The organism is Nocardiopsis sp. LOL_012, from assembly GCF_048060475.1.
Taxonomy (GTDB): Bacteria; Actinomycetota; Actinomycetes; order Streptosporangiales; family Streptosporangiaceae; genus Nocardiopsis.
This window is the reverse complement of record NZ_JBHMIV010000004.1, coordinates 111,417-195,571: the sequence shown is the minus strand read 5'-3', so window position 1 is coordinate 195,571 and position 84,155 is coordinate 111,417. Positions and strand designations below refer to the sequence as shown.

Annotated in this window: 69 protein-coding genes, 1 pseudogene and 1 riboswitch (1 of these 71 only partly in view); of the genes and pseudogenes, 47 read left to right on the top strand and 23 right to left on the bottom strand. The window is 72.3% G+C overall.

The window, feature by feature from the left end:
• The first annotated feature begins 122 nt into the window (after positions 1-122).
• The gene (locus tag ACFHWE_RS04475; protein WP_416599313.1) at positions 123-1,142 is read left to right on the top strand and encodes a right-handed parallel beta-helix repeat-containing protein; all 1,020 of its coding nucleotides are present in this window, start codon (positions 123-125) and stop codon (positions 1,140-1,142) included.
• Between the two features lie 63 nt (positions 1,143-1,205).
• Here ACFHWE_RS04475 and ACFHWE_RS04470 read toward each other — a convergent pair whose 3' ends face one another.
• The 4 genes from ACFHWE_RS04470 to ACFHWE_RS04455 all read right to left on the bottom strand — a co-directional run bounded on the left by ACFHWE_RS04470 (position 1,206) and on the right by ACFHWE_RS04455 (position 6,105).
• Positions 1,206-1,670: a hypothetical protein gene (locus ACFHWE_RS04470; protein ID WP_416599306.1), complete on the bottom strand. Its 465-nt coding sequence runs from the start codon at positions 1,668-1,670 to the stop codon at positions 1,206-1,208.
• Positions 1,671-1,737: 67 nt separating this feature from the next.
• Positions 1,738-2,529: an immunity 49 family protein gene (locus tag ACFHWE_RS04465; protein ID WP_416599305.1), complete on the bottom strand. Its 792-nt coding sequence runs from the start codon at positions 2,527-2,529 to the stop codon at positions 1,738-1,740.
• 108 nt (positions 2,530-2,637) lie between these two features.
• Positions 2,638-5,616, bottom strand: coding sequence for a hypothetical protein (locus ACFHWE_RS04460; protein WP_416599304.1), 2,979 nt, complete (start codon positions 5,614-5,616; stop codon positions 2,638-2,640).
• A 114-nt stretch (positions 5,617-5,730) separates the two neighbouring features.
• The gene (locus ACFHWE_RS04455; RefSeq protein WP_416599303.1) at positions 5,731-6,105 is read right to left on the bottom strand and encodes a DUF6507 family protein; all 375 of its coding nucleotides are present in this window, start codon (positions 6,103-6,105) and stop codon (positions 5,731-5,733) included.
• A gap of 157 nt (positions 6,106-6,262) precedes the next feature.
• Here ACFHWE_RS04455 and ACFHWE_RS04450 point away from each other — a divergent pair, with 157 nt between their 5' ends.
• Positions 6,263-7,642, top strand: a complete 1,380-nt coding sequence (locus ACFHWE_RS04450) for a flavin monoamine oxidase family protein (protein ID WP_416599302.1) — start codon at positions 6,263-6,265, stop codon at positions 7,640-7,642.
• 8 nt (positions 7,643-7,650) lie between these two features.
• Here ACFHWE_RS04450 and ACFHWE_RS04445 read toward each other — a convergent pair whose 3' ends face one another.
• Positions 7,651-8,439, bottom strand: coding sequence for a hypothetical protein (locus tag ACFHWE_RS04445; protein ID WP_416599301.1), 789 nt, complete (start codon positions 8,437-8,439; stop codon positions 7,651-7,653).
• A 122-nt stretch (positions 8,440-8,561) separates the two neighbouring features.
• Here ACFHWE_RS04445 and ACFHWE_RS04440 point away from each other — a divergent pair, with 122 nt between their 5' ends.
• The 10 genes and pseudogenes from ACFHWE_RS04440 (at position 8,562) to ACFHWE_RS04395 (ending at position 22,295) form a co-directional block, all read left to right on the top strand.
• A complete protein-coding gene (locus ACFHWE_RS04440; protein WP_416599300.1) occupies positions 8,562-10,373 on the top strand; it encodes a carbon starvation protein A in 1,812 nt (603 codons plus the stop codon).
• The gene (locus ACFHWE_RS04435) at positions 10,373-10,684 is read left to right on the top strand and encodes a cory-CC-star protein (RefSeq protein ID WP_416599299.1); all 312 of its coding nucleotides are present in this window, start codon (positions 10,373-10,375) and stop codon (positions 10,682-10,684) included. Before ACFHWE_RS04440 ends, ACFHWE_RS04435 begins: the two co-directional genes overlap by 1 nt.
• Complete coding sequence (locus ACFHWE_RS04430; protein ID WP_416599298.1) at positions 10,630-11,592, top strand: ArsA family ATPase; 963 nt, start codon at positions 10,630-10,632, stop codon at positions 11,590-11,592. The genes ACFHWE_RS04435 and ACFHWE_RS04430 overlap by 55 nt, the downstream gene beginning before the upstream one ends.
• 97 nt (positions 11,593-11,689) lie before the next feature.
• Positions 11,690-12,451 (top strand): annotated as a pseudogene (locus ACFHWE_RS04425) (CDP-alcohol phosphatidyltransferase family protein).
• A gap of 127 nt (positions 12,452-12,578) precedes the next feature.
• Entirely contained in the window at positions 12,579-15,137 is a 2,559-nt protein-coding gene (locus ACFHWE_RS04420) for a sugar phosphate nucleotidyltransferase (protein ID WP_416599297.1), read from the top strand.
• A 577-nt stretch (positions 15,138-15,714) separates the two neighbouring features.
• A complete protein-coding gene (locus tag ACFHWE_RS04415; RefSeq protein WP_416599296.1) occupies positions 15,715-16,257 on the top strand; it encodes an FHA domain-containing protein in 543 nt (180 codons plus the stop codon).
• A 164-nt stretch (positions 16,258-16,421) separates the two neighbouring features.
• Positions 16,422-16,895, top strand: coding sequence for a bifunctional nuclease family protein (locus ACFHWE_RS04410; protein WP_416599295.1), 474 nt, complete (start codon positions 16,422-16,424; stop codon positions 16,893-16,895).
• Positions 16,896-17,232: 337 nt separating this feature from the next.
• Positions 17,233-17,706, top strand: coding sequence for a MerR family transcriptional regulator (locus tag ACFHWE_RS04405; RefSeq protein WP_416599312.1), 474 nt, complete (start codon positions 17,233-17,235; stop codon positions 17,704-17,706).
• 136 nt (positions 17,707-17,842) lie between these two features.
• Positions 17,843-17,931: riboswitch (glycine riboswitch) on the top strand.
• A gap of 93 nt (positions 17,932-18,024) precedes the next feature.
• Positions 18,025-20,886: an aminomethyl-transferring glycine dehydrogenase gene (gene gcvP / locus ACFHWE_RS04400; protein WP_416599294.1), complete on the top strand. Its 2,862-nt coding sequence runs from the start codon at positions 18,025-18,027 to the stop codon at positions 20,884-20,886.
• Between the two features lie 236 nt (positions 20,887-21,122).
• On the top strand, positions 21,123-22,295 hold the full coding sequence (locus tag ACFHWE_RS04395; protein WP_416599293.1) for a tetratricopeptide repeat protein: 1,173 nt from the start codon (positions 21,123-21,125) through the stop codon (positions 22,293-22,295).
• A gap of 15 nt (positions 22,296-22,310) precedes the next feature.
• Here the strand turns inward: ACFHWE_RS04395 and ACFHWE_RS04390 are convergent, their stop codons facing one another.
• The 3 genes from ACFHWE_RS04390 to ACFHWE_RS04380 form a co-directional block, all read right to left on the bottom strand.
• Positions 22,311-22,505, bottom strand: coding sequence for a DUF5999 family protein (locus ACFHWE_RS04390; RefSeq protein ID WP_416599292.1), 195 nt, complete (start codon positions 22,503-22,505; stop codon positions 22,311-22,313).
• A gap of 179 nt (positions 22,506-22,684) precedes the next feature.
• A complete protein-coding gene (locus ACFHWE_RS04385) occupies positions 22,685-24,058 on the bottom strand; it encodes a threonine/serine ThrE exporter family protein (protein ID WP_416599311.1) in 1,374 nt (457 codons plus the stop codon).
• Between the two features lie 233 nt (positions 24,059-24,291).
• The gene (locus tag ACFHWE_RS04380) at positions 24,292-25,095 is read right to left on the bottom strand and encodes a PD-(D/E)XK nuclease family protein (protein WP_416599291.1); all 804 of its coding nucleotides are present in this window, start codon (positions 25,093-25,095) and stop codon (positions 24,292-24,294) included.
• A gap of 114 nt (positions 25,096-25,209) precedes the next feature.
• On the opposite strand from ACFHWE_RS04380, the gene ACFHWE_RS04375 reads away from it, so the two are divergent.
• Complete coding sequence (locus ACFHWE_RS04375; RefSeq protein WP_416599290.1) at positions 25,210-26,373, top strand: site-2 protease family protein; 1,164 nt, start codon at positions 25,210-25,212, stop codon at positions 26,371-26,373.
• Between the two features lie 6 nt (positions 26,374-26,379).
• On the opposite strand, the gene ACFHWE_RS04370 is transcribed toward ACFHWE_RS04375, so the two are convergent.
• The 3 genes from ACFHWE_RS04370 to ppgK form a co-directional block, all read right to left on the bottom strand.
• Entirely contained in the window at positions 26,380-26,853 is a 474-nt protein-coding gene (locus ACFHWE_RS04370; RefSeq protein ID WP_416599289.1) for a hypothetical protein, read from the bottom strand.
• 60 nt (positions 26,854-26,913) lie between these two features.
• Entirely contained in the window at positions 26,914-28,167 is a 1,254-nt protein-coding gene (locus tag ACFHWE_RS04365) for a helix-turn-helix domain-containing protein (RefSeq protein WP_416599310.1), read from the bottom strand.
• Between the two features lie 359 nt (positions 28,168-28,526).
• The gene (gene ppgK / locus ACFHWE_RS04360; protein ID WP_416599288.1) at positions 28,527-29,288 is read right to left on the bottom strand and encodes a polyphosphate--glucose phosphotransferase; all 762 of its coding nucleotides are present in this window, start codon (positions 29,286-29,288) and stop codon (positions 28,527-28,529) included.
• A 168-nt stretch (positions 29,289-29,456) separates the two neighbouring features.
• On the opposite strand from ppgK, the gene ACFHWE_RS04355 reads away from it, so the two are divergent.
• Positions 29,457-30,353: a tRNA (adenine-N1)-methyltransferase gene (locus tag ACFHWE_RS04355; protein WP_416599287.1), complete on the top strand. Its 897-nt coding sequence runs from the start codon at positions 29,457-29,459 to the stop codon at positions 30,351-30,353.
• Positions 30,354-30,573: 220 nt separating this feature from the next.
• Positions 30,574-32,343 carry a proteasome ATPase gene (arc, locus tag ACFHWE_RS04350; protein WP_416599286.1) on the top strand — a complete coding sequence of 590 codons (1,770 nt, stop codon included), beginning with the start codon at positions 30,574-30,576 and terminating at the stop codon, positions 32,341-32,343.
• Between the two features lie 301 nt (positions 32,344-32,644).
• Here the strand turns inward: arc and ACFHWE_RS04345 are convergent, their stop codons facing one another.
• Positions 32,645-33,370, bottom strand: coding sequence for a response regulator (locus ACFHWE_RS04345; RefSeq protein WP_416599285.1), 726 nt, complete (start codon positions 33,368-33,370; stop codon positions 32,645-32,647).
• An 858-nt stretch (positions 33,371-34,228) separates the two neighbouring features.
• Between ACFHWE_RS04345 and dop the strand changes: the two genes are divergently transcribed.
• From dop to ACFHWE_RS04310, 7 genes are all read left to right on the top strand, one after another.
• Positions 34,229-35,749 carry a depupylase/deamidase Dop gene (gene dop, locus ACFHWE_RS04340; protein WP_416599284.1) on the top strand — a complete coding sequence of 507 codons (1,521 nt, stop codon included), beginning with the start codon at positions 34,229-34,231 and terminating at the stop codon, positions 35,747-35,749.
• 187 nt (positions 35,750-35,936) lie between these two features.
• A complete protein-coding gene (locus tag ACFHWE_RS04335) occupies positions 35,937-36,140 on the top strand; it encodes a ubiquitin-like protein Pup (RefSeq protein ID WP_028647071.1) in 204 nt (67 codons plus the stop codon).
• Positions 36,141-36,303: 163 nt separating this feature from the next.
• Entirely contained in the window at positions 36,304-37,146 is an 843-nt protein-coding gene (gene prcB / locus ACFHWE_RS04330) for a proteasome subunit beta (RefSeq protein ID WP_416599283.1), read from the top strand.
• Between the two features lie 55 nt (positions 37,147-37,201).
• A complete protein-coding gene (gene prcA, locus ACFHWE_RS04325) occupies positions 37,202-37,954 on the top strand; it encodes a proteasome subunit alpha (RefSeq protein WP_416599282.1) in 753 nt (250 codons plus the stop codon).
• Between the two features lie 110 nt (positions 37,955-38,064).
• Positions 38,065-39,423: a Pup--protein ligase gene (pafA, locus tag ACFHWE_RS04320; protein ID WP_416599281.1), complete on the top strand. Its 1,359-nt coding sequence runs from the start codon at positions 38,065-38,067 to the stop codon at positions 39,421-39,423.
• Positions 39,424-39,508: 85 nt separating this feature from the next.
• Complete coding sequence (locus tag ACFHWE_RS04315) at positions 39,509-40,630, top strand: FKBP-type peptidyl-prolyl cis-trans isomerase (protein WP_416599280.1); 1,122 nt, start codon at positions 39,509-39,511, stop codon at positions 40,628-40,630.
• A 156-nt stretch (positions 40,631-40,786) separates the two neighbouring features.
• On the top strand, positions 40,787-41,800 hold the full coding sequence (locus ACFHWE_RS04310) for a methionyl-tRNA formyltransferase (protein ID WP_416599279.1): 1,014 nt from the start codon (positions 40,787-40,789) through the stop codon (positions 41,798-41,800).
• A 112-nt stretch (positions 41,801-41,912) separates the two neighbouring features.
• Here ACFHWE_RS04310 and ACFHWE_RS04305 read toward each other — a convergent pair whose 3' ends face one another.
• On the bottom strand, positions 41,913-43,010 hold the full coding sequence (locus ACFHWE_RS04305) for a DUF3866 family protein (protein ID WP_416599278.1): 1,098 nt from the start codon (positions 43,008-43,010) through the stop codon (positions 41,913-41,915).
• A gap of 95 nt (positions 43,011-43,105) precedes the next feature.
• On the opposite strand from ACFHWE_RS04305, the gene ACFHWE_RS04300 reads away from it, so the two are divergent.
• From ACFHWE_RS04300 to ACFHWE_RS04250, 11 genes are all read left to right on the top strand, one after another.
• On the top strand, positions 43,106-45,142 hold the full coding sequence (locus ACFHWE_RS04300) for a helix-turn-helix transcriptional regulator (RefSeq protein WP_416599277.1): 2,037 nt from the start codon (positions 43,106-43,108) through the stop codon (positions 45,140-45,142).
• A gap of 61 nt (positions 45,143-45,203) precedes the next feature.
• The gene (locus tag ACFHWE_RS04295; protein WP_416599276.1) at positions 45,204-45,389 is read left to right on the top strand and encodes a hypothetical protein; all 186 of its coding nucleotides are present in this window, start codon (positions 45,204-45,206) and stop codon (positions 45,387-45,389) included.
• Positions 45,390-45,455: 66 nt separating this feature from the next.
• Positions 45,456-45,767 carry a Sec-independent protein translocase subunit TatA gene (gene tatA, locus ACFHWE_RS04290; protein WP_416599275.1) on the top strand — a complete coding sequence of 104 codons (312 nt, stop codon included), beginning with the start codon at positions 45,456-45,458 and terminating at the stop codon, positions 45,765-45,767.
• 165 nt (positions 45,768-45,932) lie between these two features.
• A complete protein-coding gene (gene tatC, locus ACFHWE_RS04285) occupies positions 45,933-46,763 on the top strand; it encodes a twin-arginine translocase subunit TatC (protein ID WP_416599309.1) in 831 nt (276 codons plus the stop codon).
• A gap of 106 nt (positions 46,764-46,869) precedes the next feature.
• The gene (locus ACFHWE_RS04280; protein ID WP_416599274.1) at positions 46,870-47,283 is read left to right on the top strand and encodes a DUF397 domain-containing protein; all 414 of its coding nucleotides are present in this window, start codon (positions 46,870-46,872) and stop codon (positions 47,281-47,283) included.
• 48 nt (positions 47,284-47,331) lie between these two features.
• Positions 47,332-48,222 carry a diacylglycerol/lipid kinase family protein gene (locus tag ACFHWE_RS04275; protein ID WP_416599273.1) on the top strand — a complete coding sequence of 297 codons (891 nt, stop codon included), beginning with the start codon at positions 47,332-47,334 and terminating at the stop codon, positions 48,220-48,222.
• A 12-nt stretch (positions 48,223-48,234) separates the two neighbouring features.
• Complete coding sequence (locus ACFHWE_RS04270) at positions 48,235-51,087, top strand: DEAD/DEAH box helicase (RefSeq protein WP_416599272.1); 2,853 nt, start codon at positions 48,235-48,237, stop codon at positions 51,085-51,087.
• 160 nt (positions 51,088-51,247) lie between these two features.
• Entirely contained in the window at positions 51,248-51,655 is a 408-nt protein-coding gene (gene panD / locus ACFHWE_RS04265) for an aspartate 1-decarboxylase (RefSeq protein WP_416599271.1), read from the top strand.
• A 112-nt stretch (positions 51,656-51,767) separates the two neighbouring features.
• Positions 51,768-52,010, top strand: coding sequence for a hypothetical protein (locus ACFHWE_RS04260; RefSeq protein WP_416599270.1), 243 nt, complete (start codon positions 51,768-51,770; stop codon positions 52,008-52,010).
• A gap of 47 nt (positions 52,011-52,057) precedes the next feature.
• Entirely contained in the window at positions 52,058-53,335 is a 1,278-nt protein-coding gene (locus ACFHWE_RS04255) for an MFS transporter (RefSeq protein ID WP_416599269.1), read from the top strand.
• 112 nt (positions 53,336-53,447) lie between these two features.
• A complete protein-coding gene (locus tag ACFHWE_RS04250) occupies positions 53,448-54,254 on the top strand; it encodes a DUF4352 domain-containing protein (RefSeq protein ID WP_416599268.1) in 807 nt (268 codons plus the stop codon).
• A gap of 11 nt (positions 54,255-54,265) precedes the next feature.
• On the opposite strand, the gene ACFHWE_RS04245 is transcribed toward ACFHWE_RS04250, so the two are convergent.
• From ACFHWE_RS04245 to ACFHWE_RS04225, 5 genes are all read right to left on the bottom strand, one after another.
• Entirely contained in the window at positions 54,266-55,126 is an 861-nt protein-coding gene (locus ACFHWE_RS04245) for a (2Fe-2S)-binding protein (RefSeq protein ID WP_416599267.1), read from the bottom strand.
• Between the two features lie 176 nt (positions 55,127-55,302).
• The gene (locus tag ACFHWE_RS04240) at positions 55,303-55,554 is read right to left on the bottom strand and encodes a hypothetical protein (protein WP_416599266.1); all 252 of its coding nucleotides are present in this window, start codon (positions 55,552-55,554) and stop codon (positions 55,303-55,305) included.
• A gap of 117 nt (positions 55,555-55,671) precedes the next feature.
• The gene (locus ACFHWE_RS04235; protein ID WP_416599265.1) at positions 55,672-56,874 is read right to left on the bottom strand and encodes a JmjC domain-containing protein; all 1,203 of its coding nucleotides are present in this window, start codon (positions 56,872-56,874) and stop codon (positions 55,672-55,674) included.
• Between the two features lie 204 nt (positions 56,875-57,078).
• On the bottom strand, positions 57,079-59,166 hold the full coding sequence (locus tag ACFHWE_RS04230) for a prolyl oligopeptidase family serine peptidase (RefSeq protein ID WP_416599264.1): 2,088 nt from the start codon (positions 59,164-59,166) through the stop codon (positions 57,079-57,081).
• Positions 59,167-59,312: 146 nt separating this feature from the next.
• Positions 59,313-60,530, bottom strand: a complete 1,218-nt coding sequence (locus ACFHWE_RS04225; RefSeq protein WP_416599263.1) for an ABC transporter ATP-binding protein — start codon at positions 60,528-60,530, stop codon at positions 59,313-59,315.
• A 587-nt stretch (positions 60,531-61,117) separates the two neighbouring features.
• On the opposite strand from ACFHWE_RS04225, the gene lnt reads away from it, so the two are divergent.
• Entirely contained in the window at positions 61,118-62,767 is a 1,650-nt protein-coding gene (gene lnt, locus ACFHWE_RS04220) for an apolipoprotein N-acyltransferase (protein WP_416599262.1), read from the top strand.
• A 101-nt stretch (positions 62,768-62,868) separates the two neighbouring features.
• Entirely contained in the window at positions 62,869-63,411 is a 543-nt protein-coding gene (locus ACFHWE_RS04215; protein ID WP_416599261.1) for an FxsA family protein, read from the top strand.
• A gap of 68 nt (positions 63,412-63,479) precedes the next feature.
• On the opposite strand, the gene ACFHWE_RS04210 is transcribed toward ACFHWE_RS04215, so the two are convergent.
• Entirely contained in the window at positions 63,480-64,697 is a 1,218-nt protein-coding gene (locus tag ACFHWE_RS04210) for a multidrug effflux MFS transporter (protein ID WP_416599308.1), read from the bottom strand.
• 29 nt (positions 64,698-64,726) lie between these two features.
• Positions 64,727-67,261 carry an HAD-IC family P-type ATPase gene (locus ACFHWE_RS04205; protein WP_416599260.1) on the bottom strand — a complete coding sequence of 845 codons (2,535 nt, stop codon included), beginning with the start codon at positions 67,259-67,261 and terminating at the stop codon, positions 64,727-64,729.
• A 304-nt stretch (positions 67,262-67,565) separates the two neighbouring features.
• Here ACFHWE_RS04205 and ACFHWE_RS04200 point away from each other — a divergent pair, with 304 nt between their 5' ends.
• The 4 genes from ACFHWE_RS04200 to mshC all read left to right on the top strand — a co-directional run bounded on the left by ACFHWE_RS04200 (position 67,566) and on the right by mshC (position 70,670).
• Complete coding sequence (locus ACFHWE_RS04200; protein ID WP_416599307.1) at positions 67,566-68,351, top strand: NRDE family protein; 786 nt, start codon at positions 67,566-67,568, stop codon at positions 68,349-68,351.
• A gap of 201 nt (positions 68,352-68,552) precedes the next feature.
• Complete coding sequence (locus ACFHWE_RS04195; protein WP_416599259.1) at positions 68,553-68,939, top strand: hypothetical protein; 387 nt, start codon at positions 68,553-68,555, stop codon at positions 68,937-68,939.
• A gap of 163 nt (positions 68,940-69,102) precedes the next feature.
• A complete protein-coding gene (locus tag ACFHWE_RS04190; RefSeq protein WP_416599258.1) occupies positions 69,103-69,282 on the top strand; it encodes a hypothetical protein in 180 nt (59 codons plus the stop codon).
• Positions 69,283-69,446: 164 nt separating this feature from the next.
• The gene (gene mshC / locus ACFHWE_RS04185) at positions 69,447-70,670 is read left to right on the top strand and encodes a cysteine--1-D-myo-inosityl 2-amino-2-deoxy-alpha-D-glucopyranoside ligase (RefSeq protein ID WP_416599257.1); all 1,224 of its coding nucleotides are present in this window, start codon (positions 69,447-69,449) and stop codon (positions 70,668-70,670) included.
• Here the strand turns inward: mshC and ACFHWE_RS04180 are convergent.
• Positions 70,667-71,161 carry a nitroreductase family deazaflavin-dependent oxidoreductase gene (locus ACFHWE_RS04180; RefSeq protein ID WP_416599256.1) on the bottom strand — a complete coding sequence of 165 codons (495 nt, stop codon included), beginning with the start codon at positions 71,159-71,161 and terminating at the stop codon, positions 70,667-70,669. The two genes, mshC and ACFHWE_RS04180, sit on opposite strands and share 4 nt — an antisense overlap.
• Positions 71,162-71,295: 134 nt before the next feature.
• Here ACFHWE_RS04180 and ACFHWE_RS04175 point away from each other — a divergent pair, with 134 nt between their 5' ends.
• A complete protein-coding gene (locus ACFHWE_RS04175; RefSeq protein ID WP_416599255.1) occupies positions 71,296-71,697 on the top strand; it encodes an ABATE domain-containing protein in 402 nt (133 codons plus the stop codon).
• A gap of 7 nt (positions 71,698-71,704) precedes the next feature.
• Here ACFHWE_RS04175 and ACFHWE_RS04170 read toward each other — a convergent pair whose 3' ends face one another.
• Positions 71,705-72,091 carry a thiol-disulfide oxidoreductase DCC family protein gene (locus ACFHWE_RS04170; protein ID WP_416599254.1) on the bottom strand — a complete coding sequence of 129 codons (387 nt, stop codon included), beginning with the start codon at positions 72,089-72,091 and terminating at the stop codon, positions 71,705-71,707.
• Between the two features lie 58 nt (positions 72,092-72,149).
• Positions 72,150-72,989, bottom strand: coding sequence for a PAC2 family protein (locus tag ACFHWE_RS04165; protein WP_416599253.1), 840 nt, complete (start codon positions 72,987-72,989; stop codon positions 72,150-72,152).
• Between the two features lie 387 nt (positions 72,990-73,376).
• Between ACFHWE_RS04165 and metH the strand changes: the two genes are divergently transcribed.
• From metH to ACFHWE_RS04130, 7 genes are all read left to right on the top strand, one after another.
• A complete protein-coding gene (gene metH / locus ACFHWE_RS04160) occupies positions 73,377-76,850 on the top strand; it encodes a methionine synthase (protein ID WP_416599252.1) in 3,474 nt (1,157 codons plus the stop codon).
• A gap of 185 nt (positions 76,851-77,035) precedes the next feature.
• Positions 77,036-77,746, top strand: a complete 711-nt coding sequence (locus ACFHWE_RS04155; RefSeq protein ID WP_416599251.1) for an HAD family hydrolase — start codon at positions 77,036-77,038, stop codon at positions 77,744-77,746.
• A 74-nt stretch (positions 77,747-77,820) separates the two neighbouring features.
• A complete protein-coding gene (locus tag ACFHWE_RS04150) occupies positions 77,821-78,309 on the top strand; it encodes a cellulose synthase (protein ID WP_416599250.1) in 489 nt (162 codons plus the stop codon).
• Between the two features lie 568 nt (positions 78,310-78,877).
• Positions 78,878-79,939 carry an ABC transporter permease gene (locus ACFHWE_RS04145; RefSeq protein WP_416599249.1) on the top strand — a complete coding sequence of 354 codons (1,062 nt, stop codon included), beginning with the start codon at positions 78,878-78,880 and terminating at the stop codon, positions 79,937-79,939.
• Positions 79,940-80,038: 99 nt separating this feature from the next.
• Positions 80,039-81,790, top strand: a complete 1,752-nt coding sequence (locus tag ACFHWE_RS04140; protein ID WP_416599248.1) for an ABC transporter substrate-binding protein — start codon at positions 80,039-80,041, stop codon at positions 81,788-81,790.
• Positions 81,791-81,877: 87 nt separating this feature from the next.
• Complete coding sequence (locus tag ACFHWE_RS04135; protein ID WP_416599247.1) at positions 81,878-82,891, top strand: ABC transporter permease; 1,014 nt, start codon at positions 81,878-81,880, stop codon at positions 82,889-82,891.
• A gap of 44 nt (positions 82,892-82,935) precedes the next feature.
• Positions 82,936-84,155: the 5' portion of an ABC transporter ATP-binding protein gene (locus ACFHWE_RS04130; protein ID WP_416599246.1), read on the top strand. Its footprint extends 571 nt past the window's final position; the window shows 1,220 of its 1,791 coding nt (coding positions 1-1,220); its start codon is at positions 82,936-82,938; its stop codon lies off the right edge, out of view.

Below are 84,155 nucleotides of genomic sequence, written 5' to 3'. Positions count from 1 at the left end.
GCGACCGCCTCTCCCAGTGGGACCCCCACGACGGCGCCAGCCAGATCTGGGACCTCATCGAGGTCGACGGCGGCACCGGCGGCGACGGCGAGTGCGGCACCGGCGACCACGACGCCGAAGCCGTGCGGAGCGGGTCCACCTGGACCGCGCGGGCCCACGGCAGCACCGTCTACACCGGTGGGAACATGCTCTCCGCGATGCGCGCCGCCGTGAACGGCCTCACCCCGGGCCGCACCTCGCAGGAGAGGGTGGTGGTCCGCGGCTCGGGGTCCATGCCCGCCAACACCTCCCTGGACCTGCCCAGCCACACCTCGCTGGAGGTGTGCGGCACGATCGACGTGACGGGCACGCCCACCGCCAACAACGCCGCCATACGCATCAGGCACGCCCAGGACGTGTCGGTCCCGCACCTGTCGCTGACCGGCGCCCCCTACTTCGGGGTCTGGGTCCGCACCTCCCAGGACGTCCACCTCGGCCAGCTCGACCTCCGGCTCTCCGGCGGCCTGGGCGTGCGCGTCGACAGCCGCGACAACGACGCGGTCCGCGAGGCCCGCGACATCCGTATCGACGACGTGTACGTTTCCGGCACCGACAAGCACGGCGTGGAGACCTACGGGGTGGACGGACTCACCGTGGGCACCGTGACCGCGCGCGACACCGGCCAGTCCGGCCTGCTGCTCAACGACACCGTCAACGCCACCGTCGACCGGGTCGACGGCGTGGGCGCCGGGACCGGAACGGGCTACGCGGCCTTCCGGATGGCCAACCGCAACGGGCGCGTGGGCTCCTCCTACCCGGTCAACATCCGGGTCGGCGAGGTGTACGCGCGCGGCGGCGGACGCGGCATCTTCTGCGTCTCCGAGAGCGGGGGCGCGGTGATCGAGCGGGTGGACATCGCCCAGACCGGCAGCAACGCGATGCTGATCGAGAACTGCCACAACGTCACGGTCGCCGAACAGGGCGGAACCGTGGCGGGGCCGGGCGACATCCGGATCGCGGCGCGGTCGGAGTTCGCCAACACCTCGAACATCACGTTCGCCAACCTGAGGCTGGTCGACACGGCGCTCAACGAGAACCCGTGCGCCTACGGCACGGTGGTTCGCAACATCACCTGGGACAACAGCCAGAACAACACCTGCTGACCGGACCCTTCGAGGTCCCGGGACCGTCCGAGCCGCCGCTCGGACGGTCCCGTCCGTGTGCCGCTACCCCTCGCCCCGAGCCGCCTCGTCCAGGTGTGCGCGCAGCCAATCGGGGGTGTGCCCGGCGTCGCGCGGGAAGAGTTCCACGTCCCGGGCGAAGTCTGCGGCACTGGGGTAGAACGTGAAGTCGGGGCGGCCGTCGTAGTCGTAGTCGGTCTTGAACCGTCCCGGGCGGCTGATGGTGTAGGTCAGGGTGAACCAGGTCCCCTTGCCGTCCTGGTACATTCCGGCCCGCAGTTCCCGGACCGGGTCGATCACGCCCAGCGGGGCCCGCATGCGCTCGGCCGTGCCGTCGGGCGCGGTCCGCTCCAGCCGGTCCGCCATCCGTCCGGCGAGGACCCACGCGGTGTAGGTGACGGTCTCCCATTCGTCGCCGACGGCCGAGAGCAGCTCCGTGCCGATCCTGCGGAGCAGTTCCTGCTGTTCTCGGGGGCCCAAGTGGCCGCGGCGGAAGCCATGGGTCGGCATGCTCTCCTCTCGATCCTCCCGGATCCGTGATCGGCTGACCGGAGGCCGTTGGTTTTTCTGTTCGGGATCAGAGGGGGAACTCGCCGTACCAGGAGCGTTCGACGATGTGCTTGGGCAGGTAGCCGGACTCCACCTCCAGCCGGAAGCCGGGCTCGAAGTGGCTGCGGTCGTAGGCCATGCACGCCAGAGCCAGCAGACCGAGAGGGACGGCGCCGTCGATCTTTGCGGCTCGCTCCTCGCTGGCGGTGTGGTAGTCGCGGAACAGGCGGAGCCCGTCGGCGAGGGCGTCGTTGAAGGCGTCCGAGTCGCCCTGGGCGAACTTCAGGAACGTGTTCATCTGCGGGAAGACGAGTTTGTCCAGCGTCTCCGCCGCGCCGATCTCCGCGCGTCCGGGTGCGGACAGCTCCATGGCGGCGGTGAGTTCGTCGACCAGTTCGGGCCGGTGGAGGATGAACGCCTGGAGGGCGGCGATCCAGTGGTAGAGGTAGGTGTTGTAGCGGGTGCCCTTGCTCTCCCCGGCCTCGCGCAGCAGGTCGACGGGGACGCGGCACAGCTCCTTCCAGCGTTCCTCCTCCCGGCAGGTCAGGGCGAGGAAGAACGCCTGGGTCCAGTGGCCGGCGTTGGTGAAGTAGCGGGGGCCGGTGGCGGTCAGGCGTCGGGGCCTGCGGTCGATGACGCACTCCACCCCGGTGCCCTCGGGTGCGGTGGAGAGGGCGAAGAGGGCGTGGGCGACCTGCATGGACGTGGTCCACGCCTGCCAGGTCTCCAACTGGGCGGCACGGGGGTCCAGCGCCAGGCTGATCCGCGCGTCCAGGTACAGGGAACTGAGTACCGAGTCGATGGAATTCGCGGTTCTCACGAGTCGGGCGACCTCTTCTTCCCTGTCCTTCGGGAAGTGCTCCGCGTGGACTGCGTACGCCGGTCGGTTCACATCGTGCCGTGGGATGTCGACTGCCATGTCTGCTTCCTACTTGGAGACGTCGAACGCGCCGAAGGTGTATCCACCGAATCGATTTCCATCCGGAACGCCCTTGACCTCCACGTAGTGGAGCTTCCCCTCGTCCAGGGCGGTCTGGATCTCGCGGGCGAGTGATAGTTCGTTATCAGTGGCGTTCAGGTCGTCTCGTCCGCGTTCGCGCATTTTTTCGAGAATATCCATCATGTACTCCCGAGTGCCCTGCTGGACTCGCTTGGGTTCGCCGTCTGCCCCGGTCACGGTGCGCTCGCCGAGACCGGTGTCGGTACTGCTCTTGGCCTCGACGACGACGATACCGCCGTCGTCGGTGCGCCAGATCTGGTCGAACTGGTGGTTGCCGTTGGCGGGCCTGGTCGAGTGCACGACGGGCCCGTCCTCGCTCAGGGCCGGGAGGTCCACCTCTTCGCCGTCGCTCAGCCTCATGGTGTGGTGGCCGTCGAACTGCTCGCGTACCGCGTGCTCGGCGATCGCCTCGCCGAAGTCCTCACTGGCCGTGGTCATCCGGTGGTGTTTGGGGGAGTGCTCGTTCTCGGCCCGGATGGCCTCGGGGGAGCCCTGGCCGTACTGTTCCCGCTGGTCCCGCAGGGTCTTCTCCGCCGCCTGGTCGGCGTCGATCGCCTGTCGGCGCTCTTCGGCGAGGTCGTTCAGGTGGCCGACCCTGGGGTCGTCGGGGTCGGCGTGGACGGTGATCCGCTCACCGGCGGTGAGGTAGTTCGGCCTGTCGGGGGTGGCGAGGCTGTCGCGGGGCACCCACGGGGAGGCGTCGTCGGCGCGGGTGAGGACCGGGATGGTGTGGTCCCCGACCTTGATCTCGGTGCTGCGCCTGGAGCCGCCGCGGTCGTAGAACTCGTTGAACAGGTCGGGACGTTCGTTGACGAGTTCGGTGAAGCGGGTGGAGAACTCCCGCCACGAGACGTTCCCGTCCTCCAGGCCCAGCCGGTCGACGACCTCCTGGGTCCGGACCTGCCGGGTGTAGGCGTCCCGGCGCTGGGGGTCCAGGGGCTCGGGTGCCCCGGTGTCGGCGCCGCCCGTGTCTCCGGTCGGTCCGTCGCCCCCGGCCGCTCCGCCGGGGCGGCCGGAGCCGCCCGGCGCGCCGTCCCCGCTGTCCGTACCGCCGCCCTGGCCGGGGCCGTCGCCGGTGGACACGGTGCCCGCAGGGGAGTCGCGGCTGGGCGCGTCGGCCTCGGGACGGACGTCGTTGTCCACACTGTCGACCACCTCGGGGCCGCGGTCGGCCGCCTCCACGCCGTCCCGGTCCTCGGTGTCGGGCTGGTCGTAGCGGTCGCCGTCGCTGCCGGACAGGTCGAGCGGACCGTCGGCGGGCACCTCCGGCACGGCCTCGGCGTCGCCGGTGTCGGCGCGCGGGCCGAGCAGGGCGGGTTCGCGGTCGCCCTCGGGGCCGTCGGTCTCGTAGCGGCTCACCGGGGTGTCGTTGACGGTGGAGACGTCGTCGGGCACCTGGGAGGCCACCCACGCGTCCTCCTCGGCGTCCAGGCCCGCCTCCACGTCGCGGCGCGAGTCCGGGTCGAGGCCGTCCAGGACGTCCTGGGCCGCGTCCAGCTCCTCGGCGGTCGGGTCGCGCCGCTCGCCGCCGTTCCCGCCGTTACCGGCGGGCCGGCCGTCGGCCTCGGGGCCGGGATCGGTGTCGGGGGTGCGCGGCGCGGCCGCCCCCGGCCCGCCGCCCGGCGTGTGCGGGTCGGGGGTGTTCTGGGCGCCGTCGAGCCGGGACAGGGCCTCGGTCATCCGGCCGAAGCCGTCCGCGTCCAGGTCCAGGCCGTCGAGGTCGCCCAGGTCGACCTGGGCCAGGGGACCGTCGCCGAAGCGCGGCACCCGCGCGAGCAGGGTCGGGTCGATCCCGCCGGGGAAGTCCGGCGTGTCGATGTCGGGGGTGCGGTCGCCGCCGCCCGCCGCGTTGAGGATCCTGGAGCCGCGCCAGGCCAGCAGTGGGGCGCCCACGACCGCGCCCACACCGGTGGCGGACAGCGCGACACCGCCGACCACGGCTCCGACGTTGAGCGCCGCGGTCCCGATGACGTACCAGGGCCGCTCGCCCCACTCCTCCCACGGCACGACGGCGTGGGCGGTGTCCCGCCAGGCCTCGCCCGCCCGGCCCCAGTCGTGCCCCCAGTTCCCGTTCTCGTCCCGGCCGAAGCCCGCCAGGGCGGCCGTGCCCTCCAGGGCGCCGCCGTAGTAGTCCCACAGGTTGTCGCCCCAGGAGCCGCCGGACCACAGCCAGCCCTGCTCGCCGTGGAGGCCGACCATCCCGCCGAGGTCCTCCAGGGCGCCCATGGTGAAGTCGCCCACGGCGTCGCCGACGTCGTTGTACCAGGCGTGGTCGGTCGCCTGGGGTGCGCCCCATTCCATGGCCACGCCTTCGAGGGGCTCGTCGAACCCGTACACGAACTCGCCCCCGCCCGCCTCGCGGGTGCCCTCGGTGTTCTGGGCGACGAAGCGGGTGCCGCCGACCAGGGCGGTGATGGCGTTGGCGCAGGTCCGCTCGGCCTCCTCGAACTCGTGGACGAGTCCGGCGGCCCGGTCGAGCAGCGCGTTGTGCTCGGTGACCTTGTCGCTCTCCTCCTTCCACCACAGGAAGCCGCCGCCCTCGTCCCAGCCCTCCTGGTTCCCGTAGTCGATGCTTTGGAGGAACGCGTAGGAGTCGCTGCGCAGTGCGGTCCAGCGCCGCTTGATCTCGGCCACGGCCTCCGCGAAGTCGATGAGGGCGTCGGCGGCGCTGGACAGGTCCGAGGACACGTCGGAGGCGTCGCCGGTGAGGGGGGACAGGGCGCCGTAGAGGTCCTCCGCCTCCGGCGCGGAGTACACGCCCTCCAGGCCGGACCAGGCGCCGGTGATGTCGCCGACCGAGTCGGTGAGGTCGGTGCCGTCGGTCTTGAGCTTGCCGGCCATCCACTCCAGGGAGGTGGCGTAGGTCTCGGGGATGGGGAACTGGCTGGGGTCGATCAGGTCGGTCAAGGGGAACCACCGTCTACCTGTGTGCGGGGCGGGGGCGCAGCGGCGTTTCCCGGCGTGCCGTGCCGGGGCCGGTCGGGGCAGGGGCAGCGCACCGCTCGGGGAGGGGAAGGGGGGTCAGTAGGGCTGGTTGGGGCCGTGGGGATAGGCGGGTTCGGGCTCCGGCTCGGGGACCACCCCGGCGCTGCGCTGGGCCTCCAGCGCCATCTCCGTGTTGCCGTTCACGTAGTGGGTGGTGGCCTCGCTGGTCTGGGTGACGGCGGAGACCGTCAGCCCCACCATCTCGCCCATGACCCCGAAGTGGTGCTCGGCGAACTCGCCCAGCGCCATGGCGACGATGCCGCTCTTGGACCACTCGGCGCAGTTGCCGAGGTGCTCCTCGATGTTCTCCATGACGCCGACGAGGCCCTCGCCGCCCTCCTCGCCGAGGTGTCCGGCCACGGAGTTCAGGACACCGCCGACCTCGGAGGGCTGGATGTTCCACGCGGGCACGCGCTCTCTCCTTCGACAGTCTGCTGTGGCACGGGACTTTCCACTCAGATGCACGTTCCGTGCCGATGGTTCTACCATGCGGGGTGTCGTGGCTGAAAGTCCCATGAAATGTGCATAGGGTCGCGATCGTTGGCTGGTACCGGCGAGAGGACACGCGATGGCCGACCCGGGAGACGTGCAGGGACAGGGGTCCGGGGAACCCGAGTCCAGGGCCGCTGCGGCGGACGAACCCCGCGGCCGCACGGCCGCTCCCGGCCGGGGGCACACCCTCGTGGTGGGCGCGGGCATGGCGGGTCTGGCCGCCGCCGACCGGCTCGCGGAGGCGGGCGAGCGCGTCACCGTGGTGGAGGCCCGCGGCCGCACGGGCGGACGCATCCACTCGGTCCGGCTCTGGGAGGGCTGCACGGTCGACGCCGGGGCCTCCTGGATGCGCGGCGAGGCCAACAACCCCCTCGCCGAACTGGTCCGTGCGTCGCAGGCGCCCACGGAGGTGTTCAACCGCGCCACCGAGACCGCCTACGACCCCAAGGGCCGCCGGCTCCTCTTCGACCGCCACCGCCGCAACATGGAGGACGTCCACCTCCTGCACGAGCACATGTACTGGGCCAAGGTCGGCACCGACTCCGGCGAGTCCATGGAGGAGGGCATCCGGCAGGCCCTCTACGACGCGAACCTGGTGCGCGCCCGCGCCCGGGACGCCGGGGAGATCGTCCACCGGATGGCCGAGGGCGACCACGGCGCCGACCCCACCGAGATCGCCTTCGGCGCTGTGGCCTCCCTGCACGAGTTCAGCGGCGACGACGTCGTGTTCCCCGACGGGATGCAGCGGCTCACCGACCACCTCGCCCGGGGGCTGGACGTGCGCCTGGAGCACGTGGTGCTCGGTGTCTCCCACGACGGCACCGGTGCCGCGGTCCGCGTGGACACGCCGGAGGGCGAGCAGACCCTGGTCGCCGACCGGGTCCTGGTGACCCTCCCGCTGGGGGTGCTCAAGGCGGGCCAGGTCGGGTTCGAACCGGAACTGCCCGAGGACAAGCACCGGGCCGTCGAGCGCCTGGGCAACGGCAGCATGGAGAAGCTGTTCCTGCTCTTCGACGAGGTCTTCTGGGGCGACTCCGAGGTCATCGTGCATCTGGGCACCGAGAAGGGCACCTGGTTCCACTGGTACGCGGGACAGCGCGTCCTGGGCCGGCCGGTCCTGGTCTGCCGCAACGGGGGCAACGCCGCCCGCTTCCTGGCGGCGATGGAGGAGGGCGACGTGGTCGAGCACGCGATGGCGTCGCTGCGCACCCTCTTCGGCAAGGCCCCCGACCCCGTCGACCACCACCTCACCCACTGGAGCGGCGACCCGTTCGCGCGCGGTGCCTTCTCCTACACCGCCGTGGGGTCCCACGACGGCGACCGCGAGGCCCTGCGGGAGCCGGTCGGCGACCGGCTGTACTTCGCCGGGGAGGCCACGGAGATCGAGCACACCGCCACCGTCCACGGCGCGCTGCTGTCCGGGCTGCGCGCGGCCGACGCCGTCCTGGGCTCCTGAGGCGGCCGTCAGCGGGCGAGGCGGCGTTCGGCGGCGGTGATGCCCGCTCGGCAGGCGCGGCGCACCTCGCGGTGGTTGCGCAGCCGCTCCAGCAGGGTGAAGGGGCGCGGGTCGGGCTCGGGCCCGCCGTCGGCCGCCGCCACCGTCAGCGTCTGTCCGCGCAGCCGACCGGTGCGCCTCCAGCACTCCCAGCGCTCGTAGTCCGGGCTGGCCTGGTGGCCCAGGACGAGGGCCGTTCCGTCACCGTCCAGACCGGACCCGTCGCGCGGCCACAGCTCCACCTCCCCGCCCGGTCCCGCGGACCAGTCCCGGGCGGTCACCGTGTCCACGCGCGCGTCCGCGCCGACCTGGCGGACCAGCAGGGCGTCGTCGGCCCGTGTGCGCGCGGGCAGCGGGCGCACGGCGTCCACCTCGACCATGCTCACCACGGCGCGCGGCATCCACCACCAGTTCTCCCGGCGCGCCATGAGGCTCCCGGCCCGCAGCCGGGTGGGCGGGTGCTTGACGGCCTCCTGCTCGACCAGGTCCCCGCCGAAGACCGACCCGTCCAGGTCGACGCGGACCCGGATCCGGCCGGTGGCGACCAGGGTCGGCTCCTGCGGCCCGGCCGCGGCCGACAGGCAGAACGCCGCCCGGTCGAGCAGGGAGTCGGCCTCGGACAGGTAGGCCAGCGGCAGGGCGACGCACGGGTGGTCGGCCATCAGCGGCACGACCGGCAGGGCGCGGGGGCCGTCGTCGGAGAGCCAGCACATCTCGCCGGACGGGGAACGGCGCCAGGCCGCTGCCAGGTCGTACACGGGCGAACCTTTTCTGTGACGTATGCCTCATGTTAATTTCTCGGGACTGTACACCACCCCCCGGAACGGGGTGCCCGCCGGCCACGAACCGGGGGCGCTCCGCGCATAGCGAAGGAAAACGCATGCCCGCCGTAGTCGTCCTCCTCGGGGCCCTGGCGCTGTTCGCGCTCGGCTACCGCTTCTACTCCGCCTATCTCGCCAAGCGGGTCTACCGGCTCGACCCGGCCTTCGTGACCCCCGCGCACGCCTACAGGGACGGCGTGGACTACCTGCCCACCAACAAGCACATCGTCTTCGCGCACCACTTCATCTCGGTCGCCGGAGCCGCCCCCATCGTCGGGCCCGCGATCGCCGTGTTCTGGGGGTGGGGTCCCGCGCTGCTGTGGGTCGTCCTGGGAACGGTCTTCGCCTCCGGAGCCCACGACTTCGGATCGATCGTCGTCTCGGTCCGGCACAAGGGCAAGGGCATCGGGGTCCTGGCCAGGGACGTGATCGGGGCGCGCGCCCGGATCCTGTTCCTGCTGATCATCTTCTTCCTGGTGACCCTGGTCAACGCAGTGTTCGCGGTGGTCATCGCCGGCCTGTTCATCAGCAACCCCGAGGCCGTGCTGCCGGTCCTGGTGACCGTCCCGCTGGCGATCGGGGTCGGCCAGATCGTCTACCGCCGCCGTACGGCGGCGCTGATCCCGTCCATCATCGCGCTGGTCGTCGTCTACGCCTGCATCCCGCTGGGCCAGATGGTGCCCGTCACGGTCGACCCGATCGCCGCCGCCCTGGGCGTGGAGGCCTCGGTCGTGTGGATCGCCCTGCTGTTCGCCTACACCTTCTTCGCCTCGCGGCTGCCGGTGTGGACGCTGCTCCAGCCGCGCGACTACATCAACCAGCACCAGATGGTGCTGGCGCTCGTGGTCATCATGGTCGGGGTGGTCGTCGGTATGGACACGATCGCCGCCCCCGCCTTCCGGGGCGACGTGCCCGAGGGGTCGCCGTCGATCTTCCCGCTCCTGTTCATCACCATCGCCTGCGGCGCCGTGTCCGGGTTCCACAGCCTGGTGGCCTCGGGCACCACGTCCAAGCAGCTCGACAAGGAGACCGACGCCAGGTACGTCGGCTACCTCAGCTCCCTGGGCGAGGGCACGCTCGCGGTCTGCTCCATCCTGGCCTGTACCGCCGGCATCATGGTGTTCTCCGCCAACGAGGGCACGGCCTGGGCCGACATCTACGTCGACTGGGAGGCCGCGGGCACCGGTGCGGGCGGCAAGTTCGTCCAGGGGGTCGCCGGGTTCGCCGCCAACATCGGCGTCCCCGAGGCCACCGGCCTGGTCTTCGCCAGTGTCGTCGTGGTGAGCTTCGCCGCCACCACACTGGACACGGCGGTGCGCCTCCAGCGGTACACGATCCAGGAGATCGCCACCATCGTGGCCGACAAGGCCGGCGGCGGGGCCCTCCACCGGTCGGCCACCTTCCTGGCCCGCAACATCACCGTCGCCACGCTGATCGCGGTCGCCTTCCCCCTCGCCCTGTCGCTGGTGCCCGGCGACTTCGCCCTGGGCACCCTGTGGCAGTTGTTCGGCACCACGAACCAGCTCACGGCGGCCCTGGCGCTGTCGGTGATCGCGGTGTGGGTGACCAAGCGCGGCCGCAACCCCGTCGCGATCCTGGTCCCGCTCGTCTTCCTGGCCGTCATGACCTCCTGGGCGCTCGTCATCCAGGCGGTGCGGTTCGCCTCCTCCGAGGAGGGCATCCAGCGGTTCCTGCTGGCACCGCTCGACGCGGTCATCTTCGGGCTCGCCCTGTGGATGATGGCCGAGGCCGGCATCGCCCTGCGCCGGGCCTACCGGGACCGGGGCACCGGCACCGCCGACCGGCCCGAGGCGGAAGCCGGGCGGGACGGGGACGAGACCCCGGAGCCCGCGGCCGAGGGCGCCGACTAGTGGAGGGCCGCGACGGCGCCGCCCGGCCCGGGCCCCTGGTCCGGGCCGGGCGGCGCGCCCTCACCGCCTGGCGCCGCGTCGAGGACTTCCACCAGGCGGTCTTCGAGGCGCGCTGGGGGCACGCCAGGCGGCGGGAGGCGCGCACCCAGCAGGACACCCTGCGCGCCCTGCTCATGCTGGAGGCGCTGGGGGTGGACGACCCCGCCGCCTACGAGACCCTCGACCTCATCCCGTACATGGTCGCCGACCTGCACGCATGGCACCGGCGGATGGGGCGCGAGGAGTTCGGATCCCCGGGAGGCTGCTGTTGACCACCGCACCGATCGTCTTCGTCGGCGGCAAGGGCGGTGTCGGCAAGACCACCCTGGCCGCCGCCCGGGCCCTGGCCCTGGCCGACGCCGGCCGCCGGGTCCTGGTGCTCTCCACCGACCCGGCCCACTCCCTGGGCGACGCACTGGAGGCGCCGCTGTCCGACGGTCCCGCCGCGGTGGCGCCGAACCTGTGGGCCGCCGAACCCGACGCGGAGGCCGCCGTGCGCCGCCGCGTCGCCCGGGTGGCCGAGGACGCGCGCCGGGCCGTGCCCCGCGAGGTCCTGCCCGCGGTGCACCGCCACCTGGACCGGGCGGCGGCCGCGCCCGGCATGGCCGAGTCCGCCCTGGCGGACCTGCTCATCGACCGCATGGACGAGGTCGGCCGCCTCTGGGACCACCTGGTGGTCGACAGCGCGCCCACCGGACACCTGCTGCGCCTGCTCGACCTGCCCGCCCTCCTGACGCCGTGGGTGGTGGGCCTGGCCCGCCAGCGCGAACGTGCCCGCAGGGCCGAGGCCTTCGCCGACGCCGTCGGCACCGGCGCGCCCGAGGGAGACCCCCTCCTGGAGCGCCTGCACGAACGCCGCCGCAGACTGGAGCGGGCCACGGCCCGGCTGCGCGAGGACGCGAGCGTCACACTCGTGACCCTGCCCCGGCGCGTGGTGCTCGCCGAGACCGCCCGCGCCGTCGAGCGGCTCACCGGTGCCGGGTTCCGGCTCGGGCCCGTCGTCGTCAACCAGATCCCCCGGGCACCCGGCCCGGACGGCGCCGCGTCCCTGTCGGCCACGCTGGAGCGCTTCGCGCACCTGGGGCTGGTGCGGATCCCGCTTCAGGACGCCGAACCGACCGGGGTCGGCCCCCTGCGCCGACTGGCGCCGCTGCTCGACACCGCGTCGGCTCCCGGATGAGGCACGGCGGTTCGGTGCGCGCGCCGTGGGACACGTCGTCGCAGGTGGTGGCCGTTCAAGGAAGGAAACGTTCCCGTCGGCGGCTATCGTGGGCGCCATGGTGAGATCCGGGGCGGACGAAGACGGCGAGTCGGGGGGCGGTACGGCCCCGCCAGCGGTCAGTGACCGGATCTGGACCGTTCCCAACATCCTGAGCATGCTCAGACTGCTCGGCGTGCCCCTGTTCCTGTGGCTCGTCCTGGGGCCGGAGGCCGACTGGTGGGCCCTGCTCGTCCTCGCCCTCGCCGGGGCCAGCGACTGGCTCGACGGCAAGATCGCCCGCGCCTGGAACCAGGCCTCGCGCCTGGGAACGGTCCTGGACCCCCTCGCCGACCGGCTCTACATCTTCGCCGCGCTCCTGGGGCTGGTCGTCAGGGGCATCATCCCGTGGTGGCTCATGGCCATCCTGGTGCTGCGCGACGTCCTCATCATCGGCGCGCTGCCGCTGCTGCGCCATTTCGGCTACGGCCCCCTCCCGGTCAACTTCGCCGGAAAGGCCGCCACGCTGTGCCTGCTCTACGCCTTTCCCCTGCTGTTCATCGCCGGGCACCAGTCCCTCGTGGGCGATGTGGCGAGAATTATGGGTTGGGCCTTCGCGCTGTGGGGAACGGCTCTGTATTGGTGGGCCGGACTGCTTTACGCCGTGCAGGGGCTGGGCTTGATCGCCCGGGCCCGGCGCGCGCGGGCGCGCTGATCACCCCGGTGGCCCCGTGGCCGCCGGAGACAGCGACCCCGTGCCGCGCACGGCACGGATCGGACCGATCCGACCGACCGGGACAGTGTTGACGGAGTCGATCCGGGGCGGGCCGCCGCACCGTGAGTCCTGTCGGATCGAAAGGGAGTGTCGTCTCCGCAATGAGAACATGTCCCACGGCGCGCGTGAGCGCGTGCTCCGAACTCCATCCCCACGCGGCCTCCGGCGCCGTTCCCGTACGGAGGTACGCGCGATGACCGCCCCCAGCACCCCCGGCGACGCCCCGCGGACGCCGGCGGCCCCGCCGATGAAGGCCGTCGTGATGGCGGGCGGTGAGGGGACCCGTCTGCGGCCGATGACCGCCAACCAGCCCAAACCCCTGCTCCCGGTGGTCAACAAGCCCATCATGGAGCACGTCCTGCGCCTGCTGCGCAAGCACGGCTTCACCGAGACGGTGGTGACCGTCCAGTTCCTGGCCACCCTCATCCGCAACTACTTCGGCGACGGTGAGGAACTGGGCATGAAGCTCGACTACGTCGCCGAGGAGGTCCCCCTCGGAACCGCGGGCAGTGTCAAGAACGCCGAGGAGCACCTGCGCGGCGAACCGTTCATCGTCATCTCCGGTGACGCGCTCACCGACATCGACCTCACCGACATGGTGCGCTTCCACCGCGAGAGCGGAGCCAAGGTCACCATCGCCCTCAAGCGGGTCCCCAACCCCCTGGAGTTCGGCATCATCATCGTGGACGACCAGGGCCGCATCCAGCGGTTCCTGGAGAAGCCCACGTGGGGCCAGGTCTTCTCGGACACGGTCAACACCGGCATCTACATCATGGAGCCGGAGGTCCTCGACCGGGTCGCCGCGGGCGAGGTGGTCGACTGGTCCGGTGACGTCTTCCCCGAACTGCTCAAGGAGGGCGAGCCCCTCTACGGCTACATCGCCGACGGCTACTGGGAGGACGTGGGCACCCACGAGAGCTACCTCAGCGCGCAGGGCGACGTGCTCTCGGGCAAGGTCGACGTGGACATCGACGGCTTCGAGATGTCACCGGGTGTGTGGGTGGGCGAGGGCGCCCAGGTGGACCCCAAGGCCGTCCTGAGGGGCCCGCTCTACATCGGTGACTACGCCAAGGTCGAGGCCGGGGCGGAACTGCGCGAGTTCACCGTGGTGGGCAGCAACGCCGTGGTGCGCGCCGACGCCTTCTGCCACCGCACGGTCCTGCACGACAACGTGTTCGTCGGCCGCGGCGCGAACCTGCGCGGCGCGGTCGTGGGCAAGAACACCGACGTCATGTCGGCGGTGCGGGTGGAGGAGGGCGCGGTCGTCGGCGAGGACTGCGTCATCGAGTCCGAGGCCTACGTCCACAACGACGTCAAGGTGTACCCGTTCAAGACCATCGAGGCCGGGGCGGTCGTCAACACCAACGTCGTGTGGGAGTCGCGCGGTCAGCGCTCCCTGTTCGGGCCCCGCGGGGTCTCCGGACTGATCAACGTGGAGATCACCCCGGAGCTGGCGGTACGCCTGGCCAATGCGTACGCGACCACGCTGAAGAAGGGTGCGATCGTCACGACCTCCCGCGACGTGTCGCGGGCGGCGCGCACGCTCAAGCGCGCAGTGATCAGCGCGCTCACCGCCGCGGCGATCGACGTGCGCGACCTGGAGGTCGTGCCCCTGCCGGTGGCGCGGCTGCACACCGCGCAGAGCGGTGTGAGCGGCGGCATCTTCCTGCGCACCAGCCCGGGGGACCCGGAGTCGGTCGACATCCTCTTCCTCGACGGGGAGGGCGCCGACCTGTCGCCCGGGGCGCAGCGCAAGCTGGACCGGGTCTTCTCCCGTGCGGAGTACCGGCGGGCCTTCCCCGGCGAGATCGGCGAGCTCACCTTCCCCTCCCGAGGGGTGGAGAACTACTCCCACGACCTGCTGCGCTCGGTGGATACCACCGGTATCGCCGAGGCCGGGCTCAAGGTCGTGGTGGACTGCGCCGGCGGTACGGGTTCGCTGATCCTCCCGTCCCTGCTGGGCCGGATCGGTGTGGACGTGCTCACGGTGAACAACCGCCTCGACGAGTTCTCGCCCACCGACACGGCCTCCAAGCGGATGCGCGACATGGAGCGGCTCGCCACACTGGTGTCCGGGTCCAACGCCGACTTCGGGGTGCGGTTCGACCCGGTGGGCGAGCGGCTGTCCATCGTGGACGAGACCGGTTCCCTGATCGACGACGACCGTGCGCTGCTGGTCTTCCTCGACCTGGTCGCCGCCGAGCGCGGCGGGGGCACCGTGGCGCTTCCGGTCACGACCACGCGGGTGGCCGAGCGGGTGGCCCAGGCGCACGGCGCCCGGGTGCGGTGGACGGCCACAGCGACCGACGAGCTGACCAAGGCCGTACGCGCGGCCGGGGACGAGACGGTCTTCGCCGGCGACAACCGCGGCGGGTTCATCGTCCCCGAGTTCAGCCCCACCAGTGACGGCATCGCCGCGTTCGTGCGGCTGCTGGGGCTGGTGGCGCGGGCGCAGCGCCCGGTGGGGCGGATCGACCGCGCCATCCCCCGGGCACACCTGCTGCGGCGCTCGGTTCCCACACCGTGGGCGGTCAAGGGCAGCGTCATGCGGGCCGTGGTGGAGGCCGCCGGGGACAGGGAGCTGGACACCACCGACGGCGTACGCGTCCTGGAGGAGGACGGCGGCTGGGCCCTGGTCCTGCCCGACACCTCCGAGGCCGTGACCCACCTGTGGGCCGAGGGCCCCGACTCCGACGCCGCCCACGCCCTTCTGGACGAGTGGGCGTCCGTGGTGGAGCGGGCCGAGGGATAGGTTCCCGGGGCGCGCGGCGGGTCCGCCGCGCGCCCCGCGTCCACAGCCCCCGGCCGTGGACGGGGCGCTCCGGCTAAACTGGACACGACGGCGCTTCGGGGCGGCCGGGAAACTTCTTTCGAATCCGTGGCCCCAGGGGCGAACCAAACCGGTCGGAGCGGCATCAGCACCAGAGCAGGTATCCATGTCCGGTGAGGTCCTGCGGAGACGGCGCCCCGGGCGTCGGGGCCGCGGATCCCCCTGCCGGGGCGGGCCCGGGTGTCCATGGCAGGCCGGGGAGGGCGCACGCGCCTTCCGGGGCACGGATATGGTTTAAAGTCGAGTGTTCCCCGGTGTACCGCGTCACCGGCCGGGTCGGTGATCCCGGCCGTGCGGACGCCTGGCCGGGGGTGACGAGGAGGACGACATGGGGGAAGAGACCTGACAGACCGACCACGTGAGGCGTACCGCTGCCGCGCGGCGCGTCGCCTCGCCGCTCCGGGCGGTGGGCGGGTGGGGAGCCCGTTCGGCGCCCGGAACGTGTCACCGATCAGCCGAATCAAGCACCGCCCCGTGCGGTAGGAGGCCGAGCCGACCTATGTCGAGCGTTTACTGCACGCAGTGCGGTCACGCCGTTGCGGATGATGCCCGTTTCTGCTCCCACTGTGGGACCCCGATCAGCAGGCCCCAGCAGGCGACCCCGCAACCGGGGGCGGCCGGGGAGTCAGTCGGCGACGTCACATCCACCATTTCGATCTCCGGAATACAGGCCCTGGAGGACGAGTCCACCGGCGACGATGCGTCGACCGATGACCCGAACAGCGCCGACGCCCTTCCCGTGGGGACCGCGCTTCTCGTGGTCAAGCGGGGGCCCAACGCCGGTAGCCGTTTCCTTCTGGACAGTGACGTGACGACCGCGGGCCGCCATCCCAACAGCGACATCTTCCTCGATGACGTCACGGTCTCCCGTCGGCACGTGGAGTTCTTCCGGCGCGGCGGAGGTTTCGGCGTCCGGGATGTGGGCAGCCTGAACGGCACCTATGTGAACCGTGAGCCTGTCGACGAGGCCGAGTTGGGCGGAGGAGACGAGATCCAGATCGGCAAGTTCCGCATGGTGCTGCTGACGAAGCCGCGCCGCTGAACGGTGCGAGAAGCCGGGGCGGGTGGGCCGACAAGGTTTGCGGGCCCCCGCCTCCGGAGAGCTTTGTAACGAAGGGTGCCGATTCAGCCCTCGGGTCCTGAATCCTACGGGGGAGCGGGGACGAGTGCCCATCCGGCAATACGACGTCGTGGGACGGAGCCGCTGTGAAGCACATGGAGGTCGTCGGCGTCCGGGTCGAGATGCCCTCGAACCAGCCGATTGTCCTGCTCAAGGAATCCGACGGAGAACGCTACCTGCCGATCTGGATCGGCAGTGTGGAGGCGACGGCGATCGCGCTCGCCCAGCAGGGGGTCGCCCCCGCACGGCCGCTGACCCACGACCTGTTCCGGGACGTGCTGGAGGCCCTGGACACGGGTCTGCGGACGGTGAACATCACGGGCCTGAACGACGGGATCTTCTACGCCGAACTGGTGTTCACCAACGGTGTCGAGGTCAGCGCGCGCCCTTCCGACTCGATCGCCCTCGCCCTGCGGACCGGCACGCCGATCTACGCGCACGAGGACGTGATCGAGGAGGCGGGGATGCCCATCCCCGACGAACAGGAGGACCAGGTGGAGGCGTTCCGGGAGTTCCTGGACAACATCTCACCGGAGGACTTCGGCCGACGCGCGGAGTAGCCCCGCTCCGGGGCGGGTCTACTCCGGCCCGGGCCGGAGCCCGCCGCGCGCACGGCAGGCGCGAGGGGCCCGGGCGTGTGGGGGCGGGGCACTTGGCGACGCGCCGGGTGCCTTCGTTGACGCTTACGGTCGGTCGTCCTACCGTCGGTGCTGTGGAACCCGCGGCGCACCCCCGTCCCTGAGTGGGCATCCCCTGTCGATACCGCCGTGGGACGAGAGGCCGGAGGTCGGCGTGGCGGTAGCGGGCAGCGAGCGGGAGACCCATGACAGGCGGTCCGCGCTGCGGCTGGCAGGACAGCGGGGCCTGCTGTGCGAAGAGGACGTGGTGGCGCTGCCGATGGACGCCGGGTACAGGGGGCCGGCGGCGTGTACCGCCGCCGGGATCACCTACCGACAGCTCGACTACTGGGCCAGAACCGGCCTGGTGCGGCCGAGCGTGCCCGCCGGAGTCCAGGGCGCACCGCTGTACAGCCTCCCCGACATCCTCCTGCTGAAGGTGGCCAAACGGCTCCTGGACACGGGCATCTCCCTCCAGCAGATCCGTACCGCCGTCGACCACCTGCGCGGCAGGCCGGCGCAGGACCTGGCCCGGATCACCCTGATGAGCGACGGCGCCAGCGTCTACGAGTGCACCTCCTCCGAGGAGGTCATCGACCTCATGCAGCGCGGGCAGGGCATGTTCGGCCTGGCTCTGGCCAACGTCTGGCGCGAACTGGAGGAGGCGCTGGGCGTGGTGCCCGCCGAGGAGCTGCCGGACGCCCCGCCGGTGGACGAGCTGGCCCGGCGCCGCAGGGAGCGCCGCACCGGCTGAGCGGGTCCGGGCGGAGTTGCGCGGAACACGCGCCCTGGGGCTCGGCTCTCGGCGGGCGATCGACTACCGTTGGCACAACAAGGGTGAAAAACGACATTCGTCCTGTCGTCGTATCCACATAGCGTCAACTGGCCGCCGATACCGCGTGGGAGAGACCCCGGCAGGGGCGCCGACGGGGCAATACTCCCCAGTAACCTCTCAGGCACCATGGACCGCGTGGAGGAGGCCGCTCTGAAACCCGGCCCGAGTGCCCGGTGACAGAGGGGGAGACCGCGAGGAACACGCCGATCCGCTCGGCCCTGTCACCAGGAGGTCTCCGTGCCAGCCCCGTCCGCACCGCACCCGCCGCCCGCACCCGCCACCGGCTTCGCCGACCGCCACATCGGCCCTACCCCCTCCGAGACCGCGCGGATGCTCGCCGCCGTCGGCTACGGATCCACCGCCCAGCTCATGGCGGCCGCCGTCCCCGACGCCCTCCTCGACGACCCCGGACGCGGGGCCCGCCTCGACCTGCCCGCGCCGGTCGGCGAGGCCGCGGCGCTGGCCGAACTGCGCGAACTGGCCTCCCGCAACCGGGTGCGCACGTCGCTGATCGGCCAGGGCTACTACGGCACCCACACCCCTCCCGTCATCCTCCGCAACATCCTGGAGAACCCCGCCTGGTACACGGCCTACACGCCTTACCAGCCCGAGATCTCCCAGGGCCGCCTGGAGGCCCTGCTCAACTTCCAGACGATGGTCTCCGACCTCACCGGCCTGCCCGTCTCCGGCGCCTCGCTGCTGGACGAGGCGACCGCGGCGGCTGAGGCCATGACACTGGCGCGCCGCGCCTCCAAGAGCCGCTCCGACACCTTCGCGGTCGACGCCGACGTCTTCCCCCAGACCCTCGACGTGCTGCGCACGCGCGCCGAGCCGCTGGGCATCGAGGTCGTGGCCGCCGACCTGTCCCGGGGCCTTCCGTGCGACGCCTTCGGCGTCCTGGTCCAGTACCCCGCGGCGAGCGGGCTCGTCCGCGACCCGAGCGCGGCCATCGCCGAGGCCCACGAGCGGGGCGCTCTGGCCGTCGTGGCCGCCGACATCCTCGCCCTCACCGTGCTGCGCGGCCCCGGCGACCTGGGCGCCGACATCGCGGTCGGCTCCACCCAGCGCTTCGGCGTCCCGCTCGGTTTCGGCGGGCCGCACGCGGGCTACATGGCGGTGGGGGAGAAGCTGCGGCGCCAGTTGCCCGGGCGGCTGGTCGGGGTGTCCCGGGACGGGACCGGGCGGCCCGCCTACCGCCTCGCCCTCCAGACCCGCGAGCAGCACATCCGCCGGGAGAGGGCCACGAGCAACATCTGCACCGCCCAGGTGCTGCTGGCCGTGATGGCCGGGATGTACGCGGTCCACCACGGGCCCCACGGCCTGCGGGCCATCGCCCAGCGGGTGCACGCCGGAGCCGCGGCGCTGGCCGGGGCCCTGGAGGCGCAGGGCCTGGAGACGGTGCACACCGCCTACTTCGACACCGTGCGCGTCCGGGTCCCCGACGCCGGGAAGGTGGTCCGCCGGGCGCTGGAGGCCGGCTACAACCTCCTGGCCGTGGACGAGACCACCGTCGGCGTCAGCGTGGACGAGACCACCACCCCCGACGACCTGGCCCGGGTGGCGGCGGCCTTCACCGAGGGCGGTCCCGAACCGCTCTCCGACGCCGGGGACCGGCTGCCCGAGGGGCTGAGGCGCGGGGTGGACTATCTCGCCCACCCGGTGTTCAACACCCACCGCAGCGAGACCTCCCTGCTGCGGTACATGCGCCGCCTGGCCGACCGCGACCTGGCGCTGGACCGCACGATGATCCCGCTGGGCTCGTGCACGATGAAGCTCAACGCCACGGCGGAGATGGAGCCGGTCACCTGGCCCGAGTTCGCCGACCTGCACCCCTTCGCCCCGGCCGACCAGGCGGCCGGGAGTCTGGCCCTGGCCCGCCAGTTGGAGGGCTGGCTGGCCGAGGCCACCGGCTACGACGCGGTGTCCCTCCAGCCCAACGCGGGCTCCCAGGGTGAACTCGCGGGCCTGCTGGCGATCCGCGCCCACCACCGCTCCCGTGGGGAGGGCCACCGCGACGTGTGCCTCATCCCCAGTTCGGCGCACGGCACCAACGCCGCCAGCGCGGTGATGGCCGGCATGCGCGTGGCCGTGGTGGCCTGTGACTCCGGGGGCAACATCGACCTGGCCGACCTGCGGGCCAAGACCGCCGAGCACGCGGGGGACCTGGCGGCCATCATGGTGACCTACCCCTCCACACACGGCGTGTACGAGGACACCGTCACCGAGGTGTGCCGCCTGGTCCACGAGGCGGGCGGCCAGGTGTACGTGGACGGGGCCAACCTCAACGCCCTCCTGGGCTGGGCCAAGCCCGGTGAGTTCGGCGCGGACGTCAGCCACCTGAACCTGCACAAGACCTTCTGCATCCCGCACGGCGGGGGCGGCCCGGGGGTGGGGCCGGTCGCGGTCCGCGCGCACCTGGCCGACTTCCTGCCGTCCCGGCCGGGCGAGGACGCGCGGGGCGCGGTGGGCGCGGTCTCGGCGGCCCCGCTGGGGTCGGCGGGCATCCTGCCGATCTCCTGGGCCTACATGCGGATGATGGGCGGGGAGGGGCTGCGCGCGGCCACCGAGACCGCCGTACTGTCGGCGAACTACCTGGCCAAGCGGCTGGAGCCGTACTATCCGGTGCTCTACACCGGTGCGGGCGGCCTGGTGGCGCACGAGTGCGTCATCGACATCCGCCCCCTCCAGAAGGCCACTGGGATCAGCAACGAGGACGTGGCCAAGCGGCTCATGGACTACGGCTTCCATGCGCCCACCATGTCGTTCCCGGTGGCGGGCACCCTGATGGTGGAGCCCACAGAGAGCGAGGACCTCGCCGAACTGGAGCGCTTCGTCGAGGCGATGGTCGCGATCCGCGCCGAGATCGACCGGGTGGCCTCGGGGGAGTGGGACGCCTCGGACAACCCGCTCAAGGGGGCGCCGCACACCGCGGAGTCGCTGCTCTCCTGGGACCGCGGCTACAGCCCGGAGGAGGCGGTCTACCCGCTGGAGTCGCTGCGTCGGGACAAGTACTGGCCGCCGGTGGCACGGATCGACCAGGCCTACGGCGACCGGAACCTGGTCTGCTCGTGCCCGCCGCCGGAGGCATTCGAGTCCTGACCGCCAGGGGGTACCGACACATGCTCAGGTACCCCCTTTTGTCCGTCATTTCGGAAATCTACGCCATAAAGGCTGTGGTTCGCTTGGGCGTGGAAAAGACAGCGCACAGGCCGACACGGCGCCTCCCGCGCTCCGCTCGCCCCTGAGCGCCACCGATCCGGCTACCGTGAGAGGGTCCGCCGCACAGGGACGGCGGGCCGTACCGCCCCACGCCCCCCGTCGAAAGCGATCCGCCCATGACCACCACGGCCGGCCGCGAGGCAGCCGACCTGTGCGCCCAGGCCCGCGACCTCGCGGAGAACGGACACCTGGAGCGCGCCGCCGAGCTCTTCAGCAGCGCCGTGGCGGCCGACCCCCCGGCCGAGGTCCTGGCCGGCGCCCTGCTCGGCCTGGCCGTGGTCCGGGACCGGCTCGGCGACCTGGCGGAGGCACGCGATGCCGCGCGCCGCGCCATGGACACCGGCGACCCCCGCTCCGCCCCGCGCGCCGCCCACCACCTGGCCCTGTCCCTGGAACAGGACGGGCGGTTCGAGGAGGCGGCCGACGTCTGGCGCCGCCTCCTCGACCTGGGTGGGCCGGCCCAGGCCGTGGCCGCCCACCACGCACTGGCACGCCTGGCCGAGGCGCGCGGGGACTCCGCGCGCGCACGGGAGCACTGGGAGAGGGCGCTCGACCCGCCCTCCGGGGCCGGGGAACCCGGCTCCCCGCACGCCGCCGCGGTCGCCGAGGCCGCCCGCGACCTCACCGGACGCCTCCTGGAACAGGGCGCCGCGGAGACCGCCGCCGCGGCCGCGGACCGCGGGCTGCGTGCCGCCCCCGACGACCCCGAACTGCGGGTGCTGCGCGCCGCGACCCGGATGGAGCAGGCCGTCGCCGACCTGGTCGGCGCCCTGGACGCCCAGCCCGCGCGGCCCGACACCTTCGGCACCGCGGTCGAACTCCTGGCGGGGCTGCTGGCCCTGCGCGGGGAACCGGACGCCGCGGCCGGGGTCTGGAGCGAGGGCACGCGCGGCGGCGCACCCGGGTTCGCCGAGGAGGTGCGCGGCCGCCTGCGGCGCGGCTTCGCACCGCAGGAGGACGACGGCGAAACGGACGGCGACGGGCGGGCCCCGTGGTGGGAGCCCTACCTGGAGGAGGCCGTGGCCACCTTCAGCGCGCCCCTCCTCGCGGGGGAGTTGTTCGCCGTCCTCACCCGGATGCACGCCCTGCTCGCCCTGCCCGTGGCGGAGGGCGAGGCGCGCCCAGACGTGTTGCGCCAGGTGATGGAGCAGGCCCTGCGCACCCCCGACGAGACGGTGTGGGGCGAGGGCGTGCACGCCGACTTCAGGGGCCGGCTGAGGCGGGCGGCGGGAGGGGTGGACGTCCTCCCCCCGGGGTGGCCCGGCCGCGGCGGGCCGGACGCCCCCTGACGGTTCGGGCCGGGATCAGGCCGCCACGCGGGGTCGGTGCGGAGCGATGGCGGCACCGTCGGGCAGGAGCTCACCGGTGTCGTCGAACAGGACGACGCCGTTGCACAGCAGACTCCACCCCTGCTCGGGGTGGCTGGCGAGCACCCGGGCGGCCTCGCGGTCGGTGTCCGAGGAGGAGGGACAGGGGGGCTGGTGGCTGCACGTGAACATGGATGGGCCCTTCGGTCGGACGCTCGGCTCTGAGCTGCCGCCAAGCGTAGTGGCTCACGTCACATCATGCTGCGGTTCGGGCGGAGGGCGGTGGCTCTCCGCCCCCGCGTCCGGTTCTCCGCATAGTGGGATACCCGGGGCGGGCGGATTCGTTCTGGCCGCTTCCGGCCACGTCGCCCTCAGTACCCGCCGCGTGTCCTGCGCGCCGCGGGCCGGCCCCGCATGCCCGCCCCGGCCAGGCCGCCGTGCTGGAAGGCCCGGACCAGCTCACCGCCGAGGTTGACCCCCGCGCCCAGAGCCAGGCCCACCATGACCGCCTCCACCATGCTGAGCATCCCGGAGATGGCCGTGCCCTGGGTGAGTTCGATCAGCCCCCGGTACAGGATGCTCCCCGGGAGCAGGGGGGCGATGGAGGGCACGAGGTAGGGCAGCACCGGCCGCCGGGTGCGCCGCGCCAGCCAGTGGCCCACGACGCCCACCGCGACCGCGCCCACGACGGTGCCCACCACCGGCGGCACCTCCAGAACCGAGCGCAGGCCCGCGTAGATCACCCAGATCATCACCCCGAGCGCGCCGATGGCGGGCAGCAGGCGGGGCGGCACGACCAGGGAGACGGCGAAGGCCATGGCGATGCCCGCGGCGCCGAGCAGTACCGGGACCTCCATGGAGATCCCCGCCGACGGCAGGGAGTCCAGGTCGATGTGCACGTCCAGGCGCATGGCGGTGTAGGCCACCGTGGCCACCCCGGCCACGATCGCGCCGAGGATGAAGAAGGTCTCCAGCAGGCGCGCCGCCGCCGACACGTAGCTGCCGTTGATACCGTCTTGGAGGCTGGCCACCAGTGGACGCCCCGGCAGCAGGGCCATGATGTTCCCGGTGATGATCGCGCCCGCGGCCAGTCCCAGGTCGAGTTCCACGCTCACCCACAGCAGCGCCACGCCGATGGTCGCGGCCACGACCGCGGCCGCCGTCATCTGGTAGAACTCCGCCACACCGCGCCGGGCCAGGAACACCGCGATCCGGTCGCCCAGGACCGTGGCCAGGAACGCGGCCGTCGCCACGATGAGGCCGCCGCCCATCATCACACTGGCGCTGGAGGCGATCAGGCCGAGGCCGACCGTGATGAACCAGTTCGGGTAGGGCGCGCGGGCCCGGCGGATCCGGTTGAACCGGGTGGTGGCCTCCTCCAGGTCGAGCAGGCCCAGAGCGGACTCCTCCACCAGCGTGTGCAGTTCGCCGACGCGGAAGTAGTCCAGGGTGCGGCGGCGCACCACGCGTTCACCGGTGACCGGCGGCTGCTCGCCGACCGGGTGGGTGGACAGCGTGATCGTGGTGAAGGTGACCGAGGCCTCCGTCCGGGGCAGGTCGAAGGCGACCGACAGGCTCAGCATGGCCTCGCTGACGACCTCGGTGCTCTCCCCGCTGGCCAGCATCAACTCACCCACGCGCAGCACCAGGTCGATGACGCGCGGGTCGGGGAGCGGCTCCTCCTGCTCGTCGTCGAGGCCGTCGGCCGTCAGCTCCCGCTCGTGTTCGGCCCGCCAGTCGCGCATCCTGCTGAGCAGGATCTCCTCGCTCGGCGGCCCACCGCGCTCCCGCTTCGGCATCTCGTGCTCTCCGTTCCCCCCGTTCGGACCAACGGTGACCGGATCGTTATCACCGCCCCCCAGTGGACGCCGTGATACGGAGGAGGGTTCGCCCGGACCGGGCACGAACACCGGTGAGCTCGATCACCGGAACATCCTGCCAGGGCGGGCGCGGTGCCTCCGGCGGCGACGCGCCGGGCTCAGGCGGTCGGCAGCGGCGGAGGGGTCCCGCCGAACTCCGGGCAGATCGCCTGGTGCTCGCACCACCCGCACAGCTTGCTGCGTCGGGGCCGCCACACCCCCGAGCGGCCCGCCTCCTCGATGCGCTCCCAGATACCGGTGATCTCGTCCTCGGCGGCCCTCAGTTCGTCCTCGGTGGGGTCGTACCAGCGCACCGCCCCGTCCCCGCCCAGGTAGACGAGCTGGAGGCGGCTCGGCACGATCCCCAGATCGCGCCAGATCATCACGGCGTAGAAGAAGATCTGGAACCGGGCCTTGTCCTCGAACCGCGGATGGGGCGACTTGCCGGTCTTGTAGTCCACCACCCGGATCTGTCCCGAGGGCGCCACGTCGAGCCGGTCGACGTAGCCGCGCAGCCGCAGTCCGGTGGGCAGCGCCACCTCCAGGCGCATCTCGCGCTCCCTGGGCTCCAGCGCGGCGGGGTTCTCCAGGTCGAAGTAGCGCCGGACCAGGTGTCGCGCCGACTCCAGCCACGCGTCGACCTCAGCCTGGTCGGCGAACATCTCCCCGACCTCGGGCTTCTTGGTGCGCAGCCGCTCCCACTGGGGGTCGACGAGCCCGACCGCGGTGCGCGGGGTGCGCGTCTCGGAGGGGAGTTCGTACAGGCGCTCCAGGCAGGAGTGGACCAGGGTGCCCCGCAGCGCCTCGGGGCTGGGGGACTCGGGGAGCCGGTCCACGGCCCGGAACCGGAACAGCAGGGGGCACTGGAGGAAGTCGGCGGCCCGCGACGGCGACAGCGCGGACGGCAGGGGCGCGGTGGTCATGGAGACGAGCGTAGGGGAACGGCGCCGCGGCCGGGCCTCCTCCGACCCCGCGGGAGCCCTCGCCAACCCCCTGCGGTGCAGCCGGCGTTCAAAAACAGCTCCTAGTCTGGGGAGGTGACCGAGAGCAGTGATGACACCAGTACCGGGCCCCGGGGCCGCTCCTCCGGAGGGCAGGGCCTCGTCCTCGGACGACCCTTCGGCGTGCCCGTCCACCTGAGCGCCTCGTGGCTGATCGTGGCGGCGCTGATCACCGTGGTCTACGGTGGGATCGCCCAGGACCGCCTGGCGCTGGGCCCCGGCGCCTACCTGCTCGCGTTCGTCTTCGCGGTCCTGCTCTACGCCTCCGTCCTGGTACACGAACTCGCCCACGCGCTGGTGGCCCGGCGCTACGGGCTGCCGGTGCGGCGCATCGTCCTGTACGCCCTGGGCGGGGTCTCCGAGATCGAGCGCGAGGCGCCCACGCCCGGACGCGAGTTCTGGATCGCCTTCGCCGGGCCCGCGCTGTCGCTGGTGCTGGCGGGCCTGGGCTACCTGCTGTGGCTGCCGGTCGACCCGCTCACCGTGGTCGGGGAGCTGCTGTTGCAGTTGTGGGTGGCCAACCTGCTCGTGGGCGTGTTCAACCTGCTCCCCGGGCTTCCGCTGGACGGCGGCCGGCTCCTGCGCGCGGCGGTGTGGCGGATGACCGGCCGCCCCTACGCGGGCAGTGTCGCCGCGGCCTGGGGCGGCCGGGTGCTGGCGCTGGCGATCGTGGCGCTGCCGCTGGTACCGGCTCTGTGGTCCGGCGCGAGCCCCGACCCGTGGGCGCTCGTGTGGGGCCTGGTCCTGGGTGGGTTCATCTGGATGGGCTCGACGGAGGCGCTGGGCAACGCCCGGATGCGGGCACGTGTGCCGGGGCTGCGCGCTGGGGCGCTGGCCCGTCCCGCGGTGGCCGTGGCCGCCGACACCCCTTTGGCGGAGGCGGACCGGCGTGCGGCCGGGGCGGGGGCCGACGCGATCGTGGTCGTGGACCCGGAGGGCGCTCCCGTCTCGATCGTGCACCGGGCGGCCGCTGAGGCCATCCCGCGGGAGCGCCGCCCCTGGGTGCCCGTGTCGAGTGTGTCCCGCGGGGTGGGCCGTGAGGCGGTGGTCCCCGCCGCTCTGGAGGGCGAGGAACTGCTGGAGGCGCTCTCGGCCCACCCCCTCGCGGAGTACCCCGTGGTGGGGCTGGACGGGCGGGTGCACGGGGTGCTGCGCTCGGTTGACGTCAACCTGGCGATGCGGGGGCGCGGGGCGGGTTGAGCGCCCTCACCGCCGGGCCCCCTCGGGCCAGAGCACGGTCACCGGCCGCGAGAGGGAGCGGGCGTAGGCGACCACGTCCGCGGTGCCGCCGGGGCCGCGTGCGGGCAGGCCGTCCCAGACGGCGATGAGCCGGTCGCTGCGGTCCACGAGCAGTCGGCCCGCGGCCATGTGCGCTTCGGGTGAGGACGCCGTGTGCCCGAGGTCGTGGATGCGCGCGGCCCCGGCCAGCAGTCGGTCGTAGGTGTCGTGGTGCTCCGCGGGGAGCGAGGCCCGGTAGCCGCTCGCCGGGACGACCACCTCCAGCGGGGCGCCGGCACCGAGCACGGCCTCGGCGAAGGCGGTGTCGGCGCCGTCGGCGAGGCAGGACAGGCCGACCATGGCGCGGCCGTAGGGGGCCAGGTGGGCGCGGAGCAGATCGGCGACGTCCGCGTCCACGCCGGGCGGCAGTGCACGGTGTCCGGTGATGCCGATGCGGATCAAGAGACCTCCTTACGCTCCTGATGGACCGGTCGACGCGTGTGCACGCCGACCGGTCTGTACCTACCCAGTGGCCGGGAGGTCGGCCGCGAGCGCGGCCAGGCGTGCGTCCAGGGCGTCGACGCAGTCGGCCCGCGGCCCCCGGTAGCGGCGCCGGAACGAGCGCACCCGGCCCACCACGCGTTCGGACCCGTAGCGCAGCCCGGTGCTCAGGGCCTCCTGGAGGAGCCGGAACGCCTCGTCGACGTCGCCCGCGTCGGCGTGCGCGGAGGCCAGTTCCACCTGGAGGACCGCTGACTGCTTGGCGCTGGGCGGAGAGGACGCCACGGCGGTCTCTCCGAAGGCCGTGCGCGCCTGGTGCGGATCGCGCAGCCGCACCCCCACGAGCGCCCGGTACCCGGCCACCTTGGCCTGGTCGAAGGCGAACACCCAGGGCCAGGGCGGGTCGGCGTTGGCCGATCCGCCCGCGTCCCGTTCGGCCCTGTCGATGGCGCGCAGGGCCTCGGAGCGCTCGCCCAGGCCCGCGTGGGCGAGCGCCCCCACGCAGGCGAGCCAGGCGCGGGCGGTGGGGTGGGCGGAGGGTCCCAGGACGTGTTCGGCCTCCCGTACCAGCCCCAGACCGAGTTCGGGGTCCTCCGCCGTGTCGGTCTCGAAGGCGGCCAGGGAGCCGAGCATGTAGACGTCGAGCAGCCGCATGCCCGCCTGGCGGGCGCGGACGACCGCGGTGCGGTAGTGCGCCCGGGCCGACCCCATGTCGCCCTGGTCGGCGTGCAGCCACGCCGCGAAGCCCGAGGCCTCGCTGGCCGCGCCGCTCAGCGCTCCGAAGAAGGGTGTCCCGTGCGCGTGTCCGAGCATCTGCTCGCACAGGTGCACGTGCGCCATCGCGCTGGGCAGGAGGTGCCGGGCCGGGGCGGTGGCGTCCATCCGGCGCTGGCCGCCGGTGATCGCCCTCAGCGCGGCCGTGGTGGTCTCGTCCACCGAGTGGCGCGTTCCGGCGCGGGGGGGTTTCGCCGGCCCGCTGGGGGCGGGCGGGAAGAGGGTGTTCGCGGCGATCGGACGCCCCGGCCCGCGCCGCGGCGCGGGGCCGAACGGCTCCGGGCCGTCGGCGAACCGGATCAGGTGCAGGGGGATCTGGAGCCGCAGGGCGAGGTCATGGACCTGGGGGACGGTGAGCGACTGCTGCCCGTTGACCACCCGGGAGACCCAGCTCTGGGAGTAGTCGATGGCCCGGGCCAGGGCCCCCTGCGACCAGCCGCGGGCTTCGCGCACGCCCTCCAGGACGGCCGCCATGTCGCAGGAGGCCAGTGCGGCGGCCATGTCCGGCCGTGTCCACAGGTCCGTGGGGGGAACGCCGTGTGTTCGGTTCATGGGCACCCAGGGTAGGGATCCCTGCCGCCCCGGGTGGGCGGGTAGGAGAAAGAGACCCGAATGCGTGATCCGCATATCACCGTCCGGAGACCCTCCCGGTGCGGCAGAGTTCCGAGTGTCGCCGAGGCCGTTCGGCGGGCGGAGGCCACCAGGTCCGCGGAGCGGCCTCCGCCGGACATGCGCGAGCCCTCTCCTCGCGTACTGCGGGCGCGGGCCGTGCCCCGTGCCCTGGCGGGCGGCCCCGGGCCGCGCCCGCAACCCAGTCTCCCTCTGTGCGGGTGACGGGCCCGGGGCCGCCCGTCCGCGCTCTAGTGCCTCAGCTCTGCGGCGGACAGCGCCGCGCCCACGATCCCGGCTGTGTTGAGCAGGGCCGCGGGCACGATGGGCGTGCGGATGTCCAGGTGGGGCAGGAACCTCTCCGACTTGCGGCTCACCCCGCCGCCGACCACGATCAGGTCCGGCCACAGCAGCTCCTCCACCACCTGGTAGTAGCGGTTGAGCCGGGAGCGGGCCCACTCCTCGTAGGAGAGGTCGTCGCGTTGGCGTGCGGCCGAGGACGCCTGGGACTCCGCGTCGTGCCCGTCGATCTGCAGGTGGCCGAACTCGGTGTTGGGCACCAGGCGGCCGTCCACCACCAGGGCCGTTCCGATCCCCGTGCCCAGGGTGGTCAGCAGCACCACCCCGGAGACGCCCTTGGCGGCGCCGAAGCGGGCCTCGGCGACGGCGGCGGCGTCGGCGTCGTTGAGGATCCGTACTGGCCGTCCGGCGGCCTCGGAGAACAGTGCCTGGGCGTCGGTGCCGATCCATGCCTTGTCCACGTTGGCGGCGGTGCGCACCACGCCCTGCTGGACGACCCCGGGGAAGGTGATGCCCAGGCCCCCCTCCAGCGCCTCGGGGAAGTGCGCCACGATCTCGCCGATCACGAACGCCACCTCGGCGGGGCCCGAGTGCTCGGGGGTGGGCAGCCGCAGGCGGTCGGCGGTGAACTCTCCGGTTCCCAGGTCGACGGGAGCGCCCTTGATCCCGCTGCCGCCGATGTCGATTCCCAGTCCGGTGTCCGGATGTGGCATGGAGTGTGCTTCTTCCTGGTTCTGTGTCCTGTGCGGGCTCCGGGGCCGCAGTCCGATACTGCCCGATACGGGGGAGCGCGAACGCATGCGTGGTCGGCGCGGTGCCGTCGTGCCGATAATCTGGGCCACCGCCCTGACCATCGCCACGAGGGAAGACGAGAACGACAGTTGACCGGTATCCATGGCCGCCGCGGCCCCTTCGCCTACGGTGACACCGTGCAGTTGACCGACCCCAAGGGGCGCATGCACACCATCAGGCTGACCGAGGGCGGCGCCTTCCACTCGCACAAGGGCAAGATCGACCACTCCGACCTCGTCGACCGGCCCGAGGGCAGCGTGGTGCGCTCGGGGAACGGGACCGAGTACGTGGCGCTGCGGCCGCTGCTCATCGACTACACACTGTCGATGAAGCGCGGCGCGACCATCGTCTACCCCAAGGACGCGGCGCAGATCCTGGTGGAGGCCGACATCTTCCCAGGGGCCCGCGTGGTCGAGGCCGGCGCGGGGTCGGGCGCCATGTCCAACTGGCTGCTGCGCGCGGTCGGTGAGCGGGGCGCTGTGTACTCCTATGAGAGGCGTGCCGACTTCGCCGAGATCGCGCGCAGGAACGTGGAGCGCTTCTACGGTGGGCCGCATCCGGCGTGGAAGCTGACCGTGGGCGACCTGGTGGAGTCCCTGGAGGAGACCGGGGTCGACCGCGTGTTCCTGGACATGCTCGCCCCGTGGGAGTGCCTGGAGACGGTCGCGGGGGCGCTGATCCCCGGCGGGCTGGTGTGCTGCTACGTCGCCACCACCACGCAGTTGTCGCGGGTGGTCGAGGAGCTGCGCGATGACCCCAGGTTCTACGAGCCGCGCTCGTGGGAGACCATGCTGCGCACCTGGCACGTGGAGGGGCTGGCGGTGCGCCCGGACCACAGGATGATCGGGCACACCGGGTTCCTGGTGACCGCGCGGCGCCTGGCCGACGGTGTGGAGGCGCCCGGACGCCGGCGCAGGCCGGCCAAGGGGGCCTACGGCAAGGACTACGAGAGCGCGCGTGCCGCTGAGAGGGGAGCGGAGGGCTGAGTTCGCATATCGGCAGGAATCGGTTTTCCTTTGCTGGGAAAACCTTGCCCCCGACCGGCCGCAGAGGTTACTTTCTCATTACGTCGGATCATCCTCTAGTGCTCTGACCTGGGTCGATGCAAGAGGGTCCGATGAGGCCCACGACACTCTCCCAAGGTGGGAGGTTAGGAATTGGGCAGGGGTAGGTAGGTTCCGGAGTAGTCGTCCTTCTCATAGGGAGGTGGCGGACGTGGCCGAGCGCGACGACGAGCGGCAGAGCGACCGTGACCGTGAAGTTGCTGAACTCACGGCACAGGTCTCCTACATGGAAAAGGAACTCAGCGTGGTTCGGCGCAAGCTCGCCGATTCGCCCCGACATGTGCGCCTATTGGAGGAGCGGCTGCGGGAGGCCCAGGGCAACCTCGCGGCGGCCAACGGGCAGAACGAGCGCCTTGTCTCCACCCTCAAGGAGGCTCGGGAACAGATCGTGGCCCTCAAGGAGGAGGTCGACCGGCTGGCTCAACCGCCCTCCGGGTTCGGCGTCTACCTGGGCGCGCGCGAGGACGAGACGGTGGAGATCTTCACCAACGGACGCAAGATGCGGGTCAACGTCAGCCCTTCGGTGGACGTCGACGCGCTGCGACCGGGCCAGGAGGTGATGCTCAACGAGGCGTTCAACGTCGTCGAGGTGGAGTCCTTCGAGACGGTCGGCGAGGTCGTCATGCTCAAGGAGCTCCTTGAGGACGGCGAGCGCGCGCTGGTGATCTCCCACCACGACGAGGAGCGGATCGTCCGGCTGGCCGACCCGCTGCGCGACGAGCCGATCCGGCCGGGGGACTCCCTGTTGCTGGAGCCCAGGTCGGGGTACGTCTACGAGCGGATCCCCAAGTCCGAGGTCGAGGAGCTCATCCTCGAAGAGGTCCCCGACATCGCCTACACCGACATCGGCGGCCTGGCCGGGCAGATCGAGATGATCCGTGACGCGGTCGAGCTGCCCTACCTGTACAAGGACCTGTTCTACGAACACCAGTTGCGCCCGCCCAAGGGCGTGCTGCTCTACGGCCCGCCCGGCTGCGGCAAGACGCTCATCGCCAAGGCGGTGGCCAACTCGCTGGCCAAGCAGGTGGCCGAGCGGACCGGCCGCGACGTCGGCAAGAGCTTCTTCCTCAACATCAAGGGCCCGGAACTGCTCAACAAGTACGTCGGCGAGACCGAGCGGCACATCCGCCTGGTCTTCCAGCGGGCCCGGGAGAAGGCCTCCGAGGGTACGCCGGTCATCGTGTTCTTCGACGAGATGGACTCGATCTTCCGCACCCGCGGTTCGGGCGTGTCCTCCGACGTGGAGAACACGATCGTCCCGCAGTTGCTGAGCGAGATCGACGGTGTCGAGGGGCTGGAGAACGTCATCGTCATCGGCGCCTCCAACCGCGAGGACATGATCGACCCGGCGATCCTGCGGCCGGGCCGGCTGGACGTCAAGATCAAGATCGAGCGTCCCGACGCCGAGGCCGCCCGGGACATCTTCGCCAAGTACGTCACCGCGGAACTGCCGCTGCACGACGACGACCTCGCCGAGCACGGCGGTTCGACCAAGGCCACGGTGGACGCCATGATCCAGCGGGTCGTGGAGCGGATGTACACCGAGGGCGAGGAGAACCGGTTCCTGGAGGTCACCTACGCCAACGGGGACAAGGAGGTCCTGTACTTCAAGGACTTCAACTCCGGCGCGATGATCGAGAACATCGTCTCGCGGGCCAAGAAGATGGCCATCAAGGACTTCATCGACAACCAGTCCAAGGGCATCCGGGTCTCGCACCTGATGCAGGCCTGCGTCGACGAGTTCAGCGAGAACGAGGACCTGCCCAACACGACCAACCCCGACGACTGGGCCCGCATCTCCGGCAAGAAGGGCGAGCGCATCGTCTACATCCGCACCCTGGTGACCGGCAAGAAGGGCGCCGACTCCGGTCGGAGTATCGACACGGTGGCCAACACCGGCCAGTACCTGTGACGATACGGCTGTGAGAGCGTGGTGAGGGGCCGACCGGGTTTGACGGTCGGCCCCTTCTGTCGCCGGTTGTCTCCGGTCTCCGTGTTAGCAGAATGCGGGGGCCGGGCGCGGTGGGAACCGCCCTGAGGGTGGTCACACGAAGCGACGTCGGGGGAGGGGCGGCTGGGGTGTGCGGCGTCTGCTGGCGGCCATCGAACCCGCGGAGCGGGCCATTGAGACCCCTGGAGGGGGTGCGGTAGCCGGCGGTGACCGTGTTCGCCGTTGAGGCCGACCAGGCGTGCGTCGCCCACGACGCCCGTGATCAGCCCTTGACGTACTCGGCGCGGACCGCGTAGATGGCGGCTTCGGTGCGCGAGTGCACCTGGAGCTTGTCCAGGATGCTGCGTACGTGGTTCTTCACCGTGTTCTCGGTGATGAACAGCCGCTCACCGATCTCCCGGTTGTTGAGCGAGTGGGCGAGCAGTTTGAGCACCTCGGTCTCGCGGGGGGTGAGCTGGGGGAGGTCCGGGCCGCTGGGGGGAGTGCTCTCCTGCTTGGCCAGTTCCGCGAACTCGCCGATCAGCTTGGTGGCCATCGCCGAACTGACGAACGACTGCCCCCGGGCGATGTTGCGCACGGCCCCGGAGACGTCGGTCACCGAGATCTCCTTCAGCAGGTAGCCGGTGGCCCCCGCCTTGAGCGCGTCGAAGAGGTCGGACTCCTCGTCGCTCATGGTGAGCATGATGAACTTGGCGTCCGGCAGCGCCTCGCGGATACGCGAGCAGGCGTCGATACCACTGGTGTGCGGCATGCGCACGTCCATGAGGATGACGTCGGGGCGGTGTTCGACGGCCAGGCGGACGGCCTCCTCGCCGTTGGCCGCTTCGCTGACCACGTCGATGTCCTCGTCTAGGACCGAGACCAGGCCCCGGCGGAAGAGTGCGTGGTCGTCCACGACCATGACGCGGATGGCCGGTGCGGGTGGGGGAGAGGGCTGTTCCTTCGCCTGAGGGGGGAAGACCGGAGGGGCTGTGGGGTGTGGACTCACCGGAACTCCTTGCGTGTGGCCGGCCGGGGTGGGGCGTTCCGTTCCGTGGGGGAGCGGCGCCGTTCGCGCCGCCTCAGGCGGGGACAGGTTTATTCATTTTAGGCTGCTCTCTCCGCGGCGGGTGCGAATCCGGGAAACCTACCTCCGAGTATCTGAAAATTCCCTTGAAAAACGCCGTAAGGTCCGCGTTTCAACTGTTCGGAAGCGCTATTGGCCCTGCGCGGGGATGAAGGGGATATCCGTTTTCTGATCTGACCGAAACATGAAGCCGGGGCCTCGCCCCGTCCGGGCCGAGTTCCCGGCGCGGGGGCCTGCGGTCATCCCGGCCGGTCGGCACGGGGCCTGTGCCGACCGGGGATCCGGCTGCCGGTGGCGGGTGTCCCGGGACGGGGCCGCACACGCGCGCAGGACCTTCCCCGGTTCGGCTGAGAACCGTTTGCGCAGGCCGTCGCCTCCGGTCGGGGAATGGCCGCCGCACCCGTGCGGTTCGGGAGGCGGGGGAGGGAATCGCCCGGTCGGACGAGAGCGGGGAGAACGCCGGGGAGAACCGCCGGAGGAGGTCCCCCGCGCCCACCCGACGGGACACCGACGCGGTTATCCGATCTCTTTTCCGTCCGGTCCGCCCGCCGATCACCCCGCACGCGCGGGCGGCCCCGGTGCCCGGTGCCGTCCCCGCCGCCCCGCAGGGGCATGGAAGAGGGCCGGGAGGGTCCGGGCCGGACCCTGGGTGCGGTGCCGGACCGCCGGGCCGTCTCCGTGCGGATCGGGCGCCTGTCCGCAACGCCCGGGAACACGGCACTTGGGGCACGATTGGCGCGGAAGCGTTCAAGAGACGGTCCCGGTGGATAACCTCTGATCATGAGTGTGCGGCGGATTATGGGTATCGAGACCGAGTACGGGATCTCCGTCCCAGGAAACCCCGGGGCCAACGCGATGGTCACCTCCACCCAGGTGGTCAACGCCTACCTGGCCGCTTCGGCGGCCCGGGCCAGGCGTGCCCGGTGGGACTTCGAGGAGGAGAATCCGCTGCGTGACGCGCGTGGGTTCGACCTGGCGCGGGAGGTGGCCGACCCCACCCAGCTCACCGACGAGGACCTGGGGCTGGCCAACGTGATCCTCACCAACGGGGCCAGGCTCTACGTCGACCACGCCCACCCCGAGTACTCGGCCCCCGAGGTCACCAACCCGCGCGACGCGGTGCTGTGGGACAAGGCGGGCGAGCGCGTGATGGCCGACGCCGCGGCGCGGGCGGCGGCCACCCCGGGCATCGAGCCGATCCAGTTGTACAAGAACAACACCGACAACAAGGGCGCCTCCTACGGGTGCCACGAGAACTACCTCATGAACCGGTCGACGCCCTTCGGTGACATCGTCCGGCACCTCATCCCGTTCTTCGTCTCCCGGCAGGTGGTGTGCGGGGCGGGCAAGGTCGGCATCGGTGCGGACGGCCAGGGGAGCGGTTTCCAGCTCTCCCAGCGCGCCGACTTCTTCGAGGTCGAGGTCGGCCTGGAGACCACCCTGAAGCGTCCCATCATCAACACGCGGGACGAGCCGCACGCCGACCCGGACCGCTACCGGCGGCTGCACGTCATCATCGGCGACGCCAACATGAGCGAGATCTCCACGTACCTGAAGCTGGGGACGACCGCCCTGGTGCTGGCGATGGTCGAGGACGGCTTCCTCAGCGTGGACCTGTCCCTGGAGACCCCCGTGGCCGATCTGCGGGAGATCTCGCACGATCCGACGCTGACGCACCGGGTGCAGCTCAAGGACGGGCGGCGCATGACCGCGCTGGAGCTCCAGGCGGAGTACCTGGACCAGGCGCGCAAGTACGTCGAGGACCGCTTCGGCCCGGACGTGGACCCCGACACCGCCGACGTCCTCGACCGCTGGGCCTCGGTGCTGGAGCGCCTGGGCCGCGACCCCATGGACCTGGCCGCGGAACTGGACTGGGTAGCCAAGCTCAAGGTGCTGGAGGGGTACCGCTCGCGCGACGGTCTGGAGTGGTCGCACCCGCGACTGCAACTGGTCGACCTTCAGTACTCGGACGTGCGGCCGGACAAGGGCATCTACAACCGCCTCGCGGCCCGGGGGCGGATGCGGCGCCTGCTGGAGGAGCCGGAGGTGCTCCGGGCGGTCACCGAGCCGCCCGAGGACACCCGCGCCTACTTCCGCGGCCGCTGCCTGGCCAAGTACGCCGACTCGGTGGCCGCGGCCTCGTGGGACTCGGTGATCTTCGACCTGCCCGGCCACGACTCGCTGCAGAGGGTGCCCACCCTGGAGCCGCGCAGGGGCACCAGGGAGCACGTGGGCGCGCTGCTGGACGCCTCGGACACGGCCGCCGATCTGGTCGCGGTCCTCACCGGAGGCCGCGGCTGAGGGCGTTTCCGGACATCCGCGGCTTTGTGGCGGACCCGGCCGCACCAGGTGCGGCCGGCCCCTGACGTGTCCGTTCGGGCGCGGCGACCCGAGGTAACTAGCGAGTATCGGGCCTCGGGAAGGGGGTTGAGCCGCGCGCTGTTGGGCCAAGATAAGGGCGAGAGCTCCGAAAGGGAGGTAGCCAGCTATGGCGACGAAGGACACCGGCGGCCAGAAGCACGCCTCGCGCCGGGAGGCGGAGGTCGAGGAGACCGAGGCGACGGCGGACGCCCAGGAGAACAAGGAGAAGCTCGACGAGGAGGTCGACGACATCCTCGACGAGATCGACGACGTGCTGGAGAGCAACGCCGAGGACTTCGTCCGGCAGTTCGTCCAGAAGGGCGGCCAGTAGCCCCGCCTCGGCGGTTCGCTGACAGCGCACTCCGGTGCCGTCGGTGCCGCCGGGCGCACGGCTAGGGTCGGTTCCATCGGCCGGGAGACTCCGGCCCCAGAGCAATCGAGACAACGGCCGTCCCATCCGCCCCCATGGGTGGGACGCGAGTGGAGGGAGTCGCGTGTTCGAAGGGTTCGAGGGCGGACGGTTGCCCGCCGCGTTCATGAGTGCGGGGACCTCGTCCTTCACGGAGTTCGTCCGGTCCGTCAGCCCCGAGCTGCTGCCCGGACGGGACCTGTCCGCGGGCGGAGGGACCGAGCACCTCACCCCCGACGCGACGACCATCGTCGCCCTGACCTTTCCCGGGGGTGTGGTCATGGCCGGCGACCGGCGTGCCACCCAGGGCAACGTCATCGCCAACCGGGACATGGAGAAGCTGTTCCGCGCCGACGAGTTCTCCGCGGTCGCCATCGCCGGCTCCGCGGGGATCGGTATCGAGCTGGCCCGCCTCTACCAGGTGGAGCTGGAGCACTACGAGAAGATGGAGGGCCGCGCGCTCTCCCTTGAGGGCAAGGCCAACAAGCTGGCCCAGATGGTGCGGGGCAACCTCGGCATGGCCCTCCAGGGCTTCGTCGTGGTCCCCCTCCTGGTGGGCTACGACGAGACCGCCGAGGTCGGCCGGGTGTTCAGCTACGACGCCGTGGGCGGGCGCTACGAGGAGCACCGCTACCACTCCATCGGCTCGGGCTCGGTCTACGCCAAGGGGTCCCTCAAGAAGCTGTTCCGCGACGACATGGACGAGACCACCGCGATCAAGGCCGCGCTGGAGTCCCTCTACGACGCCGCCGACGACGACTCCGCCACCGGCGGGCCCGACCTGCACCGCAAGATCTTCCCCCTCGTCGACGTCGTCACCGAGGACGGCCACCGCCGTGTCCCCACCGACGACATCGCCCGTCTGGCCACGGAGGTGGTCGAGGGCCGGGCCGCCCGGCCCGACGGTCCGACCGCCGCGCTGAGCTGACCGGGGCCGCGGGCCCACACGAGACCTCTTCCGACTAGGTAAGGAACGATCAGCGGTGTCGATGCCGTTCTACGTCGCCCCCGAACAGCAGATGAAGGACAAGGCGGACTACGCGCGCAAGGGTATCGCGCGCGGCCGCAGCGCCGTCGTCCTGCAGTACGAGGGCGGCATCCTCATGGTGGCGGACAACGTGTCCCGCACCCTGCACAAGATCAGCGAGCTCTACGACCGCATCGGCTTCGCCGCGGTGGGCCGGTACCCCGAGTTCGAGAACCTGCGCCTGATGGGGGTGCGGTTCGCGGACGTGCGCGGCTACCAGTACGACCGCCGTGACGTCAGCGGACGCCAGCTCGCCAACATCTACGCCCAGACCCTGGGTACGGTCTTCAGCGAGAGCCTCAAGCCCTGGGAAGTGGAGATCGTCGTCGCCGAGGTGGGCGAGGTCGCAGACGAGGACGAGATCTACCGGATCACCTTCGACGGCTCGATCGTCGACGAGCAGGGACACGTGGCGGTGGGCGGCTCCTCCGAGCAGGTGGCCACCGTCCTCAAGGACCGCTTCGTCGCCGACGCCCCGCTCTCCGCGGCCCTGGACACCGCCGTCCACGCCCTGGCCAAGGAGAACGGGGAGGAGCGCGAACTGGAGGCGGGCAACCTGGAGGTGGCCGTCCTGGAGCGCTCGCGCGAGCACAGGAAGTTCCGCCGCATCCACGGACGGCGCCTGAGCACCCTGCTGGAGGAGGGCCGGACCCGGAGCGGCGCGAGCAGCCAGGTCACCGCGGACAGCGGCGACGAGACCGACGAGTGACGTGAGTGACGACCGCGGTGTGGCGTGCCGGGCGCGCCCCACCGGCCGGGCGGGTGCGGACGGCGAGGCCCCGTCGTCCGCACCCCGGTGACGGAAGTGGGTGAGGCCGCGTGGAACGACGGATCTTCGGGCTGGAGAACGAGTACGGGGTCACGTGCACCTTCCGGGGACAGCGCCGCCTGTCGCCCGACGAAGTCGCCAGGTACCTCTTCCGCAGGGTGGTCTCCTGGGGGCGCAGCAGCAACGTGTTCCTGCGCAACGGGGCCCGCCTGTACCTGGACGTGGGCAGCCACCCCGAGTACGCGACCCCCGAGTGCGACAGCCTCGTGGACCTGGTGGCCCACGACAAGGCCGGGGAGCGCATCCTGGAGGGGCTGCAGATCGACGCCGAGCAGCGCCTGCACGAGGAGGGCATCGCCGGCGACATCTACCTGTTCAAGAACAACACCGACTCGGCCGGGAACTCCTACGGCTGCCACGAGAACTACCTCGTCGGCAGGCACGGCGAGTTCGGCCGCCTGGCCGACGTGCTGATCCCCTTCCTCGTCACCCGGCAGATCATCTGCGGTGCGGGCAAGGTCCTCCAGACCCCCCGCGGAGCGCTCTTCTGCGTCAGCCAGCGCGCCGAGCACATCTGGGAGGGCGTCTCCTCGGCGACCACGCGCTCGCGCCCCATCATCAACACCCGCGACGAGCCCCACGCCGACGCCGAGCGCTTCCGCCGGCTCCACGTCATCGTCGGCGACTCCAACATGAGCGAGACCACCACCCTGCTCAAGCTCGGCTCGACCGACCTCGTCCTGCGGATGATCGAGGCCGGTGTGGTCATGCGCGACTACACCCTGGAGAACCCCATCCGGGCGATCCGGGAGGTCAGCCACGACATGACCGGCCGCCGCAAGGTGCGGCTGGCCAACGGGCGCGAGGCCAGCGCCTTGGAGATCCAGCGCGAGTACCTGGAGAAGGTGCAGGGCTACGTCGACCGCCACGGCACCGACGCTGTCGGCAAGCGGGTCCTGGACCTGTGGCAGCGCACCCTGGAGGCGGTGGAGACGCAGAACCTGGAGCTCATCTCCCGGGAGATCGACTGGGCCGCCAAGTACCTTCTGCTGGAGCGCTACAGGAGCAAGCACGACCTGTCGCTGTCCTCCCCGAGGGTGGCCCAGCTCGACCTCACCTACCACGACATCCACCGCGACCGCGGACTGTTCTATCTGATGCAGAACCGCGGCCAGATGGAGCGGGTGGTGGAGGACCTGAGGATCTTCGAGGCCAAGTCGGTGCCGCCGCAGACCACGCGCGCCCGGCTGCGCGGAGAGTTCATCCGCCGCGCCCAGGAGCAGCGCCGCGACTTCACCGTCGACTGGGTGCACCTGAAACTCAACGACCAGGCACAGCGCACCGTCCTGTGCAAGGACCCGTTCAAGTCGGTGGACGAGAGGGTGGAGAAGCTGATCGCCGGGATGTGAGGGTCGGGGGCTTCCGGGGGTGGCCGGTTCGGTGTCATTCGGTAGTGTGACCCTGTCCTAAGCCGGAAACCAGAGGTTGTGACCCATGCACCGACGTGCCGCCGCCCTCGCGGTGCCCCTGACCGCGCTCGCCCTGGCGGTCTCGAGCTGCGGATCCATCCCCGAGGAGTGGCGCACCCCCGCCTTCCTCCGCATGGGAGAGGAACAGCTCGACCCCCGCCTTCCCACCGTCACCGGTGAGGTCGGCGAGGAGCCCGAGATCACCTTCCCCGACGAGGAGCTCCCCGACGAGGAGATCTCCGGGGTCGTGGCCACGGGCGAGGGCGAGGGGGAGCTGGTGCGAGCCGACGACCTCCTCGTCGCCAACGTGGTCCAGTACGAGTGGACCGGCCCCGGCGAGGGCGAGCCCGTCGAGGGCCAGTCCAGCTACGAGACCGGCGCCCCCGACCTGGTCCGGATGAACCAGATGCCGGAGTACATCACCGATGTACTGCTCAGCCAGTCCGTCGGCAGCCGCGCCGTCTACGTCTTCCCGCCCCTGAGCGAGCAGGAGGTCGCGCAGGCCGAGGCGCAGGGCCAGCAGGTTCCCGAGGGCGCCAGCGTCCTGGTCGTCGACGTGATGCAGCGCTTCGGCCAAGGCCAGACCGTGCCCGGCGAGCAGACCACCGACGGAGGCGGCGACCTGCCCACCGTCACCCAGGAGGACGCGGCCGCCCCGGTGATCGAGATCCCCGACACCGACCCGCCCGAGGAACTGGAGGCCGTTCCGCTGATCGAGGGCAGCGGACCCGAGGTCGAGGAGGGCCAGCAGTTCATCGCGCAGTACACCGGGATCCGCTGGGAGGCCGAGGAGGACGGCACCCACGAGCCGTTCGACTCCACCTGGAGCCGCGGCGGGGAGCCCTCCGACTTCACGATCGCCGAGGGTGCCGTGATCGACGGCTGGGTCGAGGGGATCGTCGGCCAGCGCGTGGGAAGCCGCCTGTTGGTGGTCATCCCCGGCGACCTGGCCTACGGCGAGACCGCCGAGGAGGCCGGCGGCGGCCCCGCGGGCACCCTGGTCTTCGTCGTCGACCTCCTGGGCGCCGTGGACAACCCGCCCCCCGCCGAGCCCGAGGCCGCCGAGGAGCCCTCCGAGGAGGCCAGCCCCGAGGAGGAGGCCGACGAGGAGGAGCCGACCGGGGAGGCCACCGACGGCGAGGAGTGAGCAGCACCCTGTATCCCGTGGAACGCCCCCGCGCCCGGCGCGGGGGCGTCCGCTTTGTCCCGGGGCTGACACTCCCGGGACGCGCGTGGTCCCCGGGCAGCCGCTCCCGCCTGCGTAGAGTCGGTCCTGATCGGTCCGCGGCCGATGGGAGGGGCCATGACAGAACGACGGCGCTACTGCTACGTGTCCGGGTTGCGCCTGGGCGTCCCGGCACTGGAGGAACTGTGCGCCCAGGGGCGTCCGCCGGACCTGGTGGTGTCCTACCCGGTGGAACTGGCGCACCGCTGCGGGTACACCGACTTCGAACCCCTGACCAGCCGCCACGGCATCCCGCACCTGCGCGCCGCCGACATCAACTCCGACGAGGTGCGCGACGCCCTGTCCACCCACCGCATCGACCTCATGGTGGTGGCGGGCTGGTCGCAGCTCGTCCACGAACAACTGCTGACCGCACTGCCCCTGGGCGGGGTCGGACTCCACCCCTCCCCGCTGCCGGTCGGCCGGGGCCGCGCCCCCATCCCCTGGACCATCCTGCGTGACATGCGCTCCAGCGCCGTCACCCTCTTCCACCTGGACCGGGAGGCCGACACGGGGGACATCGTCGACCAGCTCTGGTTCGACATCCCCTCCGACACGACCGCCACGGGGCTCTACGAGCGCGTCGCCCACCTCCAGAGCGAACTGCTCGTCCGCCGCCTGGACGCCCTCCTGGCGGGCAGCGCGCCGCGCCGCCCCCAGACCGGGCACGTGTCGGTGTGGCCGCGCCGCCGCCCCTGCGACGGCCTGCTGGACTTCACCGCCTCCGGCGCCGACGTCGACCGGATGGTGCGGGCGCTCGCCGACCCCTATCCGGGGGCCTTCGCCAGGTTCGGCGGAGCCCACATCACCCTGTGCGGGGGATCCGTCGACGAGACGGTCCAGGGGGGAGCACCGGGACAGATCGTGGCGGCGGGCCCCCACCGTCGGTGGGGTGTCACCTGCGGGGACGGAAGCGTGTTCGTTCCGGACTCCCTGCGTGTGGACGAAGGGGTGCGCGCCGAGCCCACCTCGCTGGCCATGTTCCGCCCGGGGGCGTCCTTCGACGTGCCCTCACCGCACATGCTCGTGGCCAGCCGCTCGGACGCCGTCCCGCGCCAGGCCTTCGACAGCGACGCGCTGCTGCGGGCCTGACGGCCCACCCGTCACCCGCCGCCACCCTCAACGGACGGCCTCCGGCCGTGGTCCTTTTGTCTGTCACCCGCCGCCACCCTCAACGGACGGCCTCCGGCCACGGTCCTCTGATTCACGCCTCGCCGCCGGCCAGCTGGGCGGCGCGGCGCCCGGCCGCGGCGGCGCTCAGGAAGGCGGCGCGGTCCTCGTCCAGCCCGCGGCCCATGGTCGAGACCTTGACCGGCAGCGACCGCAGTGCCTCCTCCAGGCCCTCCACCCCCACCTCCACGAGCGTGTGCCGCCGGGCCAGGGGGGCGGCCTGACCCCGCACGAGAGCCCCGAGGTCCCCGGGCAGGCGCGGGACCACCACGTCCGCGCGGGCCAGGGCCACCTTCCCGTAGGCGGTGCTGCTGTGGTGCGACACGCCCCGGTGACGCGGTCTGGGATCGGCCTCGCTCACCCTGAGCGAGGCCACCGGTCGGCCACCGAGCACCGCCGCCGCGTTCACCGCCTCACCGCACGCCACCCCGGAGAAGCCCCACGGCGTTCCCGTCCCCAGGTTCCCCGGCCCCTGGCACACCACCGCCACGTCCGCGTCCAGCACGTGCCGGGCCGTGAGCAGCCCCGAGTGGACGGTGACCGCCTCCAGGTCGCCGCCGAACGCCTGCCCGGTGGTCACACAGCCCACCAGCAGGCCCTCCTCGCGCAGCACCCCGGTGATCCGGGAGAACGCCGCCGGCAGCGCGCCCCCGTCCAGCATCACGTAGGCGATCCGTGCCCCGGGGAGGTCGGCGCGCACCCCCGCCACCACGGCGGGCAGGGCGGAGTGCAGGTCGGCGACCACGACCGGCATCGTGTCGACCCCGGTCGCCCCGCGCAGGGCCTCGTGGTGGGGCGAGCCCTGTTCGTCGGCGCCCAGGACGGTGGCCTGGAGCGGGGTGTAGCGGGCCTTGACGAGGTGACCTGGCCCCTCGGTGTCGGCGGGCGGACGGTCGGGCAGGGCCACGATCATCGCGTACCCGCCCGTCCCCAGCCCCAGGTCCAGCGCCCCGGTGTTGAGCAGGACCGTGTCGCCCACCTCCGGGCGGCCCACCAGGTCGGTGTAGGCCAGAGCCCGGCAGGTGACGGTGTCCCCCTGCCCACAGCCGGGGGCCAGCGCCACCACACAGGGGGCCACGCCGTCCCAGGACGGCAGGAGTCTACGGACTTCACCACGGCGCCACCGGATCATGATCGGCACGGTACCTTCGTTGCTGAAACCGGGACCGCAGCGACGCGCACGCGCCGCGGGTCCGACGATGCACACGGGGCGGAGAGGTGCGGACGATGTCGCGCAGGAAAACGGAACGGCAGTTGAACCTGGTCATCTGCCTGCTGTCCACGCGCCGCCACCTCACCGCCCAGGAGATCCGAGCGACGGTGTACGGCTACGCGGAGGCCGAGAGCGAGTCCGCGTTCAAGCGCATGTTCGAGCGCGACAAGCGCGAGCTGCGCGACAACGGCATCCCCATCCAGGTCGGGACCGGGGACGCGGTCAGCGGCGAGGAGGGCTACCGCATCTCGCGCACCGACTACGAGCTGCCCGAGATCGAGCTGCTGCCCGACGAGGCCCTCGTCCTGGGGCTGGCCGCCCGCGCCTGGCGGCACGCCTCCCTCGGGGAGGCGGCGGCCAACGCCCTGTTCAAGCTGCGCTCCGCCGGTGTCCCCGTGGACGGGGAGGCCGCGCCCGGCCTGACCCCGGCGATGCGCACCGACGAGCCCGCCTTCGGCCCGGTCTGGCAGGCCGTGCGCGACCGGCGGCCGATCCGCTTCGACTACCGCAAACCCGGCCAGGCGGAGGCCGAGCGGCGCGAGATCGAGCCGTGGGGGATCGTCAACCTGCGTGGCCACTGGTACGTGGTGGGCCACGACCGGGTGCGCGGCGCCCGCCGCGTCTTCCGGCTCGGCCGGATCCGCGGCGAGGTGAGCGTCCTGCGGACGGGGCCCGGTGTGGTCGTGCCCGAAGGGGTGGACCTGAGGTCGGTGGTGGCCGGGCACAGGGCCGAGCCCGAACGCGCCGCCACGGTGCGGGTGCGTACCGGTGCCGCCCATGAGCTGCGGCGGGGTGCCCTGCGCGTGGTCGCGGGCGAGCGTGAGGGATCCGACGGCTGGGACACCCTCACCCTGCCCTACACCGACACCCCCGACCTGGTGCGGCGGGTGGCCTCCTTCGGGGCGCGGGCGGTCGTGGTGGAACCGGAGGACGCCCGCGCGGCGATCCGCGCGCACCTGGCGTCCGCCGCCGAGCGGCAGGGCGCCGAACCGGACGGAGAGGGTGCGCCCTGCGGCGGCGCCCCCTCCGTACCGTCCCGCGGGCCGCGCTCGGCGGACCAGTTGCGCCGTCTGCTGATGCTCGTGCCCTACGCCCTGGGCCGCGACGTGCGCGTGCCCGAGGTGGCCGCCCACTTCGGGCTCAGCGAGAAGCAGGTGGTCTCCGACCTGAGCCTGCTGTGGATGTGCGGCCTGCCCGGGTACACCCCCGGCGACCTCATCGACGTGGACCTGGACGCCGCCAGGGAGACCGGCGAGATCATCATCGGCAACGCCGAGACCCTGGCCCAGCCCCTGCGGCTCACCGCGGACGAGGCGGCCAGCCTGGTCGTGGGCCTGTCGCTGCTGGAGGCGCTGCCCGAGGCCGAGGGGCTGGAGGGCAGCGCCCTGAAGCGGGTGGGGGAGAAGCTGCGGTCGGCGGCCGGGGCGGCGGTGGCGTCCCTGGCCGACGCGGTCCAGGTGCGGGTCGAGACCGACGAGGCGGTCGCCGAGACCCAGCGCCGCTGCGCCGACGCCCTGGAGGCCGGCCAGCGCCTGCACCTGCGGTACCTGTCCGGGTACCGGGACCAGGTCACCGAGCGCGACGTCGATCCGATGGGGCTGGTGGTCCAGGACGGCCACTGCTTCCTGGAGGGCTACTGCCACCTGCGGGGGGACGTGCGCCTGTTCCGGCTGGACCGCGTGCTGGACCTGGTGGTCCTGCCCTACGCCGCCGAGGTCCCCGAGGGGGTGGGGCGCCGCGACCTGTCCTCCGGGGTGCTCCAGCGCTCCGAACGCGACGTGCTCGTCACCCTGGACCTGGAGCCGTCGGCCCGCTGGGTGACGGAGGACTACGTGTGCGAGTCGGTGGTCGAACGCTCCGGCGGAGGCGTCCGTGCGACGCTGCGCACCCCCGCACCCGAGTGGGTGCTGCGGCTGGTGCTGCGGCTGGGGCCGGAGTGCCGGGTGGTGGCACCGACCACGCTGGCCGAGGAGGCTGCCGCGGAGGCGGGCCGGGCACTGGCCCACTACGCGCCGGACGGGGAGGGCGTGGGTGCCCGGTCGGCGCGGTGAGCCGCTGCCGTTCACCCAGGTGTGAGTCGAGTGTCACAGCCCACCCGTTAGGGTGGTGTGCATGATCGCCCTCGCTGTCCTTGTGGGTGTGGTTCTGACCGGGACCTCCGTGATCGGGACCCTCGCCGTTCGCACGGTCCGGCGTGCCCGGGTGCTCTCCCGGGAACTGGACCGGACCTCCGCCGCGTACCGGGCGGGCAGGGTCGGCATGGACGAACGCGTCAACCGGAGTGGAATGCGAACGTGACCCTTCGGAACCGGACACCGCGTACGATCGAAGGCGATCGTTCGCGCCCCACAGAGAGGTAGAACCATGGGAGCCCTCAACGGACCCACCATCGCGATCCTGGTGGTCTTGGCCCTGCTGCTCTTCGGAGCCAAGAAGCTTCCCGATCTCGCGCGTTCCGTGGGCCGCAGCGCACGCATCCTCAAGGCCGAGAGCAAGGGTCTGATCGACGACGACAACACCAAGGGCACCGAGGACTCCGACGAGTCGAGCCGGTCGCAGACCGCCCAGCGCCACAACACCGACGCCCCGCAGCAGCAGGGCTACCCGCAGCTTCCCGCGGGGCAGCGCATCGTCAACGAGTCGGGCGAGCCCCAGTCCCGCACCTACGGGAACTAGTAACGGCGGGCGGCGCGCCTTCGGCCCGGCACCCTCGGGGCGCCGGCCGGCGCGGCGACGCTGTGACCGTGTCGAGGGGCTCGCGTCCGCGGGGCGCGGGCCGGTGGAGAGAGAGTGACCGTACAGATGAGGGCACGAGGCCGGGGGGCCGACCCGGAGGGCCGTATGCCGCTCATGGACCATCTGCGCGAGCTGCGCGGCCGCCTGTTCAAGTCGCTGATCGGCCTGGCGCTGGGGGCCGTCGTCGGCTACGCGTTCTACCAGCCGGTGTGGGACTTCCTCACGGCGCCCTACTGTTCGCTGCCGGAGTCGGCCTCGGTCGACCCCGAGGGCTGCACCCTCATCGTGACGGGCCCCTTCGACCCGATCTTCGCCGCCTTCAAGGTGTGGGTGTTCGTCGGCGCGCTGGTCTCCGCCCCCGTCTGGCTGTACCAGCTCTGGGCGTTCGTCGCCCCGGCGCTGCACAGCCGGGAGAAGAAGTACGTCTACATCTTCGTGCCCCTGGCCGCGCTGCTGTTCTTCGGCGGCGCGGCGCTGGCCTACCAGATCACCGCGCTGGCCCTGACCGTGCTGTTCGGGTTCCTTCCCGAGGACGCCGCGCCGTTCCTGACCGTGGGCGAGTACCTGGACTACATGGTCATCATGATGGCCATGTTCGGCCTGGGCTTCGTGATGCCCCTGCTGGTCGTCCTGCTCAACCTCGCCGGGATCCTGCCGCACGCCGCGCTGGCCAAGTGGCGCCGCGCCATCATCTTCGGGGCGTTCGCGATCTCCGCCGTGATCACCCCCGCCGAGCCGATCTCGATGCTCGCGCTCGCCGTGCCGCTGGTGGTGCTGTTCGAGATCGCCGAGCTGGTCGCCTTCCTCAACGACCGCCGCAAGAGGCGCGACGACCCCCTGGCCGGGCTGGACGACGACGAGATCTCCGACCTGGACGAGACGCCCTCGGACCTGGAGGCCACCGACAGCGAGGGCGAATCCGCCGAGCGTCGGTGAGCGCGGGCGCCAACCGCTAGGGTCTGGCGGTGGGGCCGCCGCGGGCGCCCCACCCGCCCCGGGACCGGCTCGGGGCACCGCAGGTGAGACGTGAAGGGTGCGATCGATGAGTGAGCAGTCCGGGGGCGCGCGTGAACTGCCCCCCGAGGCCATGGGCAACGAGAAGTGGCACGACACCACCCATGCGGTGTGGATGCGCTCGTCCCTGTCCAAGGAGACCTCCGAGGCCATCGTGGAGGTCGCCACGTTCGACGACGGCTTCCGCGCGGTCAGGGACGGCAAGTCGCCGGAGAAGGGCACCCTGTTCTTCACTCCGGCCGAGTGGGAGGCCTTCGTGCTGGGCGCCCGCGACGGCGAGTTCGACATCCCCGAGGAGTACCTCACCGAGGAGGAGCGCCGTATCCAGAACCGGGAGGTCGAGGTGGAGGCGGCGTGGGTGCCCTCACCGCTGAACACCCCCGAGGCGATGGAGGAGTACCGCCGCCGCGAGGAGGCCGAGCGGGCCGACGCCGAGGCCTGAGCCCGTCCCGGCGCGCAGCCGCACCGCCCCGGTGGAGGACACGAAGAGATGCCTGCCGACATCGCCCTGCTGGTGGACCCCGGCCGGGGGCGCGCCGCTCTCACCGCCGTGCGCCTGGTGGAGCGCCTGCGCGCCCGCGGCGCCCGGGTGCGCGTCCTGGCGGGGCGCTCGGGCGCCGACAGCGCCCGACTGGCGCTGCGGGCCGCCGCCGAACGTCCGGACGCCCTCGTGGCCGTGGGCGGCGACGGCCTGGTCCACCAGGCCCTCCAGGGGGTCGTGGGGACCGGGGTGGCGCTGGCGATCGTTCCGGCCGGCACCGGCAACGACATCGCCCGGGCGCTCGGGTGCCCCGCCGGGCGGCCCGACCGCACGGCCGCGGCCGTCCTGGCCGGGAGGACCCGGCCGGTGGACGCGGTCCGCCTGACCCTGGCCGACGGCACCGGGCGCCACTACCTCAGCGTCCTGGCGTGCGGGTTCGACGCACGGGTCAACGAGCGCGTCAACGGCTTCCGGTTCAGCGCGGGGCGGGCGGACTACCTGCTGGGCCTGGTCGCCGAACTGGGCTCCTTCGCCGCCGCCGACTACTCCCTCGACGTGGACGGGACACGGATCGAGGAGCCGGGCCTGCTGGTCGCGGTGGGCAACACCGCTGCCTACGGCGGGGGCATCCCCATGTGCCCCGGTGCGGTCCCCGACGACGGCCTGCTCGACGTGGTGCTCCTGCGGGCGGCGCCCCTGGCGCACTACCTGCCGCTGCTGCCGAGGATCCTCACCGGGCGCCACACATCCGACGCCAAGGTGGTGTCCCTGCGGGGGCGCAGGGTCGCGATCCGGGCCGGGGCGGGTGCGGCCTACGCCGACGGCGAGCGGATGGGTCCGGGCCCACTGGTGTGCGAGGCGGTGCCGAAATCGGTCGAGGTCCTGGACACGACCTCATAGTCTGGGGGCGATATGAGTAGCCACGCCGAGCGGTACGCCGCCTTCCAACGGCGCAAGAGCGCCTCCAGCGCTGCCATCGACGCCTTCCAGGCGCTGTACGGGTTCGACTTCGACCCGTTCCAGATCAGGGCGTGCAAGGAGCTGGAGTATGGGCACGGGGTGCTGGTGGCCGCGCCCACCGGATCGGGCAAGACCGTGGTCGGGGAGTTCGCCGTCCACCTCGCCCTGAGCCAGGGGACCAAGTGCTTCTACACGACCCCCATCAAGGCGCTGTCCAACCAGAAGTACAACGACCTCGTCGCGCGCTACGGAAGCGACCGGGTCGGCCTGCTCACCGGTGACAACAGTGTCAACGGCGAGGCGCCGGTGGTGGTCATGACCACCGAGGTGCTGCGCAACATGCTCTACGAGGGGTCGGCCACGCTGGGCGGGCTGGCCTACGTGGTGATGGACGAGGTCCACTACCTCGCCGACCGGTTCCGCGGCGCGGTGTGGGAGGAGGTGATCATCCACCTCCCGGAGTCGGTGCAGATGGTCGCCCTCTCGGCCACGGTCAGCAACGCCGAGGAGTTCGGCGAGTGGCTCCAGCAGGTGCGCGGCGACACCACCGTCATCGTCGACGAGAAGCGGCCGGTCCCCCTGTGGCAGCACGTCATGGTCGGCCACCGGATGCACGACCTGTTCGCCGAACCGGTGGAGGAGGCCGACAGCGGGCGGGAGGACGGCGGCGGCTCGGCGTCCAAGCGCAAGCGCGAGCGCCGCCGCGACCGGTCGTGGAAGCCGCGCGAGATCGTGGTCGGCGGCCGGAGGCTGGCGATCAACCCGCGGCTGACCCGCATCGCCGAGGAGGACAGCCGCGTCACCCAGCTCGCGCACCGGCGCCGCTCCCCGCAGTCGCGGGCCCGGGGCAGTGCGCGGCCCCGCTCCAGGTACGCGCCGCCCTCGCGTCCCACCGTCATCACCGAGCTCGACGACGAGGGCCTGCTGCCCGCGATCACCTTCATCTTCAGCCGCGCGGGCTGCGACGACGCCGTGCGCCAGTGCGTGGCCTCGGGTCTGGTGCTCACCACACCCGAGGAGGCCGACGAGATCCGCGCGTTCGCCCAGGAGTGGTGCGCCGACATCCCGCCCGCCGACCTGGCGGTCCTGGGGTTCTCACAGTGGCTGAGCGCCCTGGAGGCGGGGATCGCGGCGCACCACGCGGGGATGCTGCCGACCTTCAAGGAGGTCGTGGAGAAGCTCTTCTCCCGGGGGCTGATCCGCGCGGTCTTCGCCACCGAGACCCTCGCGCTGGGCATCAACATGCCCGCGCGCACCGTGGTCATCGAGAAGCTCGACAAGTGGAACGGCGAGACCCACGCCCAGCTCACGCCCGGACAGTACACCCAGCTCACGGGGCGCGCGGGGAGGCGCGGCATCGACGTCGAGGGCCACGCGGTCGTGATTTGGCAGGCGGGGACCGACCCCGAGTCGGTGGCGAGCCTGGCGGGTACGCGCACCTATCCTCTCGACTCCAGCTTCCAGCCCTCCTACAACATGGCCGTGAACCTCGTCGCCCAGGTGGGCCGCCGCCGCAGCCGCACCATGCTGGAGGCCTCCTTCGCCCAGTTCCAGGCGGACCGGGCCGTGGTGGGCCTGGTCAAGCAGTTGCGCAAGCACGAGGAGGCGCTGGAGGGCTACGCGGCCTCCGCCGAGTGCCACCTGGGCGACTTCATGGAGTACGCCGGGCTGCGCCGCGCCCTCGGCGACCGGGAGTCGGAACTGTCCAGGACCCGTTCGCTGCGCCGCCGCGACGAGGCGATGGAGAGCCTGCTGGGGCTGCGCCGGGGCGACATCATCCGCATCCCCTCGGGGCGCTTCTCCGGGCACGCCGTCGTCCTGGACCCGGGGCTCAAGCTGGATGTGCCCGCCCCGCTGGTGCTCACCGTCGGCAAGCAGGTCAAACGGGTCAACGCCACCGACTTCACCGTCCCGGTGCACCCCTCCGGCCGCATCCGCATCCCCAAGTCGTTCTCGGCCCGCTCGGCGCGCTCGCGCCAGGACCTGGCCTCGACGCTGCGCAACAAGCTCAGGGAGCAGGGCGACGAGCCGGCCGTTGAGCGCGGGAGGGGCGGGCGCGGATCGGGCGGCGGCGCCGAGGACGCCGAGGTGGTCCGGCTGCGTGCCGAACTGCGCCGGCACCCCTGCCACGGGTGCGACCAGCGCGAGGACCACGCCCGCTGGGCGGAGCGGTACTTCCGGCTGCGCAAGGAGACCGAGGGGCTGCGACGCCGGGTGGAGGGGCGCTCGAACGTCATCGCGCGCACCTTCGACCGGGTGTGCGGCGTCCTGGAGGATCTGGACTACCTCACTGGCGAAACGGTGTCCGGGGACGGCTCACGGCTGGCCAAGGTCTACTCCGACCTGGACCTGCTGGTGGCCGAGTGCCTGCGCCGCGGTGTGTGGCGGGACCTGGCGCCGGTGGAGTTGGCCGCCTGCGCGGCCGCCCTGGTCTACGAGCCGCGCCGTGACGACGACGCGTTCCCCCGGGTGCCGCAGGGGCCGATCGAGGAGGCCCTGGCGGAGATGGTGCGGCTGTGGGGCGACCTCCACGAGGTGGAGTCGCGGCACCGGGTGTCGTTCCTGCGCCAGCCCGACTTCGGGTTCGTGTGGACGGCCCACCGGTGGGCGCGGGGCGACCGCCTGGACGCCATCCTGCGGCAGGCCGACATGCCCGCCGGCGACTTCGTGCGTACCACCAAGATGCTGGTGGACATGCTCAGCCAGATCGCGGGCGCGAGCGGTGACGAGCAGGTGCGCAGGAACGCGCGCAAGGCCGTCGACCTGGTCCGGCGCGGCGTGGTCGCCTACTCCTCGCTGAACTGAGCGGGGGCCGCCGCCCGGGGAACAAGTCGGACCCGGGCGGCGTTGGCCGCAAAGTGGGACCCCGCGGGCACACCGTGCACCCGGCGGGGCCATCATGGGAGGGCACGGGACCCCGCCAGGGGCCTGTAGTCCGTACGTCTTCTGAAACGGGGATCAGGCAGTGCTGCGCACCCTCATCAACGGCAAGATCCACAGGGCCACCGTCACCCAGGCCGACCTGCACTACGTCGGCTCGGTCACGATCGACGCCGACCTGATGGACGCCGCCGACATCGTGGACGGTGAGCAGGTCCACATCGTCGACATCGACAACGGCAGTCGGCTGGTGACCTACGCGATCACTGGTGAGCGCGGCAGCGGCGTCATCGGGATCAACGGCGCGGCGGCGCGGCTGGTCAGCCCGGGCGACCTGGTGATCATCATCTCCTACGCCCAGGTGGTCGAGGCCGAGCGGGCCGAGCACGTCCAGCACATCGTGCACGTGGACGCCGACAACAGGGTGATCGCCTTGGGCAACGACCCGGCCGAGCCGATCCCGGGCAGCGAACTCGTCTCCGGGCGCCGCTGACGCCCGGCCCCGCGCGGGCCGCCGGACCTCCGCGGTCCGGCGGCCCGCACGTTTTCGTGGCCGGTTCCGGCCGGATCGGTCGCGCCCGGGGCCGGGTATGCCCGTTCTCGGAATGGATGACGGTGACGAGGAACAGCGCCGGGTGGCGGAGCACGTCGAGTGGCAGAAGCAGGGGGCGTGGGTGGTCCTGTGGGGCCCCTACACCCGCCGCTTCTGGGCTTTCGCGTGCTGGCCGGTGGTCCCCGAGGAGGGTGTGGTGGTCTCCTCGGCCGATCCCAACGTCCTGTACACGCACATGCGGCAGGTTGAGCGCGAGCACCGGTATTTAGAGTGGCGCTATAAAAATCCTCGGTGAGGCGCTACGATTCATCCGTTATGAGGATGAATCGAAAGGTCGGCGGCGTGTCCACACAAACATCCCCCCACAGATCCGCGCTCCCGGCAGAGGGCCGCGCCCGCGTGCAGCGCCGCACCGTGGCGGCCCTCATGCTCGCCCAGGTGGTGGGGGGTCTGGGGATGGGCGCCATGCTGGCGGTGGGGGCGCTGATCGCCCTCGACCTGTCCGGTTCGCGGGCCTGGTCCGGGATGGCCACCACCATGATCACCCTGGGCGCCGCCGTCTTCGCCCTGCCGCTGGCCTCGCTGGCCGCGCGGCGCGGCCGCCGTCCGGGGCTCGCGCTCGGATGGGTGCTGGGGGCACTGGGCGGCCTGGTCGTCATCGGCGCCGCCGTGGCCGGGTGGTTCCCCCTCTTCCTTGCCGGCATGGTGCTGATCGGCGCGGGTACCGCGACCAATCTCCAGGCCCGGCACGCCGCCGCCGACCTGGCGGAGGAGGACACGAGGGCCCGGGACCTGTCCCTGGTGGTGTGGGCGACCACTGTCGGTTCGGTGGCCGGGCCCAACCTCATCGGGGTCGGCGGGGGCCTCGCCGCCGGGCTGGGGCTGCCCGAACTCCTGGGACCGGTGCTGTTGACCACGGCGGGGTTCGCCCTCGGCGCGGCGGCCACCTTCGCCCTGCTGCGCCCGGACCCCCTCGTGATCGCCTCGCCCCCTGACCGGCGCCCGGAGGGGGGGCGTTCCGCGCCGCGCCGCTCACCCCTGGACGCGCTGCGCACCGTGGCGCGCAGGCCCCGCGCCCTGCTGGCGATCACCGCGATCGTCTCCGCCCACACCGTGATGGTGGGCGTGATGACGATGACCCCCGTGCACATGAGCGCCCACGGGGCGGCCCTCACCGCGGTCGGACTGACCATCTCCCTGCACATCCTCGGCATGTACGCCTTCTCCCCGCTGGTGGGGTGGCTCGCCGACCGTCTGGGGCGTGTCCCCGTGCTGCTGGCCGGACAGGCGGTCCTGTTGGTGTCGGTGGCCTTCTCGGCGGGGGCCGGACACGACGAGGTGCTGGTGACGGTCGGGCTCGTCCTGCTCGGTCTGGGCTGGTCGCTGTGTCTGGTGTCCGGATCGGCGCTGCTGGCCGAGTCGGTTCCCGCCGAGGAGCGGCCCCGGGTGCAGGGGGTCGGTGACCTGGTCATGAACCTGGGAGGGGCCTGCGCGGGCGCTCTGTCGGGCGTGGCGCTGTCCCTGACCGGGTTCGCGGGGCTCAATCTCTTCGCCGCCCTGTTCACCGTCCCGGTGTTCGTGCTCGCGGCGCGGGTTCTCCGGAACCCAACCCAGGCATGATCTTTACCTGAAAAGCCCTGGTATTGGGACGATCGTCAGTACCTGTCTGGTTACGGTGCAGTCTGAGGCGTCCATTGGGCGCGGGCACCGGAGCGGACCGAGGGGTGTTCTCATGACCGATCGAGAGCCCGAGGAGGGACCCGGGGAGCGGCCCGGACCGCCCACCTCCGGCGAGGACGCCCGCCCGGAGGGCGCCACTCCCGGCGAGAGCCCCGGGGGCGCGTCCCACGAACCCGGTCCGGGCGAGGTCTCCGAGGGGCCCAGCGGGCGCGGGCAGGCCGGTTTCGAGCACGCCGGGTACGCCCCCGGCTACGGGGAGACGGACCTTCCCGCGGCGGGGGCGGGCAGCCACCCGGGCGGCCCGCCCCCGCCCGGTGCGCCGACGCCCCCGCCGGGCACCTACGGCCCGCCGCCGCCCGCACCCACACCGTGGGGCAAGATCATCGGCATCGGCTGCGCCGTACTCCTGTTCGTTCTGCTGCTCATGGGCGGGTGCACCGCCCTGCTGCTGGTCACGGCGGGCGGGAACGGGGAGTCGGCGCAGGAGGGCGCGGACCCGGAGGCGGATGCCCCGAGCGAGCCGGTGGAGGAGGAGATCACCGCGATGGAGACGGAGTTCGAGCCCAGCTCCCTCTACACCGAGGGGGAGTTCACGAGCGTGGAGGTGTCGGTCACCAACACCGGTGAGGAGGACATCGACATCAACCCCCTGTACTTCTCCGTGGTGGACGCCCAGGGGCGCACGCACGGCGTCGGCGACGCCATCGCGCTGGACGAGAACGAACTGGAGGCGGGGGCGGTGGCCCCGGGGGAGACGGTCACCGGGACGATCACGGTCCCCGGCGAGGTGGAGACCGCCAAGCTCGTGTTCGACCCCTTCTACCACGAGGCGGTCGAGGTTCCTGTGGAGGAGCCGTAGGGCCGAGCCGGTCAGGGGGCGAGCGCGGGGTCGCGCAGCCACTCCGACAGGTCCTCCCGGCGCTCGGAGTCGCATTTGAGCGGGCAGGTGGTGCAGAAGCCGTGCTCGGGGTCGGCCTTGTAGTCGAAGCAGCAGGTGCCGCGCACCGCCCACGTGCCGCGCGGGTCCTGGGGGGCGAACGGGAACAGGCGCGGGCGCCGGCGCGTCACCGCGCCCGCCCCGACCACGGCGTCGCCCAGCCGACCGGCCAGGTCCCACGCCTGCTCGGCGTCCCGGCCCAGGTAGCGGGCCGGGTTGAGCATGTAGAAGTGCAGGGTGTCCACGACCCATCCCCACAGGGTGCGCAGCCCCGCGCGAGAGTGGGCGTGCAGGTCCTCCAGGAGGGGGCCGAAGGTGGCGACCACGCCTTCGGCGGCCGCGCGCACCAGGGCGTCCTCGTCGGCGACGGTGACCGTGTCCGGCCTGCCGGAGGCGGCGTCACCGGGGAGGACGGCCCAGCGCGCGCCCGCCACGGCCGGGGTGGCGAAGCGCGAGGCGACCGTGTCCCAGGGCAGGTACAGGGTGTCGGGCCTCAGCAGCGGCGCCCGGCCGGTCAGGTACAGCGACGCCGACACCAGGAAGATCGGCTCGCGCAGGGTCACCCGCAGGAAGTTGGTGGCGGCGGGCAGGCGGTGGCCGGGTCCGTGCTCGGTGCGCAGCTTGTCGTGCAGGATGCGCAGGGCGCCCTCCTCCACCAGGTGGTCGGAGCGGTACCAGTGGGCGGCGGTGCCGTGGGGGCGCTCCGGGGCGGCGGAGTCCGTGATCCGGGGCAGGGGTGCGAACTTCAGTGGTGCACACGCGTCACACAGTGCACCGAGCGGATCTTGGGTCACCGCGGAACCTGCCCTTCCTCACATGACGGCCGTTGCAGGGGTGCCCGCAGCGGTCACCGGGGACGGTCCATCTGCGCCTGTGAAGTGAGGCTACCCTAACAGTTCGTTGCGGGCAATCCTCGGTCGGGTTGCCGCGGGGAAAGAAAGTACAGGTCACGGCACGGCCCGCGGCGGGTTCAGGACACGGCATCGGTGCGTGGCCGGGCGGGGGCGCTGCCGCGGGGGCGGCGGTAGGCGAGCCACCACTCCACGGCCAGCAGCGGGACGATCCAGGAGAGGAACCCGGCGGCGGGGGAGATCGCCAGGGTCAGGGCCTGGGCGTCCCCGCCGAAGCGGGTGTCGATCTGCGGCAGCGCGATCAGGACCAGGACCAGCACGACGACCCTGTTGAAGGCGATCCCGAAGACGAGCGCGGTACTGCGCAGCATCCACTCCCGGTGGCGGGCGACCGCTCCGAGGGGAGGGGCCGGTCGCCGGGCTCTCCTACGGCATCCGCAGGCTCATCGACGGCATCGACGCCTACGTCCGCGCCGGGGGCTCCGCCGCTAGCGGATGAGGACCAGGTGGTGCCGCGACAGCGCGCGGACCACGGAGGCGGTCGCACCGGTGTCCCCGCCGACGCGCCCGGCCAGCTCGGCCACGGTCAGGGTCCGCTCCCGCGCCAGCGCCTCCAGCACGGGTTCGGCCACGGCCGGGAGCCGGTAGCGGCGCCCGGCCACCGTGACGCTCACCCGGTCGCCCTCCCGCTCCAGCGGCGGGGGCAGGATCGGCGCGAACTCCACCACCGCCTCCGGTGCGGGGTCGGCCTCCTCCACCGGCCACGGCAGCGAGAACGAGGTGCGCCGCGGGAAACGGGCGTCCCGCTCGGCCAGGAACGCGTCCAGGCCGTGCTCCTCGGCCAGCTCCGCCAGCCGCGCCAGGAGCGCGTGCAGGTGCTTGCCGCGCTCGTCGCCGTCGGCGAACCTCGGCAGGTCGCGGCGGAACAGCTCCTCGTCGAACAGGCGCCGCACCAGCGCGTCGGCCCAGTCCACACCGGTGGCACGGGTGAACCCGAACGTCAGGTGCATGCTCACCTCGCCCGTCCCGGTCACCGTGTGCCACCAGCCGCGCGGCACGTGGATCACCTGGCCGGGCCGCAGCACGCCCTCCCAGACCACCTGGAGCTCCCCGTCCGCGCCGTGGGGCGGCGTGTGGGAGTGGTCGGTGTCGTTCTTCATGGGGTGCGGCCGCGAACCGGGCCCGTGCACCTGCCAGTGCTTGGTCCCCTCCACCTGGACGATGACGGTGTCGTGGTCGTCCCAGTGGGTGTCGAATCCGCGCGACTCCCCCCAGATGAGGTACAGGTTGGCCTGTACCCGCTCGCGGACCAGCCGCATGAGGTCGTCGGCGGCCGCCGCGATCGGCGGGTGCATGCGGTCGATGCCGTCCAGGACCAGGCTCGCCCCGGATCGCAGTTCGCTGTAGAGCCCCTCGGGGCGGATCACCCTGCGGGCGGTGCGCGAGGCGGTCCCCTGCTCGGTGTACCGCTCGACGGGGACCGGGGATCCGTCCCGGTGCAGGCGCAGGCGCGGCGGCTCGGGCGCGCACGAGGCGATCATGGCGTTGAGGTCGTCGAAGGTCAGCAGCGAGCGGACGGTGCCCGCGCCTATGTCGGTCAGGAGGAACCCCTCGGACAGGCGCGAGGTGAAGGTCTCGCGGCCCGTGGTGTCACACAGGGCCCGGGTGAACAGCTCTCCCGTGTCGGTCACGTGGTGCCCTCTCATGAGAGGTGGAGCCCGCCGGGCACGCCGTGCAGGCGCGCCCGGCGGGGCCTGATCAGATGAAGTCGGAGCTGGAGTCGGTTCCGTCGCTGTCGCCGCCCGCGGTGATGTCGCGGGAGGTCACCTCGGCCAGGTCCTCGACCTCGATCTCGAACGGGTCCATCGCACACCTCGTCATTTCGTGTGGGTTCCTCATTCTCTGTTCGGGACGGCACCGGGTCGCCCCGGCACCAGCCCCGTCTCGTGGGCCGCGAACGCGTGCGCGTCGGCGGCCAGTGCCACCGCACGGCCGACCGCGCGCGGGCCGTGCCCCACGTCGCGCTCGTACCGCAGCAGGGCACGCGGGGCATCCTCGCCCCGGTCCCGCGCCGCCGCGAGCAGCGCGGCGCACATCTTGCGCGGGTGGGCCGCGTCGGTGCGGGTGTCACCGTGGAAACCGGTGAGCAGGACTCTGGGGAATCGGGGGGCCGGGCCGTCGGAGGAGCGGTCCAGCGCCCGGTGGTAGGGCGAGTAGGACATCAGGGCGGCGAAGTCGCCGGGGTCGGCGGCGGTGCCGAACTCCCGGGTCCACATCCGGCCCAGCCCCAGGCGCTCGAAGCGGGCCATGTCCGCCAGCGGCGCGGAGGCGATGACCGCCGCGCACAGGTCCGGTCGGGACGTGGCGGCGGCCAGGACGAGCAGGCCCCCGGCGGAGCCGCCCGACAGGCACAGTTGAGCGCGGGTGCACAGCCCGCGGCCGACGAGGGCGTCGGCGGCGGCTACCAGGTCCTCGACGGCGCGCGGCTTGCTCCGGCCCGAGCCCGCCAGGTGCCAGTCGCGTCCGGCGTCGCCGCCGCCGCGCACGTGCGCCACCGCGTAGCGCCCGCCCGCCAGCAGCCAGGCCAGGACGGTCGCGCTGAACCCGAACTGGCGGGGCCGCCCGAACCCGCCGTAGGCGTGCAGGAGGGTCGGCCCCGGTTCGGGGGTGCCGGGGGCGGCGAAGACGGTGATCCGGACCCGGGTGCCGTCGGCCGACCGGCAGTCGGTGGGTGTCCGGGCGATCTTGGGCGGTGGCGGGGCCGCGCGCTCCTGGGGCGGCCAGGGCAGGGCGCGGGAGGAGCCGGGGGGCAGGCGCAGGACGCGCTGCTGCTCCGAGACGTCGGCGTAGGCCAGGTACACCGATCCGTCGGGGGCCGCCTGGAGGGCGGAGGCCATCCCTTCGCCCGGCAGGTCCACCCCGGCCAGGAGGGCGCCCGAACGCGCGTCGTAGCGGGACGCCTCGCTGATCCCCCACCGGGTGCGCACCGTCAGCAGTTCCGGCCGCTCGGCGGTGCCGCAGGGGGCGAAGGCGTCCAGCGTCGCGCCGTCGTCCTCGGGGACCACCTCGCGCCAGTGCTCCACACCGGGGTCCTCGGGGGAGACCGCCATGACGCGGCGGCGGGGTGCGTCGAGGGTGGTGCGCAGGTACAGCAGGCCGTCTGGGCCCGCCAGCGCCTCGGTCTCGGCCTCCAGGCCCACCTGGACGGGGCGCGGACGGGGGTCGGCGAGGTCGGCCAGCCACAGGTCGGTGCGGTGCCCCGTGCCGTGGCTCTCGCTGATGAGCAGCCACCGGCCGTCCAGGGCGCGGACGCCGGGGACGCTCGCGGGAGCGGTGCAGGCGTGCACCAGGCGCTCGGAGCCGTCGGCGACCCGGCGCAGCCACACGCCGCGCAACCCCCGCACGCCGTCGCGGCGCACGTAGTGGAAGGCGGGTTCGGGGCCGGGCACCCAGGCCACGTGGGAGTAGCGCACGCCCTCCACGGCCGGGCCGGCCTGCGTCCCCGAAGCCGTGTCCAGGACGCGCATCCGGCCGTGCTCCACGCCGCCCACGGAGGTCTGGACGGCGACCAGCGCGCCGTCGGGGCTCGGCTCCCAGGAGTCGAGCGTGGTGCCGCCGCCCGGGTCCTCCTCGGCGGGGTCGTAGACGGTGCGGGCCGGGCCCCAGCCGCGGGCGGGCAGGGCGACCAGCGCCGGGTGCTCGCGCCGGGCGCGGCGCACGGTGGCCAGCAGCAGCGGGCCCCGCTGCCGGGGCGGGGTCCACAGGTCGGTGTCCACCAGGGCGCGGATGCGTTCGGCCAGGGGTGCGCGCAGCGGCCAGGCGGCGGCTTGCCGCTCGTACTCGCGGTCGCGGTCGCGCAGCCAGAGCGAGGTCCGGGGGGAGTCGGCCTCCTCCAGCCAGCGGTAGGGGTCGGTGACGCGGCGGCCGGGCGGGAGGTCCGCGGCCGTTCCTCGGGGGGCGGCTCCGTGGGGTCGGTTGAGCACCCCCACATCGTTGGGTCCGGGCCGGAGACCGGTCAAGGCAGAACTGTCTTACCCTGGGTGACGCGAATATGACGTCCGGGTCAGGTTTGGTGACGGGAACGGTGCAGCCCCGGCCGTGCGGGCCGGGGCTGCACCGGTCGGCGGAGTCAGCGGTCGAGCGGGGAGCCGATCGCCAGGCCGCTGACGCGGTCGAAGAAGTGGAGCTGGTCCACGTCCACGGACAGGCTGATCGTGCTGCCGGGCCGGACCTGGCTGCGCGGGCTGACGCGGGCGGTGAACATCGAGCGGTCCGCACCCAGAGGGAGGCCGGCCTCGGAGTCGTCCTCCTCGCCCGCGGCGTCCTTGGCCAGGGCGGCGGCGTCCTCGTGGCGGACCGGGGGGGCGTCGATACCGAAGATGACGTTGATCTCGGTGCCCAGCTCCTCGGTCACCTCGGCGGTGACGTCGAGGGTGGGGCCGCCGTCGCCGCCCGCCTCGGCGTCGCTGAAGTCGGAGGGGCGGATGCCCAGGATGACCCGCTGGCCCAGGTAGTCGCGCAGCTCCTTGCGGGACTCCAGGAGGGACGCGGGCACCGGGATCTTGTGGTCGGCGAAGGCCAGGAGCGCGCCGTCGCCGTCGGCGGACAGGTCGGCCTCGACGAAGTTCATGGCGGGGGAGCCGATGAAGCCGGCCACGAAGAGGTTGACGGGGGCGTCGAACAGCCGCTTGGGGGTGTCGACCTGCTGGAGGCGGCCGTCGCGCAGCACGGCGACCCGGTCGCCGAGGGTCATCGCCTCGGTCTGGTCGTGGGTGACGTAGACGGTGGTCACGCCCAAGCGCTCGTGGAGCTGGTTGAGGGAGGCGCGCATCTGTACGCGCAGCTTGGCGTCGAGGTTGGACAGCGGCTCGTCCATGAGGAAGGCGCGGGGCTCGCGCACGATGGCGCGGCCCATCGCCACGCGCTGGCGCTGGCCGCCCGACAGAGCGCCCGGCTTGCGCTTGAGGTAGGGCTCCAGGCCCAGCATCCCGGCGGCCTCGTTGACACGGCGGGCGATCTCGGCCTTGGAGACCTTGCGCAGCTTCAGGCCGAAGGCGAGGTTCTGCTCGACCGTCATGTGGGGGTAGAGCGCGTAGTTCTGGAAGACCATCGCGATGTCGCGGTCCTTGGGGGCGCGGTCGTTGACGATCTCGCCACCGATCTCCAGGGTGCCCTCGGAGATCTCCTCCAGGCCGGCGATCATGCGCAGCGCGGTGGACTTGCCGCAACCGGAGGGGCCGACGAGCACCATGAACTCGCCGTCCTCGATCCGCAGGTTCAGGTCGTCGACGGCCTTGACGTCGCCCCCGTAGATCTTGTCGACGCCTTTGAGTTCGATCTCCGCCATGGTCTCGCGCTCCCGGTCCGGTTCGTGGCTGTGCGGGGAAGACCCCCGATGTTTCGAATCTGATCGAAACAGGATCTTTGTTGATCACATGACACACGAATCTGACTGAAATGTCCAGAGCTGACAGAAAATCGATCAGGTGTGAACGCCGCACCGGACCCTTCCGGTCAACTGGCACGGGCGACCCCATGTGCGTTAGCCTGTCCGACGGTCACCCCCTCCCCGCGCGCGTGCTCGGCCCGCCGGTCCCACGACACGGCTGACCGGGTTGAGCCACCGGGTCGGGGAGTCTGGGTAACCTAACGACCAGTCCAGCACTGGACGGACCGGTCGCACGTCCCCCACTCGTCCGATCGGACGCTGCATCACGCGCCAGGTGCAGCCGGGATCGGGTGAAGGGCGGTTCGACGCGGCCGGGCGGGGGGTTGGACCCGGAAAAGGCCCGAACATCCAGTAGACAACGGTTTTCCGAGCTCGCCGCCGACGGGACGGAGCCGGTCCGAAGGGTGGCTCGGGCCTTTTCCGCGTCCCCCCATATCCTGGGCCGCGAGCACGCACCTCCCCGCAGCCGAAAGCGAGCAGCCCACGTGGTCGCCGAGCACACCGAACGCGCCCCGGACACCGACGGACCCGCACCCGGGCGCTCGCAGGCGCCCCCGAACCGGTGGCCCTCCGCGGTCGCCCTCGGCCACCGCTGGGGCGGATACGACCTGCTCTGGCGCTTCCTGGCCGCCGTGGCCTCCGGCCTGGCCCAGCTCTTCGCCCTGCCGCCCTACGGATGGTGGTGGCTGGGGCCGCTGAGCGCCGCCCTGCTCGCCTTCGCCGTCGCCGGAACCCGGCTGCGCCGTGCCGCCTGGCTGGGCGGCCTGGCCGCGGCCGTGCTCATGGTGCCGCTGGTGAGCTGGCAGGACATCTTCGGCATCGACGTGTGGCTGCTCATCGCCGCCGCCGAGTGCGTGTACTTCGTCCCCATGGCCATGGGGCTGTCCCTGGCCCTGCGGATGCCCCTGTGGCCCGCCACGACCGCCGCCCTGTGGGTGGCCCAGGAGGCCCTGCGCGCCCGCTGGCCGCTGGGCGGCTTCCCCTGGGGCAAACTCGCCTTCGCCCAGCCCGACACCCCCTTCGCCGGCTACGCCGCCCTGGGCTCCTCCCCCCTGGTGACCTTCGCGGTCGCCCTCACCGGCGGCCTGGCGCTGTGGAGCGTGCTGCGCGCGGTGCCCGCCCCGCGCGCAGCGGGGCCGGGCCGGGGCCGCTCCCCCGCCCTGGCCGGGGCCGCGCTCGCCGCCGCCGCGGCGGTCGTCGCGGGCGGCACCCTGGCCCCGGCGGTCGGCCGCCCCGCCGAGTCCGGGACCGTCACGGTCGCCATGGTGCAGGGCAACGTGCCCGGCGTCGGCCAGGTGAGCGTCACCGGTGAGCGCGCCCAGGTGCTGCGCAACCACGTCGACGGCGTCCACGAGCTCGCCGACGCCGTCCGCGCGGGCACCTACCCCCAGCCGGACGTGGTTCTGCTGCCGGAGAACGCCAGCGACATCGACCCCTTCCGCGACCCCGAGGCCGAACGCCTCATCTCCGGGGCCGCGCGCGACATCGGCGCACCCCTGCTGTGGGGCCTGAGCCGGTTCAACGACGACGGCACCCGCTACATCCAGAGCGTGGTGTGGGACCCCCGGACCGGTCCGGGGCAGGCCTACGACAAGCGCTTCCTCGTGCCCTTCGGCGAGTACATCCCCTACCGCGACTTCTTCACCCGGTTCGTGGCCCGGCTCGAACAGGTGGGCTCCGACGCGGTCCCGGGCACCGAACCCGGTGCGCTGGAGGTGGGCGGGACCACCCTGGCCGTGGCCATCTGCTTCGACGTGGCCTTCGACCGGCCGGTGCGCGAGTCCGTCGCCGCCGGCGGACAGGTCATCGTGGTCCCCACCAACAACGCCAACTACAACTTCACCGGCCAGTCCGAGCAGCAGTTGGCCATCACCCGGTTGCGCGCCGTCGAACACGGCCGGACCGCCGTCGTCGTCTCCACCAGCGGCATCAGCGCGGTGGTGGAGTCCGACGGCAGCGCCGTCTACACCTCGCCCGAGGCCGAGGCCGACCTGCACGTGGCCGAGATCACCACCGTCGAGGGGTCCACGCCCGCCACCCGGCTGGGTGCACTCCCCGAGGCCCTGCTGAGCGCGGTGGGCCTCGCGGCCGCCGTCGCCGCCGCGGTCGTCGGCCGCCGCGCCCGCAGCCGGTAGCGGACGAGCCAGGGGCCGGTGCCTCGGCCGCCGCGGGAACCACGGGCCGCGGGCGCGCGTTGACCCTGACAGGGACGAGTGCCGAGATGGGATGGTGTCCGATGGCGCTGCTGGTTCTGCTGGCGCTCATGGCGCTTCCGTTCGTGGAAGTGTGGCTGATGATCGTGGTCGGCGGGTGGATCGGGGTGCCGTGGACGATCGCCGCGCTGGTCTCCCTCACCGTGCTCGGCGGCGGTGTGCTGCGCCGTGCGGGCACGAAGGCGTTCCGCGACGCGGACGAGGCCATGCGCTCCGGTGAGCCGCCGCGCGGCGGCCTGCTCGACCCGCTCATGGTCATGGTCGGCGGGCTCCTGCTCGTCGTGCCCGGCTTCCTCACCGCCCTCCTGGGCGTGCTGATGGTCCTGCCCTTCACCCGGCCCGCCCTGCGGTGGGCCTTCAGCGGCTGGACCCGGCGCCGCATGAGCCGTATGCAGGAGCGCATGGACCGTCGGTTCACACCTCCGGAGGGCGGCGTTCCCGGCCAGGGCGGCCCGTTCGGCCCCCGCCCCGGCGGCGGCTCCGGGGGAGGCGCCGACAGCGCCGGTCCGTCCCGAGGCCGCGTCATCCAGGGCCACTTCGAGCCGGTGGACGACGACGGGCGCTGACGGCACGGTGCCGCCCGCTCCCACGGGAACCGGACGGGTCCGCACCGGGCCGTGACCGGGCGCGGGGCTCAGCGGTTCGGGCGCCGCCCCGCCGCCAGCACCAGCAGGCCCAGGGCGGCCGAGCCGAACAGCACCGCCCCCATGGGCACCGCGCTCTGACCGCCCAGACCCACCAGCGGCGCGGCCAGGGCGCCGACGAGCATCGGGAAGGCGCCGATCAGAGCGCTGGCCGATCCCGCCCGCCCCTCCTGGCCGCGCATCGCCAGAGCCGAGCCCGACGCCAGCAGCGCCCCCATCGAGGCCATGTACACGACCGAGGACAGTGCCAGGGCGGCCAGCGGAGCGTGCACGAGCGCGGCGGCCAGGATCGCCCCCGCCGCCGCCGTCGCGGTGGAGGAGGCGGCCCACAGCAGGGAGCGCTCCGTGAACCGCTCGCCGAGCCGGCCCACGGACGCGCTGCCCGCGACCATGGCCAGGCCGCCCGAGGCGAAGAGCACCCCGAACCCCTGGGCGGACAGCCCGTACAGCTCCTGATAGACGAACGGCGTCCCCGCCACGTAGGCGAAGCTTCCGCCGTGCAGCAGCCCCAGGACCAGCGCGTAGACGAGAAAGGTCCGGTCGAGCAGCAGCGCCCCCATCGAACGCAGGGCGCCCCCGAGGCTGCCGGGCACACGCCGAAGCGCGGGCAGGGTCTCCGCCAGACGGGCGAAGGCGATCGCGGCGACGACCGCACCGAGCGCGGCGAGGAAGACGAAGACCACCCGCCAGCCGCCGAAGGGCAGTGCCAGGATCCCGCTGCCCACCAGCGGCGCCACCAGTGGGGTCACCGCGATGATCGCGGTCAGGGTCGCGAAGAACCGCGTCATGTCCGTGCCGCCGAACACGTCGCGCACCACCGCACGCGAGAGCACCACCCCGGCCGAGGCGGTGAAGCCCTGGAGGAAGCGTGTGAGGGCCAGGGCGCCGATCCCCGGCGCCAGGGCGCACAGCAGTGACGAGGCGACGAACAGCGCCAGGCACACCAGCAGCGGCCCGCGCCGCCCCAGGGCGTCGCTCAGGGGGCCGACCACCACCTGGCCCGCGGCCAGGCCCATCATGCACGTGGTCAGGCTCGCCTGCACACCGGACTCCGACGTCTCCAGTTCGGCGGCGATGGCGGGGAAGCCCGGCAGATAGGTGTCGATGGACAGTGGACCCAGCGCCGACAGCAGACCCAGGAGCAGCGCCAGCCCCGCACGGGCCCACCCCGTCGGAGCACCCGGTGGCGCGGCCGGGGGCCGCGGCAGGCCGCCCGTCGACGCGTCCCCCGCCCCGGTCACGATGCGGCCCCGCGGCCCGACCGCTTCGGTTCGGGCCCCGCCTCACGGGCCGTCATCCGGTCGTCCACGACGCGGATGAGGGTGATCGCCGCGATCGCGCACCCGGCCACCGCCAGGCCGGTGAGCACCTTGGCCGGGTCGCTCACGTCCAGGTCGAAGAACCACTGCCCCAGCGGCGTGACCAGGGCTAGCACCAGCAGGCCCGCCATGGCCGCCACCAGCACGACCTTCCACCACACGTAGGGCCGGGCCACCAGCAGCAGTACCCACAGGGTGGTCGCGCACAGCGTGATCACCACGGCGGTCCGGTCGGCGGGCTCGGGGACGGTCCGCCCGCCCAGCACCAGCAGGTAGGTCGTCACGGCCGCCACACCCGCCACCATCCCCGCGGGGGCCGCCAGCCGCAGCGTCCGCAGTACGAACCCGGGGCGGACGATGTCGGTGTTGGGCGCCAGCGCCAGGAAGAACGAGGGGATGCCGAAGGTCACCGCGTTGATCAGGGTGGCGTGCCGGGGGAAGAACGGGTAGGCCACCGCCAGCAGGCCCACGGTCACGGCCAGCACCATCGTGTACACGGTCTTGGTCAGGAACAGCCCCGCCACCCGTTCGATGTTGCCGATCACGCGGCGGCCCTCGGCCACCACCCTCGGCAGCACCGCGAACCGGTCGTCCAGCAGCACCAACTGCGCGACCGAGCGCGAGGCCGGGCTGCCCGAGCCCATCGCCACGCCGATGTCGGCCTCCTTCAGCGCCAGCACGTCGTTGACGCCGTCGCCGGTCATGGCCACCGTGCGGCCGCGGTCGCGCAGTCCCCGCACCATGTCGCGTTTGCGCTCGGGGCTCACCCGACCGAACGAGGAGCGGCGCTCCACGGCCTCGGCCAGGTCGTCGCGGTCCTCGGGCAGGTTCCGGGCGTCCACCGGGTGGTCGGATCCGGCCAGCCCCACCTCACGCCCCACCGCACCCACGGCCGCCGCGTGGTCGCCGGAGACGATCTTGACGTCCACCCCCTGTGCGCCGAAATAGTCCAGGGTGGGTCCGGCGTCCTCGCGCACCCTCTGGTCCAGCACCACCAGGGCCGCGGGCCGCAGCCCGCCGGGGAGCCCGTCGGCGTCCACGCGCTCGGCGGCCCGTGCCAGGAGCAGGACCCGGTGCCCCTGGCCGCCCAGCCGGGCGGCCTCGGCCGCGGCGGGGTCGTCGGCGGGCACCAGGACGTCGGCGGCGCCCAACACCCAGTGCTGCTCCCCGTCCGGCGTCAGCAGGCTCGCGCCGCTCCACTTGCGGGCCGAGGAGAAGGGGGCCAGCGCCGTCACCGGCCAGTCCGGGGCCTGCCGTCCGGCCGCGGCGCAGCCCCGGGCGATCGCCGCCATGCTCGGGTTGGGGTCGGGGTCGCCGGCGGCCAGCGCGGCGAGCACCCGGGCGGGGGAGTCCTCCGGGCCGCCCCCGCCGCCCAGTTCGCGGACGGCGGACAGCCGCATCCCGGACTCGGTCAGGGTGCCCGTCTTGTCGGTGCACACCACGTCCACCCGGGCCAGGCCCTCGATCGCGGGCAGCTCCTGGACCAGGCACTTGTGGCGGCCCAGCCGGACCACCCCCACCGCGAACGCGATGCTGGTGAGCAGGATCAGCCCTTCGGGGATCATCGACACCAGAGCCGCCACCATGCCGCGCAGCGCGTCGGCGAGGGGCCCGGAGACCCGGCCGCCCGCCGAGGCCTCCTCCAGGGCGACGCCTCCGCCCAGGAACAACTGGCTGTAGACCAGCAGGCCCCCGACGGGGAAGAGCGCGTAGGTGATCCATTTCAGGATCCGGTCGATCCCCGACCGCAGTTCGGAGCGCACCAGGGAGAACCGGCTCGCCTCCTCGGCCAGGCGCGCGGCGTAGGCGTGCCGTCCCACCTTCGTCGCCCGGAACCGCCCCTGGCCCGCCACCACGAAGCTGCCCGACATGACGGTGTCACCGACCGCCTTGGCCACGGGGTCGGCCTCACCGGTCAGCAGTGACTCGTCGACCTCCAGGGCGCCCGAGAAGGTCACCGTGCCGTCCACGACGACCTGGTCTCCGGTGCCCACCTCCAGCACCTCGTCCAGGACGATCTCCTGGGCGGCCACGCGCTCCACGGCTCCCTCGCGCACCACACGGGGGCGTGCCGCGTTCACGATCGCCAACCGGTCCAGGGTCCGTTTGGCCCGCACCTCCTGCACGATGCCGATGAGGGTGTTGCACAGGACCACCATCGCGAACAGCCCGTCCTGAACGGGCCCGATGACGGCGATGACGGTGAACAGCACGGCGATCATCGCGTTGATGCGCGTGAACACGTTGCCCCGGATGATCTGTCCGACGCTGCGGCCGCCCCGGACCGGGACGTCGTTGGTCCGTCCCGAGGCCACCCGCTCGGCGACCTGCGCCCGGCTCAGCCCGGGTTCGTCGGGAGGCGCGGCCGGGCCGACCCGGTCGGGTGCGGCCAGCGCCGCACGGGCCGCACCGCTGCCCGCACCGCCGTCGGGGGGATCGGGATGTTCGGGCACGCGGCTCTCCTGCAGGGGTCTCGGGGCGGGGAGGACGGTGCCGCGGCCGCCCGGGACACGGACCGCCGGACACCGGCGCTGTCAAGACTAGGAGCTGTTCCCGGATCGTGGTGCCGAACCAAGGGGGCGTTCGCGCGTCCGCGGGGTCGCCGTGCCCCGGGCCTCCGAGCGCGCACCGGTGAGAACCGCAGTCCCCTTGCGGAGACGAAGCACACCTCGCGGTCGGCGGCCCGTCCGCAATACCCTTTTCGGGCATACGGTTGTGGTGAGGGCGCAACCGTTCCGAGACCACGTGAAGGACACCATGTGCACCGTCATCGTCGGATTCGACCCCGGCGCGGACACGCCGCTGGTCATCGCAGCGGTCCGGGACGAGATGCGGGACCGCCCCTGGGACGGGCCCGGCCGGCACTGGCCCGACCACCCTGACGCCGTCGGAGGCCGTGACCGGAGCGCAGGCGGCACCTGGCTGGCCGTGGACACGGCGCGTGCGCGCACGGCCGCGCTGCTCAACGGGTGGCCGTGGGACGGCCGCATGCCCTGGGAGGGCGCCTACCCGGCGAGCCGCGGCGACCTGCCGCTGCACGCCCTCGCCCAGCACGGCCGGGACGCCCTGGCCGAGGTCGACGCCGGCAGGTACGCGCCCTTCCACCTCCTGGACGCCGACGCCCACCGGGCGGTGCTGCACAGTTGGGACGGGCGCCGCCTGGACACCCGTCCTCTGTCCGCCGGGGTGAGCGTCATCGTCAACACCGGGCTCGACCCGGCCGCTCCGCGCTCGGTCCGCCACCGCCCCGAGTTCGCGCGCACCCGCCCCGACCCCGCGTGCCTGGCCGCGGCCCCGGACGCGGGTGGGATCTGGGGGGACTGGGTGGATCTGCTCGCCGCGGCCGCACGCGACACCCCTCGCTCGGTGGGCACCGACGGCGCGGGGGATCCCTCGGGCCTGATCGCCCACGCCGAACTCGGCGACGGCAAGGTCTGGGCGACGGGGTCGGTGACCCTCGTCGCCGCCGACGCCGGAACCGTCCGACACGCCTTCACCACCGACCCCGCTGATTCCCGGTCCTGGCGACTGGTCGACGTGTGACGCGTCGGCCGGGGCACCTCGCCATCACGTGTCGGCACAGGTACGCGAGGCCTCCGGCCGGGTATGTAGAAGGATCCGAAACCGCGCTATAAGCGGCGTACTGGACCGTGGCCTCGATGCCCGAAACCGGTCGGCGGCCCGGCCGACGTGCCACCGCACGGCCCCGGGCACCCACCAGCCCCCTCTCGGAAGGACTCTCGGATGAACGCCAGCCCCGCCCACCAGGAATTCTCCCGCCCCGCCCACGAACTCCCGCACGACCCCGCCGACCTCGTCGGCCGGTGGACGCGCGTCCACAGCGGCCACCACGACCGGGTCGGTGTCCTTGTGCACGCCACGAGGAGCATCGACGCCGGGACGCAGGGCTGGGACTGGTCGCTGCGCACCCCCACCGGTGTGGTCAGCGGCCGTGGGGAGCTGCGGGCGGCACCTCTCGGGGACCACGACGGCGGCCGGGTGCGCGCCGCCCGCCGCAGACTCCGCGCCACGCGCGCGGACCTGGCCGAGTTCGCCCCCCGCGACACCGCCGCCGAGGAGGTGGAGGCCGACCTCGAACTCCTGGAGTGGGAGATGGCGGCCCGGCCGTGAACCGCCTCGACCTGAGCGGTGGTGCGCTCCGCTTCCGGTGCCCGACACCGGGTGAACACACCGGTAAACCGGCAGCGCGCCCGGGGCGTCTCTGTGTGCAGACGGCGCGGACGCCGTGGTCCACACGCGTACACACCGCGTTCAGGTCAGGGGGACGGGCCCTATGGGCGGATATGGCGGGCAACTGGAGAGAAGCTCCTACTGGCTGTTCTACGTGGTCTCCGTGATCGGTGCCCTCGTGCACTGGCGGCAGGGCGGCGTGCTGCTGGCCGCCGCCTGCGCCGTGTCCGCCGTCCTGGGAGCCTTCCTCATCGTCCGGGCCAGGCCACGCCTGGGCGGCTGAGGGCCGGCTCGAACGAGTCCCTACCGTCTTCCGCGCACCCCGACCCACCTGCGGCGAAAGGTCGACGGAGGACGTCGGCCACCGGTGTGTCGCTGCGCACACACCAGGACATACCAGGCCATCCCGCAGCGCTTACCGCACCAGTGTCGCGTAGTCTTCCGGGTATGCGTTCCTGGTCTGCGCCTGACATCGTCCCCCTCCCGGGCACCGGCGGCCCGCTCCGCGTCCACGACACCGCCACCGGTCGGATACGGGAGACGGCACCGGGCCCCCGGGCCGGGATGTACGTCTGCGGGATCACCCCCTACGACGCCGCCCACCTCGGCCACGCCTTCACCTACCTGACCTTCGACCTGGTCAACCGGGTCTGGCGCGACGCCGGGCACGAGGTGGACTACGTGCAGAACACCACCGACATCGACGACCCGCTCCTGGAGCGCGCCCAGGCCACCGGCGTCGACTGGCGCGACCTCGCCCACCGCGAGATCGACGTGTTCCGCGACGACATGGCCGCCCTGCGCGTCATCCCGCCAGCCTCCTACGTGGGGGTCGTGGAGTCGGTCGACCTCATCAGCGCGCTGGCCGAGCGCATCCGCGCCACCGGCGCCGCCTACGACCTGGACGGCGACCTGTACTTCTCCGCCGCCGAGGCCCCCAAGTTCGGCGAGGTCGGCGGGCTGGACCGCGAGGAGATGCTCGCCCTGTTCGGCGAGCGCGGCGGCGACCCCGACCGCGCGGGCAAGCGGGACCCCCTCGACTGGCTGCTCTGGCGCGCCGAGCGCCCCGGCGAACCCGCCTGGGACAGCCCCCTGGGCCGCGGGCGCCCCGGATGGCACATCGAGTGCAGCGCCATCGCCCTGGACCGGCTCGGCCCCGGATTCGACCTCAACGGCGGCGGCAGCGACCTCGTCTTCCCCCACCACGAGATGGGCGCGGCCGAGATCCGCTGCGTGACCGGCGGCCCGGGCGCCCACCATTACGTGCACGTGGGCATGGTCGGCCTCGACGGCGAGAAGATGTCCAAGTCCCGGGGCAACCTCGTCTTCGTCTCCAAGCTCCGCGAGGAGGGCGTGGAGCCCGCCGTGATCCGCACCGCCATGCTCGCCCACCACTACCGCACCCCGTGGGAGTGGACCGGCGCCGAACTCCCCGCCGCCCGCGCGCGGGTGGAGCGCTGGCGCACCGCCACCGCCCTGGGATCGGCGCCCGACGCCGTGCCGCTGATGTCCGCGGTGCGCGCCGCACTGGCCGAGGACCTGGACTCGCCCGCGGCCCTGGCCGCGATCGACGCCTGGGCCGAGGCCGCCCTCACCGAGGGCGGCACCGACACCGGCGCGCCCGCACTGGCCCGCGCCGTGCTGGACACCCTCCTGGGCGTGGAGCTCTAGGGTTCGCCCCGCTCGGGCGCGAGGCGGACGACGGGGACACCCTCGACCGGGTCCGTCCCCAGACCCCGGTAGGACTCCGGGGTGCCGTCCACCTCGCGGCCCAGAGCGCGCGTCAGCGCCCGGGCCGTCTCTGGGCGGGCCTGGGCGTAGTGGGCGAGAGCGTCCCCCGAGTCGCCCGGCGGCAGCGGCTCGGCCCTGCCGCGCAGGCGGCGCCCGCCCACCTGGAACAGCACCCGTGGTTCGTGCAGGATGTTGCGGTACCACTGGGCGCGGGGCCCGTAGGCGGCGGCGACCAGCACCGCCCCGGTGGCGCTGTTGCGCCCCACGACCTCCAGGACGGCCTGCCGGGCCTGTCCGCTGGAGCGCCCCCTGTGGGTGATCAGGACGAACCTCCTGCCCAGGAGCGGACCCAGGCCCAGCCGGTAGAGCCAGATCGGCGCGCGGAACAGGGCGCGCCTGAGCGGTGTGGCGGGTGGAGCGGACAGCGTCATGGCGGCGGGCCTCCCAAGGCGGTGTCGGGGCGGCACGAGTGTACGCACGCGGCGGCCGCGCGGCCCGGTGCCACGCGGCCGGATTTCGCCGTTTCCCGGACGCGGAGGGCACGGAGATGGTGGGATATGCGGCTATGACCACTCCCACACGGCTCAGTACCGCCGCCGCGCTCGTCACCGACTTCGCCTCCACCGGTGCCCGGCTCACCGACCGGGCCGACCTTGCCCGCTTCCTGCGCCGCCACCACCTGGCCTCCGAGGGCTCCATGCCCATCACCCTGGGCGACCTGGAGGAGGCCCTGTCCCTGCGCGAGGCCATCCGGGCCGTCCTCACCGGTGGGGCCGACCCCGAGGTGCTCGCGCGCGGTCAGCGCGTCCTGGACGGGCTGCGCGTCACCGTGCGCCTGGAACCGGACGGCTCCCCGGTCCCGCTCGCGCCGGCCGTGGTCGACGAGGTGCGCCGCGGCCTGGCCCGGATCGCGGGGGCCTGGGCGGTGGTGCGGGCCACGGGGGAGTGGCGCGAACTGCGGGTGTGAGGCGCCCTCACCGCCGGTCGACCGCACAGGACGCCGCCCCGCCCGGCAGCCGGTAGCGGTGGGCGGCCACCCACCGGTAGGCGGCGCGGTTCACCGCACGCAGCAGCGGAAGCCGCATCAGCCGTCCCACGGGCCGGGCGATGGCGCGGCCGTGGACGAGCACCTCGGCCACCGCGTCCCCGCCCGCGAAGCGGCGCCCGTCCGGGTAGACCACCCACGCCTGGGCGCGGGCCCGCTCCGGGGTGAGGCCGACGGTGGCCAGGTCGGCCTCCTGCCAGGCGGTGAACGCGGTGCGGGTGCGCACCCGCACGCGCGCGAAGACCACCGCGCGCTGGCAGAACCCGCAGTCCTGGTCGTAGAGGAAGGTTCCGGCTCCGGGCGCAGAAGGTGTCATAGCGCCATCATGCCCGGAGCGGGGGCCGCCGACGCGGCGGGGAGCCGTCGGCCTGGGTTCAGCCGTCCTCGCGGCGGCGCAGGTAGCGCTCGAACTCGCGGGCGATCGCGTCGCCGGTCGCCTCCGGGAGTTCGGCGGTGTCCTTGGCCTCCTCCAGGCCGCGCACGTAGGCGGAGATGTCCTCGTCCTCGGCGGTGAGCTCGCTGACGTTGGCCTCCCAGGCCACCGCGTCCTCGGGCAGCTCGCCCAGCGGAACGGCCGCCTCCACCAGGTCCTCCACCCAGCCCAGCAGGGCCAGGGCCGCCTTCGGGCAGGGCGGCTGCGCCACGTAGTGGGGGATGGCCGCCCACAGCGACACCGTGTCCACGTCCGCCTCGGCGAGGGCCTCGTGCAGCACGCCCACGATGCCGGTCGGGCCCGTGTAGGTGGTGGGCTCCAAGCCGTACCCGGCGCCCAGCTCCACGGGTGAGGCGATCCCCGTCACCGGGATCGGCCGGGTGTGCGGTGCGTCGGCCAGCAGCGAGCCCAGCATCACCGCCCGCTTCACGCCCAGCTCCCGGGCGACCGCCATGAGGTCGGCGGTGTAGGAGCGCCACCGCATGTTGGGCTCGGGGCCGCTCACCAGCACCACGTCGCGTCCGACACCGGGCGGGGTGGCCACCGCCACACGTGTGGTCGGCCACTCCACCTTGCCGGGCAGGCCGTTGACCACGGACATGCGCGGCCGCGTCACCTGGAAGTCGTAGTAGTCGTCGGGGGTGAGCGCGCACAGCTCGCGTGCGTCCCACACCTTCGCCAGGTGCTCCACCGCGAGGGTCGCCGCCTCTCCGGCGTCGTTCCACCCCTCGAACGCGGCCACCATGACAGGATCGACCAGCTCCCGGGTGAGCTTGACCATCCGCGGCCCCTTCCTGCACTCGACGCCGTCCACCCTATGGGGTGGGACCCCGCTCGGGAAACCGTGTTCCCGGACCGATGGGGCCACACAGCGCCATCCGCCGGGTGCCGTCGGCCACAGGACCGGCCACGGGGTCGCCGGTGCGCGGGCCCGCCCCCGCCAGCGGAACGCAAACGGACGGAAAAACGTCCGATTACCCTCTTTTCAGGTGCGCCCTCCAGGGGCGGGAGCCTATCGTGAGACCGGCGTCTCACAGGGTGGAACACCTGATGGGATAACCTCGCTAGTCAGCGGCCGGACGCGGCCGTCCCCGAACCCACCCGACCCGGGGGCGTCGTGCCGCGCGGGCCGCCGCGCCGCCCCACGAGATACGTAGATGTGGATCTGATGAACGCTCGCCCGACCTTCCGTGAAGCACTGTCCCAGCGCGTGATCGTCGCGGACGGGGCCATGGGCACCATGCTCCAGGCGCACGATCTCGACCTCGACCAGTTCGAGGGCCACGAGGGCTGCAACGACATCCTCAACATCACGCGCCCCGACATCGTCCGCGACACCCACGCCGCCTTCCTCGAAGTGGGCTCGGACTGCGTCGAGACCAACACCTTCTCCGCCAACTACGCCGGCCTGGCCGAGTACGGCATCGAGGAGCGCACCTACGAGATCGCCGAGGCGGGCGCGCGCGTGGCCCGCGAGGCCGCCGACGCCTACTCCACCGATGAGCGGCCCCGCTACGTCCTGGGGTCGGTCGGCCCCGGCACCAAGCTGCCCACGCTGGGACACGCCCCCTACCGCCTGTTGCGCGACTACTACGAACAGTGCCACCGCGGCCTCATCGCCGGCGGCGCCGACGCGATCCTCATCGAGACCAGCCAGGACCTGCTCCAGGTCAAGGCCGCCGTGACCGCCGCCCGCAGCGCCCGTGAGGCGGCCGGGCGCGACGTGCCGATCATCGCCCAGGTGAGCATCGAGACCAATGGCACCATGCTCCTGGGTTCGGAGATCGGCGCCGCGCTGACCTCCCTGGCCCCGCTGGGCATCGACGTCATCGGCCTCAACTGCTCCACCGGCCCGGCCGAGATGAGCGAGCACCTGCGCTACCTGTCGCACCACTCACCCATCCCCATCTCCTGCATGCCCAACGCCGGTCTGCCCGAACTGGGCCCCGACGGCGCGGTGTACAACCTCTCGCCCGAGGAACTGGCCGACGCCCACGACACCTTCACCTCCGAGTTCGGCCTGGCCCTGGTCGGCGGCTGCTGCGGCACCACCCCCGAGCACCTGCGCCAGGTGGTCGAGCGGGTGCGCGGGCGTGCCGTCAAGCAGCGCAAGCCGATGGTCGAGCGGGCCGCCTCCTCGCTCTACCAGAGCGTGCCCTTCCGCCAGGACGCCAGCTACCTGGCCATCGGCGAGCGCACCAACGCCAACGGCTCCAAGAAGTTCCGCACGGCGATGCTGGAGGAGCGCTGGGACGACTGCGTGGAGATGGCGCGCGACCAGATCGCCGACGGCGCCCACCTGCTCGACCTCAACGTCGACTACGTGGGCCGCGACGGCGTCCGCGACATGCGTGAACTGGCCTCCCGCTTCGCCACCGCCTCCACGCTGCCGGTCATGCTCGACTCCACCGAGCCCCCCGTGCTGGAGGCCGGACTGGAGGCGCTCGGCGGGCGCGCCGTCATCAACTCGGTCAACTACGAGGACGGCGACGGCCCCGACTCCCGCTTCACCCGCATCATGAAGCTGGTCGCCGAGCACGGCGCGGCCGTCGTCGGGCTGTGCATCGACGAGGAGGGCCAGGCCCGCACCGCCGAGTGGAAGGTGCGCGTGGCCACCCGCCTGATCGAGGAGATCACCGGCCAGTGGGGCCTGGCCACCGGCGACATCATCATCGACTGCCTCACCTTCCCCATCACCACGGGGCAGGAGGAGACGCGCCGTGACGGCATCGAGACCCTGGACGCGATCCGCGAGCTCAAGCGCCGCTACCCGGAGGTGCAGACCACCCTGGGCCTGTCCAACCTGTCCTTCGGTGTCAACCCCGCCGCCCGCATCGTGCTGAACTCGGTGTTCCTGCACGAGGCGGTCGAGGCGGGCCTGGACTCGGCGATCGTGCACGCCTCCAAGATCGTGCCGATCAACCAGATCCCCGAGGAGCAGCGCAAGGTCGCCCTGGACCTGGTCTACGACCGGCGCGCGGACGACTACGACCCCCTGTCCGTGTTCATCGACATGTTCCAGGGCGTGGACGCCAAGTCCATGAAGGCCTCCCGCGCCGAGGAACTGGCCGCCCTGCCCCTGTGGGAGCGCCTGGAGCGGCGCATCATCGACGGCGAGATGAACGGTATCGAGGTCGACCTGGACGCGGCCCTCGCGCAGAAGTCCGCCCTGGCCATCGTCAACGACACCCTGCTCTCCGGTATGAAGGTCGTCGGTGAGCTGTTCGGCTCCGGCCAGATGCAGCTTCCGTTCGTACTCAAGTCCGCCGAGGTCATGAAGGGCGCGGTCGCCTACCTCGAACCGCACATGGAGAAGACCGACGACGACGGCAAGGGGCGCATCGTCCTGGCCACCGTCAAGGGCGACGTCCACGACATCGGCAAGAACCTCGTCGACATCATCCTGTCCAACAACGGCTACGACGTCGTCAACATCGGTATCAAGCAGCCCGTCTCGGCCATCCTGGAGGCGGCCGAGCGCGAGCGCGCCGACATCATCGGCATGTCCGGCCTGCTGGTCAAGTCCACGGTCATCATGAAGGAGAACCTCCAGGAGATGAACTCCCGAGGGCTCTCCGAGCGCTTCCCGGTGCTGCTCGGCGGCGCCGCGCTCACCCGCTCCTACGTGGAGCAGGACCTGGCGGAGATGTTCGAGGGCGAGGTGCGCTACGCCAAGGACGCCTTCGAGGGCCTGCGCCTGATGGACACCTTCATGGCGGTCAAACGCGGCGATGAGGGCGCCGAACTGCCCGCGCTGCGCAAGCGCCGGGTCCGTACCGGCCCTGGCCTGAAGGTCACCGAACCCGAGGACATGCCCGCGCGCAGCGACGTGGCCACCGACAACCGGGTGCCGGTCCCGCCGTTCTGGGGCGACCGGATCAGCAAGGGCATCCCCCTGGCCGACTACGCCGCCTTCCTCGACGAGCGCGCCACGTTCATGGGCCAGTGGGGGCTCAAGGCCGCCCGCGGCGGCAACGGCCCCACCTACGAGGAGCTGGTGGAGACCGAGGGCCGCCCGCGACTGCGCCGCTGGCTGGACCGCATCCAGACCGACGGCCTGCTGGAGGCGGCGGTGGTGCACGGCCACTTCCCCTGCTACAGCGAGGGCGACGACCTCGTGGTGCTGGACGATGACGGCGTGGCCGAGCGCACCCGGTTCACGTTCCCGCGCCAGCGCCGGGACCGCCACCTGTGCCTGTCCGACTTCTTCCGGCCCAAGGAGTCCGGCGAGCTGGACGTGGTGTCCTTCCAGGTGGTGACCGTGGGCTCGGCGATCAGCCGCGCCACCGCCGAACTGTTCGAGCGGAACGCCTACCGCGACTACCTGGAGCTGCACGGCCTGTCGGTGCAGTTGACCGAGGCCCTGGCCGAGTACTGGCACACCCGCGTGCGCGCCGAACTGGGCTTCGCGGGCGAGGACCCGGCCGAGCTGGACGCGTTCTTCAAGCTCGGCTACCGGGGCGCGCGGTTCTCCCTGGGCTACGGTGCCTGCCCGGACCTGGAGGACCGGGCCAAGATCATGCGGCTGCTGGAGCCCGAGCGGGTGGGGGTGACGCTGTCGGAGGAGTTCCAGCTCGTGCCCGAGCAGGCCACCGACGCCATCGTCATCCACCACCCGGAGGCCACCTACTTCAACGTGTGAACGGCCGGTCTCGTGAAGTTCGCCGGGTGTACCGTGCGCGGACAGGTGCCCTTCACACACGTGGGACGCCTGGTCCGCGACGATGTCAGGCCCCGGTGCGACCGGGGACGGGGAGTCCGACGAGACAGGCGAGGGGAGTGCGCGGCGTGTCCGACGCCAGGGCGCGGACGGCGCCGCCGGGATTCATGACTGACACGAACACGGTGGAAGCGCCCGGGAGGACGGCGGCCGGGCAGCGGCGCCTCCAGGCGGTGCTGCTGGACATGGACGGGACCCTCATCGAGAGTGAGGACCTGTGGAACGAGTCCGAGAGCGAGCTCACCGCCGAGCTGGGCGGGCGGTGGACCGACCACGACCATGAGGTCAACCTCGGCAACGCCGCCGAGCCGGTGGGCCGCTACATCATGGAGCTGACCGGGACGACGCACCTGACGCCGCGCCAGATCGCCGACCGCCTCTACGCCAAGTTCCGGCGCAAGCTGGAGGAGGGCCGGGCCCGGCTGCGGCCCGGCGCCAAGGAGCTGGTGGGGCTGCTCACCGGCGCCGGGGTGCCGGTGTCGCTGGTGACCTCCACCGAGCGCAGCCTGGTGCGGATGGCGATCGGCGGGATCGGCCTGGAGAACTTCGACGACTCCGTGGCCGGGGACGAGGTCGCCGCGAACAAGCCCGCGCCCGACCCCTACCTCACGGCGGCCCGGCGGCTGGGTGTCGACCCCCGGCGGTGCGTGGCCTTCGAGGACTCGGTGATCGGCTCTGCCTCGGCGGCCGCCGCCGGGTGCGTGACGGTCGCCGTGCCGATCCACGCGCAGATCCCCCCGCGTGAGGGCGTGCTCGTGCGCGACTCCCTGGTGGGCGTGGACCTGGAGTGGCTGGAGTCGCTGGTCGCCGACCGCTGAGCACGCCGGATCGGTGGGACTCCCTAGGGACTCCACCCGATGTGCGCGGCGCCTTTCGGTGCGAGACTGGTGTCATGTTGGAGCTGCCTGAGAACCTGCCCGTCTCCGACCTGGCCGTGGGCGCCGTGCTCTCGGCGGTCGGACTGATCGTCTCCTTCGTGCTGTGGCGCCGACGCGGCGCGGCCTCGGGCCTGCGGGGCCTGGCGTGGTCCCTGGTTCCCCTGGCCGTCGCATTGCTGGGGCTGATGGGCGTGGTCTGGGAGTTCGTCCGGGGCGTGGCGGGCGTGCTCACCGGGCTGCTGTTCAGCCCCCTGGTGTGGGCGGGAGTGGTCCTCACCGGGCTGGCGGTGGTGCTCTACGTCGTCTCGGGCGTCATGCGTGCGCGGGGCACGGGCACCGGGCGCGGCGGCTCCAAGGAGGTCGAGGGCTCCGAGGGCGGCGGTTCGGCCGCCGCGGGCCGGGTGGGGCCGGCCGAGCCGAAGGGCGAGCGGGGGTCCGCGGCCGACGACCTCTCCGACTTCGGCGACATCGAGGAACTGCTGCGCAAGCGCGGTATCGACTGAGCGGGGCCCTTCCGGGACGGCCCGGAGGGACGGATCCATGGACGCGGCGCACGGCTTTCGGCCGGCGCCGCGTCGCCGTGTGCGCTGTGTCCTCCGTCACGGAACCCCGCCCGCCTGCCGCCGGACGGAGGGCGGCGGCTGGGTGGCCGGAGGCCGACCGTGTACCGGGTGAAGGCCTGCTTGGGGAGGGTCTGGGGCGGTACCGCAGCTTGTGTCAATAAATGGGATTACTTTTCCTGTTTGTTACGATCTAGTCAAAGAGGTTAAAGCTGGACGATACTGCCCTTACCTGCGAGTAGGTTAGTCGTCATGTAGCGAACCGGGCGACAAGACGTCGCGTGTGTCTCACCCCACGCGGATGTGGGGGTAAGGTGCACGCGGTCGGATGTGACCGGTACGGGGACGTACCTTCTCCCGCGTGCCAGGTTCCGCCCTTGCCAGCCAGTGTCGAGACCCGACCGGCCCCACCATGAGGACCCCGAGGGGAACCCCTGAGGCGTGTCCCCGTCCTCATGCGCGGGATCAGTCCTCCCTCGGCCAGAAGCGATGAGTGGAGAGTGGTGTCCCGATGAGCGCGCCCTCGCAAGCCCCCGAGTCGGCGGATTCCGCCGCCGACCGGGACGCCGCCGCGGAGCCCGGCTCGAAGGCCGCCCACGGGGGAGGGGACAACCGGTCCCTGCGTCAGATCGCGTGGCAGCGGCTGAGGAGCGACAGGGTCGCGATGGTCTCGGGCGTGGTCGTGGTCCTGCTCATCCTCGCCGCGATCCTCGCCCCGCTGCTGGTCAAGTGGTTCGGCTACCCGCCCACCCAGTTCCACCAGGACCTCATCGACCCCGCCACCCGGCTTCCCTTCAAGGACCCGGAGAACCCCTACGACCCGGACACCGGGTTCGCGGTCACCGACCCGTGGGGTGGCATCAGCGCCGACCACCTGCTCGGCCTGGAGCCCACCACCGGGCGGGACCTGTTCAGTCGCCTGCTCTACGGGGCGCAGATCTCCCTGCTCGTGGCCTTCCTGTCCACGCTGCTGTGCGTCGTGATCGGCACCGTCCTGGGCATCATCGCCGGGTACAAGGGCGGCTGGGTCGACACCGTCATCAGTCGGGCCATGGACATCTTCCTGGCCTTCCCGTTGATGCTCTTCGCCATCGCCCTCGTCGGCGTCATCCCCGAAGGCGTCTTCGGGCTGACCGGCAACGGGCTGCGTGTCGGCGTCATCGTCTTCATCATCGGCTTCTTCAACTGGCCCTACATCGCCCGCATCGTCCGAGGACAGACGCTCTCCCTGCGCGAACGCGAGTTCGTGGAGGCGGCACGCAGCCTGGGCGCCGGCAACCGGCACATCCTCCTCAAGGAGATCCTGCCGAACCTGGTGACGCCCATCATCGTCTACTCGACCCTGCTGATCCCCACGAACATCCTGTTCGAGGCGGCCCTCAGCTTCCTGGGTGTGGGCATCAACCCGCCCACCCCCAGTTGGGGCAAGATGCTCTCCGAGGCCGTGGACTTCTACCAGAACGGCCCCTACTTCATCGTCTTCCCCGGCCTGGCCATCTTCATCACCGTGCTGGCGTTCAACCTGTTCGGTGACGGCCTCCGCGACGCTTTCGACCCCAAGACCTCCGACTGACCCCGGTCCCCGTGCGGACCGGCTATCCGGTTTGCGTAGACATGGGATCACCCAGTGGTCACCCCAATTCCCCGATCGGTTCAGTAGAAAGGCAGTTCCTTGAGGAAACGCACCCTCGGCTTCGTCGCGCTCGGCGCGGCGGCATCCATCTTCCTGTCCGCCTGCGGCGGCGAAAGCGGCTCCGACGGCGGCCAGAACGCCGGCGCGGGTTTCAACGCCGCCGAGTCGGAGATCGTCAACCCCTCCGACGCCACCGGCGGCACCCTGCGCTACGCGATGTCGTCCGACATCGACTCCCCCGACCCCGGTAACACCTACTACGGGTACAACTGGAACTTCTCGCGCTACTACGCGCGCACCCTGCTCGCCTACAACCCCGAGCCGGGCGAGAACGCCACCGACCTGGTCCCCGACGTGGCTGAGGCCCTGCCCGAGTCCAACGAGGACTTCACCGAGTGGACCATCAAGATCAAGCAGGGCCTGCTCTTCGAGGACGGCTCCGAGATCACCGCCCAGGACGTCAAGTACGGCATCATCCGCGGTGACTTCAACGGCGGAGCCCTGGCCAAGGGCCCGAGCTACTTCGCGCAAAAGCTCGACGCCGACCCCGAGTTCAACGTCTACGAGTCCTCCGACCCGCTCGGCGAGTTCGACGCGATCGAGACCCCGGACGACCACACCCTGGTCTTCCACCTCAAGGAGAGCTTCTCGGAGTTCCCCAACATCCTCATCACGCCGCAGACCGCCCCGGTACCGGTCGACGCCGACCGCGGTGAGCTCTACGAGCAGCACCCCGTCTCCTCGGGCCCCTACAAGTTCGACGGTGACTACGAGGCCGGTGTCGGGCTCGACCTCGTGCGCAACGAGAACTGGGACGCCGACACCGACCCGATCCGCCGCGCCCTGCCCGACAGCGTCGAGGTCGAGCTCAACGTCAACCAGGAGGAGATCGACGAGCGCCTCCTCAGCGGCGAACTCGACGTCGACCTCGGCGGCACCGGCGTGGGACCGGCCATGCACAGCCGCCTGGCCAACGACGAGTCCGCACGGCCCAACATGGACAACCTGTTCTCCGGTGCGCTGCGCTACGTGAACATCCACACCCCGGTCATCGAGGACGTGGCCTGCCGCCAGGCGATCATGTACGCGGCCAACCGCGACAGCATGCACCGCGCCTGGGGCGGAACGCTGGGCGGCGACATCGCCACCAACTTCCTCCCGCCGGCCATCCCCGGCTCCGACCCGGAGTTGGACCTGTACCCCTCCGAGGACAACACCGGTGACCTCGAAGCCGCCCAGGGCAAGCTCGAAGAGTGCGGCATGCCCGAGGGCTTCGAGACCACCATCGCCGCGCGCGAGGGCCGCGACAACGACATCCAGACCGCGGAGGCTCTCCAGGAGGCCCTCTCCCGTGTGGGTATCGAGGCCGACATCGAGACCTACCCGGCCGGCGACTTCTTCGCCCAGTACGCCGGCTCCCAGGACTTCGTCCGGGACAACAACATCGGCATGAGCGTCTCCGGGTGGATTCCGGACTGGCCCACCGGCTACGGCTTCGGTCAGGCCATCACCGACGGCCGCGCCATCACCGAGACCGGCAACTACAACACCGCCGAACTCGACGACCCCGAGATCAACGCCCTGTGGGACCGGGCGCTGGAGACCGAGGACCCGGAGGAGCGCGCCGCCATCTACGGCGACATCGAGCGCATGGTCCTCGAACAGGCCGCCATCCTGCCGGTGGTCTTCGACCGCGCGATGTTCTACCGCTCCGCCGAGCTGACCAACGTCTACTTCCAGCCGGGCTACGCCATGTACGACTACATGGCCCTGGGCGTGGACCGCGGCTAGTACCCGACCGGCCTGAACTAGTACGAGAAGGCAGGTGAAAGCGGCGGGGCGCCCCCGGCTCCGAGGGTCGCCCCGCCGCCGACCGCGATGCTGAACTACATTCTCCGCCGCCTCGGCGCGGGCGTGCTGCTGCTCGCCATCGTCACGATGGTGACCTTCTGGATCTTCTACGTCTTGCCCAGGTGGGCCGGGGTCACCCCGGAGGGCATGGCCGCCATGTACGTGGGCAAGGCGCCCACTCCGGAGGCCATCGCGGCCACGGTCGACCGCCTCGGCCTGGACCAGCCGATCGCCGTCCAGTTCCTCGACTTCCTCAGAACGCTCCTGCTGGGCACCGAGTACACGTTCGGCCGGGAGACGGTGGAGTGCGCCGCGCCGTGCCTGGGCTACTCGTTCACCACCAACACCCCGGTCCTCGAACAGCTCCTCAACCGCCTGCCCGTCACGGTCTCCCTCGGCTTCGGCGCGGCCGTCATCTGGCTGATCGGCGGGGTCGCGGTCGGCGTGCTCTCGGCGGTCAGAAAGGGCAGCGTCTTCGACCGGATCGCCATGTCCCTGGCCCTGGTCGGCGTCTCCCTGCCCATCTACTTCACCGGCCTGCTCTCCCTGGCCTTCCTGGTGCACACCTGGGACCTCTTCCCGATCCCGCGCTATGTGCCCCTCACCGAGGACCCGGCGGGCTGGTTCCAGGTGATGATCCTGCCCTGGGTCACCCTCGCCTTCCTGCACGCCGCGCAGTACGCCCGGCAGACCCGGGCGGGCATGCTGGAGACCCTGGGTGAGGACTACATCCGCACCGCCCGAGCCAAGGGCCTCAGCGAGCGCAAGGTCATCTTCAAGCATGCCCTGCGCCCCACCCTCACGCCCATCGTCACCATCTTCGGTCTGGACATCGGCCTGGTCCTGGGCGGAGCCATCCTCACAGAGACGGCGTTCTCGCTCAACGGTGTCGGCAAATACGCGATCGACGCCATCGTCGCCAAGGACCTCCCGGTGATCCTCGGCGTCACCCTTCTGGGCGCCTTCTTCATCGTCCTGTGCAACCTCGTCGTCGACCTGCTCTACCCGATCGTCGACCCCCGGGTGCGGATCGCCGCGTGAGACCGCCGCGCCGACCAGACCGGTTTCGAACGAAGGAATGTGACATGGCCTCCACCGAGCCCGTCGTCCGCGTGGACGACCTGCGGGTGACGTTCCCGACCCTGGACGGCGACGTCCGCGCGGTGAACGGGTTGTCCTTCGAGGTGCCCGCCGGCGGCGCCCTGGGCATCGTCGGCGAGTCCGGTTCGGGCAAGAGCGTCACTTCGCTCGCCCTGATGGGGCTGCACCGCGGCACCAAGGCGTCGATCACCGGCTCCATCGAGGTGACCGGCAAGGACGTGGTCGCGGCCACCGACCGGGAGCTGCGCCGCATGCGCGGCAACGACATCGCCATGGTCTTCCAGGACCCGATGCAGTCGCTGCACCCGCAGTACACCATCGGCGACCAACTGGTGGAGGCCTACCGCGTCCACCACCCCAGGGCGTCCAGGGCCGACGCCCGCAAGCGCGCCGTCGCCTCACTGGACCGGGTGGGCATCCCCGAGCCGGGCAAGCGGATCAACTCCTACCCGCACGAGTTCTCCGGCGGGATGCGCCAGCGCGTGGTGATCGCCATGGGGCTCATGTGCGACCCCAAGGTGCTGCTGGCCGACGAGCCCACCACCGCCCTCGACGTCACCGTGCAGGCCCAGGTGCTCGACCTGCTCGACGAACTCCGCCGCGACCTGGGGATGGGCCTCATCCTGGTCTCCCACGACCTGGCCGTGGTCGCCGGCTCGGTGGACGAGGTGGTGGTGATGCGCCACGGCGAGGCCGTGGAGCGCGGCGACGTGCGCACCGTCCTGTCCGCGCCAGAGCACCCCTACACCCGGGCGCTGCTCGCCGCCGTGCCCAGGGTGGAGGTCTCCCGAGCCCAGCGCCGCGCCGCCGACCGGGCCGAGCGCGCCGAACGCGAGCGCGGCGCCCAGCGCGCGGAGGGCGCCGCGGCCGCGGAGCAGAGCGGCTTCGAGCCCTTCACCCCCGCGTTCCCCGCCGCCTCCACGGGCGCGGACGGCGAGGCCCCGCTGCTGCGCGTCCAGGACGCCGCCATGTGCTTCAAGGTGCGCGGCGGACCGTGGGGACGCGCCACGGACTTCTGGGCGGTCAAGGGCGTCTCCTTCGACCTGCACCGGGGCGAGACCCTCGGCGTGGTGGGCGAGTCCGGATCGGGCAAGTCCACCCTGTCGCGGATGGTGATGCGCCTGCTGGAGCCCACCCGGGGCCGGATCGAGTTCCAGGGCCGCGACATCACCCACATGTCCGAACGGCGGCTGCGCCCGCTGCG

Bases quoted from the DNA above. Each gene is read 5' to 3' on its own strand.
- tatA (WP_416599275.1), top strand. From the start codon at position 45,456: ATGGGAGCCCTCAACGGACCCACCATCGCGATCCTGGTGGTCTTGGCC.
- ACFHWE_RS04225 (WP_416599263.1), bottom strand. From the start codon at position 60,530: ATGGCGGAGATCGAACTCAAAGGCGTCGACAAGATCTACGGGGGCGAC.
- ACFHWE_RS04135 (WP_416599247.1), top strand. From the start codon at position 81,878: ATGCTGAACTACATTCTCCGCCGCCTCGGCGCGGGCGTGCTGCTGCTC.
- tatC (WP_416599309.1), top strand. From the start codon at position 45,933: ATGCCGCTCATGGACCATCTGCGCGAGCTGCGCGGCCGCCTGTTCAAG.
- ACFHWE_RS04450 (WP_416599302.1), top strand. From the start codon at position 6,263: ATGGCCGACCCGGGAGACGTGCAGGGACAGGGGTCCGGGGAACCCGAG.
- ACFHWE_RS04175 (WP_416599255.1), top strand. From the start codon at position 71,296: ATGACCACTCCCACACGGCTCAGTACCGCCGCCGCGCTCGTCACCGAC.
- ACFHWE_RS04295 (WP_416599276.1), top strand. From the start codon at position 45,204: ATGATCGCCCTCGCTGTCCTTGTGGGTGTGGTTCTGACCGGGACCTCC.
- ACFHWE_RS04305 (WP_416599278.1), bottom strand. From the start codon at position 43,010: ATGATCCGGTGGCGCCGTGGTGAAGTCCGTAGACTCCTGCCGTCCTGG.
- ACFHWE_RS04310 (WP_416599279.1), top strand. From the start codon at position 40,787: ATGACAGAACGACGGCGCTACTGCTACGTGTCCGGGTTGCGCCTGGGC.
- metH (WP_416599252.1), top strand. From the start codon at position 73,377: ATGAACGCTCGCCCGACCTTCCGTGAAGCACTGTCCCAGCGCGTGATC.
- ACFHWE_RS04280 (WP_416599274.1), top strand. From the start codon at position 46,870: ATGAGTGAGCAGTCCGGGGGCGCGCGTGAACTGCCCCCCGAGGCCATG.
- ACFHWE_RS04405 (WP_416599312.1), top strand. From the start codon at position 17,233: ATGGACGCCGGGTACAGGGGGCCGGCGGCGTGTACCGCCGCCGGGATC.
- ACFHWE_RS04415 (WP_416599296.1), top strand. From the start codon at position 15,715: ATGTCGAGCGTTTACTGCACGCAGTGCGGTCACGCCGTTGCGGATGAT.
- ACFHWE_RS04250 (WP_416599268.1), top strand. From the start codon at position 53,448: ATGACCGATCGAGAGCCCGAGGAGGGACCCGGGGAGCGGCCCGGACCG.
- ACFHWE_RS04165 (WP_416599253.1), bottom strand. From the start codon at position 72,989: ATGGTCAAGCTCACCCGGGAGCTGGTCGATCCTGTCATGGTGGCCGCG.
- ACFHWE_RS04180 (WP_416599256.1), bottom strand. From the start codon at position 71,161: ATGACGCTGTCCGCTCCACCCGCCACACCGCTCAGGCGCGCCCTGTTC.
- ACFHWE_RS04300 (WP_416599277.1), top strand. From the start codon at position 43,106: ATGTCGCGCAGGAAAACGGAACGGCAGTTGAACCTGGTCATCTGCCTG.
- ACFHWE_RS04150 (WP_416599250.1), top strand. From the start codon at position 77,821: ATGTTGGAGCTGCCTGAGAACCTGCCCGTCTCCGACCTGGCCGTGGGC.
- ACFHWE_RS04190 (WP_416599258.1), top strand. From the start codon at position 69,103: ATGGGCGGATATGGCGGGCAACTGGAGAGAAGCTCCTACTGGCTGTTC.
- ACFHWE_RS04195 (WP_416599259.1), top strand. From the start codon at position 68,553: ATGAACGCCAGCCCCGCCCACCAGGAATTCTCCCGCCCCGCCCACGAA.
- ACFHWE_RS04395 (WP_416599293.1), top strand. From the start codon at position 21,123: ATGACCACCACGGCCGGCCGCGAGGCAGCCGACCTGTGCGCCCAGGCC.
- ACFHWE_RS04365 (WP_416599310.1), bottom strand. From the start codon at position 28,167: ATGGCCGCCGCACTGGCCTCCTGCGACATGGCGGCCGTCCTGGAGGGC.
- ACFHWE_RS04240 (WP_416599266.1), bottom strand. From the start codon at position 55,554: ATGCTGCGCAGTACCGCGCTCGTCTTCGGGATCGCCTTCAACAGGGTC.
- ACFHWE_RS04430 (WP_416599298.1), top strand. From the start codon at position 10,630: ATGGCACCGGCGGATGGGGCGCGAGGAGTTCGGATCCCCGGGAGGCTG.
- ACFHWE_RS04390 (WP_416599292.1), bottom strand. From the start codon at position 22,505: ATGTTCACGTGCAGCCACCAGCCCCCCTGTCCCTCCTCCTCGGACACC.
- ACFHWE_RS04275 (WP_416599273.1), top strand. From the start codon at position 47,332: ATGCCTGCCGACATCGCCCTGCTGGTGGACCCCGGCCGGGGGCGCGCC.
- ppgK (WP_416599288.1), bottom strand. From the start codon at position 29,288: ATGCCACATCCGGACACCGGACTGGGAATCGACATCGGCGGCAGCGGG.
- ACFHWE_RS04170 (WP_416599254.1), bottom strand. From the start codon at position 72,091: ATGACACCTTCTGCGCCCGGAGCCGGAACCTTCCTCTACGACCAGGAC.
- ACFHWE_RS04145 (WP_416599249.1), top strand. From the start codon at position 78,878: ATGAGCGCGCCCTCGCAAGCCCCCGAGTCGGCGGATTCCGCCGCCGAC.
- mshC (WP_416599257.1), top strand. From the start codon at position 69,447: ATGCGTTCCTGGTCTGCGCCTGACATCGTCCCCCTCCCGGGCACCGGC.
- ACFHWE_RS04155 (WP_416599251.1), top strand. From the start codon at position 77,036: ATGACTGACACGAACACGGTGGAAGCGCCCGGGAGGACGGCGGCCGGG.
- ACFHWE_RS04420 (WP_416599297.1), top strand. From the start codon at position 12,579: ATGACCGCCCCCAGCACCCCCGGCGACGCCCCGCGGACGCCGGCGGCC.
- ACFHWE_RS04385 (WP_416599311.1), bottom strand. From the start codon at position 24,058: ATGCGCGACTGGCGGGCCGAACACGAGCGGGAGCTGACGGCCGACGGC.
- ACFHWE_RS04315 (WP_416599280.1), top strand. From the start codon at position 39,509: ATGCACCGACGTGCCGCCGCCCTCGCGGTGCCCCTGACCGCGCTCGCC.
- dop (WP_416599284.1), top strand. From the start codon at position 34,229: ATGAGTGTGCGGCGGATTATGGGTATCGAGACCGAGTACGGGATCTCC.
- ACFHWE_RS04335 (WP_028647071.1), top strand. From the start codon at position 35,937: ATGGCGACGAAGGACACCGGCGGCCAGAAGCACGCCTCGCGCCGGGAG.
- ACFHWE_RS04380 (WP_416599291.1), bottom strand. From the start codon at position 25,095: ATGACCACCGCGCCCCTGCCGTCCGCGCTGTCGCCGTCGCGGGCCGCC.
- ACFHWE_RS04200 (WP_416599307.1), top strand. From the start codon at position 67,566: ATGTGCACCGTCATCGTCGGATTCGACCCCGGCGCGGACACGCCGCTG.
- ACFHWE_RS04260 (WP_416599270.1), top strand. From the start codon at position 51,768: ATGGATGACGGTGACGAGGAACAGCGCCGGGTGGCGGAGCACGTCGAG.
- ACFHWE_RS04470 (WP_416599306.1), bottom strand. From the start codon at position 1,670: ATGCCGACCCATGGCTTCCGCCGCGGCCACTTGGGCCCCCGAGAACAG.
- ACFHWE_RS04440 (WP_416599300.1), top strand. From the start codon at position 8,562: ATGCCCGCCGTAGTCGTCCTCCTCGGGGCCCTGGCGCTGTTCGCGCTC.
- ACFHWE_RS04270 (WP_416599272.1), top strand. From the start codon at position 48,235: ATGAGTAGCCACGCCGAGCGGTACGCCGCCTTCCAACGGCGCAAGAGC.
- ACFHWE_RS04215 (WP_416599261.1), top strand. From the start codon at position 62,869: ATGGCGCTGCTGGTTCTGCTGGCGCTCATGGCGCTTCCGTTCGTGGAA.